Raw genomic sequence first — 112,528 nt, 5'->3', positions numbered from 1 at the left:
CCGATCATCCGCAAGGCCGCGGGGCTGGGCACAATGTCTAGGGACGCCGATCCGGATCGCTACGAGCACCGTTACGCCCATTGCGACGTGCTTGTGGTGGGGTCTGGGCCGGCCGGACTGGCCGCCGCTCTGGCCGCGACGCGCCAGGGCCGACGGGTCATGCTCTTGGAGCAGGACACCGCGCTGGGCGGGTCGCTGCTGAGCGCCTCGGCGCGCATCGACGGGCTAGACGGTGGCGAATGGTTGGAAGGGGTCAAGGGCGAGCTCGAGGCGGCGGCGGAAACCAAGATCCTGACGCGCACCACGGCGGTTGGCTATTTCGACCACAACAGCGTCAATCTCGTCGAACGCCTGGCCGATCATCCAGGCGCCGGCGCGCCGGAGGTGGTGCTGCGCCAGCGTCTCTGGACCGTTCGGGCCAGCCGGGTGGTGCTGGCAGCCGGCGCGCTCGAGCGTCCGTTGGTCTTCCCGGGCAATGACGCACCCGGCGTCATGCTGGCCTCGGCCGTCCGCCAGTACCTGACCCGATGGGCAGTGCTGCCGGGTGACGCCACGAGCCTGTTCACCAACAACGACAGCGCTTATGGCGTGGCTCATGCGCTGCTTGATGTCGACGCGCAGGTTCCTTGCCTGGTCGACAGCCGCCGGGCCCCGCCGCCTGAGCTGGTCGAGGCTTTGGTCGCGCGCGGCGTCCGGGTTTTCACCGGCGCGGCAATCATCAGGACCCATGGTGCGCATGGGCTGCGCGGCGTCACCGTGCGCACCGAGGACCGCCGCTTGGTGCGCATATCCTGCGAAGTCCTGGCCATGTCCGGCGGCTGGAATCCCACGGTGCATCTGTTCTCCCAGTCGGGCGGCAAGCTGGCCTGGGACGCCAGGATCGCCGCATTCCGGCCGGACGTCTCGGTGCAGGCCGAGGTGTCGGTAGGTGCGGCAGACGGTGAGTTTACCTTGGACGCGGCCTTGGCGGGGGGGTGGAAGGCGGCCGGGGGCGAAGCTGGCGAAGCACCGGTCGCGCTCGACGCGGACCCGGGCTGGAGCATCGAACCGCTCTGGCGGGTCGATGCCGAAGGCAAGGCCTTTGTAGACTTCCAGCATGATGTGACGGCCGGCGACATCGCCCTGGCGCAGCGCGAGGCGTTCGTCTCGGTCGAGCACCTCAAGCGCTACACCACGCTGGGCATGGCGCCCGACCAGGGCAAGACCTCGAACGTCAACGCCCTGGCGATCATGGCGGGACTGACGGGGCAGGGGGTGGCGGAAACCGGCACCACGCGGTTCCGCTTTCCCTATACGCCCCTCAGCCTGGCGGCCCTGGGCGGCCAAACGAGGGGGTCGGTGTTCCGGCCCTCCCGTCGTTTGCCGACCCACGAGCGTCAGGAGGCGGCCGGGGCGGTTTTCGAGGAATATGGCGGCTGGCTACGCCCGGCCTATTATCCCAGGCACGGCGAATCGCCGCACGCGGCCGAACAGCGCGAGGCCCGCGTGGTGCGCGAGGGCGTCGGCCTCTTTGAAGGCTCGCCATTGGGTAAGATCGAGGTTGTCGGCCCCGACGCTGCCGAGTTCCTCGACCGCATCTACGCCAACACCATGTCAACCCTGAAGGTCGGTCGCGCGCGCTATGGCCTGATGCTCAACGAGCTGGGCGTGCTGATCGACGATGGCGTCACGCTGCGCCTCGCCGAGGACCGCTTCCTGGTCGGGACGACCGGCGGCGGCGCCGATCGCATCGCCGCCTGGCTCGAAGAATGGCTTCAGTGCGAGTGGCGGGACCTGAAGGTCCTGGTCGCGCCGATCACGACCGCCTGGGCGGTGCTGACGCTGAGCGGCCCGCGGGCGCGCGAAGTACTCCGTGCGACCGGCGTGGATTTCCCGATCAGCGCAGAGGAATTTCCGCATATGACGTTCAAGGAGGGGCAGGTGGCGGATATCCCGGCCAAGGTTGTCCGCGCCAGCTTCACCGGTGAAGTGACCTATGAGATCAACGTTCCCGCAGACCGCGCCGACGAGTTGTGGGACCGCCTGATAAAGGCCGGCCGGCCTTGCGATATAACGCCGGTCGGCATTGACGCCTGGATGTTGCTGCGCACCGAAAAGGGGTTCATGCACATCGGGGCCGACACCGATGGCGAGACCTCGCCGGTTGATGTCGGCTGGGGACAGGTTCTCAAGCGCACGCACGACTTCGTCGGACGGCGCTCGCTGTCACGGCCGGCCAACACGCGCGAGGATCGTCTGCAGTTCGTTGGCCTCGAGCGGGTGGGGTCCACCGAGGCTTTGCCGATCGGCGCCCATCTGCGCGGACAGAGCCAAGGCGAGGGCAGCGAGGGCTATGTGACCTCGGCGGGCTTCAGCCCGGCGCTGGGGCGCGGCGTCGCCCTGGGCATGGTCAGGCGCGGCCGAGTCCGCCTGGGCGAGGAATTCGACGTCGTCACGGGCGCCGCCAAGGGCACGCGCGTGCGGATCATCCCGCTGGCCGCGTACGACATCGGTGGAGACCGCCTTAATGGCTGACGTGCGCGCGGTCTGGGCCCTCCAGCGGCCGGGCCTTTCCATCACCGAGTCGGCGGTCTCGCTTTCGGTCCTGCGCGTGATGCGCGACGATCTGGACGCGGCGACTGAGCTCGAAGCGGCATTCGGGTTCGCCTGGCCGACCCGGCCCAACACCCTAGTGGAGGCTGGCCTCCGGGTGGCGTGGCTGGCCCCTGGGGAGTGGGCGATCTTCGCGCCAGCGGACCAGGTTCGCGGTCAGGTCGTGGAGGCATGTTCGGGCCGGCTGCACCATCTAGCGGAACTGTCGGCCGGGCGGCGGGCTTGGTGCATCTCGGGGCCGGACGCGCGGGCGCTAATCTCCAAGGGCTGCAGCCTGGACACGCATCCGCAGGTGATGGCCAGGGCCCAATGCGCCCAGACGCTGCTGACGCAGGTCTCCGTTCTGATGCTCGCCGACCCTGCGACGTCCACTTTCGACATCGTGGCCGATGCGAGCTTCGCCGGCCATTTGCGCGACTGGTTCAGCCGGGTCTCGCAGGAGCCTATTGCATGACCGCCGTTCATTACGTGATGCTCGTCAAATGCCCCGACACCCTCGGCGTCGTGGCTGCCGTTTCCGGCTTCCTGGCGGAAAACCGTTGCTCAATCGGGGAATCCCACCAGTTTCTCGACGAGCAGACGGGCCGGTTCTTCATGCGCATCACGTTCGCACCCGAAGCGGCCGAGGAGTTTGACCTGGCGGGCCTGGGCGAGCGCCTGGCTGCCGTCGCGGAGAGGTTCCGGATCGATTTCAGGCTGTTCGATCCGGCGATCCGGCCGCGCGTGCTGATCGCCGTTTCCAGGTTCGGCCACTGCCTGTTCGACCTGCTGCACCGCTGGCGCGCCGGGATCCTGCCGGTCGACATCGTCGGGGTGGTCTCCAACCACGACGCAATGCGCTCGTTCGTCGAGTGGAGCGGGCTGCCCTATTACCATCTGCCCGTCGACAATGCCGACAAGCGGCCGCAAGAGCAGCAATTCCTGAAACTGGCGGCCGACCTGCAGGTCGATCTGGTGGTACTGGCGCGCTACATGCAGATTCTCTCCGAGGAGATGTGCGAGGCGCTGTCGGAGCGCTGTATCAACATCCACCACTCGTTCCTGCCAAGCTTCAAGGGCGCCAGGCCCTATCACCAGGCGCATGCGCGCGGGGTCAAGATCATTGGCGCCACGGCCCATTATGTGACGACCGATCTCGACGAGGGCCCGATCATCGAGCAGGGGGTCGAGCGTGTCAGCCATGCCAGGTCGGCCGATGACCTGGTGACGATCGGCCGGGACATCGAGTGCGCCGTGCTTGCGCGCGCGGTGACCTGGCATGTCGAGCACCGCGTTTGCCTGAATGGCCAACGCACCGTGGTCTTCAGTTGATCGGCTCCAGAGCCGCCCGCCCCAGCGTCGCGCCGTAACCGCGATGACGCTCGGTGGCGTGGCGCAGGCCCAGGCCGTACTTGCCGAAGTCCGCGCGAGGGCCGAATGCCTGCCGCGGCGACTGGGTCTCGCGGTAATCCTGGTTGGGGACGACCCTGCCAGCCATGTCTATGTGCGCAGCAAACTCGAACGCGCGACCGAGGTCGCGTTCGAAAACCAGACCGCGCGGTTTCCGGCCGAGGTCAGTGAAGCCGAGATCCTGGCGCAGGTCGCCACGTTCAACGCCGCGCCGGAGGTGGACGCATTCTGATCCAGCTGCCGCTGCCGGATCACATCAACACCCTGCGGGTGATGGCCGCGATTGACCCGGGCAAGGACGTGGACGGGCTGCGCGCCCTCAACGCCGGCAAGGTCGCCCAGGGCAGCGGCGGCGGCTGACGCCTTGTACGCCGCTGGGGAGGCTCATGCTGCTCAGGTCCGTCACCCGGATCTCCCGGGATGAACGCGGTGGTCCTGGACAGCTCCAACATCGTTGGAAGGCCGATGGCAGCGTTGCTGCTGGCCAAGCGGGCGACCGTCACGGTGTTCAACATCCACACGCGCGACACGCCGTCCCTATGTCGTGGGGCCGATGTGCTAGTCACGGCCGTCGGCAAACCGCATCTGGTCAGGCAGACTGGATCAAGTCGCGCGCCATCGTCATCGACGTCGGCATCAACCGCGTGCTCACGCTCGAGGGCGGGACGCGCCTGGTCGGCGACGTCGACTTCGACGAGGCGCGCAACGGGGCCGGCGCCGTCACGCCCGTGCCCGGCGGAGTCGGGCCGATGACCCTCGCCTGCCTGATGCTGAACACGTTGAGGGCGGCGCAAGCGCGTCAAGGCCGGTGAGACCTCGATCCCGAAGACTAAGGTCGCCGGGTTTAAGAATGCGGCAAGGGGCGCCGATAGCCTCAAGCACTGGTCGTCCCCTTGCCTGGCCGTCAGCACTCAGGTCGCCGAGCCGGCCAGCGTCAGGTCCTAAACCAGCGGCCTGGAAAGATGATGCTCGCCGACCAGACGGCAAGCGCTCAGACTTCCGCCCGCGGGGCCGCTAGGGCCACGCAATGATCACAGCCGATCGAAGGGGTCGATCAGCCCTTACGTCCGTAACAGGCGCGCAGAAAGCTGAACCACGCTGGAATCGTCGCGGTGATGTGACTTTCCAGCGGGAGCAACTCCGCCGAAACCTGCAAGCCCGGCAATGGATTTTGGGAGGTCCTGGCGAGCAATTCGCTTGCACCGCGGGCCGTAAGCCACTGATACAGGCTCGGGTCCGTCCATTCGCGCCCGCCGAGCGTGACGTGGAGCCGCCGGCCCGTATAGTCTTTCTTCGAGGCGACAGCTTCCCGGTACATCTTGAACACCTGGCTTTCTTCCAGAAGTCCCGGACTGCCGGCTCCGATGGATTTGAACAGTTCCGACCGCTTGACGGCGACATAGGCGGCAAACAGGCCGCCATAGGAGTCGCCCCAAAGGCCGACGTCACTCTCGTCGATCCGATAGACCTTGGCCAGAAGGGGGTGGAGCTCGTCCTCCAGGAAGCCTAGGAACTTGTCGCCCGCCGGCTTGTCGAACATCTTCAGATACCGGTCGGCTTCGTCCCGTGGCATCTTTCCGTATTGCACGGAGAGTTCCACCGCTTGGCGCATGACCTCCGGAACCGGTTCATCGGGCGGAAGCAAATCGCGGACGCGCAGCCAGGTCCACGCTTGGCTCTCTTCCTTCGAATATCCGACGGAGACGAGAATGAACGGGCGCTGGGGCGAAATGGGGTCGCTTGTTCCGGCGTGGTGAAACGGCGCCGTCGAGGGGAAGAAGAGGTTCCCATCGACCTGGTAGACGACCGGAAACGTCTGGGATTCGTCGGCGTCATACTGCGCCGGTGGCGTAACCCATGCCGCGAAGCGGACCCCGGCGATCTTTGAATCCAGTTCAAAATAGCGAGTAGAGGGAAAGAGCGCGCCAAAGGAAGGTTCGAGCTCGGTGAGTTCGACCGAACTCGACGCTTTGGCTTCGGCGGCTTTTTTGTTCGACAAAGCGGACTCGTGATTGGCGATGTTTTCCATGGAAGTCCTTCTGCATTTTACGTTGGTGCGCAGATATTCGAAAGCTGGGGATGCTTGATCTCGGGCGACCGAGATCGTCCCTAGAACATCGTGCTGACCGCGAAGACGAAGGTGCGCGGGCGCGTCAGATAGGCGTATGACGGAGACCCGGTCACATAGCTCGAGACCGTCACACGGTTGGTGACGTTCTCCACACGGAATTGGACATGATAGTCGTGCAGCTTGAGCCCGGCGCGCAGATCGATGGTCGTGTTGCTCGGTAGCCGGACGTTGGGGTCGGTCAGGCTACCCGGGAAGGACGTGACCCGATCCGACTGATATCGGATTGTCGCGCCCAACTGTCCTTGCGTGTCCCCACCAAGTGGAACCTGCTGATCGAGATTGGCGGACGCCGTCCAGCGCGGTGTCTGGGGAATCCTGTCACCGGCGGCTGCGCCCGCGATGGCGGTCACACCGGGGTCGACCTGGGTCAGTCGCGAATTGGTGTAAGCCAGATTGGCCGTGGCGGCGAGGAGAAGCGTGGGCCGTGCGGTGATCTGAGCTTCGAACCCGTCCACCTGGGCCTTGCCGGCGTTGGCGAGCAGCTGCGAGTTGTTGAAAAGGGTGTAGAGCTGGATGTCATTCCAGTCGATATGATAGGCGGAAGCCTCGAAGCTGAGCCTTCTATCAAACGCATCGCCCTTGATACCGATCTCATAGTTCCAGACGGTGTCGGGATTGATCTGGGTCTGACCGCCGGGCGGCACGATCGCCGCGACCTGCGGGCCGCCGGGCCGGTAGCCGCTCGCCGCGCGGACGAAAACACTGAGGTTCGAGGCTGGCCGCCAGCGCAACGTCGCCAACTGTGTGAGATGGCCGTCCCTCGCATGAACCGTTGGAAGTTGCACCGGCCCGCCCAGAAAGGCGGTGTAATAAACGCCACTATAACTGAGATCGAAATCTTCTTTGTTGTGAGAATAGCGCAGCCCGCCCGTGATATCGAGATTGTCCGTAAGGTAGACAGTGGCGTTGCCGAAGCCCGAAAATTCTTCGTATGTGTCCCTGACGGGCGTTGAGATGATCGTACCCAAAGGCGCCGCCAGGTTGCTATTGGTCGCCATGTTTCTGGCCACGACCTCGGTCGGCGACATCATGTGTTCATGGGTGTAGAAGCCCCCGACGACGAACTCGATTGTTCCCAGTTTCTTGGACACGAAGCGAAGTTCGGCAGTCTTCTTCTCCATGTGGACCCTGGATTCGATGGCGACCCCCGTGCCCGTCGGATACGCGAAGCCCGCTGACGCGAATATCGGAAGGTAGGATGCGTAGGTCGTGTTCGCGTCGGTCTGCAGTTTGAGCTCGCTTTTGAGGTACGCGCCGGTGGTGATGATCTGGCCGACATCGGTTTCATACTGCCCGGTGATTGACGCCAAACGGTACCGCACCAGGGTCGGCGCATCGAAGAAATTGTTGAATTTCCGTGTGCCGATATCCGGCGTGAGGGTTCCGGCCACGGTCGTCTGAAGCGCGGGGCCGCGCGTATCGATGTCTTGCATCTGGCCGACCACGTCGACGGAAAGCCGCGTATTCGGCGTCCAGCGCAGAGCGAGCCGCCCGCCTTTGTAGTCGCTGCTATTGACGTTGTCGGAGCCGGTGCCGACATTGTCCACGAACCCGGGCGCTCGCCGATAGAAGCCGGTGGCGCGCAGGGCCAGCCGGTCGGTCACCAGGGGCGCGTTGATCGTGGCGCTGGCCGAATATCCGAAGCCGCCGCTGTCGATCGCGGCCATCTCGGCCCGAGCGCTGCCCGAAAATCCGGTCACGTCGGGCTTTTTCGAAACGAGGCGGATCACCCCGCCGAGGCTCGAAGCGCCGTAGAGCGTGCCTTGTGGTCCCTTCAGAACCTCGATGCGTTCGATGTCGGTCAGTTCTGGATCCGGCGCGATGAAGGCGCCTCCGCCATTCGCCGAACTCGCCGTGAACGGCACTTCGTCGATATAGTAGACGGTTGTGGCGGACTGTTGCAGCGTCCCAGTCGTGAGGCCGCGGATGAAAATCTTGCCATAGCCTGGGGCTGAACCTTCCTGCACCGTCAGGCCCGGCGTCAATGTCGCGTAGTCGCGGACCGATCTTATGCCGAGATTGCCGAGGGTCTCGCCGGTCATAACCGTGATCGCGGAGGGAACATCGCGCAGCTTTTGATCGCGCTTGCTCGCGGTCACGACGATGTCATCGACACCCACGCTCTCCGTCGACTTTGCAACTTCGGGTGAGGCGGCCGTCTGTGCTGCTGCATTAGTCGCGCCGAGGCCGAAGGCCAGCATACTCGCCGACATGCAGTAGACCGATTTGTTCAGAGTGCGCATCGCATCCCCCTTTTTCCGTTGGCATCGTTCCGTGCTGGCAGTATGTCTTCTTGTCGGGACCGACTTGCGAGCTGGCCAACAGAAGCACTAGCCCAGTGGGTGACGAGGTGGCTTTCTCTCGCCGCCAAAAAAACTTCGAGCGCCGCTAAAACGACAGCCGATGGCGGCGGCAGGTTCAGTTTGCGATCAACAGGTGACCATCGATTGCAACGTCTATGCGAACGCATGGCGTCGATAGGGATCGTCAGTAATTCGTGCAGCGCTGTCAGCGCCTGCGGGCGGGCGCTCCCGGTCGTTGCAATTTGCGCCCCTGCAGCCTTATCTGCCGGCCGAGTCGCCATCCAGGGAGCGAAGATGTCAGCCGAGTTCGAGGCGCAACGAACAGATGCGTCGCAGGCTGCTGACGAAGAAGTCGGCGGTCACGCCCTGGCGATCATCAGCATCCTCTATAATCGCGTCGTCACCGGCGCGGCCCCGTCGGTGCGCAGGCACCTGGGACTGAGCCTGACCGAAGCCAGGATCGTCTTCTTCCTCGGCGCCAGCGGGGCGATCACGGCGAACCAGCTTGCCCGGGACTTCGGCCTCGACAAGGCGGCGATCAGCCGCTGCATCAACCGTCTGATCGAAATGGGGTTAGTCGTGTCGGTGCGGGACCGGCGGCATGCTGGGCGCAACCGATTGTCGTTGACCGACGCCGGACAGACGTCCTGCGACGCGGTGGCCCACTTCACCTTCGCGCGGGAGAGGCATTTGCTCAGTGTCCTCAGCGCCAAGGAGCAGCGAATTTTCCTCGAAAGTCTGCGAAAGATCCTGACAATGGTCGATTCGACCAACAATTTGGTCGAGGAGGGCCATTTCTGGCCTCGATCCTGAAAGGATCGGGCTCGGCGACCTCGGCCGGGCGCCTGAGGGGCGGGAACATCTGTCGGCCGGCACACCTTGCGCTCGCTCCGCGAGCGGGGGGCTCCGGCCAACTCAGGTGGCTGGCCCCTGCGTCAGATTCTTTCAACTGATCCAGGAGGTGATCGCCTGCAGGTGTTACGCAGGCGGCTGACTGGCTTTGCGGCGAACTTTACTGGGCGTTGCGCCGAAATGCCGTTGGAACGCTACCGAGAAGCTGGAGGGACGATGATAGCCTACGGCATAGGCGATCTGGATAATTTGATCGTTGCCTTCCCGAAGGAGAGTCAGCGCCTGCTCCATACGGAGATCTCGAATATACTCGTAAACCGATTGGCCGACTATCTGACGAAACCCGTTGCACAGGGCGCTGCGGCTCAATCCGACTTCAGCCGCGAGTTTCTCAAGGGAGGGTGGGTTAGCGAAGTGCTCCGCGAGGAAGAACTGGGCCTTCAAGACGCTTCGCGCCATATGCCGGCTCGATTCACCCGACCGAAGGAACTCGCTCTGGTCAAAGGCATCAAGGGCCTGGCAGATGATCTCCAACGCCTTCGATTGCAGGAACAGCCGGCGTAGACGTCCTTCCAACGAGCAGGCGTGGACATCTTCCAGGCATCGCAACATGACTCCGCTCAAGGGCAAGGCGCGACCTGAGGTCTGCGAAAGCTCACCTGCTAAAAATGCTTGCAACGTCGCGGGCAGTTCGTGGGCACTGCCTCCATAGAGCGTCTTGAGTACTTCTCGGTGCAAGATGATATATATGTATCGCGTGCAACCGTCGAAGGTGATTTCGGCGGGAGCCGTGCCGGCCGGCTCGATAATAAGCACCGTGCTAGGCGCCTCGAAGCTAATGGGCTGGCTGTCGGCCGGAACATATTCGCCGTCGCCGCTGCACGCGAGGTAAATATGTAAACTGTCTGGAGAGTCGAAATATACTGACCGCGGTGTATAATATTCCGAGTCGACGGACATGATGAAAAAGCCATCAAGAATGCCACAGAACTCGTAGCTGCCCGCCGCGTATGGTTCGTTCACGTGCGCGCGGTAATGGCTGTTGCCGTGTAGCACAAAGTCATCGGCCAGTTGCCGACCATACGCGCTTATATCGAGAGCGTAGTCCTCGACGGCGTATCGCACGGAGACCAGTGCGGCATCCTTCGCCAGCGGCGGAAAGCGGCGCGGCGGTGCGGTGCGAGCCGGCGCAGTAAATGTATCACTCCGACCGTTGCTGTTGGAGGCAATCGTCATACGTAAGGTGTGAGCACGGCCAAGCCCTCCGTCAAGGCAGCAGATGGGCTTTCACGCGGGACGCGTCAGCTCGTGCGCTCAGTGCACTCTGGCCGGGGAGGGAGAGGTGCTATGTTGTTCGGCCGCGGCACCACTCATTGCCGGTGTCCCGACAGCACACTGACCGGTTTTCAGCGGGTCGACTTCTCCAGAAGATCGGCGCAACCGGCTTTGGTCGCCCAGTACACCCACGCTCGCTGGAGCTCGGGCGCATTGGGTGACACGTCGGCGATGTTCCGAATCTCCCCTTCGGAAAGGGTGACGACGGGTCCGAGCTTCAGCGCCTCCGTCAGCACCAGGGCATTCAGACGTAGGTAGATCGCCATGCGGAGCACCTCGATGAGGCTACGTCCCGCTGCCGTGAAACCGTGACCTCGCATCAGTACGACATGCTCCTTATCGAGCATCGTGGCGAGATCCGCCCCTATCGCGATGTCGCTTACAAGGAGGTTGGTATCTCCAAAATGCGCGCGGCTGTCCCAGACGGGCACGCGCGACCCGACGACGCCGGCATTCTGGATGACGGGCTGGAGGGGAGTCTTCGAGATCGTAAATGGCAGCACCTCCGCCGCGTGCGCATGGATGATGGCACTAACGTCTGGGCGGGCGGCGTAGATCGCCGCATGAATGAATCTCTCGATGTAAAAGGGCGACCTCTCCGGCATCACAGCTGTGCCGTCCAAGTTGAACTCGACAATGTCGCCCGCCTCGACGAGTTCCGGGCTCCTCGATCTCGATAACAGGAATCGGTCCGCGTTAGTCGGATGCCGCATACTGACGTGGCCGTAGGCGTCGACGACCTCCTGGTTTGCCAGTATCCGGTTCGCGATCACGACATCGAGGATGGCCCGCTCTAATGTGGGAGTGGGAACTGGAGCGACTGTGGCCGCCACCAGCACTCTCGGGATGAATCCTACCGCCACCACGGACAGAGCTGAAGCGATCGCGCCCCTCCTGCTGACTATCCCCATCTGCGCCCGCTCCATAAAGTTAAGAGACACTACTTCACCGCCTTCAGTTGTACGATCGCGTCTCGGCGGCCCTGCTCGTTCGCCATCCCCGCATAAGGTAGCTTGTTGCGCGGCAAGGAGTGCTGCGCCGCGCGGAGAAAGCGATCAAGCGCAGCATCGTTCCAGACGATTCCGGCGCCCTTCATCGCGGGCGAGGATCCATACCCCTTAGCGGCGTCCGGCTTACGGCCAAACATGCCCAGCAGGGTTGGACCTACGCCAGCAGACCCCTCTATCGAATGGCAGACGCACTGAGCGGTGAACTGACCGCCCGTCTGTACGCTGGCCGGCGGTTGGACAGCAAGCGCGGGGGTAGCGATCGCTGGGCAGAGGCTCCCAGCTAGCGATAAATATCTCATCATCTCTCCTCCTCCGGCAATGTGCCACGCATGCCTAATATCGTCAATATATTGACGTTATGGAGCGCGGACAGACGCTCGAGGAGTTCCAGGCGAGTCGTAACGCCCCTGGCCCTCTATTCAGTCGTCAGCACCTTGGGCGAGACCTGAACCGACAGGCCTGGCGCACAGAAGCAGTCGATGAAATACGGTCCAGAATAATATCAATGTATTGACGATATTTGGCTTCTGTGCGACCTTTCATCACCGACGGAACCGATATCGCCGGGGATGGAGAGACATGAAAAACGCCAAGCATCTCGGTCGTCGCAGCTTCCTCAAGGCTTCAGTGCTGGCAAGTGTTGCGGCGCCCGCGATGCCCGCTCTCGCACAAGGTCAAGGCGAGCCCGCTCCGAGGAAGGCGGTACCGCCGGGTACGGCGGCCGCAATCGCCGAGAACGGCGCTGTTCCGCAAGCCGACGACGAACCGCACCTGATCCACCGCCCAGGGTCGGACTTCATGGTCGATCTGCTCAAGGCGACCGACACGCGCTATGTTGCTGCGATGGCGGGCTCGACCTTCCGCGGTCTCCACGAGTCCATCGTCAACTATGGGGGTAATCGGGCGCCTGAATTGATCGTCTGCGTGCATGAGGAGATTTCAGCCGGAATCGCGCATGGTTATGCCAAGGTCGCCAACCAGCCGATGGCGTGCCTGGTGCATAGCACGGTCGGGCTCCTTCATGCTTCGATGGCGATCTATAACGCTTGGTGCGACCGCGCACCGATGATGGTGATAGCGGGCAATAGCCTCGACGCCACGAAGCGGCGTCCCGGTGTAGAATGGGTGCACTCGGCCCAGGATCTGGGCGCACTGGTCCGCGAATACGTCAAATATGATGACACCCCCGTCAGTCTCCAGCACTATGCGGAATCCTACATGCGCGCGCACGAACTCTCGATGACGCCGCCCTATGAGCCGGTCATGATCGTGGCTGACTCCGAGCTCCAGGAAGAGGACATCGGGGAAGCCACGCCGCTAAAGATTCCTGCACGTGCCCCGGTGTCGCCGCCGGCTGCAGCGCCTGAAGCGATTGAACGCGCCGCGAGCATCCTTCTCGCCGCATCGGCACCCTTGATCGTCGCCGACCGGGCAGCGCGCTCGCAGCGGGGCATGGACCTGATCGTTGAACTGGCGACGCTTCTGAACGCTCCAGTGATAGATCGCGCGGGCCGGCTGAACATGCCGACCACGCACTATCTGTGTCAGACAAGCCTCCAGAACACGCTCGTGCGCCAAGCCGACGCGATCCTCGGTCTCGAGCTGACTGACCTCTGGGGCACTATCAACACCGTGCCAGATGTCATCGGCCGCCCCTCCCGACGGATCGCGAAGGTTGACGCGAAGGTGATCGGGATTAGCGCCAACTACGGTCATATGAGATCCGTAGTGCAGGACGCTCAGCGGTATTTCGCGGCGGATCTGGCGATTGACGCGGATGCGGAGGCGAGCCTGCCGTCCCTGGTGGCCGCCGTTCGCCGGCAGGCGTCGCCGGAGCAGCTGGCCACGATCGGAGGTCGGACGGACAAGCTCCACGCGGCCTACGCGGCGATGCGCGCGGACGATGCAGCGGCCGCAGCGATTGGCTGGGACGCCTCTCCGATCAGCACCGCGCGGCTGTCGATGGAGATCTGGGAGCAGATCAGCGGGCTCGACTGGGGACTTGTCTCCAACCACGCGTTCGTCAGTTCATGGCCCCAGCGGCTATGGCACTTCACGAAGTACCACCAGTATATCGGTGGCGAAGGGGGCTACGGCGTCGGATACGGCGCACCAGCCGCAGTCGGTGCAGCGCTCGCCCACCGCGACGCCGGCCGCATCGCGGTCGCCATCCAGTGCGACGGCGACCTCATGGTGCTCCCCGGCGCGCTCTGGACCGCGGCTCACCACCGGATCCCTCTGCTGATGGTAATGCACAATAACCGGTCCTGGCATCAGGAGACGATGCACCTCAAGCGCATGGCGGGACGGCGCGATCGGGATCCCTACTCTTGGGCGGTAGGGACGATGATGACCGATCCCGAGATCGATTTTGCCCAGATCGCCAGGGGCATGGGTGTCCATGCCGAAGGGCCCATTTCGAAGCCGGACCAACTCCGGGGCGCCCTCCAACGAGCACTCGACGTGGTGAAGAGCGGTCGTCCGGCGCTTCTCGACACCCTCACGCAGATGAGGTGATCCGTGCGCATTCCACTCCTTGTCGCCCCAACCATCGTGCTTTCCGTGGCAATCGTCCTCAGTCCGAGCGGCGCGCGCACCAGCGACCAGTCCAACGCACAGCTGACCGCTCCCTATGAGACGGCCGATCCGGGGCAGCGGCTCTACGTCCGTCAGGGCTGCTACCAGTGCCACGGGTTAGTGGGCCAGGGATCGATCCTGTCCGGGCCACCGCTCGCTCCGCTGCGGCTGGATCAATCCTCCTTCCGCCGATACGTCCGGAATCCGAAGGGGGCGATGCCACCCTACACGGCTTGGGCGCTCCCCGAAGCCGACCTCGGTCGGATCGAGCGCTTCGTCCGATCGCTCCAGGTCGGCCGTCCCTACACCGGCGTGCCCGCGCTGGCGAAGGCCGCTGCCTCGGGAGCGCGGCCGATGACGGCGAAAACCGCGGCGGACGGTGAGGCTCTCTACCAGCGGAACTGCGCCGTGTGTCATGGAGCCGCACGGGAGGGGGGCGTAGCGCCGAGCCTGATCGACGAGGGCAAGAAGCGCGATGTGGCGGCGATAGCCGCGCTGATCCTCGATCCTCCCAAAGGCATGCCCAGGCTGAGCCCCGATCCTTTATCCAAGGGAGAGGTGGATGCGGTCGCCGGCTTTCTGGCGACGCCGCAATGAATCTCCGAAAATAACGACAATATATTGATCATCAACATATTGACGATACTAAAGTCGGCAGATAACAGGGCGGCGGCCGCTCGAAGACGGTGGCAGCATTAGGGGAGAGGCAATGAGGAAGATCCTTCGTCCGATAGGCGTATCGGCAATCGCGATAAGCTGCGCGATCAGCGCATCCGCCAATGCCCAACTGGTCGATCCGCCAGTACCCGCGGGCACGCCGGAGGCGCAGCAGTCCGCCGACACAGGCCTGGCTGACATCGTCGTCATGGCGCGCAAGACGTCCGAGAACGCACAGCGCGCACCCGCCTCGATCGTGGCGGTCGGTGGAGAGGAGCTTCAGACGCGCGGTATTACGGACGCGATTTCGCTGGGCAAGATTCTCCCGAGCGCCAATCTGCGTACGCAGGGGCCGGTCACGCAGGTGTTTATCCGCGGAATCGGCACGCGCAGCGACCTTCCCAACTTTCAGGCGGCCTCGGCGCTGCTCTTCAATGGCGTGATCATCCAGCGCTACGGCACTTTCGGCCTCACCTACGACCTGGACCGCGTGGAATCCATCGCCGGCCCTCAAGGCACACTGTACGGCGGATCGGCGGCTGGCGGCGCGATCAACCTGTATTCGCAGGTCCCCAAGGGCGATTTTTCGGGGAACGTGCAGGCATCATACGGAAACTACAATTCCGTAGAGGTGACCGGCGGTCAGAACCTCGCTGTCTCGGATGCGCTGAGTTTCCGCGTCGCCGGTATCTACAAGCGCCGTGACTCCTTCTACGGCAACGGATTGGCCGCGCAGGATAACTGGAGTGGTCGTATCTCGGCGCTGATCAAGCCAACCGAGGGGTTGCGGGCCTATGTATTCTACCAGCACGGCCATGACACGGGCGAGCCGATCACCAACTTGGTCACAAACCCGCCGGCAGATCCGGACCATCCGTTTCGGCTGCCAGCTGTCGGAGCCGCAGGCAATCCGCTGAACGGCCGCGAAAACTACCAGGACAACCGCAATGACATCATGGGAGCGAACGTAACACTTGATGTCGGCGGCAGCACTTTCACCTACGTTCCAGCCTATGTCGACTTCAAGGCGGAGTACCTTTATTTCAGTGGCTCGACAGGCAACAAGCTCTACGTCTTCGACCGCGAGCGCCAGTTGTCGCAGGAGCTTCGCTGGGACGGCAGTGTTGGGCCGGTCAAGCTCACTGCCGGTCTGTTCTATCTGCGCAACAAGACTGATTTTACGGACAGCCAATACCGCTACACGTCCCCCACGGCGTTCACGCGCGTGCTGCTCAACCTGACGGATCAGACGAATACCAGCTACGCGGCCTTCGCGCAGGCGGTCGTGTCAGTCACCGACGCGCTGCGGCTGACAGCCGGCGCGCGTTACTCGCGCGACAAGATCGAGGCGACGGGCACCGGTGCCGCAGGCGTTCGGATCGCGTTCGACCGCGCCCAGTCGCGGCCAGACTACAAGCTCGGCATCGACTATGACCTGGCCGACCGCGTGCTGGTCTACGCCAATCTCCAGTCCGGCTATATCGGGTTCGGCTACAATCCCGACGTCGGGCCGACGGCAGGCAACCCGATGAACCCGGTCGTTCCGGAATCGAAGCTCACCGCGATCTCCGCTGGCGTAAAGTCGCGATTCCTCGACAATCGGCTGGAACTCAACGTCGAGGCTTTCCATTACCTCTACAAGAACTTCCAGGCGATCCAGTTTGTCAGCGCGACCGGGCTGTCGACGGTGCTCAACGCCGACAAATCGACGATCTACGGCGTCGATATCAATCTGCGCGCCCGCATCACGCCCACCTTGTCGATCAATGGCGCAATCGTGCTCCAGCACGCCCGGTACGATGATTTCGCTGGCGTCGGTTACAACTTCAGCGGCAACCAGATGATCAACGCGCCCGATGTAAATCTGCAGGCGGGGATAGAGAAACGGTTCGAACTTCCGGGTGGCGCGACGATCACCGGGCGCGTCGACACGCAATATGAGGATGGCCACTACGGCGCGTTCAACAACCTCCCGACCCAACGGCAGGATGCGTTCCATCGCACCGACGCGTCGCTGGCTTTCGCGCCCAGTGGTGACCGTTGGAACATCCAGTTCTATGTCCGCAACATAGAGGACTCGACCGTGTTCACTACCATCAACGGGGGGTCGGCCACAGCTGCCGCGAGCGGGGGCCTTGAGCCGCCGCGGACCTTCGGTGGACGACTCTCCGTCAAGTGGTGAAAACCCCGCCCGATAGAATCTGAATTGCGACTCGGCAGGGGCCCCTCAGGTCTCCTGCCGTTCCGCTTTCCGGATGCCACCGCCGACGTCGCCGGCGATTGCGCGTTGACACGCCGCACCGTGCAATATAATCAATACATTGATTAGTTTGGGCCGCCCGCGAGGCGGCGGGAGAGGCTATGATGACCACGAACGACCCTCACAAACCGTCTGCCTACGATGGCTATTACCGCAAGCAGGTCGCAGCGCCCGATATGATGCTGTGCGGCGTCGGACGCGGCACCCCTGGTGGCGAATACCTGCGGCGCTTCTGGCACCCGGTCGCGTATGTCAGCGAACTAGGCGAGCTCCCCCTACGGGTGCGTGCGCTCGGCGAGGACCTGGTCGCCTTCAAGGACGGCGGCGGTGAGGTCGGTGTGCTCCATCTCCATTGCTGCCATCGCAATACCTCGCTCGAATTCGGCATCGTCGAGAAGCGTGGCATCCGCTGCTGCTATCATGGACGGCTGTTCGCTCCGAACGGGACGCTGCTCGACATACCGGGCGACCCGAATGCTGAGCGCCTGAAGTGCGAGGTGACGCAGGGCGGATATCCCGTCCGCGTCTTCGCGGGCATCGCCTTCGTCTACATGGGTCCGCCCGAACGCATTCCAGCCTTTCCAATGCTGGATCGCTTTGACATCCCCGGCGTCGAACTGGTTCCCGGCGAGCGCCTCGAGCTCGAGTGCAACTGGGTGCAGATCAAGGAGAATGTCGTCGATCCCCACCACACCAACATTCTCCACGTCATACCGCAAAAGCGTGGTGTGGAGCACTTCGCCGACGAGTTCGAACACTTCCCCGAACTGACCTTCATGGAAACACCCGCAGGCGCCATGTACCTCGCCGCCCGCCGCTCCAGCGACAACATCTGGGTCCGCTCGGCCGAATTCTACGGCCCGAACATCCACTGCATCAGTTCAATCTTCGAGGCGGGTTCTTCACCGAAGGACGCAACACCGCCGTTCATGACATTCTGGACGCTGCCGGTCGATGACGACAAGAGCATCAACTTCTACGTCAGTCACGTCGCCGCCGAGGAGACGATGCCGTTCGAGAAGCGGCGCGAGCTCGAGGTGTTCGGGCAACGCGACGACCGGCCCTACGCTGATCGCCAGTGGTTGCCCGGCGACCATGAGGCTCAGGTCGGACAGGGCCCGATCAACATCATCGCGCTGGAGCATCTGGGCACGCACGATCGCGGGATCGTCATGTTTCGTCGTTACGTGCGTCAGGGCATCAAGGCCGTCGCAGAGGGCAGGGACCCGAAGGGGTTCTATCTGACCGAGAGCGAGCTGCCACCGACATTCTCCAACGACCGCATATTGCCGGCGGACTCAATCCTTGGATCGCCCGACGATCCGGCCATACTGGTAAACATCGCTGAACAGGTTGGCCGTGACTACCTGCGGAGCCCGCCGATGCCGACGCTCAAGGCGATGCGAAGCGCCAAGATCGAGGCGCTGGCATGAGCGTTATGGGGACTGACGGCGATTGGGTGCCGACGCTACGAATGGAGGATGTTGATTCCGAATTTCCGTCGATGGTCACCGTTGGCGACGTGGAGATGGTCTTGTGCCGGTCAGACGACGGTTTCTTCGCACTCGGCAACATCTGTTCACACGCCTATGCGCGGCTCTCGGACGGTCACACCGAGGGCAACCAGGTCTTCTGTCCGCTCCACATGGGCAGTTTCGACATCCGCACGGGGGAGGCGGTCGCCTCCCCGTGCTACGAGCCCATCGCCACATATCCGACCAAGGTTGATGGTGGGATTGTATTCGTCTGTCCGGCAGCCAACCCGCCGAAGGGTTAATATGCCGGGCCAATCTGGCCATCACTCGCAGGCTAGGCGCGGACCTTGGTTGACACCATCTTCTCCCGACCCGTAACGCTCGGGGACAATCGCACCCGATTGGGCTGGAGTCCGCAATAGCAATGAGTCTGAAGCTTTCGGAAATTACCGGATACAGCTCGTCCTACGATGTGCTCGGCTACCTGCTGAGGCTCATGTCCTCGATCTGGCACCGCCAACTCAACGCTGAACTCTCCAAGATTGACCTCACCGAAATGCAATTCGTCCTGATGATCGGTCTCGGCTGGTTGCTGGAGTCGAACGTGAAGGGCGTGACCCAGCGCGAGCTCGCTGACGCCTGCGGCATCAGCACGGCGCTAGCCTCGCAAGTGATGAAACCGCTCACCAAGAAGGGCCTCGTCGATGTCGCAAGCCACGCCAGCGACGCGCGCGCTCGCGTCGTCAGTCTGAGCTCCCAGGGCGAGGAGAAGTTGAAGGAGGCGGCAGCCATCCTGCGCCGCGCCGACGAGCAGTTTCGCGCGGACAATCCGAAGGTATTCGACAAGCTGTTCACGGCCTTGCGCGAAGCCGTCGACGTCAAGACGAGCATAGCCGGTGGCCACCCGGAGGATCTTGGAGCCATGCCCCGCTAGAGCTGGGTCATCCGCTGAGCATATCCTCGCAGCCCGCCCGCTTGGCCCAGTATCGCCAGGCCCGCTGCACCTCCGGCGCTCCTGGGTCGATGCCGCCGATCTGCTCGATCTCACCCTCGCTAAGGTAGGTCACCTCGCCAAGCGCGAGCGCCTTCCCAAGCACCGCTGCGTTGACACGCAAATAGACGCAGATGCGGATCGCCTCGACCAGCGACCGGGCCACGGCGCTGAAGCCATGACCGCGCATCAGCACGACCTTGTTGACGCCGAGCCGCTCCGCCAGATCTCGAGCTTGCGCCATGTCAGCCACAAGCATGTTCGTGTCGTCAAAGCGGTCGCGAATGTCCCAGCATGGAATCTCGTGTCCGATCACGCCCGCGCTGTGAATGACGGCACGGAGTGGTGTCGATGTGACCGTATAGGGGAGGACGTCGGTGGCGTGGCTATGGACCACCGCTAGGACTTCGGGCCGAGCCGCGTAGATCGCGGCATGGATGAAACGCTCGACATACGGTGGACGTGGATCCGTTCCGGCCACCAGACCGTCGAGATCGAATTCGAGAATGTCATCGACATCTACCAGCGCCGGACTGCAGGAACGTGACAGCAGGAACCGGTCAGGGCGGAGGGGGCTGCGGATGCTGACATGGCCATAAGCATCCGTCACACCCTCCCTCGCGAGGATGCGGTTCGCGACCACCAGTTGGTTCTTAGCGTTGTCGATATCTTTCATGCTGTCTCTCTCCGATGCGGTGCGCCCTACGGGCGGCCCGGCGGCCAGCCATGCACGGCTAGCGACTATACGAAGCCCTCGTCAGTCAGGCTCTGCCGCACGGCATCGAGCTGCTGCATCGTGGTATAGCCCCGGTGGATGCCGGGCGGGAGCGGCACCTCCGACATGACTGCACCGAGCGCGAGCCAGTAAATGACGAAGTCCGCGATCGACAACTCGTCGGCAAAGTGAACGTCGCCGGCCATGCGACCATCGAGCACCCGCAGCCCTTCACCGACTATGCGGCGTCCTTCCGCTTTGATCGCTTCCTCATCTTCCGCCTTGCCGAAGGCCGAGGGGACGAAGATGCGGGTCGTCCCAAGCGCGTGGATGGTCGAAATGCAGTATTCGACGGTCTCCTGGATGCGAGTCCTCGCCTCGTTGTCGGTCGGCAGCAGTCCGTGCTCCGGGTGGCGCGCGGCGATCCAGGCGAGGATCGTGCCAAGCTCGGTGAGGACGGAGCCGTCCTTCCTGACCAGCGTCGGCACTTTGCCCTTCGGATTTATTGTTCGGAAGCCGGGAGACCGTTGCTCGCCCGCCGAGAGGTCGATCGGGACGGGCTCGAACGGCTCGCCGACGTGGTTCAACACCATGCGGACGATCATCGAGCAAGCACCCGGCGAGAAGTACAGCCTCATGCGCTCCGTCCCGGATCAATTGAGAGGACAATCACAATCACGAGCGTACGATCCGCGACGTCAGATCCTCCCAGTTGCGGTGGGCGATCCGCTCCTTGTCGTCCTGTGATATCGGCGCCGTCTCCAGAAACGCGCGCGCACCCCCGCCGCCGGCCATCTGGTAGGGATAGTCCTGTGAGAAGATGATCCGTCCGACACCGACTGTCGCGATCGTCCAGTTCAGATAGTCCTGCGTGAAAATGCCGCTGGGCGTGTAGTAGGCGTTCTGTTGGAAATATTCCTTGAGCGGCCGCTCGAGTTTGAGGTTGGCCTTGTCGAGGAGGGCGATACGGTCAACGTAGAACAGAACGACCTCGCCCCAATGTCCGAGCATGACCTGGAGTCTGGGAAAGCGATCAAAAACGCCCCCCATGACCATACGCAGGAACTCGAGCCCGGCCTCGTAATGCCAGCCTACCGCCGCCGACGCGAGCATGAACCCGGCGACCGGCTCGAACCCCTTGTAATAGGCGTCCATGACGCTCGGGGGCGGCAGCTGGGGATGAATGTACAACGGGGTGCCGAGCCGCTCCGCCGCCGCGTAGACCGGATCGAACACCCGATCGTCCATGTGCAGATCGCCAGTCCGGCCACATAGCAGCGCGCCTTGCAGGCCGAGCTTGCACACCGCGCGGTCGAGCTCCGCAGCGGCCGCCTCCGGGTCCGGCATCGGCAGCGCGGCGAACGCTTCGAACCTGTCTGGGCGACTGGCCACCGTCGCCGCCATCACGTCGTTGAAGTCGCGCGACAGCGCGATGGCCTCATCAGGCTCGAAATTCTGAAACGCGGGCGGCGGCAGCGACAGGACCTGAACGTCGATGCCGGCGTCGTCCATTTCCGACAACCGCAGGTCGCCCAGATCTTCGAGCCTTCTCGCGAGGTGCTGCGGGGTGAAGGCCACGCTGGCGTCCTGGCGATCGGCGGTGCGGACCCATTCCTCGCTTATGTGACGAGGGACGACATGCTCCTCCAGCGCGATGATCTTCATGATGATCTTCCTGAAGGCGATGCGTTCCAAATCATGCGAGCGCGGATTCGAAAAAGTCTCTTGATCGCTGGTCGGCAAGCTCAGCGCCGGCCTCGGATCGCCGCTTGCCGAACATGTCTGCGAAGCCGTGATGCTCACCTGGATAGTCATACAGCGTGACTTGGGGGTGCGCGTCGAACGCAGCGTGGATTTTCTCCTGCACTTCCTTCGGCACGTGGTCGTCGTGCTCGGGGATGTGCAGCATCAGCGGATTACGGATCGCGTCCCTCTCGCCCAGCATGTACTCGATCATGACCCCGTAATAGCCGACCGAAGCATCGACATCGGTGCGTGCCGCTGCGTAAGCGGCCATCCTTCCCCCCAGGCAGTAGCCGACGATCCCAACCTTACGATTTCCAGACAAGGCACGCGCGCGGTCGATCGTCGTCTGGAGGTCCCTGACCCCGACATCAGTGTCGAACTTGACGACGAGATCGACGCCCTTGGCCATCGACGCCGCGTTGTCGGCATCGAGTTGAAGTCCCGGCTCAAGGCGCCAGAACAGGTCGGGCGCCAGAGCCAAATAGCCCTCCTGCGCGAGCAGGTCGCACTTGCGGCGGATACCGGCGTTCACGCCGAAGATCTCCTGAACAACGACGATTGCGGCGCGCGGTGTCCCAGCAGGCTCGGCGACGTAGACCGCGAACTCGCCGCTCTGGTCAGACGCGGCGATGGTGGTGGAGTAAGTCATGCTTCATCTTTCCAATCATTCCGGCGAGTGCCGAGTTCAAGTTCGCACCGCCCCCGGTCATCCTGCCTCCGGGCGGCTTGGCCCGCCGGCGGCTCAATACGACCTCGGCGCCGCACCACGCCGCGAATAATCCCGCCCGAGCCATTCCATTTGGTCATGCCTCGACGCGGCGGCAATCGCAGCTCAAAAAGGCGAGCTAGGGCAACCACACCTGTTCTACGCCTTCCAAGCCAGTCGGACTCGTCATACGATCGCGAGTAAGAGACTGCGCCCTAATGGCTGTGGCAGCGAACGGAGTTCCACGATGCAACGTTTTCTGGATAGCAGATTGTCCCTGCGCCAGCTCAGGGCGATCGCCGCGATCGATCAGTGCGGCAGCCTGTCGCGCGCGGCCGTGTCGCTCGGCATGACGCAATCGGCGCTGTCGAAGTCACTTCACGAGGCCGAGACCATCCTGCAGACAAGGGTGTTCGACCGTTCGGCGCGCGGGGTCGTCAAAAGCATGCACGGCGACGGGCCGGTGCGCGCCGCGAAGACCATACTTGCGACGCTCCGGCGTCTCGAGGACGAACTCGACCGCAGCATGGCGGGTTCGACCGACACCGTCACTATCGGCGCGCTGCCGTCAGCGGCGCTCGGCCTGCTGCCGAGGTTCCTGACGACAATCGTTGAGAGCGTCCCCGGCCTTCAGGTGCGCGTGATCGAGGGCCTGACGAACGACCTGCTGGTGCAGCTGTCCTCGGGCGAGATCGACCTCATGTTGGGACGGATCTACCGCGGTCCGGAGGAGGACAGGTTCGTCATGGAACGCCTCTACAACGAGCCACTGGCCCTCATCGCGCGACCCGGCCATCCGCTGTTCACCGACCCGTCAACGAGTGTGCTCGACTTCGAAGCGGTTCTGCCGACCTATTCGCAGCGGTTTGGGCCGGAGATCGAGGCGTTCGCCGAGGAGCTCGGACTTCGTCCCTCTGGCCTCGTCCGCGCGGGTTCGGTCGGGTTCCTGTGCGAGATTCTCAAATCGTCAGACATGATCACGGTCCTCCCGGCCCTCATGGTGGCGGGCGAGCTTCAGAGGGGAAGTCTCAGGGCGATGCCCGTCCAGGCCGAACAGGCCAGCAGGCCCGCCGGCCTCGTGTGGTTTGCGGACCGATCGCGGACCCGGGGGGCGGAGCGGCTAGCCGCGTTCCTGCGCGACAGCATCGAGGAGCTCGTTCTCGAAGGCACTGTGATCGGCCCTCTCCCGTAGCTTCAAGGAGTGGTTCGCCGCACGCTCGGGCTAGTCGTTTCCGTCATGGATCGGGCGTCATAAGTCGTTTTATGGCGGCAGCTCCGCCATTTAGTGCGAGCACCGAACCGACCCGCCGAGGGAGGTGCGCTGCGGACACTATGGTGCGCGGCCCTTCGATCACCTGCGAGGCGGCCCGCCGAGAGGAAAAACAATGCCGACCTATTCGCTGGATCACGATGCCGACTATTGGCAATCGCCCGAGCGCTTCCGCTCCATGTTCGAGCAGGCTTCGACAATCGGTAACAAGGCGTCGCTCTTTGCCATTGGCGATCCTGAAGACGACGACACCCCGATGGCCTTCATCCTGCAGATGGAGCCCGGATTCGTGATTACCCGTCACGCGCACCCGTGCGACCGCTTCGAGACTATCGTCCGGGGCTCTCTCGAAGTCGATGGGCGAACCCTCCACCCTGGCGACGTTCTCATGCATGCGGCCCACGAACTATATGGTCCGAAGACCGCCGGCCCAAATGGCTGCACCACGGTCGAGGTGTTCGCGAAGGCGGTCGGCGCCTACGAGCGCATCACCGAGGAGCCCGACGGCAGCCGCAAGACGACGAACCTGATCAGGAACTTCCAGGAGGGGTTCGCCGACCAGGTCGAACGCTTCCAGAGGATCAGCGCGGCCCCCAAGAGCGAGAAAGTCTGAGGCACTGAAGGCATATCATCAATATATTGACTATCTAAGCTCCAACTTCTATTCACCTCTGGCGTCGACTGAACGTACGGCGCCAGACGGGAGAGAAGAATGTCGCTTGGCGCGAAGTCCGACGCGGTCGGTGGGGCACGAGCGTGGTTCATTCTCGCCGTGCTTACCTTGGTCTACATAATCAGCTTCATCGACCGGCAGATCCTATCCATCCTTGCCGAGAGCATTAAGCTCGACCTCAAACTGAATGATGCCCAGCTCGGTTTCCTATACGGCACGGCGTTTGCCATCTTCTACGCGCTCTTCGGCATTCCGCTGGGACGTCTGGCCGACAGCTGGAACCGCGTCTGGATGGTGGCCGCGGGCTTGATCGGCTGGTCGCTCATGACAAGCCTTTCGGGATTTGCGGCTACCTTCGCGATGCTGGCGCTGGCCCGCGTGGGCGTCGGCATTGGCGAAGCAAGCACGTCACCCGCCGCGTATTCGCTGATCACCGATCTCTTTCCGGAAAAGCGCCGGGCGACGGCACTGTCGATCTACACGAGCGGCCTCTACATTGGCCTGGGCCTCAGTCTGCCCGCCGGCGGCCTGCTGATGTCCTGGTGGCGCACCCATTTCCCACATCCCGGCACTGCCCCTCTTGGTCTGGCCGCATGGCAGGCGACGTTCGTGATGCTCGGCTTCCCCGGATTGTTGATGGCCGCGCTCGTCCTCGGCATCCGCGATCCCGACTGGAGCGCGCGAAGGATGCACGGTGTCTCGCCGTGGCGCCGACTGGGCGCGGAGCTGGCCACCATCGTTCCGCCTCTGACCATCATCACGGCGGCACGGCGGCCCGGTGAACTCGGCATCAATCTCACGATGCTTGCGGTTATCGGCGCGATGGCGGGGGCAGTCGCCGCCGTCAGCGGCGACGTCGCGCAGTGGGTGATCTACGGGACCGGTGTCTATGCGGTCGCGTCATGGGTGCAGACGCTGCGCCATCGGGACATGGCGACCTTTCGGCTGCTCTGGGGAACGCCCGTCGTAGTGTCGCTCGTGATCGCCTTCGGCGCGATCGCGTTCATAACCTACTCTACCGGCTTCTGGGCCTCGCCCTACGCGCTGCGCACTTTCTATGACGGCCCCGACGTGCCAGCTCTTTTCCTGTCGGGGATCACGTCCTTGCAGGAGGTGTCGATGCTGGTCGGCTGGGGCTCCGCGCTCGGCTCTGCGCTCGGCGTGGTCTCCGGTGGGTTGATCGCCGATCGCTGGCGGCGCCGCGACCGTCGCGGCCGTGTGTTCACGGTGGCGGGGTCGCTTGTCCTGTCGGCACCGCTGACCGCCGCGATGTTCTCGACCAGCGATCCGCTGCTCTACTTCGTCTTGGTCCCCGCCACGACTTTCGTGAGTTCGGCTTGGTCCGGCGCCGCCATCGCGACGATCAATGATCTTGTCCTGCCCCGGATGCGCGCAACCGCAGGGGCGACCTTCCTGCTCGGAATGAGCCTGGTCGGTCTTGCTCTCGGCCCATACGTCGCGGGGAAGATCGGCATGGCGGCCGGCAGCCTGCGCATCGGCATCTTCTCGCTCTATGCAGTCGCGCCGTTCATCCTGGCGGCGCTCTGGTACGCCTCGCGGCAACTGGTCGGACTTGAGAGTACGAGAGAGGTACGCGCCGATCTCGATACTCTGCCGATCATGCCTGGCGCGGAGCGCGATCGATGATCGTCGAGATGCGCATCTACACCCTCTCCTTCGGATCGACGGGCCGCTACTTTGAACTCTACCGCAGCCTCGGACAGGCGATCCAGTGGCGCATATTGGGGTCGCCCCTCGGATATTACGCCACCGAGGTCGGCAACCTCAATCAGATCGTCCACCTATGGCGCTACGCCTCGTTCGCGGACCGTGCAGCGCGACGCTCTGCCCTATGGGAAGACGCCGGGTGGCTCGCGTTCGTAGAGGCGATCTCGCCGATCATCGTGGCGCAGGAAAATCGGCTCATGATCGACGCCCCTCTCGCATCTCCGGAGGCTCAAGCATGATGGCTGCAATGGAACATCCGGCGACCCGCTACGACGTGCTGATCGTCGGCGCGGGGCACGGCGGTGCTGAGACCGCGATCGCGCTGCGGAAGGCCGGATTCGACGGAACCGTCGCGATCGTGGGTGAAGAGCCGGAGCTTCCCTATGAGCGACCGCCGCTGTCGAAAGAATATCTTTCGGGGAAGGCGACCTTCGATCAAATTCTCATCCGGCCGTCGGGCTTTTGGAGTGACCAAGGCATAACGATGCTGCTGGGGCAGCGGGTAATCGCCGTTGACCACGCCGCGCGCCTCGTCTCGTTGGCGGTCGGGCCGCAGATCGCCTACCACCAATTGGTGTGGGCCGCCGGTGGCACGGCTCGTCGGCTTAGATGCGACGGCGCTGACCTAAAAGGCGTCCACACCATTCGTTCGCAAGCCGACGTCCGCGACTTGAGGGACGAGCTGGCCGTCATCCGCCAAGCGATTGTGATCGGAGGCGGGTATATCGGACTCGAGGCTGCAGCGACCCTGCGGGATCTAGGTAAGGAGGTCGTGCTCATCGAGGCTCTCGACAGGGTCCTGGCTCGCGTGGCTGGCGAGCCGATATCGCGCTTCTTCGAGGCCGAACACAGAGCCCGCGGCGTCGATATCAGGCTTGAGACGGCGGTCGACAGCCTACAGGGCCGGGATGGCAGAGTATGCGCTGTGCGCTTGACGGACGGGACGCTAATCGAGTGCGGCCTCGCGATCGTCGGCATCGGCATCGTTCCCGTAGTGGCTCCGTTGCTCGCCGCGGGGGCGGCCGGCGACGACCGCGGCGTGGTGGTGGACGCGCAGTGCCGAACCAGCCTGTTCGACGTGTTCGCCGTCGGCGACTGTGCGGTCCACGCGAACCGCTACGCGGATGGCATCCAGGTGCGCGTCGAATCCGTCCAGAACGCCACTGAACAGGCGTCCGTCGTGGCGCAGACGATCATCGGCCAATCGGCATCCTACGAGACGCCGCCATGGTTCTGGTCCAACCAATACGACCTCAAGCTGCAGAGCGTCGGGCTCTCGGTTGGTCATGACGGCATCGTGGTGCGGGGCAATCAAGCGACACGCAGCTTCAGTGTCGTCTATCTCAAGCAGGGGCAAATCATAGCAGTGGATTGCGTCAACGCGACGAAGGACTACGTGCAAGGGCGCAAACTCGTCGCGCGGAGAGCACATCCCGATCCAGCGATGCTCGCCCGCTCGGACATATCGCTGAAGGACGTGCTGCTGACGGAGACCGAGGACGCATAATCTCAAAGTGCGTTGCCGTGACATAAGCGAAAATCGCGGGCTTCCGAACGGCCTCGCCTGACACCGCTTTCGGACTCAGAGTCAGCCGAATGAATTGTCGCGAATCGGCAGAAAATGCATCTTCGTCGCAGGTGCGATTCCTGGTCACGGACCGATTTTTGGCGCGGACCACGAGTACACTGCGCCAGATTTTTGAGGCATTGTATTACGGCAGGCTAATATGTGGGCCTTTCGTCAACTCTACATATTTTCATCGCCGTCAAAAACTTCCGGAATTCTGCAGGCGGGATTCGTTGCCATGTAGACGTGTTCTTATTGCCGATGTTCGACAATAACTTCTGATGTTCGACGCCTTCGACAGGCTCGGGTCCGTCGGCGAAGAGGCGCCTCCCTTGGCATTTTCCGATGACGAATGGCCGGTCGTCGTTTCATTGAAAGCCTGGCGCCGCATAAGTGCCGACTTTCCATATGGAATGCTGCAAGCGATCTTTGCCCCTGCGAGGTTTTTGCGATTGGTTCGCAAGAGAGGGGATGCTACTGAGAGTGCTTGCTTCATGGATAAATAGGGAGCCCCGCGTCGGGTGTCTAAAATGGATACCCTTCAGGTGTTTCTAGGAGCGCGCGAAGCCCTTCTTCGTTACGCGACGCGGATTACAGGTGATTCCGTCGAGGCCGAAGACGTGGTTCAAGACGCCTGGATCCGCTTCCGCGCGGTTACCAGCGCGCGTAGTCTCGAGGAACCGAACGGCTATCTATTCCGTATCGTCCATAACCTGGCGCTAGACCGGCAACGGCGACGAGGGCGGCAGAGTCGGGTCTTTGTGGGCGACGCCACCATGGTGGCCGAGCAGGTGGCGGACGATCAGCCTTCGGAGCAGGCCCGCGCTGAGGCCAAGGATGAATTGGCCGTGCTCCGCAAGGCCATGGCGAAGTTGCCGGTGCGGACTCGCCGTGCTTTTGAGATGTACCGCTTCGACGACATGAAGCTCATCGAGATCGCCGACAAACTAGGCATATCGAAAAGCCTCGCGTCGGAGCTCGTGATCGACGCGGTCGAATTCTGCAAGGAAGCGCTCCGGCGCCGTCACTGAGCCATTCTGCCAGAAAGTTCCGGAATTCCATGAGTCCCATTCGTTACATGCGTAAGCGATGGAAGGCGCGCGCCCTGCGCGCGGTTAACCGGATCCGAATTTGGCGATGAGCGGGGGCAAGGACGTGGACCGGATGCGAAGCGATCTCAGTCGCCAGGCCACCGCCTGGCTGGTCCAGCTCGACAATGAGCCGGACGATGAGGTGCTGCGCGCCCAAATCATCGATTGGCTTGCGACCAGTCCGGCGCACCTAGCCGCCTGGCAGGAAACCCAACGTGTGTCAGGGTTGATGTCGGCGGTCGGTCCATTGTCTCGGGCGAGACAATCTCTACCGGCGGTTTCGACCTGGGCGTGGTTTCGTGGAATTACATCCGCCAAGTCTCTCGCAGCGGTTGCGCTGGCGGGATGTCTCGCTTGGGTCCTTGCGCCCGACCTTTCGCTTAGGCTTCGGTCGGACGAGATCACACAGACCGCCGAGCTACGCATCGTCAGGCTCGAAGATGGCAGCACCGTCCACCTTGCGCCCACGACGGCGATCGCCTTTACCATCGACGCAAGAGGGAGGACCTTGAACCTCCTGCAAGGCGAAGCGTGGTTCGACGTGGCGCATGATGAAGCGCGCCCCTTCAGAGTCGTGACGCAGAATAGCACCGTGACCGTCCTCGGCACCGCCTTTTCGGTACGGAAGACGGATAGCGGGACGGACGTCGCCGTTCAGCGCGGCCGGGTCGCGGTGACGTCGCCCGAAGCTGGCCGGGCTGTCCGCGTGGAACTGATACCTGGCCAGTCGGTCTCACTTAGCGGAGGAGTGGCGACACGCGGAACCTTACGCCCCGACCGCATAGCGAGCTGGCGCGACGGCGTGGCGATCGTCAACGATCAGCCAATCGGCGATGTAATCGACCGCCTGCGTCCCTGGTATAAAGGCTATATTGTCGCCAGAGGAGCGGGACTGAAGGATCGACGCGTCAGCGGCATCTACGACCTTCGCGATCCCGATCTGGCGCTTGAAGCGCTCGCGCGCGCGCACAAAGTAACCTTCTCGCAGGTCTCTCCTTGGCTTCGGATCGTGACGGTCCGCTAAGTTTTTCCGAAAGACCTGCATTTTTTTCCGGAATTCGTCAGCGCCCGCACGTTGAGGGTATGCAACTGCTTCGCAATAGCGATTCAGGCCGAGCAGTGAACTTTGACGAGAGGAAGGCGCTAGGTGATTAAGGGGGGATTCTTCGAAGAGGGCGGGGCGCGGCGGTTTTGGATGGGCGCGTTGCTCACATCAGCGGCGAGTGTTGGGCTGAGCGCACCGATCGCGACACGGGCACAGACGACATCGCCAGAAGCCGCACGGCCGTTCGATATCGCGCCGCAATCGGTGGCAGACGCGCTGGCGGATTTCGGCCGCCAGTCCGGGCTCCAGGTGAGCATCGACGCGGACCAGGTCCGTACCCTTTCAACGCAGGGCGTGCGTGGCACGATGACGCCCCGCCAGGCGCTGGACCGCTTGCTTGCGTCCACCGGCTTTGCGGCGCGCATGGAAGGTCGGATCGTATCCTTGCGCCGGGTGTCGGTTGCGGCGGCGGATCAGCGCTCATCCGATACGGTCGTGCTGGATCCCCTTCGCGTCGAGGCCAGCAACGCTGCCCAGGCGAACGAGACGGGCGCTGAGCGCGACGTCCGGCAAAAGGACGCGATCTACGACCAGGACATTTCCTCAATCTATGCGGGCAAGGAAGAGATCGAACGCTACAAGGGCGTGAACACCGCTGACGTGCTCAAGGGCATGGTCAATGTCTTCAGCGGCGATGCGCGCAACGGTGGCGCGCTCGATCCCAGTATTCGCGGCATCCAGGGTCCGGGGCGCGTGCCCGTCATCATCGACGGCACCGAACAGGCCCTGACCGTCTGGCGAGGCTATAATGGCGCCAGCAATCGCAGCTATATCGATCCCAGCCTGATCTCCGGCCTTCAGGTCCTGAAAGGACCGGTTTCTACGCGTGGCGTCAATGGCTCCACCGGCGGCGCCATCGTCATCAACACGCTCGACGCGGACGACATTCTGCGACCGGGCAAAAACGTCGGGATCGAACTGAGGCTCGAGGGCGGCAACAACTCAACCAATCCGCGCCTGCCGACCCTTCTCACAGGCCAGGACTATCGGACGATCCCGGGGTTTGTCTGTCCGGGCATCGGTGCGTCGCCGACCTATGCCTATTGCGACCCTTCGCTGCGAGTGTCGCTGCGCACGCCCGACGACAATGAATCCTTTTCGGCCGGCGACCGCGCGATCCGCCTGGCCGTCGCGGGCCGTGTCGGCGACTTCGATCTCTTCGGCGCCTATGCCTTCCGCGAGCGGGGCAATTACTTCTCCGGAAAAACCGCTCCGGGCTATTACAGCCAAGAAGATCTGCCACTCAATTCCCATACCTTCGTCCGCAAGCTCGGCCTCAACTACGAGCCGGGCAACGAGGTCCCAAACACCTCAAGCGAGCTGGAATCTTTCCTGTTCAAGGCAACGTGGCGCATCGCGGACGATCAGGCGTTGCAGATTGGGTTCCGCGACAGCAAGTCGACGTTCGGAGACATTCTGCCGTCCCGCATCTTCACGGTGAACGGACCCACATTTGGCAACGTCCAGTGGCCGCTCAGCAAGGTGCATGCGCAGGCCTACAACGCCGAATATAAATGGCAGCCTGGCGGTCGCTGGATCGATTTCCGCGCGACGGCCTGGGCGACCGATACGGTGAGCGATACCTACAGCTCGGGTGGTTTTCCCAATGCGGCGGCCGATCCGCGCTTCGGCGGCGATCCAGCAATCATCAATACCGCCATCTCCAATTCGGACAATGATCGGTACGGCTTCACCGCCAGCAACCAGTTCAATCTATCGTCGAAGCTGAGCTTCCTTTTGGAAGGAAACTGGCATCATGAGCGCCTGCGCTCGGGCGACCAATATTCGACGGCGGCGGCCAATGGTTGGCGCCAGTTACCGCGTGCAGGCAGGCGCGAGGAATATCGGATCAACTTCAGCGGCGAATGGCGGCCCACCAGCTTCTTCAAGCTGAACGCCGGCCTGTCCTACGCGGGATATTGGGCGAAGGATGACTTCCTACCCCAATATCTTCGTCGCCAGCGCGACGCGGGGGCATTTTTGGGCCGCCCGGTCATCAATAGCTGGCAGACCACCTACCAGACCGCCGAATACGGCGTGGCCGCGTTGGAGGCTCAGCAGCGCGCCTTCTATTCCAGCTTCGGCTTTGACGATGAGACCATCACGGCGCTTATTGCCCCGGAACTCGAGGCTTATGCCGCCAATCCCTACCCCATCACCGCCGATCACCAAGGGCCGAGCTGGAACGCCGATGCGGATGGTCGCTTTAGGCGCGGCGACAATATTTGCCTTAATGGAACGGCCGTAAATACGTCAGGCTATCTGGCGGGAAGCTGCGTCGCGATTCCCGACATCACATTCGCTGAGCCCACAGCCGGTCGGAAGTCGGGGCATGGCTGGGCGCCGACGCTATCGGCCACCGCTTATGTGAGCCGTTCGAGCCGGGCCTATGTGCGCTATGCGGAAGCCAATCGCTTCCCCAGCATGTTCGAGAGCACGATCGGCTTCTCGGCCTCGATCAATCCGGTTCGCGATCTCAAGCCCGAACGCATCCGTTCGTGGGAGGCCGCGTGGATTCAGGATCTTCGGCCGCTGTTTCGGCTCGGCGATGGACAGCATGCCGATCTCAAGCTCACCTGGTTTCACAACACGACACGCGACGTGATCGAGCGGAGCACGGGTCTGATGTTCAGCAACATCGACAAGCAGGTGATCGCCGGCTTCGAGATGCAGGCCCGTTTCGACAACGGCGATTTCTTCACTGACCTCAGCGCGAGCCACATGACCAAGAACAAGGTCTGCGACGAAAGCGTCGCGACCCAGATGGACCCTGCCCGCGGCCGCGTCCCGGACTGCGTCAAATATGGTTTCCTTGGTGGCTTTCTGCTCACGCAGGCGACGCCGGAGGATACGGTCAACTGGACCATGGGCGGGCGCTTTTTCGAGCGCCGGCTCGAGGTTGGCGGCCGGCTGACCTGGTACAGCGGCTATGACAACCCCCAGCTTGCCGAATTCACAAACCCCGGCGACTGCGTAGGCGGCTGCTTCCTCAACATACCCTATACCTGGGGCGAGATCGTCACGCTCGACGCCTACGCCAAGTTCAGGATCAACGACCGCTTCAGCGCCGAGTTGTCGGGCCTGAATCTCAATAACCGATATTATCTGGATCCCCTGTCGCGCTCCATGCTGCCCGCGCCTGGCCGAACGGTGCGCCTCAGCCTGACGGGGAGGTTCTGAGCGAGATTCAGGGCCGCCGCCCGCGTCCGTCAATCCTGACAAGACCGGGATGCTGGCGACGACCCTGGATGAATGCGCCCGAACGGTCGGGCGCTCCAACAAGCAGGAGACGTAGAATGAAGTTCGCACATCTCAAAGCCCTTGGTTTGGCTCTGGCATTGTCGAGCGCGCTCGCCGGCACGGCCCAGGCTCAGGTCGTCGGCGGCAGCAGTGACGCCACCAAGGTGAAGATCGCCGCCAGCACCGTCGTCGGCGGTCCGCACAGCGCGGGCAAAGTCGGCATCAATGTTCCCGCGCTGCTCTCAACCCAATATATCGACTTCCAGGGCTTGCAGGCCGTCCTTGGGTCCGATGGAAATGGCGTGACGACATTTACCAGCACCACGGGGACAATCACCGATCATAGTCAATATGGCCGGTTCGACTTCGCCAAGGTCAGCGGCCAGGACATCTACTTCGGTGAATGGACGCAAACCGGCAGCGCCAGTGCCGGGGACCATACCGTCTATTATGGCGGGACAGGCGCCTCCACTTCCGTGCCAAGCTCGGGTTCCGCGACCTATTCCGTGAAGGGCATCAGCGATTATCAGAATCGCGGCATCCTGACCGGCACCTTCACGGCGAATTTCACCGGCAGCGGTGGCACGCTCAGCGGCAGCCTCGCCAATTCTGGCTCAACCTATGGCGTGAACATTGGCACCGCCAACATCACCACCAGCGGCACCTTCAGCGGCAGTGGCGCGAGCGCGACCGGTTCGGGAGGGGCGCCGCTGGCCTCCAGCGGCGTGGTAAGCGGCCGCTTCTTCGGCTCGAACGTGAATGCGCTCGCTGGGCTTGTGGCGTTCAGCGGCGCGAACCGACAGTACAGCACCGCCTTCGGCGGCACGAAGAACTGATCGATCATGTCGGGACCGGGGCCTCCACGGAGGCCCCGGTTTTTTCAACCCGAGTTATCCGGCCAAGCGTCTTCATGAACAGATCAGCCTTTCACAGATTCCTTCCGGCAGAGCCGTTGGTGCTTGCTCTGACAGCCTGGTTGTACGCGTCGCCGGCAACAGCGCAGACGACAAGCGGGCAGGACACACGTTTGCGCCTTGACCAGCAACTCGATCGCCAGCGCACGGACCGGGAGGCACGTGCGATCGAGGAGGCGGGAGCGCTTGACGGAGACACCGCTTCGCTCACCATCGACGGTCAAACTTATGCGGTTGGCGACTCTGTCGATGAAATCGGGCGAGCCCTCTACGTCTCGGTGACGCGCAAGCAATGGCCGGACGCCCGCCGTTTTCTCGCCGCCTACCAAAAGCTCGCCGGGCACGATCCCATGCTCGTCGAATATGCGCTTGGCGCATTGGCGCGCGAGCGTGGCGACCTCACTGGCGCGGAACGGCACTACCGCACGTTGTTGTCGATCAAGGCCGACTTCGTCCCGGGGCGGCTGGAACTCGCGCGCGTCCTGTTCGACAATCACAAGGATCGCGAAGCGGAGCGGACTTTCCGGGTTGCACGCGATCTGCTGGCCAAAGATGGGCCGCAGGCAGAGGGTGTCATCGGCACGGTCGACACCTATCTGGAAGCGCTCAAGCGCCGTCGGAGCTGGCAAGGAAGCCTTGCCTTGGGCCCGGGGTACAGCAGCAACCTCAATCAGTCGTCAGCGAGCTACACTTGCCTGCTCGCGACCGACGACGGAACGTGTCTCGTCGACCGGCAGGTGCCCGATGCGATCAAAGCGACGGGCGTCAACTTCGAGGCGACACTGTCAAGGGACGTGCCTTTGGCTGGCCACAGCGGCCTGAGAGCGCGGGCAATCCTGTTCGGCGACATCTATCCCGACCATAATGGCTATTCCCAGGCGACGGCTATCGCCCGTCTTGGCTATCAATATCAGACTGCCAGCGACGCCATCTCCCTCTCGCCGTCACTCGAGATCGGCTCGCTCGGGACGTCGGTGCTCTACACCGCCCCAGGTCTCAATGCGGAATGGACTCACACAGTCTCGCCGCGCACCCTTTTCAGGCTTGAAGGCAATTATCGGGATTTCCACTATCGCGACACTGCGTTCGCCCCGCAAAATGGACCGCTGACCGATATTGCTGTCACCGGATGGTATTCCCTGACGCCTACCTTGACCCTGTTCGGCGGACCCGATCTCGCCGCACGGGATACGCATAGCCTTGTCGAGGCCTATCGCCAGTGGGGCGGGCGTCTTGGGATCAACAAGGCATTTGGCAATGCCGCCAGTCTCTTCCTGATGGGATCATATCGTTACCGCCGGCATCGAGCGTATAGCGAACTATTCGAAGCGCAGCGTAAAGATCGACAGTTCAATATCATCGGTATCGCGCGCCTTCCGGTCTTGAGACTTGGTCCGTTCGTCCCCGAGGTCGTGGTCCAGTACAATCGGGTCAAAAGCAACATCGACTGGCTTTATTCCTACAAGCGGACGACCGTCAGCGTGAGGCTCAGCCATGCCTTCTGATCTAGCGGCCTCATATCTTCGACGCGCCGCTCGGGTCGCGGGTCTCGCGACACGCGGCATGCAACCCATCGCGCCGACGGGGACCTGCCAGCCCGGTTGTCCGTCGCCTAATCCAACTCGAAGTGGAGTAACCTATCGATGACCGTCACCACCTCCGATCGCCCTCTCGAGGAGCAGAGCCGCGCCAGACGCCTGAAGGCGCTGACTCATGGCGTCCATGAGGGTGTTGATCGCTCGATCATGTCGGCTGCGAGCTTCGCGACCATCGATCGCTATGCGCACTTCCTCGCCGTCCAATATCTGTTTCACCAGGACGTCGCCGCGCTCTACGCCGATGCGCAGATGCAGGCCGTGATACCGGACCTCGCCAGCCGCCAGCGTGTGCGGCTCGTCGCCGCCGATCTGGCTGATCTCAACCTGGAACCGCCAGCGGAAGGCACGCCCGTCTTCTCGCCCGCCGCGCCGATCGACCTGGGACCCGCGATCGGATGGCTCTATGTGGCGGAAGGCTCCAACATGGGTGCGGCGTTGCTGCGCAAGGAAGCCGCGAAACTCGGTCTGTCCGATAACCATGGGGCGCGGCACCTCGCACCGGCGCCCGAAGGCCCTGCGCCGCACTGGCGTGCGTTCGTCGCCGCCCTCGATGCGGTAGAACTGAGCGAGGAGCAGGAGAGGCGCGCCGGCGAGGGGGCGCTGGCAGCCTTTGCCCGGGTGCAGGCGCTTGTCGATGCGCGCCGGGCCTGATCCGTCCGTGCCGCCTCCCGCGGGCGGCACGGTCGTCCGTGCCGGATGGCTGCTGCTTGGCTTTCTGTGCGTCGGGCTCGGCTTCATTGGCGCGTTCGTGCCGCTCATGCCCACGACGGTCTTCATGATCCTCGGCGCCGCATGTTTTGCCCGGTCCTCGCCCCGGCTCGAAAGCTGGCTCCTGCGCCATCCGCGTTTCGGGCCGACGCTGCGGGCTTGGCGCGCCTATGGGGCGATCTCACGCACCGCCAAACGTGCGGCCTGCGTCGGCATGTCTGTTGGCTACGGCCTGTTCTGGCTTGGTGCGCGTCCACGACCACTGCCAGCGCTCGCGGTCGCGGCGATCATGGCCGCCTGTGCGGCATGGATCCTCACCCGCCCAACCCCCGGGAACGACCAATGAGGCCGACCGAAAATCTCCACCATGTTCCGAACGCTGCCTGTGCAGACGTGGAAGAATTTGGCGATCATCGCCTGCTCGGGTCCCGTGATCATCGCAATCTCGGCGTAGAATCAGCGGTCACCTACAGGCTCGCAGCCATGGCCGATCACCGCGCCCGAGGTTCGCGCTATTGCGATCAGCCGACGAGGTGGAGCACGCGCCTGTTTGGACTGGCAGGAACCGCCTCGATCATCGCGCTGGTCTTCACCGCCGCGCTGGTCACATGGAAGACCGTCTATCACCCCATCCGTGCCACGTCACAACCGCTGGTCGTAGAGCTGCAGCCCCTGGCAGCGCCGCCGGAGCCGATCCGCGACGTGGCGCCCGGGGCGGAGCAAGCAGAGCAGCAGGACGCCGAACCTGAGCCTGTTACCGAGCCTGTCCCGACGCCGCTCGTGCAACTCCCGGTTCCCGGTATTTCGACAAGCGAAGCCCGGGAGCCTGTCAAAATCACCGATCCCGGTCCCGCCGTGCCGGAAACAACCGCGCCTAAAAGTGTCGCGGCACCGACCGCGACCCGCTTATCCAACGACGCCCGGTCCAATTGGGAACGATTGATCCTCGCCCATCTGGAGCGCTTCCGCCGCTATCCGGCGCGCGCCCGCGCCGCCCGCCAGCAAGGCACCGTCTATGTCCGCTTCAGGATGAACAGGAGCGGCATGGTGCTATCGTCCGCCATTGTGAAGAGATCAGGCTCTTTCGACCTTGATCAAGCCGCGCTCGATACACTCAAGCATGCGCAACCCATGCCCGCCATTCCGGCAGATATGCCCGATGAAGTCGAGCTGTCGGTGCCCGTTGAATATCATCTGTCGCGATAACGACGCCCGCACTGCGATAGCACGCCTGGCGCACAGGCCTCTGCCTCGGTGGATTTCAAAATAAGGCGTCTGGCCTTGCGATCGCGGCGCCGACGACGGAGTTGTTGGAACTGGGCGCCAGTGCAACCTATCCGCCGAATCAACCTGCATTGCAGCCGACCGAGCAACTGATCGAAAAAATTGTCCATTGTAGCCCGCGAGCGACCGCCCGCGTCTATGGACGATGTATGGACCATGTTCTCTTTTTGATCTCAGCTCACCAAAGCTAAGTCATTGAAAACGCTGGTGACCCCTACGGGAATCGAACCCGTGTTTCAGCCGTGAAAGGGCCGCGTCCTAGACCGCTAGACGAAGGGGCCATGTCCGGACGAGCCGGGCGTGGGGGTGCCGGTTAGGCAAAGGATCGCCCCGGGTCAAGCCGCTGTGTCGTCCGGATGACGATGACACACTGCCTGGAGCTTGTTCCCGTCGGGATCGCGCACATAGGCGCCGTAATAATGGGCGTGATAATGGGGCCTTGGGCCGGGCGCGCCGGCATCGCTGCCGCCATGGGCCAGCGCGGCCGCGTGAAACGCATCCACTGCGGCGCGAGTCGGCGCCAGCAAGGCGGCGTGCGGGCCGTTGCCGGGATGGGCGGCGCCCCCGTCGAACGGGCGGACGACAAACAGCTTCAGGCCCACCAGTTCGCCGAAGACGAGCGTCTCCGGCAACGCGAAGGGCTGTTCGAGGCCCAGCGTCGCCATCACCGGTTCGTAGAAACGGCGCGCGCGCTCGATATCGTCGGTGCCGAGCGTGATATGGCTGAACATGGGCAATCTTCCCGTTCGAGTCCCGCGGCGACGTGCCGCATCGCGGGAGCCGAAGATTAATCAGCCCAGGCGGCGTCGTCGAGATGCAGCTCGGCGGCCGGTTTTGCGCCCCAGTCGTCGATTCGCGCGCGCCCGGCCAGCCACAGCCGGCGATGCGGCGGCGCGCCGAGCAGGGCCGCGCCCAGCGCGGTCTCGGCCTGGCGAAAGGCGACCGTCTTCAGCACCCGGCCGTCATCGCCGCTCACGATCGCTCGGACATGGCCGTTGCCGACGATATCGGCCTTAACGATGCGCACCGGCCCGGCGACGACGCGCGGCTGGGGCCAGCCCATGCCGTACGGCCCGCCGGCGTCCATCGCCGCGACCAGCGCTGGAGTCACGCCGCCTGCGGTGAGCAGTGCATCGAGCAGCAGCGCCCGGTCCCCGATCGAGCGGGTGACCGCGGCGTCGAGCCGCTCTTCCAGGAAGTCGGCGAACGCCTCGATCCGGTCCTCGGCGATGGTGAGCCCCGCCGCCATCGCATGGCCCCCGCCCGCAACGAGCAGACCGCTGTCCTTGGCCGTCAGCACCGCCGCGCCGAGATCGACGCCCGAAATCGATCGGCCCGATCCCTTGCCGATGCCCTGGTCGTCCAGCGCGATGACGATCGCCGGCCGGCCGTATCTTTCCTTCAGGCGCCCCGCGACGATGCCGATCACCCCGGGGTGCCAGCCGCGTCCGGCGACGACTATCACCGCGCGATTGCCTTTCCCGCCGGCCAGGGCCTCGGCGGCCTCCTGCACCACGCCCTCGATCGCCCGGCGTTCCTCGTTGAGCCGGTCGAGTTCGGCGGCGATGCTGGCGGCCTCCTCGGGATCGCGCGTCGTGAGCAGCCGGACGCCGAGATCGGATTTGCCGACGCGCCCGCCCGCATTGATCCGTGGGCCGAGCGCGAAGCCGAGGTCGGTCGCGGTCGGCGCGCGGGTCAGGCGCGAGGCGGAGATCAGCGCGTTCAGCCCGATATTGCGCCGCTGCGCCATCACCTTGAGGCCCTGCGCGACGAAGGCGCGGTTGAGGCCCTTCAGCGACGCGACGTCGGCGACGGTGCCGAGCGCGACGATATCGAGCAGGTCGAGCAGCCGCGGCTCGGCGCGATTCGCGAACCAGCCCCGCACACGCAGCAGCCGGATAAGCGCCGCGCCGAGCAGGAACGCCACGCCCACCGCGGCGAGATGGCCGAACACCGCGCCCTCGGTTTCGTCCAGCCGGTTCGGATTCACCAGCGCATGGGCGTGGGGCAGGGCGGCGGCGCATTTGTGGTGGTCGACCACGATGACGTCGACCGCGGCCACGCGCGCCATCTCCAGCGCCTCGAATGCCTGCGCGCCACAATCGACGGTGACGATCAGGCTGGCGCCTTCCTCCTTCAGCCGTACCAGCGCTTCGCCCGACGGCCCGTAACCCTCCATCAGCCGGTCGGGGATATAGGGCCGCGCCTCAAGCCCGAGGTCGCGCAGCAACAGGATCATCAGCGCCGCCGAGGTTGCCCCGTCCACATCGTAATCGCCGAAGATCGCGACCTGTTCGCCCGCCTGCACTGCATCGGCGAGCCGTTCCGCGGCGCGGTCCATGTCGCGGAAGATCGACGGGTCGGGCATGAAGCCGCGGATGCTGGGCGCCTTGTGCGCGTCGAGCGCCTCACGCGGGCAACCGCGCGACAGCAAGAGCTGCGTGACCAGATCGTCGGGCGAAAAGCCGGGGTCGCGCGTATCGGTCTCCAGCGCGCGCCAGCGCCAGGGTTGGCCGAGGATCGAATGCGAGATGTTGAGGACGGTGTTCACCGCTTCGCTCTCGCACATTTTGGCCGTGGTGGAACAGGGGTGGTGGAACGGGGGTGGCGGGACGGGGTGAAACGACGCCGTTGATCCCGGCCCCGAATAAGGGGCCGGCTGTGGCTCAGCGCCGGCGTTCGCCCGGCGGTCTGGGATCGATCATCGGCTGGCCCGGCGTGAAATTGACTGCCCCGTCAGACGATGTGCCGGAACTGCTGTCGCCGTGCGATGCGCCCATGCTTGATTCGACTGACTTGAAATCGCTGCTGCCGTCGCGGTGCTGGCATCCCAGGCGACGCTGCTCGGCGTCGAAAGCGTTCAGTCGCACGCCGGTGGCGGCGACTTGCCCGATCGCGCCCTTCAACGATTCCGGACGTCCGCCCGCGCCGGCCGCCATGTTCGCTTCCTGGAAACGCTCGAACAGCCTGGCGCAGGCCGCGGGGTCGCCCGGCGGCGGCAGGGTCAATTCGTTGAGTTCGCCCTCGAGCGCCATCGCGAACAGGCCGAGCGTGACGCCCTTCGAGCGAAAGGCGGGGGAGACGAAATCGTCCGGCGCGTCGCCCCGCTCGACATGCGCCGTGACATGCGTTGCCGTGCCGTCGGCACTCGGCTTGAAGTCGGCGATCATCGTCACCGCGATCTTGTCCCCGCTCATGACCTTCCATCGCATCGACGTGTCGGTGCGCTCCAGCTTGAACACGGGGGTGATGCCGCCCGATTGCGCTGGATCGGTGCCGGGCGATCCGGGCTGGTCGCGAATGTCGAGGTCCTCCAGCGCCGTCATCACCGCTGCCTGGGGGCGCGCCACGTCACGTGACCAGCCGCCGCCGCCCAGCGCGCCGCTGACGTACATTCCACCGAGCAGTACGGGCAGGGCGATCGCAAAGGTCTTGATAAACATCTTGCCCCCGGAAAATCCATTCGAGGCAGTGCTAGGCCGTCGTCGTGAAGCCCGTTTTAAGCCAGATGGTTAATCATGTTATCTTCAGGAGCGTGCCGGCCTGATCCCAATCTAGCCGCGGAGCCAGGCGCCTTCGCGAAACCATTTGGTCACGATATATTTGGTGCCCTTCACCACCGGCATGCCTTCATGCAAGGTGAATTCGTTGGGGCTGCCATCGGGGCGCATGTTGTTCCAGGCGAGCAGCAGGCCGCGCTTCGGCGCGACGCGGATGCCGGCCTGGGGGAACCAGGTTGCACCGCCTTCCTCGACATTGTTGAGATAGACCATCGCGGTCCAGGTGCGCTGCCCCCCGCTGGCCTTCATCGCTTCCCAATAATGCTGGCCCTCATGGAAGAAATCATGATGGGCGCGGAATTGCTGTCCGGGTGCGTAGCGCTGACCCTGCATCGTCTCGCCCTGCGCGGGATCGAGGCCGAGCAGCGCCGCGATCGATTCGTCGATCGGGCGGACCGCTGGCGACCAGCGATCCATGTCGCAGCTCTCGCTGGTGCGGAAATTGGTGTCGCCCGATTCGGATAGCAGGGTGGAGGGGCGGCGGTTCGAATCGATCACCCGGATCAGCGCAGTGCACTGAGTCGGGGTGAGGAAGTCGGGGTGATAATAGACCTGCGCCTTGTCGATCTGGGCGCGCTTCACCGCCGGATTCGCCTCCAGCCTGCGCGACACGGTCTCGCCGGCCAGCTTGCGGATCGGGGAGGGGCCGCCGGGCCGTTTCGGGGACGCGGGCTTCTTGGAGAACAGGGACATCGCGGCTCAGTCTGCCGTGGCGACCGCAAAAAACAAGGGGCCCGGCGACAGTGTCGCCGGGCCCCGAGGATCGATCGGCATCCTACCAGAAGATGTCGTAGACCGTGTCGACCACCTGGCCGGTATAGATATCGACGAGCAGCGCATCGTTATAATAGCGCACCCAGCGATACGGGCCATAGGCCGGCGGCAGCCCGTAATAGCTCGAGTCGTCGATCCAGTAATTCTGCTCGAACAGGATCGAGCTGAGCGTCAGGCCGACCGAGAAGCGGCGATAACCGTAATCCCAGCCATAGGGTGCGTAGTAGCGCGGCAGGTGGAAATTGTTGCGATAGCGCGCCCGGTGCGATTGCCAATTGTACCGACTGTCGCTCCGCCAGCTGCGGTTCCAGTTGCGATCATTGCCGCGGCCGCCATTGTTGCGCCAGTCACGGTCATTGCCGCGGCCGTTATTGCCGCGCCAGTTGCCGTCATTACCGCGGCCGTCATTGCCACGCCAGTTGCGGTCGTTGCCGCGGCCATCGTTGCCGCGCCAGTTGCCGTCGTTGCCACGCCCGTCATTGCCACGCACGCCGCCGTCGTTACGGCCGCCATTGTTGCGCCAGTCGCGGTTGCCGTCGCGCTGGCCCCGGGCGTCGTCACGGCCGCCGGGACGGCCGCCATTCGCCTGAGGCTGGAGCTGCGGGTTGCCCTGAACGACGGGAGCGCCGTTGCGCCCATCGCCCCAACCATTGCCTTGCCCGCCGCGGCGCATGCCCTGCGGGTTGAACTGCGGGCGGCCCTGGGGCTGTTGCTGAACCTGCGGCTGCGGCTGTGGCTGCGGCTGCGCCTGGGGCTGGGGCTGCGGGCGGCCCTGCCAGTTGCCACGGCCGCCGCCATTGCCGCCGTCGCGGCGCTCGAAATTGCGCGCCGGCGCCGGCTGGGCCTGCGGTTGCGGCTGGGCCTGGCGTTCGGCGCGGGCCTCCGCGCGGTCCTGGCGCCGCTCGCCGCGATCCTGGCCGCCAGTGCCGCCGGCATAGGCCGTCGCCGGCACGATGGCTGCGGTCGCCGCCAGAAGCGCGATGATGAAAGAACTACGCATCTCAATCCCTCCGGTACGCGGGCGCAAGATGGGCCCGGTCAATGGACAGGTTGTGCGCCTTACGCGATGACCCGTTTCTGAATTGGGGTGACAGCGTTGCGAAAGAATTCACGGCCGCTATGGCCCAGGCGGCGTCAGGGCCGGCACCAGCCGCGCGGCGCTGGCCGGGTCGATGCGGGGTGATGCGCCGGCCTCGATCGTCTCGTCGCCGCGCTGGACGCGCGCCGCGCGCATCACTGCTTCCACCACGCGCGGATAGACGCCGCAGCGGCACAAATTCGTGATCGCGCTTTTGATGTCGTCCTCGGAAGGGTTGCGGTTCTTCTTGAGCAGCACAGCTGCCGCCATGATCATGCCGGGGATGCAGAAGCCGCATTGCGGCACATTGCCGGCGATCCAGGCGAGCTGCACCGGGTGCGTGCGCTCGCGTGAGAGTCCCTCGATCGTGGTGACGAAGCTGCCCTCGATCGCGCCGATCGTCGCCTGGCAGGATCGGACTGCCTCGCCGTCGATGTCGACGGTGCAGGCGCCGCATTCGCCATTGCCGCAGCCATATTTGGTGCCGGTCAGGTTGGACGCGTCCCGCAACGCCCATAGCAGCGGCGTCTTCGGGTCCATGCGGTATTCGACGGGCTGGTTGTTGACGGTGAACCGGGTCATGGCGGTAGCTTAGGCCAAAGCATCGCCATGGGAAACGGCGCGTTTCCGCCTGCGCGATTGCGCCCGGGCGGGGCAGGGCCGATATCCGCGGCATGACACTTCCAGCCATCTTCGTGCCGCATGGCGGCGGTCCCTGCTTCTTCATGGACCCCGCGGGCGGGCCGCCCGATCCGATGTGGCGGCCGATGCAGGCCTATCTCGCCGGCCTGATCGAATCGCTGCCGGAGCGGCCCAAGGCGATCCTGCTCGTCTCGGGCCATTGGGAGGAGGATGCGGTCACCGTCCATGTCGGCGACGGCCAGCCGTTGCTGTTCGATTATTACGGCTTTCCTGAACATACCTATCGCCTGGCATGGCCCGCCCCGGGCGCGCCCGATGTCGCCCGCCGTGCGGCCGCGCTGGTCGCGGACGCGGGGTTCCCGGTGGGCGAGGAAACCGCGCGCGGCTGGGATCACGGCGTGTTCATCCCGATGATGGTGGCGGTGCCGGGCGCCGATATTCCGCTCGCCCAGATGTCGTTGCGCAAGGATCTCGATCCCGCTGCGCATATCGCGATCGGGCGCGCGCTGGCGCCGCTCCGCGACGAAGGCGTGCTGATCGTGGGATCGGGCATGAGCTTCCACAATCTGCGCGCTCGCGGCCCGCAGGTGACGCCGGTCGCCGACGAATGGGATGCGGCGCTCACCGCGGCAGTGACCGATCCCGATCCCGCGGCCCGTGCAGAACGCGTGGCACAATGGGAGTCGTTGCCCCACGCCCGCTTCGCCCATCCCGAGGAGGAGCATCTGATGCCGCTGATGGTGGCGCTCGGGGCCGGCGGCGATGGCCCGGCGGTGCGGGATTATGCCGATCACGTGCTTGGTTGGGCCGTATCGGGCTACCGGTTCGGCTGACTGTTATTCCTCCCCAGAACGGGGAGGAATGGAGAGATCAGTTCCGCCAGCTCGTGTCGATCTTGTCCACGCGCCGCACCATCGCGTCGAAATCCGCCTTGCCGACGCCGCCGGGGATCTGGACCATGTGCAGGTCGCGCTGGTGCACCGCCACCACTTCGGGCGGCACTTCGATCGGCGTGCCCATCGCGGCGGTCGCGACCTGGACTTCGCAGGCGCGCTGCAGAAGCCAGAGCTTCAGGAACGCCTCGGGCAGGGTCTTGCCCATCGCCAGCAGGCCGTGATTGCGCAGCAGCATGACGCGCTTGTCGCCGAGATGCTCGATCAGCCGCGCGCCTTCCTCGTCGCGGACGGTGATGCCCTCGAAATCATGATAGGCGATCTGGCCGGTGAAATTGCAGGCGTAGAAATTGGTCGGCCGCAGCCCGCCCTCGACTGAGCTGACCGCCATGCCGGCTGTGGTGTGGGTGTGCATGATGCAATGCGCGTCGGGCAGATGCCGGTGGAACAGCGCGTGCTGGACGAAGCCGGCCCGGTTCACCGGATAGGGATTGTCGTCGAGCTTGTTGCCGTCGATGTCGATCTTGACCAAAGTCGAGGCAGTCACTTCGCTGAAATGCAGCCCGAACGGGTTGATCAGGAACGCGCCTTCCTCGCCCGGCACCTTCAGCGTGATATGGTTGTAGATCATCTCGGACCAGCCGAGCATGTCGAAGATGCGGTAGCAGGCGGCGAGCTGCTGGCGCGCCTCCCATTCGGCTTCACTCATCTGCGAATTGCGAAGGACGGCGGTGGCCATGGCGCTCTCCTATGGGTTCTTCTTTGCAACGAATATCGCATGACTGCGCCGGACAGGCAAATTTTTCGGTCGATGCAGCGCTGATCCGGGAGATCGTATCGATAGCGCAACGATCCCCCCCGGTGTCGCGGGCCCAGGTCGCAGGATGTGTCATCAAGCCATTGATACACAATGAATTCGCATAATTGCGCGATGGAAAAGATATGGGACAGTGAGTGTCCCATATCTCCCGCGCAGCGCCGCCTCGCGGGCGCTCGATTCAACCCGGACGCCTGGATCGCTACCCCGCGCCCATCGCCCCCGCCGCACGCAGCGCGGCGATCTCGTCCTCGGAGAAACCATGGCCGGCCAGGATCGCCTCTGTTTCCATCGCACCGGCCATCACCGGCGCAACCGTGCTGCTCACCGAATAGCGCGGGGCAGGGGCCGGCTGGACGACGCCGCCCGCCTCGACAAAGGCGCCGCGGTCGCGGTTGTGCGGATGGGCGACCGCTTCGTCGAAGTCGAGCACCGGCGCGAAACACGCCTCATGCCCGGCAAAGGCCGCGACCCAGTCGTCGCGCGTGCGCTCGCGAAAGCGCCGGACGAGCTCGGCCTTGAGTCCCGGCCAGGCCGAATCGGCGAATTGCGCATCCCATTCGCTGCCCTCCAGGCCCATCGCCGTACGCAGCGCCGCATAGAATTGCGGCTCGATCGCGCCGACCGACACCCATTTGCCGTCGGCGGTTTCATAGGTGTCGTAGAAATGCGCGCCGCCGTCGATCAGGTTGGTGCCGCGCGCGTCGTTCCAGCGGCCCATCGCGCGGAAACCCCAGATCATGCTCATCAGCACCGACGATCCCTCGGTCATCGCGCAATCGACCACCTGGCCGCGGCCGGTCGCCTGCGCCTGCAGGATCGCGGCCAGCATGCCGAATGCCAGCATCATGCCGCCCCCGCCGAAATCGCCGACCAGGTTGATCGGCGCGACCGGCTTCCCGCCCGCCGTACCCAGGGCATGGAGCGCGCCGGACAGCGCGATGTAGTTGATGTCGTGGCCGGGGTGCTGCGCCATCGGTCCGGTCTGTCCCCAGCCGGTCATCCGGCCATAGACGAGCTTCGGATTGTCGGCGAGCAACGTATCGGGGCCGAGCCCGAGCCGCTCCATCACGCCCGGCCGGAAGCCTTCGATCAGCCCGTCGCAGCTTTGCGCAAGCCGCCGCATGGCAAGCACTGTCTCCGGTCTCTTCATGTCGAGTTGCATAACCCGGCGCGATCGCAGCAACGGATCCTTTGCCGCTGCCGAGAAGCCGCCGCGTTCGCCAGGTCGTTCGATCCTGATTACCTCGGCGCCGTGATCGGCCAGCATCATGCCGCAAAACGGGCCGGGGCCGATCCCCGCCATTTCGATGATACGCAGGCCGGCCAGGGGTGGGGTCATGCGGGATCGTCCTGTCCAAGCATCGGCGCTGCGCGGTCGAGCGCGAGCGTCGCTTCCGAGAAGCGGATCGGCGTGCGCAGGCCGGGCAGCGCCATGCCGTCCCGGTCGAGCTTCAGCGCCATGCCGCGATGGATCACCTGCGGATCGGCAAAGGCCTGGGCGACATTGTTGATCGGCCCGGCCGGCACGCCGACTGCCTCCAGCATCGCCAGCAGAGTGTCCCGTTCGTGTCGCGAGGTCGCGTCGCGAATGGCAGCGAACAGGGGCTCGCGATGATCGAGCCGCCCCGCATTGCTGGCAAAGCGCGGATCCGCCTTGAGCCTATCGAGCCCGAGCGCGTCGCAGAAGCGCAGGAACTGCCCGTCATTGCCGACGGCGAGGATGAACCAGCCGTCGCTGGTCGGGAAAACGGCATAGGGCGACACGTTGAGATGCGCATTGCCCAGCCGCGGCGGCGTCTGCCCGCTGACGAAGAAGTTCATCGCCTGGTTGGCGAGCACGCCGACCATCGTGTCGAGCAGCGCCATGTCGATCTGCTGGCCGTGCCCGGTCTTTTCGCGCTGCGCGAGCGCTGCCTGGATCGCGATCACCGCGTAAAGGCCGGTCATGATGTCGGCGAAGGCGACGCCGATCTTCTGCGGCGCGCCGTTCGGCTCGCCGGTCAGGTCCATGATCCCGCTCATGCCCTGGATGATGAAGTCATAGCCTGCGCGGCTCGCATAGGGCCCGTCCTGGCCGAAGCCGGTGATCGAGCAATAGACCAGCCGTGGGTTGAGCGCGGACAGGCTCGCATAATCGAGCCCGTATTTGGCGAGCCCGCCGACCTTGAAATTCTCGATCAGCACATCTGCACCGGCGACCAGGCGGCGGACTTCGGCCTGGCCCTCCGGCGTGCGGAAATCGAGTATGACCGATTTCTTGCCGCGGTTGGTCGCATGGAAATAGCCGGCATCGCGGCTGCCGTCGGGATTCTCGATGAAGGGCGGTCCCCAGGTCCGCGTATCGTCCCCCTCGGGGCTCTCGACCTTGATCACCTCGGCGCCGAGATCGGCCAGAGTCTGCCCGGCCCACGGCCCGGCGAGGATACGCGCAAGCTCAATGACCTTGAGACCGGTCAGGGGCGGTTCGCTCACCAGCCTCTAATCCATTTTTGTTCCCCGGCGAAGGCCGGGGCCCAGGTGGGAAGGTGGGTGTAATGATGCGCAGCACCAGCCAAAAAAAGACATTCCAACTGGACCCCGGCCTTCGCCGGGGAACAGGAAGTTGGCGGCGCAAGCCTCAAAACGCCGCGATCCCCGTGATCGCCCGCCCAAGGATCAGCGCATGAACGTCATGCGCGCCCTCATAGGTGTTGACCGTCTCCAGGTTCATCAGGTGCCGCATCACCTGATATTCGCCCGTGATGCCGTTGCCGCCATGCATGTCGCGGCTCTGGCGCGCGATATCGAGCGCCTTGCCGACATTATTGCGCTTCACGATCGAGATCATCTCCGGCGCGAACCGGCCCGCATCCATCAGCCGCCCGACACGCAGGCTTGCCTGCAGGCCAAGCGCGATCTCGGTCTGCATGTCGGCGAGCTTCTTCTGGTACAGCTGATTGGCCGCGAGCGGCTTGCCGAACTGCGCCCGGTCGAGCCCATATTGCCGGGCGGCGTGGAAACAGAATTCGGCCGCGCCCAGCGATCCCCAGCTGATCCCGTAACGCGCGCGGTTGAGGCAGCCGAACGGCCCCTTCAGCCCCTGCACGTCAGGCAGCAAAGCGTCCTCTCCGACTTCGATATCGTCCATCATCACCATGCCGGTGATCGAAGCACGCAAGGAGAGTTTACCCTCGATCTTCGGCGTCGAAAGCCCCTTCATGCCCTTTTCCAGCACGAAGCCGCGAATGCCGCCGCCATGCTCGTCGGATTTCGCCCAGATCACGAACACGTCGGCGATCGGCGCGTTGGAAATCCACGTCTTGGAACCCGAGATGCGGTAGCCGTCCGCCGTCTTCACCGCGCGGGTCTTCATGCCCCCTGGATCGGATCCGGCATCGGGCTCGGTCAGGCCGAAACAGCCGATCCACTCGCCGCTCGCCAGCTTCGGCAGATATTTCCGCTTCTGCGCCTCCGAGCCATAGGCATAGATCGGGTACATCACGAGGCTGGATTGCACGCTCATCATCGATCGGTAGCCCGAATCGACTCGTTCGACCTCGCGCGCGACCAGGCCGTACGCGACATAGGATGCGCCGACCCCGCCATATTCCTCCGGGATGGTCGGACCGAGCAGACCGAGCCCGCCCATTTCGCGGAAGATCTCCGGATCGGTCGTCTCGTTGGCGAACGCGTCGATGATGCGCGGCGCCAGCTTGTCCTGCGCATAGGCCCGCGCGCTGTCGCGGATCATCCGCTCGTCGTCTTCCAGCTGATCGTCGAGAAAGAACGGGTCTGCCCAGTCGAATGCGCCCATGCCGGCCATGTAAGATCTCCTTGGCGCTCCGCTGCCAGCGGAGCGAGGCCGTTGTCCAGCCTCAGCGGTGTTTCAAAGGTCGAGCACCCGGTCGTCGAACAGCCCGAACGCCAGGGTCGAAGCGTAGAAGGCGACTGCCCTGTCCCGCGGCATGGTGCTCGCCCATTTGCGCATGTCGAACGCCGCATTCTGCAGCGCCATCAGCGCCTGGCTGGCGACCAGCGCGTCGACCGGACGGATCGATCGTTCGGCGATGCCGTCCATCATCGTGCCCGCATAGCGGCGCGCGATCCGGTTGGAGCGCTCGACCATCGCCCGGCGCACGGTGCGCGGCAGGCCGGAGAGCGCGGTGGTGCGCAGCAACGGACCGCGCTCGGAGAATTGCACGTCGAGCAGCGTCGCGATCGTGCTGGTCAGGCGGTGCCAGTGGCTCCCGCCGCGCGCGTCGGCAAGCTGCTGCGCGTCGGCGATCGTGTCGAAGCTGCGCTTGTAGCAGGCGATGACCAGATCGTCCTTGGCATCGAGATGATGGTAGAAGCTGCCCTTGGTGACGTTCAGCTCGGATGCGATCTTCTGCACCGATGCGCCGCGATAGCCCAGCTCGTTGATCAGCCGGGTCGCCGCGAGCAGGAAGGCCTCGCGGCCCGGCTCGGGCTCGTCATGCTCCAGGTCGATCAGCTCGGGCGCCCAGTTCTGGTCCGGCCCGGCGATGCCGTGCTCGAACACGTCCATCAGCCGTTCCTCGATCCGGTCGAACTGGTCGAGCTCGTAACGCACCAGCCACAGCGGCAGCCAGAAAGTATTCTCGAGCAGCACATGAGCGCGGGCGCCGTGCAGGTCGGTCTGGGCGCGATTGGCCGACGGGCCCCACAGGCTGCGCGTCTTGCGGAACACTTCACGCCAGATCGCGAGCAACCGGCCGCGCACCGGCTCCTCCATCGCGCGGAGATCGGACAGCACCGCGAAGGCCTGTTCCTCGCCGCGCTGGATTCGCGCGAACCGCTCCATGTTGAGCGCGAGATAATGTGCGACTCGCGCCTGGGGTGTCGCTTTGGCCAGCGCTTCGTCGAGCATCGCATGCAGCCGATCGAGCGTATGCTCGAAACAGGCGGCGGCGAGATCGTCCTTGCGCTTGAAATAATAGGTGACGCTGGTGGTGTTGAGGCCCACGCGTCGCGCCACGTCCGCGAAGGTCATGCCCTTCGCGCTCTGTTCGTTGATTGCTTCGGCGGCGGCGGCGAGAATCGCGTCCCGCTTGGCGCGGAAGCGTTTCGTGCCTGCCTCCTCCTCCCCCTGGACGTCTTCGGCAGCTTGCATGACCGAAACTGTAACATCTTCTTTTCGAAGAGACAGTGTTTTTTCTGCGCGCCGGTTCAACGGCGATTTCGGCGGCAAAGCCGCTTTACCGAAAACGCGGTACGGTCTAACGCCCGTTTCCGAAGAGCGATGGAGGATGCGCCATGGATTTCACCCTGAGTGAACGCGAAACCTATTTTAGGGATCGGGTGAAAACCTTCATCGACCAGCAGATCCGGCCGCGCCAGTCGCTCTACGACCAGCAGGAGCATGAGGGCGAGCGCTGGAAGGTCATTCCGGTGATCGAGGAGATGAAGGTCAAGGCGCGCGAGGCCGGCCTGTGGAATTTCTTCATGCCGCCGCATTCGGGCCAGAGCCATGTCGACGACAGCTTCGAATTCGAAGGCACGCAGCTCACCAACCTCGAATATGCCCTCTGCGCCGAGGAAATGGGCAAGGTCGGCTGGGCGTCCGAATGCTTCAACTGCTCCGCACCCGATACCGGCAATATGGAGGTGTTCCACCGCTACGGCACGCGCGCGCAGAAGGATCAATGGCTCAGGCCGCTGATGAACGGCGAGATCCGTTCCGCCTTCCTGATGACCGAGCCGGCGGTGGCGTCGTCCGACGCGACCAACATCCAGACCGCGATGGTCCGCGACGGCGATCATTATGTGATCAACGGCACGAAATGGTGGTCCTCCGGTGTGGGCGATCCGCGCTGCAAGGTCGCGATCGTGATGGGCAAGACCAATCCGGAGAATGCCCGCCACAGCCAGCAGAGCCAGATCCTGGTGCCGCTCGATGCGCCGGGCGTCACGATCAAGCGCATGCTTTCGGTTTACGGGTATGATCACGCGCCCCACGGGCATGGCGAGGTCCAGCTCAAGGATGTGCGCGTCCCGGTGGAGAATCTGCTGCTTGGCGAGGGCCGCGGATTCGAGATCGCGCAGGGCCGGCTCGGGCCTGGCCGTATCCATCATTGTATGCGCACGATCGGCGTCGCCGAGGTGGGCATCGAGGCGATGGCGAAGCGCCTGCTCAGCCGCGTCGCCTTCGGCAAGCGCATCGCCGATCACTCGGTGTGGGAGGAGCGCATCGCCCGCGCCCGCATCGATATCGAGATGACCCGGCTGCTCTGCCTCAAGGCGGCCGACATGATGGACCGCGCCGGCAATAAGTCCGCCCAGCAGGAAATCGCGATGATCAAGGTGCAGGCGCCGCTGATGGCGTTGAAGATCCTCGACGACGCGATCCAGGCGCATGGCGGCGGCGGCGTGAGCCAGGATTTCGAGCTCGCCCATGCCTGGGCCGCGCTGCGTACCCTGCGCTTCGCCGACGGGCCCGACGAGGTCCACAACCGCGCCATCGCCCGCCATGAGTTCGGCAAATATGCCGACCTGCCCGAGGCGATCGCGGCGAAAGAGGCGGTGCGGCGGTAATCGTCGGGAAAACAAACCCCGTTCGTGCTGAGCTTGTCGAAGCACCGTCTTTCTTTCGAAGCGGGGAAGAGAAGATCAGCCGTTGGGCTACGCCCGCCTACGGCTCGACAAGCTCAGGGCGAACGGATGTAAGGAACTAGGTTGAAAGCTGCCGTCCTTTTCGAGCCGAAGACCGATCTGCAGATCGAGGACATTGCGATCTCCGATCCCGGCCCGCGCGAAGTGCTGATCCGCACGGTCGCGGTAGGCGTCTGCCGGTCGGATCTGCATTTCGTCGATGGCGCTTTTCCACACCCGATGCCGACGGTGCCGGGGCATGAAGCCGCCGGCATCATCGAGGCGGTCGGCAGCGACGTCGCGCATCTGAAGGTCGGCGATCACGTCATCACCTTTTTCACGGTGTTCTGCGGCAGTTGCGAGATGTGCGTCACCGGGCGCCCGTCGCTCTGCGTCGATCCCTCGACACGCCGCGCGAAGGGAGCGCCGCCCCGCCTGAGCCTGAAGGACGGCACACCGCTTGCGCCGTTCCTGAATCTCTCCGCCTTTGCCGAGATGATGCTGGTGCATGAGAATGCCTGTGTCGCGATCTCGAAGGAGATGCCGCTCGATCGCGCCGCCCTGCTCGGCTGCGCGGTGATCACCGGGGCGGGATCGATCTTCAACGACAGCCGTCTTCGCCCGGGCGAGACCGTGGCGATCATCGGCTGCGGCGGCATCGGCCTCGCCGCGGTCAATGCTGCAAAGATCGCCGGCGCGGGCCAGATCATCGCGATCGATCCCGTGCCCGACAAACGCGCGCTCGCAGAGAAGCTCGGCGCGACTCACAGCCTCGATGCGACTGACCCCGATCTCGCCAAGAAGGTGATCGGCATGACCGGCGGCGGCGTGCATTACGCGATCGAAGCTGTCGGACGTTCCAGCACCGCCGAGTTGGCCTGGACGATCCTGCGGCGCGGCGGCACCGCCACGATCCTCGGCATGATCGCGCCGGGCAACAATGTCAGCATCGCGGGGCCGACCTTCCTCACCGGCAAGAAGCTGCAGGGCTCGCTGCTCGGATCCACCCGCTTCCCGATCGACATGCCACGGCTCGTCCAGCTCTATCTCGACGGCAAGCTCGATCTCGACACCATGGTCGCCGAGCGGATCAGGCTCGAGGATATCAACCACGCCTTTGCCAATCTGCGCACCGGGGACACGGTCCGCTCAGTGATCGAGTTCAGCTGATGGCGGAGGACGCCAACATCACCATGGTCGGGACGATTCCTGTGCCGGCGGACGACACGATCGATCCGCGCGCGGTCGAACGCTGGATGGCCGGGCACACGCCGGGCTTCGCCGGGCCGGTGAGGTTGTCGAAGTTCAAGGGCGGTCAGTCCAATCCGACCTACCGTGTGGATACGCCGGGCAGCAGCTATGTGCTGCGGCGCCAGCCCTTCGGCAAGCTGTTGCCCTCGGCCCACGCGGTGGATCGCGAATACCGGCTGATCGCAGGGCTTCATCCGACCGGCTTCCCGGTGCCTGCTCCTTTCGGCTTGTGTCAGGATCCAGAGATCATCGGCTCGATGTTCTACATCATGGAACTGGTCGAAGGCCGCAACCTGTGGGACGGCGCGCTCCCCGGCATGGAGCCCGACGCAAGGCGCGACATCTACAACGCGATGGTCGATACGCTCGCCGCGCTCCACAATACCGATCATGTCGCGGCCGGCCTCGGCGAATACGGCAAGCCCGGCAATTATTTCGAACGCCAGGTCGCCCGCTGGACCAAGCAATATCGCGCCTCCGAAACCGAGCACATGCCTGATGTAGAGGCGCTGATCGACTGGCTCCCGCGAACTTTGCCCGAGCAGACCCGCACCTCGATAGTCCACGGCGACTACCGCATCGACAACATGATCTTCGCGCAGCAGGAGCCGCGCGTGATCGCGGTGCTCGACTGGGAACTGTCGACGCTCGGCGATCCGCTCGCCGACTTCTCCTATTTCCTGATGAACTGGGTGACCGAGCCCGAGGGGCGGTCGGGGGTGATGGGGCTGGCGGGTCCGGATACTGGCATCCCGACGATCGAAGACATGGTCGCACGCTACTGCGCGGCGACCGGGCGCGACGGCGTGCCGCAGCTCGACTGGTATTTCGCCTACAACCTCTTCCGCCTCACCGGGATCGTCCAGGGTATCAAGAAGCGCATCGTCGATGGCACCGCGTCCAGCGCGCAGGCGGCGAAGACGGCCGAGCGCGTACCCGGCCTCGCCTCGGCGGCATGGGGATTCGCGAAGCGGGCAGGGGCCTAGACGGAGGCAGGAATGAGCCAGTTCGATCTGACCGGAAAGGTCGCCATCATCACTGGCTCCTCCAAGGGCATCGGCAAGGCAAGCGCGTTCGAGTTGGCCGAACATGGCGCAAAGGTCGTCATCTCGAGCCGCAAGCAGGATGTCTGCGACGCGGTCGCGGCCGAACTCAACGCCAGATATGGCGACGGCACCGCGATCGCGGTTGCCGCCAACATCTCCGACAAGGCCGGCCTGCAGAACCTGGTCGACGAAACCCGCCGCGCCTTCGGCCAGGTCGACGTGCTGGTCTGCAACGCTGCGTCCAACCCCTATTACGGCCCGCAGGAAGGGATCGCCGACGATCAGTTCCGCAAGATCCTCGACAACAACATCGTCTCGAACCACTGGCTGATCTCGATGGTCGCGCCGCAGATGCGCGCGCGCAGATCGGGATCGATCGTCATCATCTCGTCGATCGGCGGTCTGCGCGGATCGCCCGTGATCGGTGCCTATTGCATCTCCAAGGCTGCCGACATGCAGCTCGCCCGCAATCTCGCGGTCGAATATGGCCCCGACAATGTCCGCGTGAACTGCATCGCGCCGGGCCTGATCAAAACCGACTTTGCCCGGGCGCTGTGGGAAGATCCGGAGCGCGAGAAACGAACCAACAGCACGACCCCGCTGCGCCGCATTGGTCAGCCCGAGGAAATCGCGGGCGGCGTCGTTTTCCTCGCCTCGACCGCGAGTGCGTTCATGACGGGGCAGACGATCGTGATCGACGGCGGCGTGACGATCTAGGAGAGACAGGATGGCAAGATTCACCGGCAAATCGATCATCGTCACCGGTGCCGGCTCGGGCATCGGCCGCGCCGCCGCGCTGCTCTTCGCCAGCGAAGGCGGGCGAGTGCTGGCCGCCGATATCACCGACGCGGTCGAGGAGACTGCCGACATGATCGACAAGGCCGGCGGCACCGGCCACGCCATCCGTACCGATGCGGGCAATGAGGAAGACGTGATCCGTGCGGTTGCGGTCGCCTGCGAATATTATGACGGGCTCGACGTGATGTTCGCCAATGCCGGTATCTCGGGCGGCATGGCCAATATCTTCGATACCGATGTAGCGCTGATTACCGAGGTGCTGCGCGTCAACCTGATCGGTCCCTTCCTCGCGATCAAGCATGCCGCCCCGAAGATCGCCGAGCGCGGTGGCGGCGCGATCGTGCTGACCGCGAGCGTCGCCGGCATCCGCTCGGGCGCGGGCAGCCCGGCTTATTCGGCATCCAAGGCGGGCGTCATCAACCTCGCGATGGTCGCGGCCCAGCAATTGTCGGGATCGAATGTCCGGGTCAACGCGATCTGCCCGGGCCTGACCGAGACGGGCATGACCAGGCCGACCTTCGATTACGCCCGCGAAGCCGGCAAGCTCGATCGTGTCGGCCGCCTCAACCCCCTGCGCCGCGGCGCGCAGCCGGAGGAACTGGCCAAAGTGGCCGCCTTCCTCGCCTCGGACGACGCCAGCTACGTCAACGGCCAGGCGATCGCGGTGGATGGCGGCCTGTCGTCGAGCCATCCCGTGATCCGCCAGGAATATGGGAAGACGGCGGTTTGATCGATTCAACATGGGAAGGAATCGTCGCATGAGGGTTGCGACCGGGGCCTCCATGCCTGGTCGCGCTGTTTCTCATGGTGCTTATCCGTCCCGTTCGCCTTTGAACGCCTGGCGCGGGGCGTGCAGCGTGTCGGAGGACCGTTCGATACGGACGCTATCCACGGCGAGCGGGTTTCCAGTCATGATCGCCAGCATCGTTGAAATTGCTTCGCGTTCCCGGGCGCCGAGCTTCCCGAACATGTCGATCAGCAACCGCTCTTCATTGGCTTGGCTGCCATCGTCACGACGGCCCGTCAGCAGATAGCCGATATCGATATCGTGGCTGGCGAGGCGGTAGAGATATTCGATTGTCGGCGCGGTCTTGCCGGTTTCGTAGGACACCTGGCTGTTCTTCTTCACGCCGCCCAGCGCCGCGAATTCCTGCTGGTTGAACCCCGCCACCAGCCGGGTCTGACGCAAACGCTCACCGAAGCGGCGAAGTTGTTCGTCCCCCGTCATATAATCTTGTTCGGCACATAATTTCGGTATAAGTCCGAAACATCGTTCCACGATTCACGGCATATCGTGATGTTGCTTGATGGCATGCACAAGGAAGATGTGAAGGCCGTGCTTCGCAAGCGGTTCGGCTCGGTCGCCGCATTCGAGCGCGCCGAGTCGCTTGCCGCCCAGTCGGTGTCCGAGGTGCTGCGGGGCAGGCCGAGCAAGCGCACGCGCGACGCGATCGAACGGATATTGCGCGAACAGGCGGCAGCGGCAGAATCCATAGTTTCGGTTGATACTCACGCTTCGCCAGCATTTCATCGTCAAAATGCGCGGAGGCGATAGATATGGCGGAACGAGCGCCCGGCCACGAGCCGACCGGTCCGCTCAGCAGCGCCGAAGAGGCGGCGCTGCGCGCGCTGCATCGCGGCTGGCGCCTCGGCATCGATTCGGCCAGCGAGCAAGGTCTCATCGGCCGTCAGTTGATAAGGCTGGGCGACTGGAGGCTGGGGGCGCTCACCATCCACGATATGCCCTTTCTGACCGACACGGGCGAGAGGATCGCGGCCCATCTGGTAGCGGAGCAGGAACTGGCGAGGCGAAGCTGGTCCGATGGCGGCTTCAGTATCCATCACGGCGGCCTCGCCTGAGGCTCATTCCCGCAGCCGCATCAGCCCTTCCTGAGCGACGCTGGCCACCAGCCGCCCGTCTCGGCTGTAGATCTTGCCGCGGTTGAAGCCGCGAGCGTGCCCGGCCCAGGGGCTGTCGCACGAATAGAGCAGCCAATCGTCCGCGCGAAATTCCTCGTGCAGCCACAGCGCATGGTCGAGGCTGGCGGTCTGGAGATTATGCGTCAGCCAGTTGACGCCGTGCGCGAGCAAAGACGTGCCGAGCAGCGACATGTCCGACGCATAGGCCAGGATCGCACGGTGCATAGCGGCATCGTCGCCGATCGGGCCGACCAGGCGGAACCAGCTGTCCTGCCGGGGCTCCTGCTTTACCGGGTCGGACCAGCTGCGCTGATGGACCGGCCTGATCTCGATCGGCCGGGCACGCAGCAGGTGGCGGCGGAATTTCTCGGGCATGTCGCCGGCGCTCTCGCGGCGCAACTCGGCCTCGGATTTCAGGGCTTCCGGCCCCGGCACATCCGGCATCGGGTCCTGGTGGTGCATCCCCTTCTCGGGCAGCTGGAAACTCGCCGCCATATTGAGGATCGGCTTGCCCTGCTGCATCGCGATCACGCGCCGGGTGGCGAAGCTCCGCCCCTCGAAATCGCGGACCACGCGGTAGATGATCGGGAAATCCTCATTTCCCGGCCGCATGAAATAGGCGTGGAGCGAGTGAGCGACCTTGCTCCCGTCGACCGAGCGCTGGGCCGCCTGGAGCGCCTGCGCTATGACCTGGCCCCCAAAGACCCGGCCGAACCCCCCGGGCTGGCGCGTGCCGCGATAGAGATCGGTATCGAGCTCCTCGACGTCGAGCAGGGTGAGCAGCGTCTGCACCAGGGTTTCCGGCGGCGTGTCGGGGGGTGTGTTGATATCCATGGTTCGTCCTAAACCGTTCCCGCGAACTCCCGAAGGGCTGCTTTTCGCGGGCAAGAGGAACGGCGTCGCGCACGGCGCCGATCGAGCCGTCAGTAACCGGCTGCCCGGGCCAGCCGGTCGGCATGGAAGTTCGCATCGCCGAACATCTCGGCCAGCACGCGCGCGCGCTTCATGTAGAAGCCGATATCATATTCGTCGGTCATGCCGATGCCCCCGTGCATCTGCACGCCTTCCTGCACGGAAAGCGTGGTCGCCAGCGCGGTCATCGCCTTCGCGACCGACACCGCTTCGTCGGCCTTGCCGTCGCCGGCATCGAGCAGCTGCTGCGCCTTGAGTACGGCTGCCCGGGCGACTTCCATTTCCGAATAGAGATGCGCGGCGCGGTGCTGCAGCGCCTGGAAGCTGCCGATCGTGACCCCGAACTGCTTGCGTTCCTTGAGATAGGACATGGTCATGTCCATTGCGCCGCCACCCACGCCGAGCAGTTCGGCCGAGGCGCCGGTGCGGCCCGCGGCAAGCAGGCGGGCGAGCGGATCGCGGCCGGCATCCACATCGCCGATCACCGCGTCAGCGGTAACCTCGACGCCGTCGAACTCGAGGCGCGCGGCGATGCTCGAATCGGCAAGGCGCTCCGCCTCGGCGCTCAGGCCCGCCGCGCCCTTCTCGACCGCGAACAGGGTGATGCCGTTCGCGTCATCGGCCGATCCGGCGGTGCGGGCGGCCACGATGATCAGGTCGGCGACATGGCCGTGCGTCACGAACTGCTTCCTGCCCGACAGACGGAAACCGTTGCCCGAGCGCTCAGCCGTGAGCGCGACGCTCTCGCGGTGCTTGGCGCTTTCGTCGATCGCCAGCGCGGCCACCGTCTCGCCGGCAAGGATGCCGGGGAACCAGCGCTGCGCCTGGGCCGAACCCTTCAGCGCCGCGACGGCGGCGACAGCGGTTGTCAGGAACGGCGAGGGGGAAAGGTTGCGGCCGATCTCCTCGAGCACGACACCGGCATCGACATGGCCGAGCCCGAGGCCGCCATCCTCCTCGCCGATCAGGATACCAGTGAAGCCCATCTCGGCGAAGCTCTTCCACAGCTCACGCGAGAAGCCGGCCGCATCCTTGTCGTCGCGCAATTTCCGCATGTGCGAGACCGGCGCATGCTCGGCGACGAAATCGCGCGTCGTATCGCGGAGCATCGTCTGTTCGTCGTTGAGATAGAGAGGCATTTGGTTCTTCCCGTCGCCCCGGCGAAGGCCGGGGCCGCTAAGTTGCTGAGGGCGTGCTTCATTACGCAGCCCGGCCTTCGCCGGAGGACGCGCTAGCTGCTCGGCAGATCCAGGATCCGCTTCGCGATGATGTTGAGCTGCACTTCGCTGGTCCCGCCCTCGATCGAATTGGCTTTGGTCCGCAACCATGCCCGGGCGCCTGCGCCGCCGGAGGAGCGCTCGCTCTCCCATTCCAGCGCGTCGGACCCGCCGGCCGCCATCATCAGCTCGTGGCGGCTCTTGTTCAGCTCGGTGCCGTAATATTTCATCATGCTCGGCTGGGCCGGATGGGCCCGGCCCGCCTTGAGCTCGTCGATGAAGCGTTCGGACATCATCCCAAAAGCGCGCGAACGCACTTCGAACAGTGCGATGCTCGCCCGCAGCAACGGATCGGCCAGCCGGCCATCATGATCGAGCCCAACCGTGGCGATCGCTCCGTCGACCAGCGGATTGCCGCCGCTCGAGCCAAGCCCCATGCCAGAGATCATCTCGCGCTCATGCCCGAGCAGATATTTGGCGACGTCCCAGCCCTTGTTCTCGTCATGGACGCGCTGGCTTTTGGGCACCTTCACATTGTCGAAAAACGTCTCGCAAAAGGGCGAATAGCCAGAGATCAGCAGGATCGGCTTGGTCGAAACGCCCTCGCTCGCCATGTCGAACAGCAGGAAGCTGATGCCGCCCTGCTTGGTCGTCTTGTCGGTGCGGACGAGACAGAAAATCCAGTCGGCCTTGTCCGCGTAAGACGTCCACACCTTCTGGCCGTTGACCAGATAATGGTCGCCCTTGTCCTCGGCCGAGGTGGCGAGCGCCGCGAGGTCGGAACCGGCATTGGGCTCCGAATAACCCTGGCACCAGCGGATCTCGCCGCGCACGATCTTGGGGAGATAGTCGAGCTTCTGTTCCTCGGTGCCGTATTTGAGCAGCGCCGGGCCAAGCATCGAGATGCCGAAGCTGTAGAGCGGGTTGCGCGCCTTGATCCGTGCCATCTCCTCGCGGAGGATCTTGGTCTCGGCGGGGTCGAGCCCACCGCCGCCATAAGCGCTGGGCCAGTCGGGCACTGTCCAGCCGCGCGCGCCCATGCGGTCCATCCAGAGCTTCTGCGCCGGCGTCATCATGCTCTGGTCGCGGCCGCCCCAGGCTGTGTCCTGTTCGGACCGTATCGGCTGGCGCATCTCTGGCGGGCAATTCTCCTCCAGCCAGGCGCGCGTTTCAGCGCGGAAGCTTGCCAGGTCGCTCATTTGAACCGCCCCCCGCTCTCCGCGAGCTGCTTCAGCAGGGCCGAGACAGCGAAGCCGTGCTTCTCCAGCCCGGCGACGATCTTGGGCAGCCCTTCGGTACCGGCCCAGAACATCGGCCCGCCGCGATAGACCGGCCAGCCATAGCCATAGATCCACACCACATCGATATCGGACGCGCGCTGCGCCATCTTCTCCTCGAGGATCAGGGCGCCTTCATTGACCATGGTGTAGAGCGTGCGCTCGATGATTTCCTGATCGCTCACCTCATGCTGGACGGCACCGGATTTCTTGCGGAAATCCTCGATGATCTCGGTCACGCGGGGGGAGGGGGACGGGTTCCGGTTCTCGTCATAATCGTAGAACCCCTTGCCGGTCTTCTGCCCCCAGCGCCCTTCGGCGGCGAGCGCGTCCCGGATATTCTCGATCCGCGTCGGATCGCGGTGCCAGCCGATATCGACGCCGGCGAGATCGCTCATCTGGAACGGCCCCATCGGCATGCCGAACGCGACATGGACCCGGTCGATCTGCTCGGGCGTCGCGCCTTCCATCAGCAGCTTCATTGCCTCGAACTGGCGTGGCTTGAGCATGCGGTTGCCGATGAAGCCGTCGCACACGCCGGCCACCACGGCGACCTTCCGGATCGTCTTGGCCAGCGCCATCACCGTCGCGAGCACATCGGGCGCTGTCTTCGCCCCGCGCACCACTTCGAGCAGCTTCATGACGTTCGCCGGCGAGAAGAAGTGCATGCCGAGCACGTCTTCGGGCCGCGTGGTGCTGGCCGCGATCTCGTCGATGTCGAGATAGCTGGTATTGGAGGCGAGGATCGCGCCCGGCTTGGCAATGCGGTCGAGCCGGCCGAAAATCTCCTTCTTGACGTCCATATTCTCATAGACTGCCTCGATGATCAGATCGCAGTCCTTCAGCACTTCGAAATCGAGCGTGGGGTTGAGCGCACCCATCGCTGCCTCGACCTGCTCGGGCTTCATCCTCCCCTTTGCGGCGCTCGCCTCGTAATTCTTGCGGATCGTGCCGGTACCGCGGTCGAGCGCTTCCTGGTTCATCTCGACGATCGTGACCGGGATGCCGGCGCTCAGGAAATTCATCGAGATGCCGCCGCCCATCGTGCCGGCGCCGATCACGCCGACCCGGCCGATCGGGCGAAGCGCGATATCCGCCGGGACGTCGTCGATCTTGGCGGCCTGGCGTTCGGCGAAGAAGATGTGGCGCTGGGCGGCTGACTGTACGCCCATCATCAGCTTCATGAATTCCTGCCGCTCGAAGGCAATGCCTTCCTCGAAGGTCGATCCGTCCGCAGCCTTCTCGACGCAGGCGATGTTGGCAGCGGGCGCCTCGAAGCCGCGGAAACGCTTGGCGTTCTCCTTCTTGAAGGCTTCGACGGCGGCCGGATCGGCCGTCGCGGTCTTCTGGCTGGCACGGGGCAGGGGGCGTTTGTCCGCGACTTCCCGGGCGAAGGCGATGGCATCGGCTTCAAGGCTGTCCTCGCCCGCGAGCTTGTCGATCAGGCCGGCCTCGAGCGCCCTCTTGGCCGAGATCGGATCGCCCTTCGCAGTCAGCTCTAGCGCGAGCGGCACGCCGGCGATGCGGGGCAGGCGTTGCGTGCCGCCGGCGCCCGGCAGCAGGCCGAGCTTTACCTCGGGCGTGCCGATCTTCGCGGAGGGCACGGCGATGCGGTAATGGCAGCCGAGCGTCACTTCGCAACCGCCGCCGAGCGCGGTGCCGTGGATCGCGGCGACCACCGGCTTGTCCGATGCCTCGATCATGTCGACGACCGTCGGCAGGCCGGGCTCGACGAACGGCTTGCCGAATTCAGTGATGTCGGCGCCGGCGAAGAAGGTGCGGCCGTCGCAGCGGATCACCATCGCCGTGATGCTGGCGTCGGCAAGGCCCTCCTTGATGCCGGCCTCGAGTCCCTGGCGGACGGCGGCGCCGAGCGCGTTCACCGGCGGGTTGTCCGAAATGATGACCAGCACGTCGTCATGGCGTTCGGTACGGATGGGGGACGTCATTACACTCTCCTGGATATTCGGTCGGTTCGGCTGCGGCCCTTAGGTCAGCGCTGCATAGATCATCGTCTTGAGCTCGCGGCGGATCGGATAGAGGTTGGATGGGCTCATCTGGGTCATGAACACCATCGTCAGGCGTTCGACCGGGTCGATGAAGAAGGCGGTCGAATACATCCCGCCCCAATAATATTCGCCGGCCGAGCCCGGGATCATCGATCGCGCCACGTCGATATTGACGGCGAAGCCCAGCCCGAAGCCGGTGCCGGCGTTCGCCGCTTCGCTGAACAGCGATTTCGACATGCGCGACAGGTCGGATCCGCCGGGCAGGTGATTGCGCGTCATCAGGTCGATCGTCTTGCGCCCGACGATCTGCGCACCGTCCAGCTCGCCGCCGTTCAGGCACATGCGGCAGAAGCGGTGATAGTCGAGCGCGGTCGATACCAGGCCGCCGCCACCGGAGACGAGCTTCGGCATCTGGCTCCACAGGCTTTCCGCGCCGCGATCGAAAAGCTCGCGCCCTTTCCCTGGCACGAAGGTGTAGCAATCGGTCAGCCGGTCGGTCTTGTCGGCTGGCACCGCGAAGAAGGTGTCGTCCATCTTCAGCGGGGCGAAGATCCGGCTGCGGAAGAAATCGGCGAGCGGCATGCCCGAGACGCGCTGAACGACCGCGCCGAGGACGTCGGTCGAGACGGAATAATTCCACGCCTCGCCCGGCGTGAATTCGAGCGGGAGCTCGCCCAGCGCCGCGACGAATCCGTCGAGATCGAGATTGCCGTGCCAGTTCTCGATCTTGCCGGCGCGGTAAGCCGCATCGACGTTCGAGCGGTTCTGGAAGCTGTAGGTGAGCCCCGAGGTGTGACGGAGCAGGTCGACCATGCGCATCGGTTCGCTGGTCGCGGCGGTCTGGAACGGCACGCCGGCACCGCCGCCGCGATACACGCCCAGGCCCTTGAACTCCGGCAGCACGTGATGGACCGGGGTGTCGACCGCGACCTTGCCTTCCTCGACCAGCATCATGAAGGCGATCGACGTGACCGGCTTGGTCATCGAGGCGATGCGGAACAGGGAGGCTTCGTCGACCGGCGAACCGCCTTCGCGCGCTGCACCGAGGCTGGTGAAATGGACGATCTCGTCTTCGTGGCCGATCAACAGCTGGGCATTGGGAAGCTTGCCCGAATCGATATAGCGTTCCTGCAGGAACGCATCGATCCGCCTCAGCCGGGCGGCATCGAATCCGTGCGATTCGGGCTTTGCGATCCTCATTGAAGCTTCCATACCCCCGGTTCGAACGATCGGCACCCTATTGCCTTGAGCGGCGCGTGAATCAACACTAACCTTGGGTCGAACGACAGATTTGCCAAACCCGACATTCAAGTTTGGGGAAGGCCAGCCTTGGAGAGCATGCGTCTTGGATACCGAACCCCTCATTGCGCTCGATCCGGCCTGGCCGAAAATGACGCTTGCCGAGGTCGAGGCTGCGCTCACCGCGCCGGGCGCGCGGTTCGAGATGGAAACGATCGCGATCAACGGCGTGCCGACCCGCGTGTGGAAGCACGCGCCGCCAACGCTCGCCTGGCTCGCCCAGGCATCGCGGGCGCACGGCGCGCGGCTGTTCACGATCTATGAGGACGAACGCGTTACCTATGATGCGAATTTCCGCGCGGTGGCGACTCTGGCGGGCAAACTGCAGGAAATGGGCGTCGGAAAAGGCGACCGCGTCGCGCTGGCGATGCGCAACCTGCCGGAATGGCCGGTGATCTTCTTCGCCGCCGCGAGCATCGGTGCGATCGTCGTGCCGCTCAATGCGTGGTGGACGGCGGGTGAACTCGAATATGGCATCGACGATTCGGGCGCGGCTTTGCTGTTCGTCGATGACGAGCGATACCAGCGGCTGCAGGCACATGATGCGCCGCTGCCGGCGCTCGAGCGGATGATCGTGGCCCGTGCTGCCTCGGTCCTGGACGGCCCGGCAGTTCGGCTGGAGGACCTGATCGGCACGCCGCACGATTATGCGACCTTGCCCGAGGTCGCCCTGCCGGTCGTGGAGCTTGCGCCCGACGACGACGCGACGATCTTCTACACCAGCGGCACCACCGGCCATCCCAAGGGAGCGCTGGGTACGCACCGGAACCTGATGAGCAACATCATGTCGAGCGGCTACACTGCCGCACGCTCGCTGCTGCGGCGCGGCGAGGAGCTGCCGGCCGCTCCGCTTCCGCGCACGACGCTCACCGTGATCCCGCTCTTCCACGTAACCGCCTGCAGCGCGGCGATGATGGGATCGATCGCGGCGGGCAGCTCGCTGATCTTCATGCGCAAATGGGATACGGTCCGCGCGATGGAGATCATCGAGCAGGAGAAGGTCAACATCACCGGCGGCGTGCCGACGGTGGCGTGGCAGCTGCTCGAGCATCCCGATCGCAGCAACTATGATCTCTCGTCGCTTGAGGCGATCGCCTATGGCGGTGCGCCCTCCGCGCCTGAACTGGTGCGGCGCATCCACAGCGAGTTCGGCGCGCTACCCGGCAATGGCTGGGGCATGACGGAGACGATGGCGACCGTCACCGGCCATTCAAGCGAGGATTATCTTAACCGTCCGACCAGCGCAGGGCCGCCGGTGCCGGTCGCCGACCTGAAGATCATGGCCGAGGACGGCCTGACCGAACTGGCGGTCGGCGAAGTCGGTGAGCTCTGGGCGCGGGGCCCGATGATCGTGAAGGGCTATTGGAACAGGCCGGATGCCACGCGCGAGACGTTCGTGGAGGGCTGGGTCCGTACCGGCGATCTTGCCCGGCTCGACGAGGAAGGATTCCTCTTCGTCGTCGATCGCGCCAAGGACATGATCATCCGGGGCGGCGAGAATATCTATTCGAGCGAGGTAGAGAACGTCCTCTACGCGCACCCTGCGGTCACGGATTGTGCGCTGATCGGCATCCCGCACCGTACCCTGGGCGAGGAGCCCGCCGCAGTGGTGCACCTCGCCCCCGGCATGACGGCGACCGAGGCGGAGCTGCAGGCCTGGGTGCGCGAGCGGCTGGCGATCTTCAAGACGCCGGTGGCGGTGCGCTTCGTCCACGAGACGCTGCCGCGCAACGCCAATGGCAAGATCCTGAAAAAGGATCTGAAGGCGCTGTTCGAGGATCGCGTCGGCGTCGCCGCCTGAGGCGCCAGCCTGTAACATCCCAGCAACACACAAGCGTTTGACTCGGCTGCCCGGCGTCGCGCTATAGTTCCGCGCCGGCACGATGATGTCGGTTCGCGAGACAATGATCTTGCTAGGGAGAGATTGCTCATGCGTACGTCGATCATCGCCGTTTCGGCCACCTGCCTGTTGCTGGCCGGCACCGCCGCCATTTCCAGGCCGCTCCCACAGGCCGAGCCGGTGCTTTCAGCCGCCGTGGAGGCATCCACGCGCTCGCCCGCCAATGTCGCGCGCGACCAATATCGCCATCCGGCGGAGACGCTGGCGTTCTTCGGCGTGAAGCCGACCGATTCCGTGGTCGAGATCTGGCCTGGCGGTGGCTGGTACACCGAGATCCTTGCACCCTATCTCGCGGCCGGCGGCAAGCTGACCATCGTCGCGCCCCCGGGCCGCCCGTCCGACGGCATCGCCGCCAAGCTCGACAAGGATGCCGCGACCTATGGGAAGGTCGCGCGGGCGAATTTCCCGAGCGCACTCGGCGGCACCGGTGTTGCGCCCGGCACTGCCGATGCGGTGCTTACCTTCCGCAACGTGCACAACTGGCGGATGGGCTATCTCCACGCTGACAAGACGGACTACAGCGCCGCTGCCTTCCGGGAGATCTATGCGATGCTGAAGCCCGGCGGGGTGCTCGGCATAGAGGATCACCGTCTGCCCGAAAGCGCCGACGGCGCGCGCGAAAAGACCAGCGGCTACATCAAGGTCTCGACCGTCCGCGCGCTGGCCGAAGCTGCCGGATTCAAGTTCGCGGGGTCGAGCGAGGTGAATGCCAATCCCAAGGACACGAAGGACTGGCCCGAAGGCGTCTGGACGCTGCCGCCAAGCTACGCCCTCGGCGACAAGGACCGCGAAAAATATGCGGCGATCGGGGAGAGCGACCGGATGACGCTGAAGTTCGTCAAGCCGGCGAAGTAGCCCAAGGCGGGATTGTTCACGGCGGAGATTTTTTCTTCCGCTGTTATGTTGGATTTCAGGCCGTAATTTCCGCTTCGCTTTCAGGCGCTTGTATCCGTTTTCCGCTGTTATCCGTAACAGCGGAAAACAGCGGAAGAACAACGCCAAAAAACGCCCGCTTCACGCTGTTTCGAGCGCGAAACGGCGGGCGTGGGCCTGCAATGATATTCACCTGAGAAAGAGCGGAGCGGCGCCCGATTGGAGCTCCGCCCGATGGCAGGGTATCATTACCGGCACGGTGTTGAATCGAACTACGGTCAGGACGGGCTGTCCGTTGGTTCGTTCGCGGCGACCCCGATGCTATTTCCGTGCCAGCGCGAAGTCGACGCTGACGCTCACCTGGCTGGTGTTGGTGCCCGCCATTACCGGCGGAGCGGCGAGAGCTTGCGGCGCAGCCCTGTCCATCATCCCCATCGACTCATACGCCATCGGCACGGGTGATGCGCCGCCGTCGCGGATCGTCAGCACGCGGGAGACCTTGAGGCCGGCGGCCTCGGCATAGGTATCGGCACGGGCGCGTGCCGCCTTGTAGGCGCTGGCGTAGGCCGACCGGCTCGCCGCTTCCGGATCGCCGACGCGCAGGTCGGGGCCGGACAGCACGTTCGCGCCTGCCTGAGTCACTGCCGCGATAGCAGGTCCGGCCTTGTCGATCGCGCGCATGCGGACCGATACGACGTTGTTCGCCTCGAACTTGTTCTTGTTGGCGCCCCACTCGATCCGGGACACGGTCAGCCGCTGGGTCTGGATGTCCGCCTTGGCGACTCCGAAACCTTCCAGCGCGGACACGACCTTGTTCATGATGGTGTTGTTGGCCGCGGTTGCCGCGTCAGCGGTCGCGCCGATCGAGGAAACGCCGGCGGAAAAGCGCGCTTCGTTCGGCGCGGTCTCGGCCTGGCCGCTGGCGGTCACCTGCACCAGCACCTCGTCATGCCCGACGCCGCGCGGATCGCGCGGTTCCCTGGAACAGGCACCCAGCAGGAGCACACCACCCACCATGAGTCCGATCGTCGTTTCACGCATGTCCATCTCCTTACCCGCTCCGCACGCTCATCCGTGGCCAATCACGCTGCGCACCGCCAGTTTCCAGCCGGCCAGCCGCTGGTCCCGTTCGCCAGCAGCCAGTTTCGGCTCGAATATCTCGACCGCGCCGCGCATCACCGCCGCGTCCTCCAGGTCCCTGAACAGCCCGCATCCGATGCCGGCCAGCATGGCCGCGCCGAGCGCAGTGGTCTCCGCGAATTTCGGGCGTTCGACCGTCACGCCGAGGATATCCGCCATATCCTGCGCCATCCAGTCATTGGCGACCATGCCGCCGTCGATGCGGAGCGTCTTCCAGTCCACGCCGTCGGCCGCGAACGCGGTCTTCAGGTCGTGCGCCTGGTGCGCCATCGATTCGAGCGCGGCACGGACGATATGCGCCCGCTCGCTCGAGAAGCTGAGGCCGGAGATCGTCCCGCGCGCATCGGGCTCCCACCACGGCGCGCCCAGGCCCGACAGCGCCGGCACGAAATAGACGCCGCCATTCGAATCGACGCTGCGCGCCAGTTTCTCGGTCTCGGCCGCGTCGCCGATCAGGTGGAGCGTATCGCGCAGCCATTTGATCAGGCTCCCGGCGACGAACACCGATCCTTCCAGCGCATAGGCGCGCCGCCCGTTCAACTGCCATACGATCGTGGAGAGCAGCCGGTTGCGCGACGTCGGTGGGATTGCACCGGCCTGAGTCAGCACGAACGCGCCGGTGCCGAAGGTCGCCTTGGTCTCGCCGGGCTTCAGGCAGGACTGGCCGATCGTCGCTGCCTGCTGGTCGCCGGCGATGCCGCAGATCGGGATCGCCGCGCCGAACAAACTGGTCTCGCCGAACCGGCCGGCGCAATCGACGATCTTCGGCAGGGCCGCGCGGGGGGCACCGAACAGGTCGATCAGCCCGTCGTCCCACTGGCCGCTGCCGATCGCCATCAGCGCGGTGCGGCTGGCATTGGTCGCGTCGGTGATGTGCAGTCCGCCGGTCAGCTTCCAGATCAGCCAGCTCTCGATCGTGCCCACGGCCAGTCGATCCCCGGCCTCCTTGAGCTGCGGCCAGTTGGCCATCGCCCAGCCGATCTTGGATCCGGAAAAATAGGGATCGAGCAACAGCCCGGTCTTGGCCTGCACTGCGGGCTCATTGCCCGCCTCGCGCAAATCCTTGCAGATCGCTGCCGTGCGCCGGTCCTGCCAGACGATCGCGGGGGCCAGCGGTTCGCCGGTTTCGCGATCCCAGAACACCACCGTCTCGCGCTGGTTGGTGATGCCGATCGCGGCAATCCGTTCGGCCCCGCCGCCGCGTTCGGCCACGCGGCGCGATACGGCGAGGGTCTTGTCCCAGATTTCGGCTGCGTCATGCTCGACCCGGCCGCTTTCCGGATAATGCTGCGTCAGTTCGGCCGCTTCGCTGTGAAGACAGGTGCCGTCGGGCGCAAACAGCATCGCCCGGGTAGAGGTTGTGCCTTCGTCGATGACCAGGATCAGATCGCGCATTGTCGGAAACTAGCCGGGATTACAATGCAGGGGAATGCCGCTACGCTGTCCCGGTAAGCGTAACGTAAAGGGGTGTAGTGTGGCGGACGGTTCCGGGCATGGCGCAGGGCAGGCCCCCGGCGAAGGCGCGTTCGGCCTGCCGCTGGATGAGGAGACGAGCGACGACGGGCGCATCGCGCAACGCCGCGATCGGCTGCTCGCCGCGCTCACGCTCATCGCCGGCATCGGCCTCGCGCTCGCCACGCCCTTCGCGCTGAAGGCCGGCGCCGAATTCTTCCTGCCGACCACCGCTGCGCTGGTCATCGCCATCGCGCTGGTGCCGGTGCTTGAATGGCTCGAGCGGCACCGGGTGCCCTCGGCCCTGGCATCGCTCACCTGCGTGCTGCTGTTCCTGGTGGCTGCGAACATCGCGCTTGCGGCGATCATCGTTCCGGCGACCGAGTTCTTCCGCCGCCTGCCGGACCGGATCGACCGGATCCAGATGAACATCGCGCCGGTACTCGATCTCTATTCGAACCTCGAAAAATATGTGAACCGGACGGTGCGGCATCTTGCCGCGAGCGGCCCGGTCAACGCGCCGCAGACCACCGCCGTCACGCCGCCCAGCTCGATCCTGGAGCTTGCCGCGACCTCGGCGCCGACCGCGATCGTCCAGGTCTTTTTCGGCATCCTGGTCGTTTATTTCTTCCTGTCGGGCTGGACCAGGCTGCGGCGGCGGACGATCACCAGCCGTTCGAGCTTCGGCGGGGCCATGGCCACCGCGCGGGTAATCCAGGACGTCGTGGATGATACGTCGGCCTATCTCGGGACGATCACGATCATCAACCTCTCGCTCGGGCTGGTGATCGCCTTCGCCTTGTGGCTGCTCGGCATGCCCTATCCGCTGATGTGGGGCGGTATCGTCGCCCTGTTCAACTACATCCCCTATTTCGGGCCGATCGTCGCGGCCATGCTGCTGGCGCTGGGCGGGCTGATGACCTTCCCCGATATCTGGGTCGCGCTGCTGCCCGCCGCGATCATGATCGGCGCGCATCTGCTGGAGGCGAATGCGATCACGCCGTTCATCGTCGGCCACCGGCTGACGATCAACCCGATCATGATTCTCATCTCGCTCAGCTTCTGGGGGTGGGTGTGGGGCACGCCGGGGGCGCTGCTTGCGGTGCCGCTGCTGATCATCATCCAGACCGTGATCGGTGCCGCCGGCAAGCCGGATATCGCCGGCTTCCTGTTCGAACACGGCACGTTGACGCAGCAGCGCCGCGACCGCGCGGGCCGGGCAGCACCACCGATTGAAGACGACGGTTGAAAGGGCTGTTGACAGGGTAGGGCACCTCGCTTAGGTGCCGCGCCTCACGCTTTCCAAGCGGGTGTAGCTCAGTTGGTTAGAGCGCCGGCCTGTCACGCCGGAGGTCGCGGGTTCGAGCCCCGTCACTCGCGCCATTCTTCACATTTCCGAAGATGACGCAGGTCGCCCCGGCACAAGCCGGGGCCGCGGTTAGAGCGAAATGACATCGCGTGGAATCGGCTTCCCTCGATTTAGCTAAAGTCATCTCGCTCTAAAGTCGCTTGTCGCTTCGCTGACTCGGCGCCGTCTTACCGAAAACGCCTCTACCGCCAGGTTCCGGTTTCCATCCAGCGCAGCATGCGCCGCATCGGCAGCAGCCAGAGCCAGACGATTCCCGTGACGAGATAGAAGAGAAGCTGGAGCAGCGCGTGCCACTGGCCGACGATGCCGGACAGGCTCGCCACGAGCACCACCCACAGGGCGATCAGGACGAGGATGGCGAGCATGCCGACGGGCTTGCGCCAGCTGGGACCGGTATTCACGGGCGGGTGATCCATTCTTGTTCGGTGAGGATGGCGTGGAGGGGTACGTCCCACGGGTCGGCGGGCAGGCTTTCGACGTGCTGCACGCTCCAGGCGACGCCGATCCGCGCCGCATCGGGAAAGCGCTCGAATGCCTGGTCGTAATAGCCGGCACCCTGGCCGAGTCGGTTGAGCTGCGAATCGAACGCCAGCAACGGCGTCAGCACGATGTCCGGAGCGAGCGCCGTCGATTCGTGATGTGGCTGGTGCAGGCCGTGCGGCCCGCGAATCAGGTCTTCCTCGCTGTCCCATGCCAGGAAGCGCATCGGTTCCGACCGGACCGTGACATGCGGCAGGACGATCGCGCAGCCCCGTTCGACCGCGGCGCGCGCAATCAGCGACGGATCGGCTTCGCTGCCGAGCGGCACATAGGAAGCGACGGTCAGGCCATGCCTGAAAAGGGCCAGGAGAGGGGGCAGAGGCTGGATCGCCGGCGGATGCGCGGCGAAGAACCGGTCGCGCTCGGCACGGATGCGGGCGCGCATGGCTGGCTTGTCGAAGGTCATTGCATTGCCAGCCTACAGAGCGGTGGCGGGACCGCCATGGCCGTTTGCCTGAATATCCTCTGACGCCAAAAGCATCAGGTGGGGATCATGTACGACAGGCCAGGGCCTGCGCAGGGACAACCCCCTAGGAAGAAGAATCGCCTCAGGGATAATCGGTAAGGCTCGTACCGGGCAGTGCCCGCCACTGACGGATATAAGCCCTGGGAGGTTAATTCTCAAGTACCGCCGCAAGCTGTTCGAGCCGGTCGGCCACCTGCTCCAGCATGGCGGCGCCGGCGCCCTCCGGCGGGCGGCGCTGTGCCTCGTCCAGTTCGTCGGCGAGCATCAGGGCGACGAACAACATGGTCCGCTCGCCATTGAGCCCGCCGGAGGCGCGCGACGCGGTCGTCCAGTGGCGGTCGAGCAGTTCGCCAAGCTTGCGCAGCTGCGCCTCCTCGCCGTCGCGACACGCGACGGTGTGGCGGCGATCGCCGATGGTGAGGGTGACGTCGGCCATTAGGCGCCGCCGCCTTCGCCGCGAGCGATGACGTCGTCCAGCGTCGCCACTGCCTGTTCGATCCTGGCGCGCAACTGCGCATGGCGCTGGGCGGCCGTTTCGGCTGCCCGATCGCGCTCGGCAACCGCCGCTTCTATTCTTGCAATGGCCCGGTCGATACGGTCGAGCGCGGGCGGAGGCGTCTCGTCTGCCATCGCTCCCGGATAGCATGGCTTCGCCAGTGGGCAAGATCGATTTCCCCTGTGGCGGTTGACGGGGGGCTCCGCCGACCGCAAAGACCGCGCGGCTTATCAGACTCGCCGGTTATCCTTCTGCGCATGTCCGCGCCGGGACCGGCATCCGCGACGGAGGTAATTGCGATGACGGTGAAGGTTGCGATCAATGGTTTCGGGCGTATCGGTCGTCTGGTTGCACGCGCGGTACTGGAGCGGGGCGATACGGGACTTGAGCTCGTCGCGATCAACGACCTTGCCGATGCCAAGTCCAATGCATGGCTGTTCTCGCGCGATTCGGTGCACGGCAAATATCCGGGCAAGGTTTCGGCCGAGGGCAACGACCTGGTCGTCGACGGCAAGCGCATCCGCGTGACCGCCGAGCGCGATCCGGCCAAGCTGCCGCACGCCGAGCTGGGCGTGGACATCGTGCTCGAATGCACCGGCTTCTTCACCGACCGCGAAAGCGCGCAGAAGCATATCGATGCCGGCGCGAAGAAAGTGCTGATCTCCGCCCCGGCCAAGGGCGTCGACCTGACCGTGGTGTTCGGCGTCAACAACGACAAGCTCGAAGCAGGGCACGACATCGTCTCCAACGCATCGTGCACCACCAACTGCCTGGCGCCCGTCGCCAAGGTGTTGAACGATGCGATCGGCATCGAGCGCGGCCTGATGACCACCGTCCATGCCTATACCAACGATCAGAAGATCCTCGACCAGATCCACCCGGATCTGCGCCGCGCCCGCGCAGCCGGCATGTCGATGATCCCGACCACGACCGGTGCTGCCCGCGCGGTCGGCGAAGTGCTGCCCGAGCTCAAGGGCAAGCTCGACGGCTCGGCGATTCGCGTGCCGGTGCCGGACGTCTCGCTGATCGACCTGACCTTCACGCCGAAGCGCGACACGACCAGGGAAGAGGTCAACGCGATCCTCAAGGCAGCATCGGAAAGCGGCCCGCTGGTCGGCATCCTCGATTACACAGACGAGCCGCTCGTCTCGATCGACCTGATGCACACGTCGGCCAGCTCGACCATCGACAGCCTGGAGACCGCAGTGCTCGACGGCAAGCTCGTCCGCGTCGTCAGCTGGTACGACAATGAGTGGGGCTTCTCGAACCGCATGGTCGATACCGCCGGCGCGATGGGCGCGTTCCTCTAAGGCGATGGGCGTGCTCACCGGCATCGCCCGTCACGGCCGCCCGCGCGGACCGATCGAAGTCCTCGAGTCAGTCCATGTCTCCATCGAGGCGGGGCTGGCCGGGGATTTTCGCGGCGCGGTGAAGCCGGGCCGGTCGGCGAAGCGCCAGGTCTCGCTGATCGAGCGGGCCGACTGGGACGCGGCGATGGCCGAGCTTGGCGTCGACCATCACTGGTCGGTGCGGCGGGCGAACCTGCTGGTGGAGGGACTCGATCTGCCGCAGCGCCCCGGGGCGATGGTGCGGATCGGCGAGTCGGTCGTGCTGGAGATCATGGTCGAATGCGATCCGTGCAGCCGCATGGAGGAGGTCGAGCCGGGACTGAAGGCAGCGCTCACGCCGGATTGGCGCGGCGGTGCGCTGGCCCGGGTGATAGAGGGCGGCGATATCCGTCTCGGCGATAGCATCAGGGTGGAACAATGACGGTTCAAAGCTTCAAGACGCTCGACGATATCGGCGATGTCGCCGGCAAGCGCGTGCTCGTCCGCGAGGATCTGAATGTGCCGATGGCGGATGGCGCGGTGACGGACGACACGCGCTTCCGCGCGACGTTGCCGACCGTCACCGAGCTGGCCGACCGGGGCGCGATCGTCCTGATCCTTGCCCATTACGGCCGCCCCAAGGGCAAGCGCGATCCTGAAATGTCGCTGGCGCTGGTGACCAAGCCCTATTCGCAGGTGCTCGGCCGCCCGGTGCGCTTCATCGAGGATTGTGTCGGCGAAGGTGCGGCCGAGGCGATCGCTACCCTGAAGGACGGGGACATCGCGGTCCTCGAGAACACCCGTTTCCATGCCGGTGAGGAAACGAACGACCCCGCTCTCGCCGCCGAAATGGCGAAGCTCGGCGATTTCTACGTCAACGACGCTTTCTCCGCGGCGCACCGCGCGCACGCCTCGACCGAGGGGCTCGCGCATCTGTTGCCCGCCTTCGCAGGCCGGGCGATGGAAGCCGAACTGACCGCGCTCGACAAGGCATTGGGCAATCCCGAGCATCCCGTCGCGGCAGTGGTCGGCGGCGCCAAGGTCTCGACCAAGCTCGACGTGCTGAAGCATCTCGTCGCGAAGGTCGATCATCTCATCATCGGCGGCGGCATGGCCAACACCTTCCTCGCCGCGCGCGGGGTCGATGTCGGCAAGTCGCTGTGCGAGCATGACCTGACCGGCACCGCGGAGGAGATCTTCGCGGCCGCAGAGCGCGCCAATTGCACCATCCATCTGCCCTATGACGTGGTGGTGGCGAAGGAATTCCGCGCCAACCCGCCGATCCGCACGGTGAACGTGCATGAGGTGGCGGTCGACGAGATGATCCTCGACATCGGCCCCGCCGCGGTCGAGGCGCTGGCCGACGTGCTCAAGAATTGCCGCACCCTGGTGTGGAACGGCCCGCTCGGCGCCTTCGAGACGCCGCCCTTCGATACGGCGACGGTGGCACTGTCCCGTACCGCGGCAGCGCTGACCCGCGACGGATCGCTGGTTTCGGTCGCCGGCGGCGGCGATACGGTGGCCGCGCTCAATCAGGCGGGGGTGGGGGACGACTTCACTTTCGTGTCGACCGCCGGCGGCGCGTTCCTGGAATGGATGGAAGGCAAGGAACTGCCCGGCGTTGCGGCGCTGACGGCGTAGGCGACTTCCGGGATCAGTTCGTCGCCGCGATGACCGGTGCCGGCTCGCGCAGCAGCGGCAGGATCAGCCGGTCAAGGTCGTCGCGATCGAGCGCCGCCGCCTTGGCGTAGCGGATGCGGCCGGATCGATCGATGATGTAGTTGGTCGGCACGCCTTTCAGGATCGTGTAGGGGCCCCTGATCTTCTTTGCCGACGGGATGTGCATCACCGCGAAAAGCTTCTTCAAGCGATACAGCGGGAGCGAACCCTCGGTAGAGATCGCAAACACCTTGAGGCCCGCTTTCTGCTGGGCTTCATAATAGGCGTCCAGCATCGGCAGCTCCGCCCGGCAGGGCACGCACCAGGTCGCCCAGAAGTTGAGCACCACCACCTGGCCGCGAAGCTGGCCGAGCGACACCTTCGAGCCATCGATCAGCGTCAGCTCGAAATCGGGTGCCGGCTCGCCGACCTTGGGAGACTTGGCGGCAGTCAGGAAGAAAGCGGCCGCGCCCAGGCCGAGCATCCTCAAACCGCGTGTGAATGCCTTCATGATATTCCCCCAGGCCAGGAACCTGATGCAGGGGCCGGGTTCCGTCAATATGTGGCGGCCGATCTCCCGCGCCCGACGATTCACCCCATAGTGGGTATGGCAACAGGGCCGCCAATGCTCTTCACGCCATTTACAGAGGACTGCGGGGCCGATAGGCCAAATCCGGTCCCAACGGCCGGTGCGAGGAATCCATGAAAGACAATTTGCAACCTGACGTTGCGGTCCACCACGACGAGCGGCGGGTATGGACCACGCCAGTCGTGATTACAGCGTCGGCTCCCAACGACACGGACCACGCAGCGAACACGGTCTCCGACGGAACGGGGAATCTCTTCTCTTGAGCAGCGCCGGCTTTCGCGTTCCGGGTTAGCGATTGACCTGCTTCGCGGGCGTGGTGTCGCTTGGCGGGACGACGCTGGCCTCCGGCACCGAGGGGCGCCTGATCGCGGCACTGGACCAGGCGCTGGTGCAGCCTGCGCGGGTAGCACGGGTGAGCGGCGGGGTTTTCGTCTGCCGGCAGCGCTTTCTGTCCCCTGAGGATCGCAGGGAAGCGCAGCCCGGGCTGGGCTGTGACGGCAACGCCGTTTCGATGTTCGACGGGCGGCTCGACAATCGAAGCGAGCTGATCGAGCGCCTCGGCCTGCGCGCCGCCGATGTCGCGGCGCCGGACGGCGTTCTCGTCGTCAAGGCATATGAGCGGTTCGGCGCTGACGCCCCACGGTACTTGCTCGGTGATTTTGCTTGGGCATTGTGGGACCAGCGCGAAGGTCGTTTGATGCTGGCGCGCGACCATAGCCAGCAGCGCGCCCTTTTCTACGCGCGCGGCGACGGGTTCGTTGCCTTTGCGACCTCCTATCGGCCACTGCTCGCCTTGCCCCAGGTGCCGCGCGATGTGGACGAGCAGACGGTGGCCGAGATGTTGCTGACCTGCGCAGATCCCGGCGATCGCACTTTCTATCGCGCGATCCGCCATGTGGGGCCGGCCGCGCGCGTGCTGATCGACGAGCGCGCGGTGCAGAGCGAGGCTCTGTGGCGCCCCGAGATGCAGGCCGTTGCCGCGCCCCGAACGGACCTGGAACATGTTGAGGCGATGCGGAGCACGTTCGATGCTGCCGTCCGGTCCCGCCTGCGGATCGACGGCCCGATCGTCTGTTCCGTCAGCGGCGGTCTCGATTCGAGCGCCATCGCCGCCACGGCCGCGCGACTCAGTCCCGCGACGACGATCAGGGGGCTTTGCAAGCTGCCGGTGCCCGGCGGTGCGGAACCGGTTGCCGCCGATCGCTATGCCGATGAGCGGCCATTCGTCGACGCCCTGGCGGCAGCGCACCCCAATCTCGAGATCGAATATCTGTCGTCGAATGCGGTCGAGTCTTTCGAGATCGATCCCGCCCGCTTCTTCCTGCAGGCCGGCATGCCGATCCGCGCGCCCTCCAACGCCGCCTGGTTCGCCGGGGTGAATCGCCGCGCGGCGGAGCTCGGTGCAACCACCTTGCTGGAGGGTAGCTGGGGCAATGTTACCGTCAGTGCTGATGGGATGGATCATCTCTCCACCTTGCGGGAGGAAGGCCGTTGGTGGGCACTAACCCGGGAGCTTCGCGCGCTAAGGCGCACCCTTCCCGCAAATGTCTGGCGTGGCCTGGTCCGCTATACGCTGTCGAGGACGTTGCCTGCCGGGCTCAGAAACCGGCTTGGCGCCGCGCGCGGGCAGGGCCCGGCGTGGCTGCGCAACACGGCAGTCAATCCGGACTTTTATCATGCCGAAAAGCTCGAGCAGCAGTGCCTGGAGCATTCCGTCCTCGCGCTCGATCCCCTGGCGAGCGGCGGGCGCCATACCGTCGCGCGGTATATGGTCGAGCGGTCGCGCATGCAGGTCGAGAGCCATGGCGCGTTGCGGGCGATCACCGGGATAACGCGGTCCGATCCCTTTTCGGATCGCCGGGTCATCGATCTCGCCCTGGCGACGCCCGACGCGCAATTCCTGCTCGGCGGCGTCCACCGCAGCTTTGCGCGCCGCGTCTTCGCTGACCGGTTGCCGGCGGCGCTGCTCGGCAACATGCGCCGCGGCGCGCAGAATGGTGACTGGCACGCCCGGCTGACGCCGCATCGGGACGCCTTGGCGGCTGAGCTCGATCGACTGGAGCGATCCCAGCTGGCCTCGCGCCTGCTCGACCTGCCGAAGCTGAAAAAGGTTATGGAGGCATGGCCGAAGGACCGGGAGGCCGGCGGCCCGGCATCCCCGCGCTATCGCGCCATGCTGCTCCGCAGCCTCCATGCCGGCCAGTTCCTGCGCTGGGTAGAGGGTGGGAACGGCTGACCTCCGCGTGGGAGGCCCGATCTCGCCGCATCCTGCGCTTTTACCGGTCCGCGCGCTCGCCCTGGCCGCGGCTCCCGTGCCGCATTGCAGCACGACCGTTGCCCCTTTCGCGATCGCTCGCTAACAGCTCGTTCATCACATCCAGTAGCGCCAAGGGGATCATGATGACGCCGACCGTAAAGGCCATTCTCGACAAATATGAGTCCGACAATCCCGGCGTGAAGGCGAACCTCGCCCGCATCCTGGAGCACGGCAAGCTCGGCGGCACCGGCAAGCTCGTCATCCTGCCGGTCGATCAGGGCTTCGAGCATGGCCCGGCGCGCAGCTTCGCGATCAACCCGGCGGCTTACGATCCCCATTATCATTACCAGATCGCGATCGATGCCGGCCTTTCCGCTTATGCCGCACCGCTCGGCATGCTCGAGGCGGGGGCAGCGACCTTTGCCGGCCAGATCCCGACCATCCTGAAGGTCAACAGCTCGAACAGCTGGGCGCAGGGCGCCAACCAGGCAGTCACCGCCAGCGTCGAAGACGCCGTGCGGCTTGGCTGTGCCGCGATCGGCTTCACCATCTATCCCGGCTCGGACGATCTGTTCGACATGATCGGCCAGATTCGCGAGATGTCGGCCGAGGCCAAGGCGCTCGGCATCGCGACCGTCATCTGGTCCTATCCCCGCGGCGGCGCGCTGCCCAAGTCGGGCGAGCTCGCGCTCGATGTCGGCGCCTATGCGGCGCACATGGCCGCGCTGCTCGGCGCGCATATCATCAAGGTGAAGCTGCCCAGCGATCATATCGAGCAGAAGGAAGCCAAGCCGCTCTACGAAGGCACCGACTGGTCGAAGCAGGCCGACCGCGTCCGCCATGTCGTCCAGGCGAGCTTTGCCGGCCGGCGCATCGTGGTGTTCTCGGGCGGTGCGGCCAAGGGCGCCGATGCGGTCTATCAGGACGCGCGCGACATTCGCGACGGCGGCGGCAACGGCTCGATCATCGGCCGCAACACCTTCCAGCGGCCGCGCGACGAAGCGCTGGCGATGCTCGACAAGCTGATCCGCATCTACAAGAACGAGGAATGAGCGAGCTGCCGGTCATCCGTCGTCGCGACGTCATCGGCGGTGCCGTGGCGATCGCGGCGGTCGGGTGGCCGGTGTCCGCCGTTGCGGCGGGCGAAACCTACGGCCTGATCGGCCGGATCAAGGCGAAACCCGGGCAGCGCGACGCGCTCGCCGCAGCGCTGACGGGCGGATCGGACTCGATGCCCGGCTGCCTTGCTTATGTCGTGGCCGAGGACCTGGCGGACGGCGATTCGCTTCTGGTCACCGAAATCTGGGAAAACAGGGCGGCGCATGCCGCGTCGCTGGCGCTGCCCGCGGTGCGGGATGCCATTGCGAAAGGCCGGCCGCTGATCGCCGGCTTCGATACCGTCGCCGAGACCCGGCCGATCAGCGGCGTGCCGGGCGCGACAAGATGAACGACCCCGCCTGGACGGATGTCGACGACTATATCGCCGCTCACCTGATCGGCGCCGACGCGGCGCTCGATTCTGCGCTGGCAGCCAACGAGGCGGGCGGATTGCCGCCGATCGAAGTATCGGCGGCGCAGGGCAAGATGCTCCATCTGCTCGCCCGCATGGCAGGCGCGCGCCATATCCTCGAACTCGGCACGCTCGGCGGCTATTCGACGATCTGGCTCGCGCGGGCCTTGCCGGCGGATGGGAGGCTGGTGACGATCGAGCTCGATCTGCATCATGCCGAAGTCGCGCGCGGCAATATCGCCAGCGCCGGCTTCGCGGCGCAGGTCGATCTCCGCGTCGGGCCGGCGCTCGACCTGCTCGACGCGATGATCGCAGCGGGGGAGGGGCCATTCGACTTCGTGTTCATCGACGCCGACAAGCCGAACAACGTTGCCTATCTGAAGGCGGCCATCGCCTTGGCGCGGCCGGGCACGACGATTATCGTAGATAATGTCGTGCGCGAGGGCGGGGTGCTTGACGCGGCGAGCGACGATCCCCGCATCCAGGGCACGCGCGCTCTGTTCGAGGCCGTGGCCGCCGAGCCGCGGCTGAGCGCGACCGCGGTGCAGACGGTCGGCGCGAAGAAATGGGACGGCTTTCTGCTTGCCGTGCTAGGCGCCGCGGCATGACTGAAGAAGATCCCCTCGGCCCGCTCGATCCCGGCTTTGCCGCACGCTTCACGCGCGACGTGCGGCGGCCGCCCTGCCAGCTCTATCTCGTCTCGCCGCTCGATGTCGGCGGCGCCTTTCCCGATCGGCTCGCGCGCGCGCTCGACGCCGGGCCGGTGGCCGCATTCCAGTTCCGCGTGAAGGACATCGATCAGCACGAGGCGACTCGCCTGGGCGAGCCGCTCCGCGCGATCTGTGCCGAGCGCGACGTGGCGTTCCTGGTCAATGACAGCATCGCGCTGGCCAAGCGTTTGGGCGCCGACGGCGTCCATCTCGGCCAGGACGACGGCGATCCGCGCGAGGCCCGGTCGGTCCTGGGGCCGACAGCGCAGATCGGCGTGACGTGCCACGACAGCCGGCACCTTGCGATGGAAGCGGGCGAGGCCGGGGCCGACTATGTCGCTTTCGGCAGTTTCTATCCGACAACCACCAAGGCCGTCAGCCACCATCCCGATCCGGTGATCCTGAGCTGGTGGTCGACTGTGTTCGAGATCCCCTGCGTCGCGATCGGCGGCATCACCCCGGCAAACGCGCCGCCGCTGATTGCCGCCGGTGCCGATTTCATCGCGGTATCCGGCTCCATATGGGGCGGGGACGAAGCCGCGGCGGTGAAGGCCTTTGGAGCGATCCTTTGCTAGGCGTGCAGGGGCCGCCGAAATCGCAGCTTCGCTGTCTTTCGGTCGCCCGCCCGGTTCCCGCCTTGCCGAGGGCGATCATGTGAACGATCGGCGGCGCAGATATGATACCCTGAACGGTATCCGGGGCGTCGCCGCACTCTGCGTCGCCATCTTTCACGCGCATGGCAGCTTTTGGCCGGAGCAGGCACTCAGTGGCTATCTGGCGGTGGACATCTTCTTCGTGCTTAGCGGTTTCGTCCTCGCCGAGGCTTATGGCGCGCGTCTCGTATCGGGCAGTCTCACGGTCTCCGGGCTGGCAAGCAAGCGGCTCATCCGCTTTTATCCGCTCTACCTGGCAGGCTTGCTGCTCGGCCTCGTTCAGATGCTCGCGCAACAGGCGACCGGAAGCGAAAATGCGCTCTCCAGCGCCATCCTGCCTGTTGCCCTTGTCTGCGGTTTGCTGTTCATTCCGCTGGTCGGCGGTCCGACCAGCATTGCTCCGCTGAACGGACCGTCCTGGTCTCTGATCTACGAACTATGGGGGAATATCCTGTGGGCCGGCATCTGCCGGCGGATCGGCGCGGCGTCCGAATTTGTGATCCTGATCCTGTCGGGCCTGGTTTTCGCCTATTTTACCGTACGCCATGGCGACGCCAATATCGGCACCCATTGGACGGAAATCGGCAGCGGGCTGGCCAGGACCATATTCTCATTCACCGCGGGTCTGTTGCTCTACCGATACCGGCGGAAGATCCCGGCAAAGGAGACAAACTGGTCGCTGCTTGCTCTGCTCGCGGTCATGGCGCTCCTGTTCTTCGATCCTCTGGCTGGCTTGCGGCTCCCCTATGATCTTGCGGTAACCCTCGCCACTTCGCCATTGCTGGTTTTTCTCGCGGCCCGGATCGAGCCGACCGAGTCAATGCGGCCGCTCTTCATATTTCTGGGGATCATTTCATTTCCGCTCTACGTCATCCACATGTGCTTCATAGCGGCGTGGATTTATGTCGAGCGCGTCATAGATTTCCCTGCGCCGGCAAGCCTGTTCCTGTTCCTCTCTATCCTGCTGTTCCTGGCGTGGCTGGCGAGCAAGACGGACGAGCGGATTCGGCAATGGCTCACCAGGCATCCGGTCAGGGTCTTTGGGTCGAGGATATGACGATGGCGCTAGCCCGCCTTTGGCCGAGCGAAATACCAGGACATGCGCGGCGGGCGCATCTCGCTGACCGCGCCGTCGATATAGCGCGCCGGCAACAGGCGGGTGAGCATGGTGCGCCACGGGAAATCGGTGCGGCTGCGGCCCTCGGCCCAGATCAGCTCCAGGTCGTGGGTCGGGGCGAAGCGCTTCGCAATGGTATCGGCGATTCCGGCGACCGCGAACTCGTGCAGTTCGACCAGAAAAGTGGTCGAGGCGAGGGCGGGGACTTTCGCCGGGTCTAGCAGCACGTCCTCATAGCCTTCGACATCCATGATCACCACGGCGCCCTTTTGGTCGTCCAGCGCAGCGCCCAGTCCTTCCGGTTCGCAGGTTGCCAAAATGGTGACGCGGTCCGCCACGTCGTTGGCGGCGGCCAGCTCGGCCACGGCGGCCCGGCCGCCCGCTTCCATTTCGAATGCGATCATCTGCGTGTCGGGAAGGCGGCAGGCAAGCCCGACCGCATAATAGCCCTCGGCCGCGCCGACATCGACGATCAGCGATGGCCGGGAAGCGACGATCTGCTCGACCACCGACGCCAGTTCGCGCTCATAGATACCGAGCAGCTTGGGCACATAGGCGCTGCCGACCGATCGATCGATATAGCGCATGCCCTTGAACGGGCCGGCGATCACCCGCTGCCCGGTTCGGCTCCGCGCGAGGGCGGCAAAATAGCGATGCGGTCTTACGGCGTCCGGCGTGAGCTTCCGGGCGAGGGTCGTGGCGAATCGAAGCATGAAAAGGCGGCCCCCAGGGTCGTGAGCGCCGTGCTATAGGGCGGGCTCGTCGCCCTGTCTGCTACCAGTGGCGCACGCGGCCGGTATCGACGTGGACGAACCCGTCGCGCGGATAATAGCCGACCCCGCCGCCGCCCAGCGCAAGAGCCGCGCCGCGCAGCCGGTCGAGCGGCACGCCGGGAATCATGATGTCCGCTGCCTTGCCGAGCATGTGCTGGCTCTGGCTGGCGACTCCGGTGTGCTCGCCGCCCCGGGCCCTCAGTGACGCATTGGTCTGCGGCGAACGATAGCCGGAGATGAGATCGATCTTGCGGCCGCCGCGGATCTCGAGCTTCTCGCGCAACTGGACGAGCAACGCGAGAAGCCGGCGGTCCATCGCGAATACCTTGCCGGTGCGCCAGTCACGCAGGCCGTGATTCAGCTCGGCAAGACCATCCGACACAAACTGTCCGCCACGGGCGAAAACCGCATCGACGCTCTCGTTATTGTGGACGTTGCGGATGGCGAGCCGCCACTCGGCGCCTGCCGCCATCGCGGGCAGTGGCAGCGCAAGTGCGGCGCCCCCGGCGATCGCTCCCCCGATCAGCGCGCGTCGCGACAGGATCGGCCCGTCCGCTCGTTTCGGATCGGACACAACCGGGCCGTCCGTCGTTGAGTGCATGACTAAGTGCATACGATGAAGATAGGATATTGAAACGATGAGAAAAATGGCCATCGGCGCGCTTTGTCTCGCATTTGTAACCGTTGGCCCCGTCGGTGCCGCGTCGACGGGAACAAATGCGCCGGAAGCGCAGACGATCGATCGCACGATCCTGCACGTCCAGGTGATTCTCGACCATCTCGGATTCTCCCCGGGCATTCTCGACGGGCGTCCCGGCAAGTCGCTCACCGCGGCGCTCAAGGGCTTCCAGGAAAATCGCGGGCTCAAGATCAGCGGCGAGATCGATCAGCCCACCTTGCAGGCACTTCACGCCTATCGCGCGTGGCGACCGACGCGGACGCTGGCGCTTTCGGCGGAGACGCTAGCCGGGCCTTACACCAATCCGTTTCCGAAGGATCCGCAGGAACAGGCCAAGCTCCCCGGGCTCGGCTATCGCTCGCCGATGGAGAAGCTGGCGGAGATGTTCCACACCACGCCGCAGGTGCTGCTTGCGCTCAATGATCCGCGGACCCGGCTGGCGCCCGGTTCGCGCGTCGTCTTCCCCAATGCGCTGCCGGTATCGCGGGCCTATGACGCGAAGCTGCCGGCCGACTGGCGCAAGACGCTCAACGATCTGAACGTCGACGCCAATCAGCCGCAGGGGGTGAAGGTCGTGGTCGACAAGTCGGACGAAGTACTGCGCGTGCTGGACGCCGACGGGAAGCTCGTCGCGCAATTCCAGGCGACGATGGGCAGCGAGCATGATCCGCTGCCGATCGGCACGTGGAAGATCCTGGGCGCTTCCTACAATCCACCTTTCCACTATAATCCGGACCTGTTCTGGGATGCCAAGGACAGCGCCAAGGCGGCGAAGCTTCCGCCCGGCCCCAACGGCCCAGTCGGCGTGATCTGGCTCGATCTGTCCAAGCCGCATTACGGCATCCACGGCACGCCGGAGCCATCGACCGTCGGGCGCGCCGAAAGCCATGGTTGCATCCGCCTGAGCAACTGGGACGCGGCACGCCTGTCGCTGATGGTGAAGCCGGGCACGCCGGCGGTCTTCCAGGAGTGACGCGATGAAGAAGCTCGGTTGCGGTTTCCTGCTCGTGCTGTGTGTCGTAGTAGGGGCGTTCGTTGCGTTGCTGCTGCTCGGACAGGCCCTGCCGGATGCGAAGCAGCCGACAAGTCCAGCCCGACCTGCGCCGACTCAAGCGCCGACGCCAATGCCGATGACCGGGCAGGCCACGGCGCCAGCGCCCGTCCCCGCGTACGGCGCGCTTCTCGCCGTCCCGGTGGCGGGCGTAGCGCGGAGCGCGATCGACGACAGCTGGGAAGATCCGCGCGAGAACGGCCAGCGCGAGCATCACGGCACCGACATCATGGCGCCGGGCGGCACGCTGGTGACGGCCGCTGCGCCCGGCACGATCGAGAAGCTGTTCCAGAGCGCGGCCGGCGGCACCACGCTGTACGTCCGTTCGCCCGACCGGCTCTGGGTCTATTATTACGCGCACCTCGCCCGCTACGCGCCCGGCGTGCAGGAGGGGCAGGCGGTCAAGGTGGGTGATCCGCTCGGCTTTGTCGGCGATACCGGGAACGCCGGCGCGGGGAATTTCCATCTCCATTTCGGGCTCGCCTACGCTACGCCGGAACAGCATTGGTATCAGGGGCAGGAGGTCGATCCCTACCCCTATCTTGCCGGAAAGCCCTCCTCCCGTTAAAGGCCCGCCTTCGCTCTTTCCAGCACAGGCATCTCCATGAAGATCAACGCGGTCGAGATTCGTCCCGGCAACATCCTCGAATATGAAGGCGGCATCTGGCGTGCGGTGAAAATTCAGCACACGCAGCCCGGCAAGGGCGGCGCCTATATGCAGGTCGAGATGAAGAACCTGATCGACGGCCGGAAGAACAATGTCCGCTTCCGTTCGGCCGAGTCGCTCGAGAAGGTGCGGCTGGAGACGACCGACTTCCAGTTCCTGTTCCGCGAAGGCGATCAGCTGACCTTCATGGACAAGATCAATTACGAGCAGATCACGCTGCCGGCCGACCTGCTCGGCGATGCCGCCGCCTTCCTGCAGGACGGCATGGACGTGGTGATGGAGCTCTGGGAGGAGCGTCCGATCTCGGTGCAGCTCCCCGACACGATCGAAGCGCTGATCGTCGAGGCGGATGCGGTGGTGAAGGGCCAGACGGCCTCGTCCAGCTACAAGCCGGCGATCCTCGAAAACGGCGTCCGCGTGATGGTCCCGCCGCATATCGGCGCCGGCACCCGCATCGTGGTCGATGTATACGAGCAGACCTACGTCCGCCGCGCGGACTGACTTTTCCTCCCCTCCTGCTTGCGGGAGGGGGCCGAGGGGTGGGCACCCGCAGCCCCTCGAACGAGCCGCTCGCGGACAGCGCGAGCCCACCCCCAGCCCCTCCTGCAAGCAGGAGGGGGGAGAATTGCATTGGTTAGTCATTCAGGCCTCATCACCGTCATGGACCGCGCAGCCCGCAAGGCAGCGCCGCGCCTGCGCCGCGACTTCAACGAGGTTCAGCAGCTCCAGGTGAGTCGCAAGGGCCCCGCCGACTTCGTGTCGATGGCTGACCAGCGCGCCGAGCAGACGATCTTCGAGGAGCTGTCGCGCGCGCGCCCCGACTGGGGTTTCCTGATGGAGGAACGCGGCGAGATCGCCGGCGATCCGAGCAAGCCGCGCTGGATCGTCGATCCGCTCGACGGCACCACCAACTTCCTGCACGGCATTCCCCATTTCGCTATCTCCATCGCGGTCGAGGAGCCGCTCGCGAACGGCAAGCGCGAGATCACGACCGGCCTCGTCTATCAGCCGATCACCGACGACAGCTTCTGGGCCGAAAAGGGCCGCGGCGCCTGGATGCAGGAACAGCGCCTGCGCGTCTCCGCCCGGCGCGAGTTGCCGGATGCGTTGATCGCGACCGGAATCCCGTTCCTGGGCCATGGCAATTTCGCCGAATGGAGCCGCATCTTCGGCGCGATCGCGCCCGAAGTCGCCGGTATCCGCCGGCTCGGCTCCGCGGCGCTCGATCTCGCCTGGGTGGCGGCCGGCCGCTATGACGGCTTCTGGGAATCGAAGCTGCAGCCCTGGGACGTCGCCGCCGGCATGCTGCTGGTGCGAGAGGCCGGCGGTTTCGTCACCGATTTCCGTGGGGGCGACAAGATGCTCGAACGCAGCGAATTCCTGGCGGCCAACGATGTCCTCCAGTCCAAGCTGCACAAGCTGCTGGCCAACGCACTGCGGTAAAACTCCCTCTCCCCTTGTGGGAGAGGGAACGGGCCCAAGCGAAGCTTGGGAAGGGTGAGGGGGACACGCGATTGTCTCAAACCTCACTCCCCCTCATCCGGCGCTTCGCGCCACCTTCTCCCACAGGGGGAGAAGGATTGTTTTTGCGAGTGATTCTCACTCCTCGTGGCCTTGCCCCAATGGGGTCATCGTCCTAAAGCCGCGCCATCCATTCGCACCTGCGAGAAGCTCATTGGTCGACCTGTCGCAATATCTGCCGATCCTGCTGTTCCTGGGCGTCGCCCTGGTGCTGTCGAGCGCGTTCGTGTTCCTGCCGATGATCGCCGCGCGCTTCACCGGCGCGCACAAGCCGACGGCGGAGAAGCTGACTGAATATGAATGCGGTTTCCCCGCCTTCGAGGATTCGCGCAGCCAGTTCGACGTGCGCTTCTATCTCGTCGCCATCCTGTTCATCATCTTCGATCTCGAAGCCGCGTTCCTCTATCCCTGGGCGGTCAGCGTCTTCTCGCTGGGCTGGACGGCATGGTTCGCGATGATGATCTTCATTGCCGAACTCGCGCTCGGCCTCGTCTATGCATGGAAGAAGGGAGCGCTCGAGTGGGAGTAGAACTCACCGCCGCGCCGGGTAGCGCGATCATCCCGCCCGATCAGTCGTTCTTCAACGACCTGAACGGCGAGCTGACCGAGCAGGGTTTCCTCGTCACCTCGACCGAGGATCTGTTTCAATGGGCGCGGACCGGCTCGCTGTGGTGGATGACGTTCGGGCTCGCCTGCTGCGCGGTGGAAATGATCCACGTCAACATGCCGCGCTACGATCTCGAACGCTTCGGCGCCGCGCCGCGCGCGTCCCCGCGCCAGTCGGACGTGATGATCGTCGCCGGCACGCTGTGCAACAAGATGGCCCCGGCGCTGCGCCGCGTCTACGATCAGATGTCCGAGCCCAAATACGTCATCTCGATGGGCTCCTGCGCCAATGGCGGCGGCTATTATCACTATAGCTACAGCGTCGTGCGCGGCTGCGACCGGATCGTGCCGGTCGATATCTATGTTCCGGGCTGCCCGCCCACCGCGGAGGCTTTGCTGTATGGCATCATGCAGTTGCAGCGGAAGATCCGCCGCATCGGAACGATCGAACGGTGAGGGCGCCGGCGCCGGCCTATACGGCCAATGACGGGGTGATCGATCGCGCGGGCGAAGTGCTCGGCGTCAGCCTGCTAACGTCGCTCGATGCGGTCGGCGAAGTCGCGCTGACGGTCGACCGCGAGACCCTGGTCGGGACCATGATCGCCCTGCGCGATACGCCCGGCCTCGAATATCAGCAGCTGATGGAGATCGCGGGCGTCGACTATCCCGAACGGCCCGAGCGGTTCGAAGTGGTCTATTGCCTGCTCTCGCTGACCCGCAACCACCGCATCCGCGTGCATGTGCAGACCGACGAGGAGAAGCCGGTGCCGTCGGTGACGGGCATCTGGCCGGTGGCCGGCTGGCTCGAGCGCGAAGTCTACGACATGTACGGCGTGCTCTTTTCGGGCAATGCCGATCTGCGCCGCATCCTGACCGACTACGGCTTCCGCGGCCATCCGCAGCGCAAGGATTTCCCGCTCACCGGCTATGTCGAGCTGCGCTACTCCGAGGAAGCGAAGCGGGTGGTTTATGAGCCAGTCCAGCTCGCCCAGGATTTCCGAACCTTCGATTTCATGAGTCCGTGGGAAGGCGCCGAGTATATCCTGCCCGGCGACGAAAAGGCGAAGCTGCCCGAAGCAAAGGGTGCGCCGACGCCGCTCAAGGCCGACGAGATCCAGAAGGCGGATGCGGCCAAGAGTGCCGCAGCTGCGCCGGCGGCAACGCCAAAGACTACTGAGAGCACGACGCAGACCGGTGCCGGCAAGCCTTCGCCCGACGCGGATCCCAAGCCGGCCGATCCCGATGTGGTGAAGAAGCCGCGTGCGCCGCGCGCCAAGCCTGCCGCCTCGGGCGATGCGCCGACCGCGCCGAAACCGCGCACCCGCAAGAAGCCGGATAGCAACTAATGGCTGATCATCTCGAAGCGATCGAAGGCAAGTTCGACGCGGCCGATCCCGAAGTCGGCGACATCGCGATTCAGAATTACACGATCAATTTCGGCCCGCAGCATCCCGCCGCGCACGGCGTGCTGCGGCTGGTGACGGAGCTCGATGGCGAGATCGTCGAACGCGTCGATCCGCATGTCGGCCTGCTCCACCGCGGCACCGAGAAGCTGATCGAACACAAGACCTATATCCAGGCGCTGCCCTATTTCGACCGGCTGGATTACTGCTCGCCGCTGTGCATGGAGCACAGCTTCGTGCTCGCGATCGAGAAACTGCTCGATCTCGAAGTGCCGATCCGCGCGCAGTATCTGCGCGTCTTCTTCGCCGAACTGACGCGCATTTCCAACCACATGCTCAACCTCGGCAGCCACGTCATGGACGTCGGTGCGATGACGCCCAACCTGTGGCTGTTCGAGATCCGCGAGGATTGCCTGAACTTCTTTGAGCGCGTGTCCGGCGCGCGCATGCATTCGGCCTATTTCCGGCCCGGCGGCGTGCATCAGGATACGCCGCTCAAGCTGCTGACCGATATTGCCGACTGGCTCGACGGCCGCCTGCCGCGCCTGTTCGAGGATGCGATCAGCCTCGTCGCCGACAACCGCATCTTCAAGCAGCGCAACGTCGACATTGCGACGGTGAGCCGCGACGACGCGATCAGATGGGGTTTCTCCGGCCCGATGATCCGCGGTTCGGGCATCCCCTGGGATCTGCGCAAATCGCAGCCCTATGATGTCTATGCAAAGATGGACTTCGACGTGCCGGTCGGCACGCGCGGCGATTGCTATGACCGGTTCATGGTGCGCGTCGAGGAAGTCCGCCAGTCGGTGCGGATCATGAAGCAGTGCCTGAACGAGATGCCCGAAGGGCCGATCGCCAGCCTCGACCGCAAAGTGGTGCCGCCCAAGCGCGCCGAGATGAAGCGCTCGATGGAAGCGCTGATTCATCACTTCAAGCTCTACACCGAGGGCTTCCATGTACCCGCCGGCGACGTCTATGTCGCGACCGAGAGCCCCAAGGGCGAATTCGGCGTCTATCTCGTCGCCGATGGCAGCAACAAGCCATACCGCTGCAAGATCCGCCCTACCGCGTTCAGCCATCTCCAGGCGATGGACTTCATGGCCAAGGGCCACATGCTCGCCGACATCACCGCTATTCTTGGCGCGATGGATATCGTTTTCGGGGAGTGCGACCGGTGAGCGGCGGTGATCCACGCCTCGACACAGCGCATCGCATGATCGCGCTCTATAACGAACAGGATGCGGACGGTTACGTCGCGCTGATGACCGATGGTGCCTGCGAGGCGACCTATCGCGGCGCCGTGCTGCGCGAGGGGCGCGAGGGCGTGCGTTCGGGCCTGAAGGCGATGTTCGCGCAATTCCCGCAGAATCGGGCTGATATCCTGTCGTCCTATCTGCTCGGCGAGACGGTCGTCCTGCACGAGAAAGTAGCCCGCGCGCCGGACGGCGACCGGTTCGAGGTCATGTCCATCTATTCCTTCAGCGGCGACAAGGTCGATCGCGTGGAGTTTATCCGCTAATGGCTGAAGCACCCAAGATTCCCGACGAAGCCGAGACCCGCGCACGCTGGGGCGCGTTCGCGTGGAACGAGGACAACCAGAAGAAAGCGAACGAGATTCTCGGCCGCTATCCCAAGGGTCGCGAGCAATCGGCATCGCTGCCGCTGCTCGATCTCGCCCAGCGCCAGGTTGGTGCCGAGACGAATACGCAGGGCTGGCTGCCGGTCCCGGTGATCGAGTTCGTCGCTCGGGCGATCGGCGTGCCGTACATGCGCGTCTATGAAGTCGCGACGTTCTACACCATGTTCAACATGGCGCCGGTCGGCCGTTATCACGTGCAGGTCTGCGGCACGACGCCGTGCATGCTCGGCGGCTCCGACGACGTTCTGGCGGCCTGCAAGAATCGCGGGCTGGCCAAGGGCCACACCACGCCCGACGGCCTGTTTACGCTGACCGAGGTCGAGTGCCTGGGAGCCTGCGCCAATGCGCCGATGGTCCAGATCAACGACGACAATTACGAGGACCTGGATTACGATCGCACCATCGCGATCCTCGATGCGCTCGCGCAGGGCCAGACCCCGGCGCCGGGCTCGCAGACCGGGCGGCGGGACAGTTGCCCGGCTGGCGGGCCGACCAGTCTGAAGGAAATGGCCGACGATAATCATGATTATCGGGGGGAATGGGCATGACCAAGAACACACTCGTCACTATTCTCGCGATCATCGGTGGCATCGTCGTACTCGGCTGGGCGCTTAAGCTTACTTTCAAGCTGCTCGGCCTGCTGATCGTTATCGGCATAGGTCTCGCAATCTATTTTGGCGCGCAGAAGATGCTGGGAGGGCCGAAATGAACATCGGCCTGAGCACACCGCTGGTGACCGCATTGGCCATTTCGCTGACGATGGTCGCGATCGCCCTGTGGTTTCTTGTTTCTGCCCGCCGCAATCAGAAGGGCGATAAATAGTGCTCGCCGACAAGGATCGCATCTTCACCAACGTCTACGGCTTCCAGCCGTGGAACCTCGACGCCGCGCGTCTGCGCGGTGACTGGGATGACACCAAGGGCCTGATGGCGCGCGGTCAGGACGCCCTGATCGATGCGGTCAAGGCATCGGGCCTGCGCGGCCGCGGCGGCGCCGGTTTCCCGACCGGCACCAAATGGTCGTTCATGCCGAAGGAGCCAAAGCCAGAGCGGCCGAACTTCCTCGTCATCAACGCCGACGAATCCGAGCCCGGGTCCTGCAAGGACCGCGAGATCATGCGCCACGATCCGCACAAGCTGATCGAAGGCGCGCTGATCGCGGGGTTCGCGATGCGCGCGCGCGCCGCCTATATCTACATCCGCGGCGAATATATCCGCGAGGCGGAGGTGCTCTTCGCTGCCGTCGCCGAGGCGTACGACAAGGGCCTGATCGGCAAGAATGCCAGCGGTTCGGGCTATGATTTCGACGTGTTCGTCCACCGCGGCGCCGGCGCGTATATCTGCGGCGAAGAAACCGCGATGCTCGAAAGCCTGGAAGGCAAGAAGGGCCAGCCGCGCCTGAAGCCGCCGTTTCCGGCAGGCGCCGGCCTTTATGGCTGCCCGACGACGGTCAACAACGTCGAATCGATCGCGGTCGTCCCGACGATCCTGCGGCGCGGCCCGGAATGGTTCGCCGGCATCGGCGCCGAGAATAATCGCGGCACCAAGCTGTTCCAGATCTCGGGCCATGTGAACAAGCCCTGCGTGGTCGAGGAAGCGATGAGCATCCCCTTCCGTCAGCTGATCGAGGAACATTGCGGCGGCATCCGCGGCGGATGGGACAATCTGCTCGCGGTGATCCCGGGCGGCTCCTCGGTGCCACTCGTTCCCGCGGCGCAGATCATGGACTGCCCGATGGATTTCGACGGGCTCAAGGCGCTCGGTTCGGGCCTCGGCACGGCGGCCATCATCGTCATGGACAAGTCGACCGATATCGTCCGCGCGATCAGCCGTATTTCCTATTTCTACAAGCATGAGAGCTGCGGCCAGTGCACGCCGTGCCGCGAAGGCACCGGCTGGATGTGGCGCGTGATGGAGCGGTTGCGCACCGGCGATGCCGATATCAGCGAGATCGACACGCTGCAGCAGGTGACGAAGCAGATCGAAGGCCACACCATCTGCGCGCTCGGCGACGCCGCGGCATGGCCGATCCAGGGGTTGATCAAGCACTTCCGGCCCGAGCTGGAGCGCCGGATCAAGGAACGCGGCGGCGATCTCGCCCCGATGATGGAGGCGGCTGAATGAGAGGTCTCGCTTTCATGGCGGCGTGCTCCGTGCCTCTGGCGACGAGCGCGGCAATGGCTGCGGATGTCGGCACGGGCACGTTGCGCGAGCTGCACGCGGTTGCGGCATGTGTGGTGGAGCAGAAGCCTGCCCTGGTGGCGGACCTCCTGAGCACGCTGCCTGGGTCGGATCGGGAAGCGCGGGCGGCGGACCGTCTCGCGGCGGTCTATACGGCGTGCAGCGACAACAAGTTCAAGCTTGCGATCAGCAAATATTCGCAGGGTCTTTATAACGGCAGGTCAAGTCTGGCAGCGGCAGCCGCCCTGGCCGCAATGGACAGGCGAACCGTCGATCCGTCCCGGATCCGGGACGTACAGGTCTGGTACGCAAATACGGTCGTCGGAAGGGCACCGGGCAACGACTATAATGCGGCAGCGCTCGCTGCGCAGGAATTCGGCACCTGTGTCGTCAAGGCGGCTCCGGATAGCGCCGTGCAGCTGCTCCGGCTCAAGGCAGGCAGCGCGGAAGAGCGGCAGCCGATCGCCGCCATCATGTCGGTGCTTCCCGGCTGCATTTTCTCCGGCAAGCCAGTCAGTATGAAGCGCGATCAGATTCGCCTGATGATCGCCGAGCCGCTCTATCACGCCATTGTCGCCGGCCCCTTGGCCGGTCGGCGCAGCTAGCAAGTATAAACGCATGCCCAAGGTCAAAGTCGACGGAATCGAGATCGAGGTGCCAGCCGGCGCCACTGTGCTGCAGGCGTGCGAGCTTGCCGGCAAGGAGATCCCGCGTTTCTGCTATCACGAGCGTCTGAGCATCGCCGGCAATTGCCGGATGTGCCTGGTCGAGGTGAAGCCGGGGCCGCCCAAGCCCCAGGCTTCCTGCGCGCTGCCCGCCGCCGAGAACCAGGAGATCTTCACCAACACCCCGATGGTGAAGAATGCGCGCGAAGGCGTGATGGAATTCCTGCTGATCAACCATCCGCTCGACTGCCCGATCTGCGATCAGGGCGGCGAATGCGACCTTCAGGACCAGAGCCTCGCCTATGGCCGCGGCCATTCTCGCTATGACGAGAACAAGCGCGCCGTAACCGAAAAATACATGGGTCCGATCGTGAAGACGGTGATGACGCGGTGCATCCAGTGCACCCGCTGCATCCGCTTCGCCGAGGAAGTGGCCGGCGTCGAGGAAATCGGCGCGATCGGCCGCGGCGAGGACATGCAGATCACGTCGTACCTCGAAGGCGCGGTGACGAGCGAGCTTTCCGGCAATGTCGTCGATCTCTGCCCGGTCGGCGCGCTGACGTCGAAGCCCTATGCGTTCGAAGCGCGGCCCTGGGAGCTCAAAAAGACCCTGACCATTGACGTGATGGATGCGGTCGGGACCAATATCCGGCTCGACAGCCGTGGCCGCCAGGTGCTGCGTGCGCTCCCCGTGATCAACGAGGACGTCAACGAGGAATGGGCGAGCGACAAGACTCGCCACGCCGTTGACGGACTGGTACGCCGCCGGCTCGATCGGCCGTTCGTCCGCAAGGGCGGCAAGCTGACCGAGGCAAGCTGGGACGAGGCGTTCGCGGCCATCGCCGCAGTCGATGCCGGCGCCAGCGTCGCCGCGATCCACGGCGATCTGGTCGATTGCGAGACGCTTTACGCGGCCAAGGCGCTACTCGGCGCGCTGGGCTCGACGCTGCTCGAAGGGCGGCAGACCGGCATGGCTTACGATGCCTCGTCGCTCGCCGCGGTCAATTTCAACACGACGATCGCCGGGGCCGAAACGGCCGACGCGATCCTGCTGGTCGGCACCAATCTCCGTTGGGAAGCGCCGCTGGTGAACACCCGCATCCGCAAGGCGATCAAGAAGGGCGCGAAGGTCTTCGCGATCGGGCCCGAGACCGAGCTGACCTACAAGGTCGAATGGCTGGGCAATGATCTGTCGCTGCTCGGCAACCTGCCCGCAGCCGTGGCTGACGCGTTTGCCGGCGCCCAGCGCCCGATGGTCATCGTCGGCGGCGCCGCGCTCAAGGGCGGCCACGGCGCCGCGCTTGGCCTGGCAACGTCGCTGAACCTCGTGCGGGACGGCTGGAACGGCTTCAACGTGCTGCACATGGCGGCGTCGCGGATGGGCGGGCTGATGCTCGGCTATGCGCAGAAGGGCGGCATCGCGGACATTGCGGCAGCCAATCCGAAGCTGGCTTTCTTCCTGGCCGCGGACGAAGTGGATTTCACGAAGTTCGCCGGCAGCTTCAAGGTCTATATCGGCCATCACGGCGACAAGGGCGCGGCTGCGGCCGATGTCGTGCTGCCGGGCGCAAGCTATGCCGAGAAGTCCGGCACCTGGGTCAATCTCGAGGGGCGCGTCCAGCGCGGCGAGCGCGCCGTGTTCCCGCCGGGCGATGCCCGCGAGGACTGGACGATCCTGCGCGCGCTCTCCGCGGTGCTGGGCAAGACCTTGCCGTTCGACACGCTCGAGGAACTGCGCGCGGCGATGGGCGTCGAGACGCCCGATCTCGCCACGCTTGGCCTGAAGAGCTTCGCCTGGTCCGCACCGACGCCTGGCGCGACGGGCTCGGGCACGGTCGCCTATCCGATCCAGGATTTCTACCTGACCAACGCCATCTGCCGCGCGTCCCCGACGATGCAGCGCTGTTCGGCCGAACTGGTCCATGGGGTTGAATTCGCGGAGGCCGCAGAATGACCGCGCTCTTCGTCTCCTGGGGCATGGCCTATGAGTTGGCCTGGTTCCTCGCCACCATCATCGGCATCCTCGTCATCGCCCTGCCGCTGATGCTCGCGGTGGCCATGATCATCTATGCCGATCGCAAGATCTGGGCGGCGATGGCGCTGCGCCGCGGCCCAAACGTGGTCGGCCCGTTCGGCCTGCTGCAGAGCTTCGCCGACGGCCTGAAGGTCTTCCTGCAGGAAACCATCATCCCGACCAGCGCGAACAAGACGCTGTTCCTGCTCGCGCCGATCATCACCTTCACGGTCGCGCTGATCGTCTGGGCGGTCATCCCGTTCCAGGCGGGCGTAGTGCTGGCGGACATCAATGTCGGCCTGCTCTATGTGCTCGCGGCCTCGTCGCTCGGCGTCTACGGCATCATCCTGGCGGGTTGGTCGTCCAACTCCAAATATCCCTTCTATTCGGCGATCCGCGCCGCGGCGCAGATGGTGTCCTATGAGGTCGCGATCGGGTTCGTGCTGATCGCGGTCGTGCTGTGGGCGGGGAGCTTCAACCTCTCGGCCATCGTGATGGCGCAGCAGGGGCTGTACGGCTTCATCAACGGCTTCGCGTTCAACCCGCTGCTGTTCCCGATGGCGGTCGTGTTCTTCATCTCGTCGCTGGCCGAGACTCAACGCGCGCCGTTCGATCTGACCGAGGCGGAGAGCGAACTCGTCGCCGGCTACCAGACCGAATATTCGTCGATGAGCTTCGCGCTGTTCTGGCTCGGCGAATATGCCAACGTCATCCTGATGTGCGCGCTCAACGCGACGCTGTTCTGGGGTGGCTGGTTGCCCCCGATCGACTGGGCACCACTATATTATGTGCCCGGCATCATCTGGCTGTTCCTGAAGATCGGTTTCTTCTTCTTCCTGTTCAGCTGGGTAAAGGCGACCGTCCCGCGCTACCGCTATGATCAGCTGATGCGGCTGGGCTGGAAGATTTTCCTCCCGCTCTCGCTGTTCTGGGTGTTCCTGGTGTCGGGCGTGCTGATGCTGATGCGAGTTGGAGTTCCGTCATGAACGTCGCCCAGATCATCAAATCCTACACGCTGTGGGAATTCGTGAAGGCGCATGCGCTGACGCTTCGCTATTTCTTCAAGGCGAAGGCGACGATCAACTATCCGTTCGAGAAGAACCCGATTTCCCCGCGTTTCCGCGGCGAGCATGCGCTGCGCCGTTATCCCAATGGGGAGGAACGCTGCATCGCGTGCAAGCTGTGCGAGGCGGTGTGCCCTGCCCAGGCGATCACGATCGAAGCCGAGCCGCGTGAGGACGGCAGCCGCCGCACCACACGCTACGACATCGACATGACCAAGTGCATCTATTGCGGCCTGTGCCAGGAAGCCTGCCCGGTCGATGCCGTGGTCGAAGGGCCGAATTTCGAATTCGCCACCGAAACCCGCGAGGAGCTGATCTACGACAAGGCGAAGCTGCTCGATAACGGCGATCGCTGGGAACGCGCGATCGCCGCGAACCTTGCCGCCGATGCACCGTACCGTTAAGCGCCAGCCGAATCCGAGGGGCCTCCTGATTCCGTGATACAGACACTCGCCTTTTACCTGTTCGCCGTGATGGTGCTGCTGTCGGCAGCGCTGACCATCACCGCGCGGAACCCGGTCCATGCCGTGCTGTGGCTGATCCTCGCCTTCTTCAACGCGGCGGGGCTGATGGTGCTGGTCGGCGCCGAGTTCATCGCGATGCTGCTGGTGATCGTTTATGTCGGCGCGGTCGCGGTGCTGTTCCTGTTCGTCGTGATGATGCTCAACATCGATTTCGCCGAGCTGCGCAGTGGTTTCGCCCGCTACCTCCCGGTTGGGCTGGTGCTCGCGATCGGGCTGGCGGCCGAGATCATCGTCGGCATCGGCGCCTATGGCGCCGGCGCGATCGAGCTGAGCCGTCGCACTGCCCCGATCGATCCGGCGATGCCCAACATCCAGGCGATCGGCGAGCTGCTCTACACCCGCTATCTGTTCATCTTCGAAGGCGCCGGGCTCGTCCTGCTCGTCGCCATGATCGGCGCGATCGTGCTGACGCACCGCGAGCGTGGCGGCACCCGCCCGCAGAACATCAATCGCCAGGTCTCGCGCCGTCCGCAGGATGCCACGCGCAATACCCAGCCCGGTATCGGCCAGGGGATCGAACTGTGATCGGCCTCACCCATTATCTCGTCGTCGCGGCGATCCTGTTCGCGCTCGGCGTGCTCGGCATCGTCGTGAACCGAAAGAACCTCATCGTCATGCTGATGGCGGTCGAGCTGATCCTGCTCGCGGTGAACCTGAACCTCGTCGCTTTCTCGGCCTATCTGCACGATCTGGTCGGGCAGGTGTTCGCCATGTTCGTGCTGACCGTCGCCGCCGGCGAGGCCGCGATCGGCCTTGCCATCCTCGTTATCTATTTCCGCGGACGCGGCACGATCTCGGTCGACGACGTCAACCGGATGAAGGGGTAATTCGTTGATCCTCCTCATCGTCTTCCTGCCGCTGCTCGCGGCGATCGTCGCAGGCCTGGGCAACCGGGCACTCGGCAACACCGTCGCCAAGGTGCTGACCACGGGCGCGCTGTTCGTATCGTGCGCGCTGAGCTGGCCGATCTTCATCAGCTATCTCGTCGGCGGCGAAGGCGTCACCGTCGCGCCCGTGCTGGATTTTATCCACTCCGGCACTCTCGATGTCGCCTGGGAGCTCCGCGTCGATGCGCTGACCGCGGTCATGCTGGTGGTCATCACCAGCGTCTCGGCGCTCGTCCACCTGTATAGCTGGGGCTATATGGCGGAGGACCCGGATCAGCCGCGCTTCTTCGCCTATCTGTCGCTCTTCACCTTCGCCATGCTGATGCTGGTGACCGCGAACAACCTGGTCCAGATGTTCTTCGGCTGGGAAGGCGTCGGTCTCGCATCGTATCTGCTGATCGGTTTCTGGTTCAAGAAGCCGAGCGCCAATGCCGCCGCGATCAAGGCGTTCGTCGTCAACCGCGTCGGCGATCTCGGTTTCATGCTTGGCATCTTCGGCACCTTCCTGGTGTTCGGCGCGGTCTCGATCCCGGAGATCCTCGCTGCCGCACCCAACATGGCCGGATCGACCATCGGCTTCCTCGGCCAGCGCTGGGATACGATGACGATCCTGTGCCTGCTGCTGTTCGTCGGCGCGATGGGCAAGTCGGCACAGCTCGGTCTGCACACCTGGTTGCCGGACGCGATGGAAGGCCCCACCCCGGTATCGGCGCTGATTCACGCCGCGACGATGGTCACCGCCGGCGTGTTCATGGTGTGCCGCCTGTCGCCGATGTTCGAGACGAGCCCGTTCGCGCTCCACGTCGTGATGACGGTCGGCGCCGCGACCTGCTTCTTCGCCGCGACCGTCGGGCTTGTGCAGACCGACATCAAGCGCGTCATCGCTTATTCGACCTGCTCGCAGCTCGGCTACATGTTCTTCGCTGCCGGTGTCGGTGCCTACAATGTGGCGATGTTCCACCTGTTCACGCACGCCTTCTTCAAGGCGCTGCTGTTCTTGGGGGCCGGCTCGGTGATCCACGCGATGCACCATGAGCAGGACATGCGCTATTACGGGGGCTTAAGGAAACATATCCCGATCACCTTCTGGGGCATGATGGCGGGCACGCTCGCGATCACCGGCGTCGGCATCCCCGCCGTGTTCGGCAACCCGCTCGCGATCGGTTTTGCCGGCTTCCATTCGAAGGACGCGATCATCGAGGCAGCCTGGGCCGCTGGCCAGGGCGGCGCATCGATCGTCGGCATGATCGTCGCGCTGCTGACCAGCTTCTATTCGTGGCGCCTGATGTTCCTGACCTTCTGGGGCAAGCCACGCTGGATCCAGTCCGAGCATATCCAGCACGCGGTGCACGACGCGCACGGCCATGGTCATCACGACGATGCGCCTGCCGACGAGACGTCCGCGCACGGCGCGCATCACGACGATCATGCGCATCATGACGATCATGGCCACGCGCACGATCATGGTGACGGCACCGGCGGCTATCATCCGCATGAAAGCCCGCTGCCGATCCTGGTCCCGCTGATCCTGTTGTCGATCGGCGCCGTCGCCGCCGGCTTCGTCTTCCACGGCTATTTCATCGAGCCGACCGCGGGCGAGGAATATTGGAAGGGCAGCGTCGCCTTCAGCGAGCATCTGATGCACGCGATGCACGAGGTGCCTCTGGGCGTGAAGCTGTCGGCGACGATCGCCATGCTGCTCGGCCTGTGGGGCGCCTGGATGGCCTATATCCGCAACCCGGGCTTCCCGGCGAAGCTCGCCGACCAGTTCCGCGTGCTCTACGATTTCCTGCTCAACAAATGGTATTTCGACGAGCTGTACGACATCCTGTTCGTGCGCCCCGCTTTCGCCCTCGGCCGCCTGTTCTGGCATCGTGGCGATGAGAAGACGATCGACCGCTTCGGGCCAAACGGCTCGGCCTGGGTCGTCGCGCTCGGCTCGCGTGTCGCCGGCAAGGTCCAGACTGGATATGTGTACACTTATGCCTTTGTCATGCTGATCGGCCTGACTGCCGCCGTTACTTGGGCGATCACACGATGAGCGGTTTCCCCATCCTGTCCGTGATGCTTGCGATCCCGGCGATCGCCGCCGTTGCGTGCCTGTTCGTCACCGCGAACAACGCGCGCTGGATCGCACTGATCGCGACGCTGGTCGATCTGGTGCTCGGCATCGGCCTGTGGGCGCAGTTCGATATCGGCGGCCCGCAATGGCAGTTCGTCGAGAACATGCCCCTGTTCGGCAAGTTCGGCTGGGCGCTCGGCATCGATGGTTTCGCGCTGATGCTGATCATGCTCAGCGTTTTCCTGATGCCGATCTGCATCGGGGCGAGCTGGATCGCGATCGAGAAGCGCGTCCAGGAATATATGGCGGCGTTCCTGGTCACCGAGCTGCTGATGATCGGCACCTTCGCGGCGCAGGATCTGTTCCTGTTCTACATCTTCTTCGAAGCCGGCCTGATCCCGATGTACCTCATCATCGGCATCTGGGGCGGGGCGAACCGGATATACGCGTCGTATAAATTCTTCCTCTACACGCTGCTCGGCTCGGTGCTGATGTTCGTCGCGATGCTGTGGATGGCGCAATATGCCGGCACCACCGACATCCCGACCCTGCTCAACACCGATTTCCCGGTCCATGCGCAGACCTGGCTGTGGCTCGCCTTCTTCGCGTCCTTCGCGGTGAAGATGCCGATGTGGCCGGTCCATACCTGGCTGCCCGACGCGCACGTCCAGGCGCCGACCGCGGGTTCGGTCATCCTGGCCGGCGTGCTGCTGAAGCTCGGCGGCTATGGCTTCCTGCGCTTCTCGCTGCCGATGTTCCCGGAGGCTTCCGCCCAGTTCGTCTGGCTGATCTTCGGCCTGTCGGCGGTGGCGGTGATCTACACCTCGCTGGTCGCGCTGGTGCAGTCCGACATGAAGAAGCTGATCGCCTATTCCTCGGTCGCGCATATGGCGATCGTGACGATCGGCCTGTTCGCCTTCAACCGGCAGGGCATCGAAGGCGCGATGATCGTGATGCTCAGCCACGGCCTCGCCTCGGCGGCATTGTTCCTGTGCGTCGGCGTGATCTATGATCGGCTGCATACCCGCGAGATCGACCGCTACGGCGGCCTTGCGATCAACATGCCGAAATACGCGATCTTCTTCATGCTGTTCACCATGGCGTCGGTCGGCCTGCCGGGCACCAGCGGCTTCGTCGGCGAGTTCCTCTCGCTGGCCGGCACCTACAAGGTCTCGACGACCATCACCCTGCTGTGCACCACCGGGATCATCCTCGGCGCTGCCTACATGCTCTATCTCTACCGCCGCGTCGTGTTCGGCGATCTGACCAAGGATGACGTCCGCGCAATGCCCGATCTGTCCTTACGCGAAGTCGCGCTGCTCGCGCCGATCGCGGCGGTGGTGCTGTGGATGGGCGTCTATCCGGAAAGCTTCCTCGCGCCGATGCGCGGTGACGTCGCCACGCTCGAGGCGCGGATCGCCCGCGCCGCACCGGCCGGTGACTCGCTGCCCACCGCAGGCAAGCCCGCCGCGCCCGCAGCGCATCATGAGGCCGCCACGCCCGCGGCAGCGCATGGGGAGGCGCATCAATGAACGCCTCGCTGTTGATGACCCTGCCGGAACTGGTGCTGACGATCGGTTCGCTGGTGCTGATGCTGGTTGCCGCCTGGGGCGGTCAGGCCTCCACCAAGGCTGTATCCTGGGCCTCCGTCGCCGTCCTGCTCGGGGCAGGCATTGCCCTTTGCGGCCCCGCTTCGTCCGGCGGGGAGGCATTTGACGGCCTGTATCGCGCGGATGCGTTTGCGGCCTTCGCCAAGGTCCTGATCTATATCGCGGCCGCCGTCGCGATCATCATCGCGCCGCGCTTCTTCCAGCAGACCTCGGGGGACGATCTTCGTCCCGAATATCCCGTCCTGATCCTGCTGTCGTCGGTCGGCATGGGCATGATGGTGTCGGCGGGCGATCTGCTGACGCTTTATGTCGGCCTCGAACTGCAGAGCCTTGCCGCTTATGTGCTGGCGAGCTTCATGCGCCGCGATGCGCGTTCGGCCGAGGCGGGCCTCAAATATTTCGTGCTCGGCGCGCTCGCCAGCGGCATCCTGCTCTACGGCATCAGCCTGGTTTATGGTTTCAGCGGCACGACGCTGTTCTCGGCGATCGCCACGGCTTATGGCGCCGGTCATTCGCTCGGCCTGACCTTCGGCCTGGTGTTCGTCTTCGCCGGCCTCGCCTTCAAGATCAGCGCCGTGCCGTTCCACATGTGGACGCCGGACGTGTATGAAGGCGCGCCGACCCCGGTGACGACGTTCTTCGCGTCCGCGCCCAAGGTGGCGGCGATCGCCATGGCAGTGCGCGTCGCGGTCGAGGCGATGGGCCCGGCGACCGACGAGTGGCGCCAGATCGTCATCTTCGCGTCGCTTGCCTCGATCATCTTCGGTGCCGTCGCGGCGATCGGCCAGACCAACGTCAAGCGCCTGCTCGCATACAGCTCGATCAACAATGTCGGCTTCGCGCTGGTCGGCCTTGCGGCCGGCACCGCGCAGGGCGTCGCGGCGGTGCTGTTCTACATGACGGTCTATGTCGTCATGACGCTCGGCAGCTTCATCGTCGTGCTGCAGATGCGTGACGCGGCGGGCGAGCCTGTCGAGACGATCGCGAGCCTGTCGGGCCTGTCGCGCAGCCGTCCAGGCCTCGCGCTCGCCATGATGATCTTCATGCTGTCGCTGGCCGGCATCCCGCCGCTGCTCGGCTTCAACGCCAAGCTGGCGGTGTTCGACGCGGCAGTGAATGCCGGGCTGTTCCCGCTGGCGGTTGTGGGCTTCGTCGCCTCGGTGATCGGCACCTATTATTATCTGCGCGTGATCAAGGTCATGTATTTCGATGACCCTGCACCTGAGTTCCAGCGCGGCGGCAGCGTCGTCGAGGGCGGCCTGATCACGGTCGCGGCCGTGTTCGTCTCGCCGGTCGGCTGGCTGTTGCTGGCGCCGCTCGGCATCTGGACGATGACGGCGGCCAAGGCGCTGTTCTGACGCATGTGATCCGCACCGTCGCCGAGACGGGGTCGACCAACGCGGACATGCTGATGCTTGCCGGGGCCGGGGCAAGCGAGGGGCTTTGGCTCCGCGCCGAGCGCCAGACTGGCGGCCGCGGGCGGCAGGGCAGGGCCTGGTCCTCGCCCGAAGGCAATCTCTACGCCTCGACTCTGGTGCGGCTGCGGCCCGGCGATCCCCAAGCGGCCACGCTAGCCCTAGTGACTGCCGTGGCGCTCGAGGAAGTCGTCCGGGCATACCTTCCCTCGTTCCCCCGCGAACGCGGGCCCCCAGAGTCGCGAAGCGCATCGTCCGTGGCTCTGGACCCCCGCCTCCGCGGGGGAACTGCAGGTGTTCTGCAGATCAAATGGCCCAACGATCTGCTGCTGGACGGCGCAAAGCTCTCCGGCATCCTGCTGGAACGCGCTGGAGACGCCGTGGTGATCGGCATCGGCGTCAACCTCGCCCATCATCCCACCGACCTCGACCGCGCCGTCACCAGCCTCGCGGCGCACGGCGGCGCCCCGGATCCGGCCGACTTCCTCGAAACCCTTGCTGACGCCTTTACCCGTTGGCTCGGCATCTGGCGCGGCGAAAGCCTCGCGCCGGTCCGCGCCCGCTGGCTCGATCGCGCGCATCCCGTCGGCACCGCGCTCACCGCGCGCCTGCCCGACGGCAGCGCGATCGATGGCCTATTCCAGGGCCTCGACGATGCGGGCGCGCTCATCCTGCGCTTGGCGGATGGGACGACCCGTGTCATTCACGCCGCCGACGTCTTCCTGATCTGAGGCCGAACCAGATGCTGCTCGCAATCGATGCCGGCAATACCAACGTGGTCTTCGCGCTCGTCGAGCCCGGCTCGGGGTCGGAGGCGCGCACGATCAAGGCGCGCTGGCGGATCGCGACCGATCCCCGGCGCACCGCCGACGAATATGCCGTGTGGCTCAGCCAGCTGCTCAGCCTCGAAGGCTATGATCGCAGTGCCGTCACCGGCGTGATCATCGCCACCGTCGTGCCCCGCGCGCTGCACAATCTGCAGACGCTGGCGCGCAAATATTTCGGCGGAGAACCGCTCATCGCGGGCGAGGGCCCGGCCGGATGGGGCATGCAGCTCGATGTCGAGGAGCCGCATGCGGTCGGCGCCGATCGTGCCGTCACCATGATCGCGGCGCACGCGCTTCACCCCGGCGATCTGATCACGATCGATTTCGGCACGGCGACCACCTTCGATTTCTCGGACTTCAACGGCGCGTACAAGGGCGGCATCATCGCGCCCGGCATCAACCTGTCGCTCGACGCGCTGGTCACTGCCGCGGCCAAGCTGCCGCGCATCGCGATCGAGGCGCCGGCCAACACCAGCGTGATCGGGCGCGACACGGTCAGCCAGATGCATATCGGCATCTATTGGGGCTATATCGCGATGATCGAGGGGCTGGTCGCGCGGATGAAGGCCGAGGTCGGCCGTCCGGTAAAGGTGATCGCCACGGGCGGGCTCGCCACTCTTTTCGAGAAACAGACCGACGTTTTCGACGTGATCGAGCCCGACCTGACCATTCAGGGGCTGGCGATGTTGTGGGATCGCGCCCATATAGGGGCCTGATGTGCGATCCCGGCAAGGGATCCCGTGGCGGTACCGCCATCCCCATCGCGACATTATTCAGCGCTGACCGCGCACCCAGTACGTCCCCGCAGTCGCGCGGACTCCACGACAAGAAAGAACAAAAACTAAGTGACTCCCAATAAAGAACTCCTCTTCCTGGCCCTTGGTGGGTCGGGGGAGATCGGCATGAACGTCAATCTCTACGGCAGCCATGGCAAATGGCTGATGGTCGATTGCGGCATTACCTTTGCCGATCCGCAATATCCGGGCATCGACGTGATCCTGCCCGATCTCGCCTTCATCGAGGAACAGCTCGACAATCTCGTCGGCATCGTCCTGACGCACGGGCATGAGGATCATATCGGCGCGCTGCCGTACCTCGCCGAGGATCTCGGCGTGCCGCTCTACGCCACGCCCTTCACCGCCGGCCTGATCCGCGGCAAGCTGGAGGAGGAAGGTAATGCCGACCGGGTCCGGCTGAACGTCGTCCGCCCGGGCGATCAGGTGAAGGTCGGCCCGTTCGGCGTAACCTTCGTCCCGCTGTCGCACTCGATCCCCGAAGCCAATGCGCTGCTGATCGACACGCCTTATGGCCGCGTGTTCCACACCGGCGACTGGAAGCTCGATGCGGCGCCCGTGCTCGGCGCGCCGACCAGCCCCGAGGCGCTCGAAGCGATCGGTGACGAGGGCGTGCTCGCGCTCGTCTGCGATTCGACCAATGTGTTCAATGCCGAGCCTTCCGGCTCGGAAGCTGACGTGCGCGTCGGCCTGGCCGAGGTGATCGCCAAGGCCAAGGGCCGCGTGCTCGTCACCACCTTCGCCTCCAACGCGGCGCGGCTCCACACGCTCGGCCAGGTCGCCAAGGAAACGGGGCGCAAGCTCTGCGTCGCCGGCCGCTCGCTCGATCGCATCCTGAAGGTCGCGCGCGCCACCGGCTATCTCAAGGATTTCCCGGAAACGGTCGATCCCGATGCAGCGATGCGCCTGCCGCGCAACAAGCTCCTGATCGTCGCGACCGGCGGCCAGGGCGAGGAACGCGCGGCGCTCGGGCGCGTCGCCGCCCGCTCGCATCCGATCAGCCTCGATGCCGGCGACACCGTCGTCTTCTCGTCCAAGCAGATTCCGGGCAACGAGGTCGCGATCGGCCGCATCCAGAACCAGCTCGCCGCGATGGGCGTCGAGATGATCACGGAGCGCCAGGCGCATGTCCATGTCTCCGGCCATCCGGGCCGGCCCGAACTGGCGGCGATGTATCGCTGGATCCGCCCCGAGATTCTCATGCCGGTGCACGGTGAGATGCGGCATCTGATGGAGCAGGCCCGCTTCGGCCTGTCGGAGGGCATTCCGCGGGCGCTGGTGCAGACCAATGGCGATATCGTTCGCCTCGCCCCGGGCGCGCCGGAAAAGCTGGGCCATGCCCAGGTCGGCCGGCTGGTTCTCGACGGCGACGTGATCCTGCCCGGAGACGGCGCGACGATCAACGAACGCCGCAAGCTCGCTCTGTTCGGTCAGATCTCGGTGGCCGTGGCGATCGATCGCGGCGGCAAGCTGATCGGCCAGCCTCAGGTCCGCCTGCAGGGCATCCCGGTCGAGGAGGATCGCGATCCTTTCGTCGAAGAAGCGGTCGGCGCTGTCTTTCAAGCCGTGAAGAAAGGCGGCCGCGATCGCGATCGGCTGCGCGAGGATATCCGCCTCGCCGCCCGCCGCGTCGCGACGCGCTGGACCGGCAAGAAACCCATCGTCGATGTGCTGCTGATCGAGGCCTGACACGATGCGCTGGCCCTCGCTCCTCGCGATCTATTTCCTGTTCTGGGCCTTTTCCGTCTTCCTGGTCCTGCCCTTCGGGGTACGGACTTCGGAAGAGGCCGGGGTCGAGCGGGTCCCGGGCCAGGCCGAAAGCGCGCCGCACGAATTCCGCCCGTGGCGCACTGCGCTACGGGTGACGGTCGTCGCGACGATCTGTTTCGGGATCTTCCTGCTGAACTATCATTACGGCTGGGTCACGCCGAAGACGCTCGACTTCTACCATCTGTCGAACCAAGCGGCAGGCTGACCAAAAAAAAAGCCCTCTCCTTCGGGAGAGGAAAATCGCATCCGGCGCGGCGTGTGGGATACGAAAACCCTGAAAAGGATTCGCGCAGAGGCGCGAAGGTGTTGAGCTGCGGAACGAACCGCGCATCGCGGAGACGATATCCATATCTCTGCGCCTCTGCGCGAACCCGCTCTTCCTTGCAGATCAGAAACAGGGCGTCATAGACATGTGTGACGCCCTGCCTTCACGGGAGGGGCTTAAAAAAGCTTAAACCTCCTCGTCGGCTGCCTTGCTCTGCAGCTGGACGTAATTCTCCATGCCCATGCGCTCGATCATCTCGAACTGGCGCTCCAGCGTGTCGACATGCTCTTCCTCGCTGTCGAGGATGCGGCGGAACAGGTCGCGGCTGATATAGTCGCGCACCTTCTCCGAATGTTCGATCGCGTCGCGCAGCAGCGGCAACGCTTCCATCTCCAGCGCCAGATCGGCCTTGAGCACTTCCTCGACCGTCTCGCCGATGCGCAGCCGCCCGAGCAGCTGGAAATTGGGCAGGCCGTCGAGAAACAGGATGCGTTCCGCCAGCCAGTCGGCATGCTTCATCTCGTCGATCGATTCGTGCCGCTCGAACGCCGCGAGCCTGCGCACGCCCCAATGGTCGTAGAGCCGGTAGTGCAGCCAATATTGATTGATCGCGGTCAACTCGTTCTTGAGCGCCTCGTTCAGGTAATCGATGACCTTGGGGTCGCCCTTCATGTCGCGTCTCCGTTGTGCGCCGCCAATCTAGCGCAGAACGGCCCGGCATAACAGGCGAAAAATGGCGGAAATCCGTGGGTTTAAGGCAGTGCGAACGCTACGCAGCCGCACGTTCCTCGTCGATAATGGCTCGCGCGAACGGAACGCACTGGCCGCACTTCGGCTGGCGCCCGAGCGACCGATAGGCTTGGCAGGCGCTTTTCGCGCCGCCCCGTGCCGCCTCGCGTACATCCTGTTCCCGAATCGCATTACAGATACAGACGACCATGGGTGCTCCCTCGCGTTAGCTCTGATCTAGGGCTATTGCGAAACAGTCGCAAGCGCTTTTGCGGATCACTCGCAAGGTAACAGCGGATCGCAAACCGACGCACGGTTATGGCGTTCTGAGGCTCTTCCGAATCACCAGCTTGAGTCCGGACCAGGTCTCGTCGACCGCGCAGACCTTGATATCGACCAGCCCCGTGGGCAGCGCTACGTCGCGCACGACATTCTCGGTAATGTCGGTCTCGGTCTTCGCGGCCTTTTTCGGCCAGGACACCCAGACGAAACCGGCGGGCGCCAACAGATCGCGCAATGCGGTCACTTCGCGGGCAAGGTCGGCGCGGCGGGTGACGAAGATATGCGCGGCCTCGATCCCGGCCGAGGGCGCCGTCTGCAGCGACAGCCCGAGGCGATCCGCGTCGATCTCGGCGCGAACGGTGTCCGGCATGTCCAGGAACCAGGCGCGCATACCGGGCTTCAGGCCAAGCTTCTGCGCGAGCGGCGTTCCGGAATATCCTGCCGTCATGGGCGATCCCTCGTCGCCGCCCCCGTCGGGCGGTGATTGGCGCGATCTATACGCTCGAGTCTCTGTCCTGCGAAAGCCCGGACAAAGGAGGCTAGACGATCGTGTCGCCCATCAGCGTCGGGAAAAAGCCTTCATGCGCGGCGCGCAGCTCGGCCAGCGTCACCACATGATCGTCGTCGTGCAGTTCGAAGATCAGCCGCCCGGCAATGGTGCGGCCGATGCGCTCCATCTCGATCCCGGCGGCACCGGCGCCGGCCAGCGTATCGAGCAGCAGGTGATCGGCGACGGTCGCGACATACAGGCCCTGGTCCTCGCCGAACAGCGAGCAGGCCACGCCACAGGGCAGGGGGGCATGCAGCATCGCGCCGATGCCGCCCGCCAGCGCCATCTCCGCGATGGTGACGGCAACCCCACCGTCCGACACGTCATGCACCGCGGTCAGCGCGCCGGAGGCGATGTGCGCGCGCACGAATTCGCCGTTGCGGCGCTCGGCGGCCAGATCGACCGGCGGCGGCGGGCCTTCCTCGCGGCCATGTACTTCGCGTAGCCACAGCGACTGGCCGAGATGGCCGCGGCGCGTCCCGATCAGCACGATGACGTCGCCGGTGCCCTTGAAGGCGATCGTCGCCGATTTCGACCAGTCGTCGAGCAGCCCGACGCCGCCGATCGCCGGCGTCGGCAGGATCGCCGATCCGGTACCGTCGTCGTTCTTGGTCTCGTTGTAGAGCGACACGTTGCCGCTCACGATCGGGAAGTCGAGCGCGCTGCACGCTTCGGCCATGCCCTCGATGCAGCCGACGAACTGGCCCATGATCTCGGGCCGCTGCGGGTTGCCGAAATTCATGCAGTCGGTCGTGGCCAGCGGCTTCGCGCCGACCGCGCTGAGGTTGCGATAGGCCTCGGCGATCGCCTGCTTGCCGCCTTCATAAGGGTCCGCGAAGCAATAACGCGGCGTGCAATCGGTGGTGATCGCCAGGCCCTTGTTGGTGCCATGGACCCGCACGACCGCTGCGTCGCCGCCGGGGCGCTGAACCGTATCGGCGCCCACCATGTGGTCATATTGTTCCCAGATCCAGCGCCGGCTGGCGATGTCGGGCGATGCCATCAGCTTCAGCAGGTCGGCGGCGATATCCTTCGTCTCGGGCAGGTCGGTCAGCGCGGCCGGGGGCGGGGTCTTCACCCAGGGCCGGTCATAGGCCGGCGCATCGTCGGCGAGCGCGCCGAGCGGGATGTCGGCGACTGTCTCGCCCTGCCAGGTCAGCACCATCCGGCCCCCATCCGGACCGGCTTCGGTGACATGCCCGATCACCGCGAAATCCAGCTCCCATTTGTGGAAGATCGCTTCGGCGAAATCCTCGCGCCCGGGCTTGAGCACCATCAGCATCCGCTCCTGGCTCTCGCTCAGCATCATCTCGTACGGCGTCATGCCGGTCTCGCGGCACGGCACTGCATCCATGTCGAGTTCGATGCCCACGCCGCCCTTGGACGCCATTTCGACCGAGGAGGAGGTGAGGCCGGCCGCGCCCATGTCCTGGATCGCGACGATCGCATCGGATGCCATCAGCTCGAGGCACGCCTCGATCAGCAATTTCTCGGTGAACGGATCGCCGACCTGCACCGTCGGGCGCTTCTCCTCCGAATCCTCGGAGAAATCGGCCGAGGCCATGGTTGCGCCGTGAATGCCGTCGCGACCTGTCTTGGAGCCGACATAGACGATCGAATTGCCGACGCCGGAGGCCGCCGAATAGAAGATCTTGTTCGTCTCGGCGACGCCCACCGTCATCGCGTTGACCAGGATGTTGCCGTCATAGGCGCGGTGGAAATTCACTTCGCCGCCGACGGTCGGCACGCCCACGCAATTGCCGTATCCGCCGATGCCATGGACGACGCCCGCGATCAGGTGGCGCATCTTGGGATGATCGGGCCGGCCGAAGCGCAGCGCGTTGAGATTCGCCACCGGCCGCGCGCCCATGGTGAACACGTCGCGCAATATGCCGCCGACGCCCGTCGCTGCGCCCTGATAGGGCTCGATATAGGACGGGTGGTTGTGGCTCTCCATCTTGAAGATCGCGGCCTGGCCGTCGCCGATATCGATGACGCCTGCATTCTCGCCCGGGCCGCAGATCACTTGCGGACCGGTGGTCGGCAGCTTCTTCAGATGGATGCGGCTGGATTTGTACGAGCAATGCTCGGACCACATCACCGAAAAGATGCCGAGCTCGGTCAGGTTTGGCTCGCGCCCCATGGCGTGCAGCACACGCTCATATTCTTCGGGGGAAAGCCCGTGCTGGGCGACGATCTCGGGGGTGATCTGGCTCATGCCCGCGGGCTTTAGCGAGGCATGGCGGCAGCGGCTAGGGGTGCCGTCGCCGGATCGTCATGCAGAGCCCGTTTCACCTGCCCTGCGCGGCCTTTCGGTGCCGATGCCGCCCGGCTGCGCGTCGAGCAGAGACGCCGCGTCGCTCGCCGCCGGCGGCATCGCCGATCCCCACACTACCACCCGGTCGCGCCCCTCGAGCTTGGCGGCATAGAGCGCCTGGTCGGCGAGCCGATAGAGATGCTGGAAATCCGTCGGCGCGTGAGTCTCCGCCACGCCGATGCTTGCCGTGACGGCCTGAGCGCCGGTCGTTGCGCCATGATCGCATTTCGCGATGCCGCGCCGCACGCTGTCTGCAAAGCGTTCCAGCGCGAACCCCTCGATGCCGGCGATCAGCAGCGCGAACTCCTCGCCGCCCATCCGCGCGACCGCGCACATCGGGCCTTCCCACCGTTCGAGCCGCTGGGCGATGGTGCGCAACACTATGTCGCCCGCCTCATGGCCATGGGCATCGTTGACGGACTTGAAGCGGTCGATATCGATCAGCAGCAAAGCGGCCGGCACCCCTTCGGCGCGGGCTTGGTCAAGCATCGGCCCGCTGGTCTCGATGAAACCGCGCCGGTTGCGCAATCCGGTGAGGGGATCGCGCCGCGCCAGCTCGCTCGCCCGCGCTTCAGCCGCCCGTGCCATGTCGCGCTCGATGCGCAGCCGGGCGAGCCGCCTGGTCGCGACGATCGAGAGCCACAGCGTCTGCCAGGCGGCTGCGAACAGCACCAGCAGCTTGGAGCCGCCGCCCCAGAAGCCGTCTTCGATATTGACCAGCTGGATGATCGCCAGCGTCGCCATGGGCAGCGCCCACGCCCCGGAAAAATCGCGGGCCTCTGCATTGCCGCGCCGCCAGGCCCGGGTCAGGCAGGCGGCGACCGCGAACAGGTCGGCGAGAATCAGCGCGCTCGCGACAGCGTCGAGCGGCTCGATCGCCGCGCTGCGCAGCACGGCGAGCGGCACGCCGATCAGGCCGACGGCGCAGCCGAGCGCCAGCGTTGTCCATCGCGCCCAGCGGGGCACTGCGTCGTTGCCGAGCGCAGTCACCGCGCTGGCTGTCGCGATGGTCACCGCGAGGCACGCCAGGAACGTGCAGAACTGCGCCGAGCTCGTGCCGGCCGCGCCCGGGAAGACGAGCAAATGGAGCTGCGACCAGACGAGTCCCCACAGCAACATGCATCCCGCCCAGGCACCCTGCCAGGCCAGGAACTGGCGGCGCACGGCAAGCGCAAGCGACAAATTGTAGATCACGCCGATCAGCAGCAGCGTCAGTGCCGCACCGATCGCGGCGGCCAGCGCGGCCGATTGCACGCTGCTCTCGTCGCGCGCGATCAGGCGGGCGCGCAGCAGATTGTGGCTGGCGAGCTTGTCGAACCGCAGCGTCATGGCGACCAGGGGAGCCCCGCGCACGGGCGCCTCGAACGCGATCTGCCCGCCCGCGCGCCAATGCGATCCGTAAGCCCCGCTACGGACCTGTTGCCGCTCGATCGTGCCGTCCGCATAGGAAAAGGTCACCGCGAGCCGGTCGAAACGGGAATGGTGGATCATCAGGACCATGTCCCTGCGATCGACCGGCAGGCGCGTCAGATCGGTGCGCAGCCACAGGCTGGCCTGCTGATACCCGGCCGGCGCCCCGCTGCAGCTGAAAGGCAGCGCGGGCAGTGTGTCGTCGGGCTGCTGCAATCCCGTCACGGCGTGGCAGAGCGTGCTGTTCAGGTGCAGCGTTTCCGCCCCGGCCGCGACCGGGCAGCACGCTGCGATCACGCCGATAAGGGCGATCAACATGCGCATCAGGAAAGTCGGGTATGAACGCCCGTTTACCATCATGCCGCCCATTATGACCAAATAGGGTGTGGAAAGTCTTACCGTTCGAATATCGCCGCGTCTTAAATGTCCGTCATTGCGTCCAAATGCACCTCGTGGCGCCAGCTTCGATAGCAGCTTTACGGTTTCATTCGAACGTCGTTAGACATTGCGCGAAGACGAACCGGAATGAGGAGTCGGAATGAGCGACAGCGAGCCCCGGCCGATCAATCCGCCCTTCATGCTTGGGCTGATAGCCGTGCCGATCGTGTTCGTGTGGTTCTTGCTGTTGCCCGGCTATGCCAGAAGCACGCGAATGGCGGCATTTGCGTATGCCTTCACTTTTCCTGCGCTCGCGTTGTTGGTGGGGCTGTGCACCGCGCTTTCGCAGATATAGAATTAGGCGGCGCTTTCGATCAGCCTGCCGA

At 64.8% G+C, this 112,528-nt stretch carries 110 protein-coding genes, 2 tRNA genes, 1 other RNA gene and 1 pseudogene (1 of these 114 only partly in view); 72 read left to right on the top strand and 42 right to left on the bottom strand.

Going from position 1 to position 112,528, the window contains the following annotated elements; all coding sequences use genetic code 11:
* The 4 genes and pseudogenes from U1769_RS14065 to U1769_RS14050 all read left to right on the top strand — a co-directional run.
* Positions 1-2,514 carry the 3' portion of a sarcosine oxidase subunit alpha family protein gene (locus U1769_RS14065; RefSeq protein ID WP_332717045.1) on the top strand. It extends 414 nt beyond the left edge of the window, so the window shows 2,514 of its 2,928 coding nt (coding positions 415-2,928); the start codon falls outside the window, past its left edge; its stop codon occupies positions 2,512-2,514.
* Entirely contained in the window at positions 2,507-3,046 is a 540-nt protein-coding gene (locus U1769_RS14060) for a sarcosine oxidase subunit gamma (RefSeq protein WP_332717042.1), read from the top strand. Before U1769_RS14065 ends, U1769_RS14060 begins: the two co-directional genes overlap by 8 nt.
* Complete coding sequence (gene purU / locus U1769_RS14055; protein WP_332717039.1) at positions 3,043-3,903, top strand: formyltetrahydrofolate deformylase; 861 nt, start codon at positions 3,043-3,045, stop codon at positions 3,901-3,903. Before U1769_RS14060 ends, purU begins: the two co-directional genes overlap by 4 nt.
* A gap of 43 nt (positions 3,904-3,946) precedes the next feature.
* A pseudogene (locus U1769_RS14050) lies at positions 3,947-4,793 on the top strand (bifunctional 5,10-methylenetetrahydrofolate dehydrogenase/5,10-methenyltetrahydrofolate cyclohydrolase).
* A gap of 242 nt (positions 4,794-5,035) precedes the next feature.
* Here U1769_RS14050 and U1769_RS14045 read toward each other — a convergent pair.
* A complete protein-coding gene (locus tag U1769_RS14045) occupies positions 5,036-6,010 on the bottom strand; it encodes an alpha/beta hydrolase (RefSeq protein WP_332717036.1) in 975 nt (324 codons plus the stop codon).
* 80 nt (positions 6,011-6,090) lie between these two features.
* Entirely contained in the window at positions 6,091-8,355 is a 2,265-nt protein-coding gene (locus U1769_RS14040) for a TonB-dependent receptor (protein ID WP_332717033.1), read from the bottom strand.
* Between the two features lie 354 nt (positions 8,356-8,709).
* Here U1769_RS14040 and U1769_RS14035 point away from each other — a divergent pair, with 354 nt between their 5' ends.
* The gene (locus U1769_RS14035; protein ID WP_332717030.1) at positions 8,710-9,228 is read left to right on the top strand and encodes a MarR family winged helix-turn-helix transcriptional regulator; all 519 of its coding nucleotides are present in this window, start codon (positions 8,710-8,712) and stop codon (positions 9,226-9,228) included.
* 165 nt (positions 9,229-9,393) lie between these two features.
* On the opposite strand, the gene U1769_RS14030 is transcribed toward U1769_RS14035, so the two are convergent.
* The 3 genes from U1769_RS14030 to U1769_RS14020 all read right to left on the bottom strand — a co-directional run bounded on the left by U1769_RS14030 (position 9,394) and on the right by U1769_RS14020 (position 11,698).
* Positions 9,394-10,503: a helix-turn-helix transcriptional regulator gene (locus tag U1769_RS14030; RefSeq protein ID WP_332717027.1), complete on the bottom strand. Its 1,110-nt coding sequence runs from the start codon at positions 10,501-10,503 to the stop codon at positions 9,394-9,396.
* A 170-nt stretch (positions 10,504-10,673) separates the two neighbouring features.
* The gene (locus U1769_RS14025) at positions 10,674-11,513 is read right to left on the bottom strand and encodes a class II aldolase/adducin family protein (protein ID WP_332717025.1); all 840 of its coding nucleotides are present in this window, start codon (positions 11,511-11,513) and stop codon (positions 10,674-10,676) included.
* Positions 11,514-11,542: 29 nt separating this feature from the next.
* Positions 11,543-11,698 (bottom strand): c-type cytochrome, encoded by a 156-nt coding sequence (locus tag U1769_RS14020; RefSeq protein ID WP_332717022.1) that lies wholly within the window; start codon positions 11,696-11,698, stop codon positions 11,543-11,545.
* 493 nt (positions 11,699-12,191) lie between these two features.
* Here U1769_RS14020 and U1769_RS14015 point away from each other — a divergent pair, with 493 nt between their 5' ends.
* The 6 genes from U1769_RS14015 (at position 12,192) to U1769_RS13990 (ending at position 19,515) form a co-directional block, all read left to right on the top strand.
* Positions 12,192-14,129 (top strand): thiamine pyrophosphate-dependent enzyme, encoded by a 1,938-nt coding sequence (locus U1769_RS14015; protein ID WP_332717019.1) that lies wholly within the window; start codon positions 12,192-12,194, stop codon positions 14,127-14,129.
* 45 nt (positions 14,130-14,174) lie between these two features.
* The gene (locus U1769_RS14010; protein ID WP_332717016.1) at positions 14,175-14,786 is read left to right on the top strand and encodes a c-type cytochrome; all 612 of its coding nucleotides are present in this window, start codon (positions 14,175-14,177) and stop codon (positions 14,784-14,786) included.
* Between the two features lie 112 nt (positions 14,787-14,898).
* Positions 14,899-17,028 carry a TonB-dependent receptor gene (locus U1769_RS14005; protein ID WP_332717013.1) on the top strand — a complete coding sequence of 710 codons (2,130 nt, stop codon included), beginning with the start codon at positions 14,899-14,901 and terminating at the stop codon, positions 17,026-17,028.
* Positions 17,029-17,210: 182 nt separating this feature from the next.
* Positions 17,211-18,539 carry a Rieske 2Fe-2S domain-containing protein gene (locus U1769_RS14000; RefSeq protein ID WP_332717010.1) on the top strand — a complete coding sequence of 443 codons (1,329 nt, stop codon included), beginning with the start codon at positions 17,211-17,213 and terminating at the stop codon, positions 18,537-18,539.
* Positions 18,536-18,883, top strand: a complete 348-nt coding sequence (locus U1769_RS13995) for a non-heme iron oxygenase ferredoxin subunit (protein ID WP_332717008.1) — start codon at positions 18,536-18,538, stop codon at positions 18,881-18,883. Before U1769_RS14000 ends, U1769_RS13995 begins: the two co-directional genes overlap by 4 nt.
* A gap of 122 nt (positions 18,884-19,005) precedes the next feature.
* Positions 19,006-19,515: a MarR family winged helix-turn-helix transcriptional regulator gene (locus tag U1769_RS13990; RefSeq protein WP_332717005.1), complete on the top strand. Its 510-nt coding sequence runs from the start codon at positions 19,006-19,008 to the stop codon at positions 19,513-19,515.
* Between the two features lie 7 nt (positions 19,516-19,522).
* Here U1769_RS13990 and U1769_RS13985 read toward each other — a convergent pair whose 3' ends face one another.
* From U1769_RS13985 to U1769_RS13970, 4 genes are all read right to left on the bottom strand, one after another.
* Entirely contained in the window at positions 19,523-20,248 is a 726-nt protein-coding gene (locus U1769_RS13985; RefSeq protein WP_332717003.1) for a class II aldolase/adducin family protein, read from the bottom strand.
* 65 nt (positions 20,249-20,313) lie between these two features.
* Positions 20,314-20,925, bottom strand: a complete 612-nt coding sequence (locus U1769_RS13980) for a glutathione S-transferase family protein (RefSeq protein WP_332717001.1) — start codon at positions 20,923-20,925, stop codon at positions 20,314-20,316.
* Between the two features lie 37 nt (positions 20,926-20,962).
* On the bottom strand, positions 20,963-21,952 hold the full coding sequence (locus U1769_RS13975) for an amidohydrolase family protein (RefSeq protein WP_332716999.1): 990 nt from the start codon (positions 21,950-21,952) through the stop codon (positions 20,963-20,965).
* Positions 21,953-21,983: 31 nt separating this feature from the next.
* On the bottom strand, positions 21,984-22,682 hold the full coding sequence (locus U1769_RS13970) for a dienelactone hydrolase family protein (RefSeq protein WP_332716997.1): 699 nt from the start codon (positions 22,680-22,682) through the stop codon (positions 21,984-21,986).
* A 304-nt stretch (positions 22,683-22,986) separates the two neighbouring features.
* Here U1769_RS13970 and U1769_RS13965 point away from each other — a divergent pair, with 304 nt between their 5' ends.
* From U1769_RS13965 to U1769_RS13900, 14 genes are all read left to right on the top strand, one after another.
* The gene (locus U1769_RS13965; protein ID WP_332716995.1) at positions 22,987-23,931 is read left to right on the top strand and encodes a LysR family transcriptional regulator; all 945 of its coding nucleotides are present in this window, start codon (positions 22,987-22,989) and stop codon (positions 23,929-23,931) included.
* Positions 23,932-24,124: 193 nt separating this feature from the next.
* Positions 24,125-24,622 (top strand): cupin domain-containing protein, encoded by a 498-nt coding sequence (locus U1769_RS13960; protein WP_332716992.1) that lies wholly within the window; start codon positions 24,125-24,127, stop codon positions 24,620-24,622.
* A 99-nt stretch (positions 24,623-24,721) separates the two neighbouring features.
* Positions 24,722-26,329, top strand: coding sequence for an MFS transporter (locus U1769_RS13955; RefSeq protein ID WP_332716990.1), 1,608 nt, complete (start codon positions 24,722-24,724; stop codon positions 26,327-26,329).
* Positions 26,326-26,649, top strand: coding sequence for an NIPSNAP family protein (locus U1769_RS13950; RefSeq protein WP_332716988.1), 324 nt, complete (start codon positions 26,326-26,328; stop codon positions 26,647-26,649). The genes U1769_RS13955 and U1769_RS13950 overlap by 4 nt, the downstream gene beginning before the upstream one ends.
* Entirely contained in the window at positions 26,646-27,917 is a 1,272-nt protein-coding gene (locus U1769_RS13945) for an NAD(P)/FAD-dependent oxidoreductase (protein WP_332716986.1), read from the top strand. The genes U1769_RS13950 and U1769_RS13945 overlap by 4 nt, the downstream gene beginning before the upstream one ends.
* A 341-nt stretch (positions 27,918-28,258) precedes the next feature.
* The gene (locus U1769_RS13940) at positions 28,259-28,483 is read left to right on the top strand and encodes a hypothetical protein (protein WP_332716984.1); all 225 of its coding nucleotides are present in this window, start codon (positions 28,259-28,261) and stop codon (positions 28,481-28,483) included.
* Positions 28,484-28,507: 24 nt separating this feature from the next.
* On the top strand, positions 28,508-29,008 hold the full coding sequence (locus U1769_RS13935; protein WP_332716981.1) for a sigma-70 family RNA polymerase sigma factor: 501 nt from the start codon (positions 28,508-28,510) through the stop codon (positions 29,006-29,008).
* Between the two features lie 106 nt (positions 29,009-29,114).
* Positions 29,115-30,092, top strand: coding sequence for a FecR family protein (locus tag U1769_RS13930; RefSeq protein WP_332716979.1), 978 nt, complete (start codon positions 29,115-29,117; stop codon positions 30,090-30,092).
* Positions 30,093-30,263: 171 nt separating this feature from the next.
* Positions 30,264-33,353, top strand: a complete 3,090-nt coding sequence (locus U1769_RS13925; protein WP_332716976.1) for a TonB-dependent receptor — start codon at positions 30,264-30,266, stop codon at positions 33,351-33,353.
* Positions 33,354-33,469: 116 nt separating this feature from the next.
* Positions 33,470-34,249, top strand: a complete 780-nt coding sequence (locus tag U1769_RS13920; protein ID WP_332716974.1) for a Slam-dependent surface lipoprotein — start codon at positions 33,470-33,472, stop codon at positions 34,247-34,249.
* 191 nt (positions 34,250-34,440) lie between these two features.
* Positions 34,441-35,832, top strand: coding sequence for a surface lipoprotein assembly modifier (locus U1769_RS13915; protein WP_332716972.1), 1,392 nt, complete (start codon positions 34,441-34,443; stop codon positions 35,830-35,832).
* A 138-nt stretch (positions 35,833-35,970) separates the two neighbouring features.
* The gene (locus U1769_RS13910; RefSeq protein ID WP_332716969.1) at positions 35,971-36,576 is read left to right on the top strand and encodes a biliverdin-producing heme oxygenase; all 606 of its coding nucleotides are present in this window, start codon (positions 35,971-35,973) and stop codon (positions 36,574-36,576) included.
* Positions 36,560-36,979, top strand: a complete 420-nt coding sequence (locus U1769_RS13905) for a YbaN family protein (RefSeq protein ID WP_332717598.1) — start codon at positions 36,560-36,562, stop codon at positions 36,977-36,979. Before U1769_RS13910 ends, U1769_RS13905 begins: the two co-directional genes overlap by 17 nt.
* The gene (locus U1769_RS13900; protein ID WP_332716967.1) at positions 36,976-37,839 is read left to right on the top strand and encodes a TonB family protein; all 864 of its coding nucleotides are present in this window, start codon (positions 36,976-36,978) and stop codon (positions 37,837-37,839) included. The genes U1769_RS13905 and U1769_RS13900 overlap by 4 nt, the downstream gene beginning before the upstream one ends.
* Before the next feature lie 283 nt (positions 37,840-38,122).
* On the opposite strand, the gene U1769_RS13895 is transcribed toward U1769_RS13900, so the two are convergent.
* From U1769_RS13895 to U1769_RS13865, 7 genes are all read right to left on the bottom strand, one after another.
* Positions 38,123-38,198: transfer RNA gene (locus U1769_RS13895), tRNA-Glu, on the bottom strand.
* A 54-nt stretch (positions 38,199-38,252) separates the two neighbouring features.
* Positions 38,253-38,648 carry a VOC family protein gene (locus U1769_RS13890; RefSeq protein WP_332716965.1) on the bottom strand — a complete coding sequence of 132 codons (396 nt, stop codon included), beginning with the start codon at positions 38,646-38,648 and terminating at the stop codon, positions 38,253-38,255.
* Between the two features lie 56 nt (positions 38,649-38,704).
* Complete coding sequence (recJ, locus tag U1769_RS13885) at positions 38,705-40,468, bottom strand: single-stranded-DNA-specific exonuclease RecJ (RefSeq protein ID WP_332716963.1); 1,764 nt, start codon at positions 40,466-40,468, stop codon at positions 38,705-38,707.
* Between the two features lie 115 nt (positions 40,469-40,583).
* The gene (locus U1769_RS13880) at positions 40,584-41,360 is read right to left on the bottom strand and encodes a hypothetical protein (RefSeq protein ID WP_332716961.1); all 777 of its coding nucleotides are present in this window, start codon (positions 41,358-41,360) and stop codon (positions 40,584-40,586) included.
* Between the two features lie 111 nt (positions 41,361-41,471).
* Positions 41,472-42,170: a prolyl hydroxylase family protein gene (locus U1769_RS13875; RefSeq protein ID WP_332716960.1), complete on the bottom strand. Its 699-nt coding sequence runs from the start codon at positions 42,168-42,170 to the stop codon at positions 41,472-41,474.
* 82 nt (positions 42,171-42,252) lie between these two features.
* The gene (locus U1769_RS13870; protein ID WP_332716957.1) at positions 42,253-43,251 is read right to left on the bottom strand and encodes an RcnB family protein; all 999 of its coding nucleotides are present in this window, start codon (positions 43,249-43,251) and stop codon (positions 42,253-42,255) included.
* A 117-nt stretch (positions 43,252-43,368) separates the two neighbouring features.
* Entirely contained in the window at positions 43,369-43,911 is a 543-nt protein-coding gene (locus U1769_RS13865; protein ID WP_332716953.1) for a (2Fe-2S)-binding protein, read from the bottom strand.
* Between the two features lie 92 nt (positions 43,912-44,003).
* Here U1769_RS13865 and U1769_RS13860 point away from each other — a divergent pair, with 92 nt between their 5' ends.
* On the top strand, positions 44,004-44,804 hold the full coding sequence (locus U1769_RS13860; RefSeq protein WP_332716950.1) for a DODA-type extradiol aromatic ring-opening family dioxygenase: 801 nt from the start codon (positions 44,004-44,006) through the stop codon (positions 44,802-44,804).
* Between the two features lie 37 nt (positions 44,805-44,841).
* Here the strand turns inward: U1769_RS13860 and U1769_RS13855 are convergent, their stop codons facing one another.
* The 5 genes from U1769_RS13855 to U1769_RS13835 all read right to left on the bottom strand — a co-directional run bounded on the left by U1769_RS13855 (position 44,842) and on the right by U1769_RS13835 (position 50,794).
* On the bottom strand, positions 44,842-45,603 hold the full coding sequence (locus tag U1769_RS13855) for a class II aldolase/adducin family protein (RefSeq protein ID WP_332716947.1): 762 nt from the start codon (positions 45,601-45,603) through the stop codon (positions 44,842-44,844).
* Positions 45,604-45,883: 280 nt separating this feature from the next.
* Positions 45,884-47,023 carry a CaiB/BaiF CoA transferase family protein gene (locus tag U1769_RS13850; protein WP_332716944.1) on the bottom strand — a complete coding sequence of 380 codons (1,140 nt, stop codon included), beginning with the start codon at positions 47,021-47,023 and terminating at the stop codon, positions 45,884-45,886.
* Positions 47,020-48,156, bottom strand: a complete 1,137-nt coding sequence (locus U1769_RS13845) for a CaiB/BaiF CoA transferase family protein (RefSeq protein WP_332716941.1) — start codon at positions 48,154-48,156, stop codon at positions 47,020-47,022. Before U1769_RS13845 ends, U1769_RS13850 begins: the two co-directional genes overlap by 4 nt.
* 145 nt (positions 48,157-48,301) lie before the next feature.
* Positions 48,302-49,486, bottom strand: a complete 1,185-nt coding sequence (locus tag U1769_RS13840) for an acyl-CoA dehydrogenase (protein ID WP_332716938.1) — start codon at positions 49,484-49,486, stop codon at positions 48,302-48,304.
* A 63-nt stretch (positions 49,487-49,549) separates the two neighbouring features.
* Complete coding sequence (locus U1769_RS13835) at positions 49,550-50,794, bottom strand: TetR/AcrR family transcriptional regulator (RefSeq protein ID WP_332716934.1); 1,245 nt, start codon at positions 50,792-50,794, stop codon at positions 49,550-49,552.
* Between the two features lie 143 nt (positions 50,795-50,937).
* Between U1769_RS13835 and U1769_RS13830 the strand changes: the two genes are divergently transcribed.
* The 5 genes from U1769_RS13830 to U1769_RS13810 all read left to right on the top strand — a co-directional run bounded on the left by U1769_RS13830 (position 50,938) and on the right by U1769_RS13810 (position 56,097).
* Positions 50,938-52,215 carry an acyl-CoA dehydrogenase family protein gene (locus U1769_RS13830; protein ID WP_332716931.1) on the top strand — a complete coding sequence of 426 codons (1,278 nt, stop codon included), beginning with the start codon at positions 50,938-50,940 and terminating at the stop codon, positions 52,213-52,215.
* A 141-nt stretch (positions 52,216-52,356) separates the two neighbouring features.
* Entirely contained in the window at positions 52,357-53,442 is a 1,086-nt protein-coding gene (locus tag U1769_RS13825; protein WP_332716928.1) for a Zn-dependent alcohol dehydrogenase, read from the top strand.
* Positions 53,442-54,509 carry a phosphotransferase family protein gene (locus tag U1769_RS13820; protein WP_443030351.1) on the top strand — a complete coding sequence of 356 codons (1,068 nt, stop codon included), beginning with the start codon at positions 53,442-53,444 and terminating at the stop codon, positions 54,507-54,509. The genes U1769_RS13825 and U1769_RS13820 overlap by 1 nt, the downstream gene beginning before the upstream one ends.
* A gap of 12 nt (positions 54,510-54,521) precedes the next feature.
* Entirely contained in the window at positions 54,522-55,286 is a 765-nt protein-coding gene (locus U1769_RS13815) for an SDR family oxidoreductase (RefSeq protein ID WP_332716925.1), read from the top strand.
* Positions 55,287-55,296: 10 nt separating this feature from the next.
* The gene (locus U1769_RS13810) at positions 55,297-56,097 is read left to right on the top strand and encodes an SDR family NAD(P)-dependent oxidoreductase (RefSeq protein WP_332716922.1); all 801 of its coding nucleotides are present in this window, start codon (positions 55,297-55,299) and stop codon (positions 56,095-56,097) included.
* Positions 56,098-56,178: 81 nt separating this feature from the next.
* Here the strand turns inward: U1769_RS13810 and U1769_RS13805 are convergent, their stop codons facing one another.
* Positions 56,179-56,595: a helix-turn-helix domain-containing protein gene (locus tag U1769_RS13805; protein WP_332716919.1), complete on the bottom strand. Its 417-nt coding sequence runs from the start codon at positions 56,593-56,595 to the stop codon at positions 56,179-56,181.
* 69 nt (positions 56,596-56,664) lie between these two features.
* On the opposite strand from U1769_RS13805, the gene U1769_RS13800 reads away from it, so the two are divergent.
* Positions 56,665-56,922, top strand: coding sequence for a helix-turn-helix domain-containing protein (locus U1769_RS13800; protein ID WP_443030363.1), 258 nt, complete (start codon positions 56,665-56,667; stop codon positions 56,920-56,922).
* Positions 56,923-56,924: 2 nt separating this feature from the next.
* Entirely contained in the window at positions 56,925-57,227 is a 303-nt protein-coding gene (locus U1769_RS13795; protein ID WP_332716913.1) for a hypothetical protein, read from the top strand.
* Between the two features lie 3 nt (positions 57,228-57,230).
* Here the strand turns inward: U1769_RS13795 and U1769_RS13790 are convergent, their stop codons facing one another.
* From U1769_RS13790 to U1769_RS13770, 5 genes are all read right to left on the bottom strand, one after another.
* Entirely contained in the window at positions 57,231-58,121 is an 891-nt protein-coding gene (locus tag U1769_RS13790; RefSeq protein WP_332716910.1) for an acyl-CoA thioesterase, read from the bottom strand.
* An 89-nt stretch (positions 58,122-58,210) separates the two neighbouring features.
* A complete protein-coding gene (locus tag U1769_RS13785; RefSeq protein ID WP_332716908.1) occupies positions 58,211-59,338 on the bottom strand; it encodes an acyl-CoA dehydrogenase family protein in 1,128 nt (375 codons plus the stop codon).
* A 92-nt stretch (positions 59,339-59,430) separates the two neighbouring features.
* Positions 59,431-60,615, bottom strand: coding sequence for an acyl-CoA dehydrogenase family protein (locus tag U1769_RS13780; RefSeq protein WP_332716906.1), 1,185 nt, complete (start codon positions 60,613-60,615; stop codon positions 59,431-59,433).
* Positions 60,612-62,642, bottom strand: coding sequence for a 3-hydroxyacyl-CoA dehydrogenase NAD-binding domain-containing protein (locus U1769_RS13775; RefSeq protein WP_332716904.1), 2,031 nt, complete (start codon positions 62,640-62,642; stop codon positions 60,612-60,614). Before U1769_RS13775 ends, U1769_RS13780 begins: the two co-directional genes overlap by 4 nt.
* A 39-nt stretch (positions 62,643-62,681) precedes the next feature.
* The gene (locus U1769_RS13770; RefSeq protein ID WP_332716902.1) at positions 62,682-63,902 is read right to left on the bottom strand and encodes a serine hydrolase domain-containing protein; all 1,221 of its coding nucleotides are present in this window, start codon (positions 63,900-63,902) and stop codon (positions 62,682-62,684) included.
* A 190-nt stretch (positions 63,903-64,092) separates the two neighbouring features.
* Here U1769_RS13770 and U1769_RS13765 point away from each other — a divergent pair, with 190 nt between their 5' ends.
* On the top strand, positions 64,093-65,802 hold the full coding sequence (locus tag U1769_RS13765) for a class I adenylate-forming enzyme family protein (RefSeq protein ID WP_332717594.1): 1,710 nt from the start codon (positions 64,093-64,095) through the stop codon (positions 65,800-65,802).
* Positions 65,803-65,931: 129 nt separating this feature from the next.
* The gene (locus U1769_RS13760; protein ID WP_332716900.1) at positions 65,932-66,756 is read left to right on the top strand and encodes a class I SAM-dependent methyltransferase; all 825 of its coding nucleotides are present in this window, start codon (positions 65,932-65,934) and stop codon (positions 66,754-66,756) included.
* A gap of 339 nt (positions 66,757-67,095) precedes the next feature.
* Here U1769_RS13760 and U1769_RS13755 read toward each other — a convergent pair whose 3' ends face one another.
* Both U1769_RS13755 and U1769_RS13750 read right to left on the bottom strand, forming a co-directional pair.
* Positions 67,096-67,815 (bottom strand): SIMPL domain-containing protein, encoded by a 720-nt coding sequence (locus tag U1769_RS13755; RefSeq protein ID WP_332716898.1) that lies wholly within the window; start codon positions 67,813-67,815, stop codon positions 67,096-67,098.
* A 27-nt stretch (positions 67,816-67,842) separates the two neighbouring features.
* Complete coding sequence (locus U1769_RS13750) at positions 67,843-69,309, bottom strand: FGGY family carbohydrate kinase (RefSeq protein WP_332716897.1); 1,467 nt, start codon at positions 69,307-69,309, stop codon at positions 67,843-67,845.
* A gap of 79 nt (positions 69,310-69,388) precedes the next feature.
* On the opposite strand from U1769_RS13750, the gene U1769_RS13745 reads away from it, so the two are divergent.
* Both U1769_RS13745 and U1769_RS13740 read left to right on the top strand, forming a co-directional pair.
* Complete coding sequence (locus tag U1769_RS13745) at positions 69,389-70,615, top strand: AI-2E family transporter (RefSeq protein ID WP_443030350.1); 1,227 nt, start codon at positions 69,389-69,391, stop codon at positions 70,613-70,615.
* A 57-nt stretch (positions 70,616-70,672) separates the two neighbouring features.
* Positions 70,673-70,749: transfer RNA gene (locus U1769_RS13740), tRNA-Asp, on the top strand.
* A 168-nt stretch (positions 70,750-70,917) separates the two neighbouring features.
* Here the strand turns inward: U1769_RS13740 and U1769_RS13735 are convergent.
* The 5 genes from U1769_RS13735 to U1769_RS13720 all read right to left on the bottom strand — a co-directional run bounded on the left by U1769_RS13735 (position 70,918) and on the right by U1769_RS13720 (position 72,371).
* Positions 70,918-71,151, bottom strand: a complete 234-nt coding sequence (locus tag U1769_RS13735) for a DUF2842 domain-containing protein (protein WP_332716895.1) — start codon at positions 71,149-71,151, stop codon at positions 70,918-70,920.
* Positions 71,133-71,681, bottom strand: a complete 549-nt coding sequence (locus tag U1769_RS13730) for a 5-formyltetrahydrofolate cyclo-ligase (RefSeq protein ID WP_332716893.1) — start codon at positions 71,679-71,681, stop codon at positions 71,133-71,135. The genes U1769_RS13735 and U1769_RS13730 overlap by 19 nt, the downstream gene beginning before the upstream one ends.
* Positions 71,682-71,705: 24 nt before the next feature.
* A non-coding RNA gene (gene ssrS / locus U1769_RS25645) (6S RNA) lies at positions 71,706-71,862 on the bottom strand.
* Between the two features lie 27 nt (positions 71,863-71,889).
* Entirely contained in the window at positions 71,890-72,177 is a 288-nt protein-coding gene (locus tag U1769_RS13725) for a cell division protein ZapA (protein WP_332716891.1), read from the bottom strand.
* Complete coding sequence (locus U1769_RS13720) at positions 72,177-72,371, bottom strand: hypothetical protein (protein ID WP_332716888.1); 195 nt, start codon at positions 72,369-72,371, stop codon at positions 72,177-72,179. Before U1769_RS13720 ends, U1769_RS13725 begins: the two co-directional genes overlap by 1 nt.
* 165 nt (positions 72,372-72,536) lie before the next feature.
* On the opposite strand from U1769_RS13720, the gene gap reads away from it, so the two are divergent.
* Genes gap through U1769_RS13705 form a run of 3 tightly spaced genes read left to right on the top strand, consistent with a single transcriptional unit; the run spans position 72,537 to position 75,206 of the window.
* A complete protein-coding gene (gene gap / locus U1769_RS13715) occupies positions 72,537-73,547 on the top strand; it encodes a type I glyceraldehyde-3-phosphate dehydrogenase (protein WP_332716885.1) in 1,011 nt (336 codons plus the stop codon).
* Positions 73,548-73,551: 4 nt separating this feature from the next.
* The gene (locus U1769_RS13710) at positions 73,552-74,007 is read left to right on the top strand and encodes an MOSC domain-containing protein (protein ID WP_332716883.1); all 456 of its coding nucleotides are present in this window, start codon (positions 73,552-73,554) and stop codon (positions 74,005-74,007) included.
* Positions 74,004-75,206: a phosphoglycerate kinase gene (locus U1769_RS13705; RefSeq protein WP_332716880.1), complete on the top strand. Its 1,203-nt coding sequence runs from the start codon at positions 74,004-74,006 to the stop codon at positions 75,204-75,206. The genes U1769_RS13710 and U1769_RS13705 overlap by 4 nt, the downstream gene beginning before the upstream one ends.
* Positions 75,207-75,219: 13 nt before the next feature.
* Here U1769_RS13705 and U1769_RS13700 read toward each other — a convergent pair whose 3' ends face one another.
* A complete protein-coding gene (locus tag U1769_RS13700; protein ID WP_443030349.1) occupies positions 75,220-75,735 on the bottom strand; it encodes a TlpA family protein disulfide reductase in 516 nt (171 codons plus the stop codon).
* Between the two features lie 373 nt (positions 75,736-76,108).
* On the opposite strand from U1769_RS13700, the gene U1769_RS13695 reads away from it, so the two are divergent.
* From U1769_RS13695 to U1769_RS13670, 6 genes are all read left to right on the top strand, one after another.
* Complete coding sequence (locus U1769_RS13695) at positions 76,109-78,049, top strand: asparagine synthase-related protein (protein ID WP_332716877.1); 1,941 nt, start codon at positions 76,109-76,111, stop codon at positions 78,047-78,049.
* Between the two features lie 164 nt (positions 78,050-78,213).
* A complete protein-coding gene (locus tag U1769_RS13690; RefSeq protein WP_332716875.1) occupies positions 78,214-79,122 on the top strand; it encodes a class I fructose-bisphosphate aldolase in 909 nt (302 codons plus the stop codon).
* Positions 79,119-79,517 (top strand): putative quinol monooxygenase, encoded by a 399-nt coding sequence (locus U1769_RS13685; protein WP_332716872.1) that lies wholly within the window; start codon positions 79,119-79,121, stop codon positions 79,515-79,517. The genes U1769_RS13690 and U1769_RS13685 overlap by 4 nt, the downstream gene beginning before the upstream one ends.
* Positions 79,514-80,188 (top strand): O-methyltransferase, encoded by a 675-nt coding sequence (locus tag U1769_RS13680; RefSeq protein ID WP_332716869.1) that lies wholly within the window; start codon positions 79,514-79,516, stop codon positions 80,186-80,188. The genes U1769_RS13685 and U1769_RS13680 overlap by 4 nt, the downstream gene beginning before the upstream one ends.
* Entirely contained in the window at positions 80,185-80,865 is a 681-nt protein-coding gene (thiE, locus tag U1769_RS13675) for a thiamine phosphate synthase (protein WP_332716867.1), read from the top strand. Before U1769_RS13680 ends, thiE begins: the two co-directional genes overlap by 4 nt.
* A gap of 79 nt (positions 80,866-80,944) precedes the next feature.
* On the top strand, positions 80,945-82,000 hold the full coding sequence (locus U1769_RS13670) for an acyltransferase family protein (RefSeq protein WP_332716866.1): 1,056 nt from the start codon (positions 80,945-80,947) through the stop codon (positions 81,998-82,000).
* Positions 82,001-82,008: 8 nt separating this feature from the next.
* Here the strand turns inward: U1769_RS13670 and U1769_RS13665 are convergent, their stop codons facing one another.
* Both U1769_RS13665 and U1769_RS13660 read right to left on the bottom strand, forming a co-directional pair.
* On the bottom strand, positions 82,009-82,773 hold the full coding sequence (locus U1769_RS13665) for a hypothetical protein (protein ID WP_332716865.1): 765 nt from the start codon (positions 82,771-82,773) through the stop codon (positions 82,009-82,011).
* A 61-nt stretch (positions 82,774-82,834) separates the two neighbouring features.
* A complete protein-coding gene (locus U1769_RS13660) occupies positions 82,835-83,359 on the bottom strand; it encodes a peptidoglycan L,D-endopeptidase MepK (protein ID WP_332717588.1) in 525 nt (174 codons plus the stop codon).
* A 112-nt stretch (positions 83,360-83,471) separates the two neighbouring features.
* Between U1769_RS13660 and U1769_RS13655 the strand changes: the two genes are divergently transcribed.
* The 25 genes from U1769_RS13655 to U1769_RS13535 all read left to right on the top strand — a co-directional run bounded on the left by U1769_RS13655 (position 83,472) and on the right by U1769_RS13535 (position 106,416).
* Positions 83,472-84,485, top strand: a complete 1,014-nt coding sequence (locus U1769_RS13655; RefSeq protein ID WP_332716861.1) for a L,D-transpeptidase family protein — start codon at positions 83,472-83,474, stop codon at positions 84,483-84,485.
* Between the two features lie 4 nt (positions 84,486-84,489).
* Positions 84,490-85,131, top strand: a complete 642-nt coding sequence (locus U1769_RS13650; RefSeq protein WP_332716858.1) for a M23 family metallopeptidase — start codon at positions 84,490-84,492, stop codon at positions 85,129-85,131.
* A 36-nt stretch (positions 85,132-85,167) separates the two neighbouring features.
* On the top strand, positions 85,168-85,731 hold the full coding sequence (efp, locus tag U1769_RS13645) for an elongation factor P (protein ID WP_332716856.1): 564 nt from the start codon (positions 85,168-85,170) through the stop codon (positions 85,729-85,731).
* A 129-nt stretch (positions 85,732-85,860) separates the two neighbouring features.
* Positions 85,861-86,673 carry an inositol monophosphatase family protein gene (locus tag U1769_RS13640; RefSeq protein ID WP_332716854.1) on the top strand — a complete coding sequence of 271 codons (813 nt, stop codon included), beginning with the start codon at positions 85,861-85,863 and terminating at the stop codon, positions 86,671-86,673.
* Positions 86,674-86,905: 232 nt separating this feature from the next.
* The gene (gene ndhC, locus U1769_RS13635; protein ID WP_332716852.1) at positions 86,906-87,280 is read left to right on the top strand and encodes an NADH-quinone oxidoreductase subunit A; all 375 of its coding nucleotides are present in this window, start codon (positions 86,906-86,908) and stop codon (positions 87,278-87,280) included.
* On the top strand, positions 87,271-87,813 hold the full coding sequence (locus tag U1769_RS13630) for a NuoB/complex I 20 kDa subunit family protein (protein WP_332716849.1): 543 nt from the start codon (positions 87,271-87,273) through the stop codon (positions 87,811-87,813). Before ndhC ends, U1769_RS13630 begins: the two co-directional genes overlap by 10 nt.
* Positions 87,810-88,703 carry an NADH-quinone oxidoreductase subunit C gene (locus U1769_RS13625; RefSeq protein WP_332716847.1) on the top strand — a complete coding sequence of 298 codons (894 nt, stop codon included), beginning with the start codon at positions 87,810-87,812 and terminating at the stop codon, positions 88,701-88,703. The genes U1769_RS13630 and U1769_RS13625 overlap by 4 nt, the downstream gene beginning before the upstream one ends.
* Positions 88,703-89,938: an NADH-quinone oxidoreductase subunit D gene (locus U1769_RS13620; protein WP_332716844.1), complete on the top strand. Its 1,236-nt coding sequence runs from the start codon at positions 88,703-88,705 to the stop codon at positions 89,936-89,938. The genes U1769_RS13625 and U1769_RS13620 overlap by 1 nt, the downstream gene beginning before the upstream one ends.
* Positions 89,939-89,973: 35 nt before the next feature.
* Positions 89,974-90,279, top strand: a complete 306-nt coding sequence (locus U1769_RS13615; protein WP_332717586.1) for a nuclear transport factor 2 family protein — start codon at positions 89,974-89,976, stop codon at positions 90,277-90,279.
* Positions 90,279-90,947: a complex I 24 kDa subunit family protein gene (locus U1769_RS13610; RefSeq protein ID WP_332716841.1), complete on the top strand. Its 669-nt coding sequence runs from the start codon at positions 90,279-90,281 to the stop codon at positions 90,945-90,947. Before U1769_RS13615 ends, U1769_RS13610 begins: the two co-directional genes overlap by 1 nt.
* Complete coding sequence (locus tag U1769_RS13605; RefSeq protein ID WP_332716838.1) at positions 90,944-91,108, top strand: hypothetical protein; 165 nt, start codon at positions 90,944-90,946, stop codon at positions 91,106-91,108. Before U1769_RS13610 ends, U1769_RS13605 begins: the two co-directional genes overlap by 4 nt.
* Positions 91,109-91,220: 112 nt before the next feature.
* Positions 91,221-92,522 carry an NADH-quinone oxidoreductase subunit NuoF gene (gene nuoF, locus U1769_RS13600; protein ID WP_332716835.1) on the top strand — a complete coding sequence of 434 codons (1,302 nt, stop codon included), beginning with the start codon at positions 91,221-91,223 and terminating at the stop codon, positions 92,520-92,522.
* Positions 92,523-92,575: 53 nt separating this feature from the next.
* Positions 92,576-93,184, top strand: coding sequence for a hypothetical protein (locus U1769_RS13595; protein ID WP_332716832.1), 609 nt, complete (start codon positions 92,576-92,578; stop codon positions 93,182-93,184).
* 13 nt (positions 93,185-93,197) lie between these two features.
* The gene (gene nuoG, locus U1769_RS13590) at positions 93,198-95,198 is read left to right on the top strand and encodes an NADH-quinone oxidoreductase subunit NuoG (protein WP_332716828.1); all 2,001 of its coding nucleotides are present in this window, start codon (positions 93,198-93,200) and stop codon (positions 95,196-95,198) included.
* Positions 95,195-96,244: an NADH-quinone oxidoreductase subunit NuoH gene (gene nuoH / locus U1769_RS13585; protein WP_332716825.1), complete on the top strand. Its 1,050-nt coding sequence runs from the start codon at positions 95,195-95,197 to the stop codon at positions 96,242-96,244. The genes nuoG and nuoH overlap by 4 nt, the downstream gene beginning before the upstream one ends.
* Complete coding sequence (nuoI, locus tag U1769_RS13580; protein WP_332716822.1) at positions 96,241-96,726, top strand: NADH-quinone oxidoreductase subunit NuoI; 486 nt, start codon at positions 96,241-96,243, stop codon at positions 96,724-96,726. The genes nuoH and nuoI overlap by 4 nt, the downstream gene beginning before the upstream one ends.
* A gap of 33 nt (positions 96,727-96,759) precedes the next feature.
* On the top strand, positions 96,760-97,371 hold the full coding sequence (locus tag U1769_RS13575; protein WP_332716819.1) for an NADH-quinone oxidoreductase subunit J: 612 nt from the start codon (positions 96,760-96,762) through the stop codon (positions 97,369-97,371).
* Positions 97,368-97,673, top strand: a complete 306-nt coding sequence (nuoK, locus tag U1769_RS13570; RefSeq protein ID WP_332716817.1) for an NADH-quinone oxidoreductase subunit NuoK — start codon at positions 97,368-97,370, stop codon at positions 97,671-97,673. Before U1769_RS13575 ends, nuoK begins: the two co-directional genes overlap by 4 nt.
* 4 nt (positions 97,674-97,677) lie before the next feature.
* Positions 97,678-99,774, top strand: a complete 2,097-nt coding sequence (gene nuoL, locus U1769_RS13565; protein WP_332716814.1) for an NADH-quinone oxidoreductase subunit L — start codon at positions 97,678-97,680, stop codon at positions 99,772-99,774.
* Positions 99,771-101,327 (top strand): NADH-quinone oxidoreductase subunit M, encoded by a 1,557-nt coding sequence (locus U1769_RS13560; RefSeq protein WP_332716811.1) that lies wholly within the window; start codon positions 99,771-99,773, stop codon positions 101,325-101,327. The genes nuoL and U1769_RS13560 overlap by 4 nt, the downstream gene beginning before the upstream one ends.
* Positions 101,324-102,763 (top strand): NADH-quinone oxidoreductase subunit NuoN, encoded by a 1,440-nt coding sequence (gene nuoN / locus U1769_RS13555; protein WP_332716809.1) that lies wholly within the window; start codon positions 101,324-101,326, stop codon positions 102,761-102,763. The genes U1769_RS13560 and nuoN overlap by 4 nt, the downstream gene beginning before the upstream one ends.
* Positions 102,764-102,810: 47 nt before the next feature.
* On the top strand, positions 102,811-103,551 hold the full coding sequence (locus U1769_RS13550) for a biotin--[acetyl-CoA-carboxylase] ligase (RefSeq protein ID WP_332717584.1): 741 nt from the start codon (positions 102,811-102,813) through the stop codon (positions 103,549-103,551).
* 11 nt (positions 103,552-103,562) lie between these two features.
* On the top strand, positions 103,563-104,363 hold the full coding sequence (locus U1769_RS13545) for a type III pantothenate kinase (RefSeq protein ID WP_332716806.1): 801 nt from the start codon (positions 103,563-103,565) through the stop codon (positions 104,361-104,363).
* A 129-nt stretch (positions 104,364-104,492) separates the two neighbouring features.
* Positions 104,493-106,130: a ribonuclease J gene (locus U1769_RS13540; protein ID WP_332716804.1), complete on the top strand. Its 1,638-nt coding sequence runs from the start codon at positions 104,493-104,495 to the stop codon at positions 106,128-106,130.
* 4 nt (positions 106,131-106,134) lie between these two features.
* Complete coding sequence (locus U1769_RS13535) at positions 106,135-106,416, top strand: DUF1467 family protein (protein WP_332716801.1); 282 nt, start codon at positions 106,135-106,137, stop codon at positions 106,414-106,416.
* Positions 106,417-106,662: 246 nt separating this feature from the next.
* On the opposite strand, the gene bfr is transcribed toward U1769_RS13535, so the two are convergent.
* The 5 genes from bfr to U1769_RS13510 form a co-directional block, all read right to left on the bottom strand.
* Entirely contained in the window at positions 106,663-107,148 is a 486-nt protein-coding gene (gene bfr, locus U1769_RS13530; protein WP_332716798.1) for a bacterioferritin, read from the bottom strand.
* Positions 107,149-107,245: 97 nt separating this feature from the next.
* The gene (locus tag U1769_RS13525; RefSeq protein WP_299913704.1) at positions 107,246-107,416 is read right to left on the bottom strand and encodes a (2Fe-2S)-binding protein; all 171 of its coding nucleotides are present in this window, start codon (positions 107,414-107,416) and stop codon (positions 107,246-107,248) included.
* Between the two features lie 105 nt (positions 107,417-107,521).
* Positions 107,522-107,935, bottom strand: coding sequence for a DUF3052 family protein (locus U1769_RS13520; protein ID WP_332716793.1), 414 nt, complete (start codon positions 107,933-107,935; stop codon positions 107,522-107,524).
* Positions 107,936-108,026: 91 nt separating this feature from the next.
* Positions 108,027-110,255 carry a phosphoribosylformylglycinamidine synthase subunit PurL gene (gene purL, locus U1769_RS13515; protein ID WP_332716791.1) on the bottom strand — a complete coding sequence of 743 codons (2,229 nt, stop codon included), beginning with the start codon at positions 110,253-110,255 and terminating at the stop codon, positions 108,027-108,029.
* 57 nt (positions 110,256-110,312) lie between these two features.
* On the bottom strand, positions 110,313-112,082 hold the full coding sequence (locus tag U1769_RS13510; RefSeq protein ID WP_332716789.1) for a GGDEF domain-containing protein: 1,770 nt from the start codon (positions 112,080-112,082) through the stop codon (positions 110,313-110,315).
* Between the two features lie 220 nt (positions 112,083-112,302).
* Between U1769_RS13510 and U1769_RS13505 the strand changes: the two genes are divergently transcribed.
* The gene (locus U1769_RS13505; protein WP_332716787.1) at positions 112,303-112,497 is read left to right on the top strand and encodes a hypothetical protein; all 195 of its coding nucleotides are present in this window, start codon (positions 112,303-112,305) and stop codon (positions 112,495-112,497) included.
* The last annotated feature ends 31 nt before the right edge of the window (positions 112,498-112,528 follow it).

This window comes from Parasphingomonas zepuensis (genome assembly GCF_036663735.1).
Classification (GTDB): domain Bacteria; phylum Pseudomonadota; class Alphaproteobacteria; order Sphingomonadales; family Sphingomonadaceae; genus Sphingomonas.
Note: the sequence above shows the minus strand (reverse complement) of the source record. Positions and strands in the feature narration are given on the sequence as shown.

Excerpts from the sequence above, each read along its gene's own strand:
- U1769_RS14060 (WP_332717042.1), top strand. The coding sequence starts at position 2,507 with ATGGCTGACGTGCGCGCGGTCTGGGCCCTCCAGCGGCCGGGCCTTTCC.
- purU (WP_332717039.1), top strand. The coding sequence starts at position 3,043 with ATGACCGCCGTTCATTACGTGATGCTCGTCAAATGCCCCGACACCCTC.
- U1769_RS14045 (WP_332717036.1), bottom strand. The coding sequence starts at position 6,010 with ATGGAAAACATCGCCAATCACGAGTCCGCTTTGTCGAACAAAAAAGCC.
- U1769_RS14040 (WP_332717033.1), bottom strand. The coding sequence starts at position 8,355 with ATGCGCACTCTGAACAAATCGGTCTACTGCATGTCGGCGAGTATGCTG.
- U1769_RS14035 (WP_332717030.1), top strand. The coding sequence starts at position 8,710 with ATGTCAGCCGAGTTCGAGGCGCAACGAACAGATGCGTCGCAGGCTGCT.
- U1769_RS14030 (WP_332717027.1), bottom strand. The coding sequence starts at position 10,503 with ATGACGATTGCCTCCAACAGCAACGGTCGGAGTGATACATTTACTGCG.
- U1769_RS14025 (WP_332717025.1), bottom strand. The coding sequence starts at position 11,513 with ATGGGGATAGTCAGCAGGAGGGGCGCGATCGCTTCAGCTCTGTCCGTG.
- U1769_RS14020 (WP_332717022.1), bottom strand. The coding sequence starts at position 11,698 with ATGAAGGGCGCCGGAATCGTCTGGAACGATGCTGCGCTTGATCGCTTT.
- U1769_RS14015 (WP_332717019.1), top strand. The coding sequence starts at position 12,192 with ATGAAAAACGCCAAGCATCTCGGTCGTCGCAGCTTCCTCAAGGCTTCA.
- U1769_RS14005 (WP_332717013.1), top strand. The coding sequence starts at position 14,899 with ATGAGGAAGATCCTTCGTCCGATAGGCGTATCGGCAATCGCGATAAGC.
- U1769_RS14000 (WP_332717010.1), top strand. The coding sequence starts at position 17,211 with ATGACCACGAACGACCCTCACAAACCGTCTGCCTACGATGGCTATTAC.
- U1769_RS13995 (WP_332717008.1), top strand. The coding sequence starts at position 18,536 with ATGAGCGTTATGGGGACTGACGGCGATTGGGTGCCGACGCTACGAATG.
- U1769_RS13990 (WP_332717005.1), top strand. The coding sequence starts at position 19,006 with ATGAGTCTGAAGCTTTCGGAAATTACCGGATACAGCTCGTCCTACGAT.
- U1769_RS13985 (WP_332717003.1), bottom strand. The coding sequence starts at position 20,248 with ATGAAAGATATCGACAACGCTAAGAACCAACTGGTGGTCGCGAACCGC.
- U1769_RS13980 (WP_332717001.1), bottom strand. The coding sequence starts at position 20,925 with ATGAGGCTGTACTTCTCGCCGGGTGCTTGCTCGATGATCGTCCGCATG.
- U1769_RS13975 (WP_332716999.1), bottom strand. The coding sequence starts at position 21,952 with ATGAAGATCATCGCGCTGGAGGAGCATGTCGTCCCTCGTCACATAAGC.
- U1769_RS13970 (WP_332716997.1), bottom strand. The coding sequence starts at position 22,682 with ATGACTTACTCCACCACCATCGCCGCGTCTGACCAGAGCGGCGAGTTC.
- U1769_RS13965 (WP_332716995.1), top strand. The coding sequence starts at position 22,987 with ATGCAACGTTTTCTGGATAGCAGATTGTCCCTGCGCCAGCTCAGGGCG.
- U1769_RS13960 (WP_332716992.1), top strand. The coding sequence starts at position 24,125 with ATGCCGACCTATTCGCTGGATCACGATGCCGACTATTGGCAATCGCCC.
- U1769_RS13955 (WP_332716990.1), top strand. The coding sequence starts at position 24,722 with ATGTCGCTTGGCGCGAAGTCCGACGCGGTCGGTGGGGCACGAGCGTGG.
- U1769_RS13950 (WP_332716988.1), top strand. The coding sequence starts at position 26,326 with ATGATCGTCGAGATGCGCATCTACACCCTCTCCTTCGGATCGACGGGC.
- U1769_RS13945 (WP_332716986.1), top strand. The coding sequence starts at position 26,646 with ATGATGGCTGCAATGGAACATCCGGCGACCCGCTACGACGTGCTGATC.
- U1769_RS13940 (WP_332716984.1), top strand. The coding sequence starts at position 28,259 with ATGTTCGACGCCTTCGACAGGCTCGGGTCCGTCGGCGAAGAGGCGCCT.
- U1769_RS13935 (WP_332716981.1), top strand. The coding sequence starts at position 28,508 with ATGGATACCCTTCAGGTGTTTCTAGGAGCGCGCGAAGCCCTTCTTCGT.
- U1769_RS13930 (WP_332716979.1), top strand. The coding sequence starts at position 29,115 with ATGAGCGGGGGCAAGGACGTGGACCGGATGCGAAGCGATCTCAGTCGC.
- U1769_RS13925 (WP_332716976.1), top strand. The coding sequence starts at position 30,264 with ATGGGCGCGTTGCTCACATCAGCGGCGAGTGTTGGGCTGAGCGCACCG.
- U1769_RS13920 (WP_332716974.1), top strand. The coding sequence starts at position 33,470 with ATGAAGTTCGCACATCTCAAAGCCCTTGGTTTGGCTCTGGCATTGTCG.
- U1769_RS13910 (WP_332716969.1), top strand. The coding sequence starts at position 35,971 with ATGACCGTCACCACCTCCGATCGCCCTCTCGAGGAGCAGAGCCGCGCC.
- U1769_RS13905 (WP_332717598.1), top strand. The coding sequence starts at position 36,560 with ATGCGCGCCGGGCCTGATCCGTCCGTGCCGCCTCCCGCGGGCGGCACG.
- U1769_RS13900 (WP_332716967.1), top strand. The coding sequence starts at position 36,976 with ATGAGGCCGACCGAAAATCTCCACCATGTTCCGAACGCTGCCTGTGCA.
- U1769_RS13890 (WP_332716965.1), bottom strand. The coding sequence starts at position 38,648 with ATGTTCAGCCATATCACGCTCGGCACCGACGATATCGAGCGCGCGCGC.
- U1769_RS13880 (WP_332716961.1), bottom strand. The coding sequence starts at position 41,360 with ATGTTTATCAAGACCTTTGCGATCGCCCTGCCCGTACTGCTCGGTGGA.
- U1769_RS13875 (WP_332716960.1), bottom strand. The coding sequence starts at position 42,170 with ATGTCCCTGTTCTCCAAGAAGCCCGCGTCCCCGAAACGGCCCGGCGGC.
- U1769_RS13870 (WP_332716957.1), bottom strand. The coding sequence starts at position 43,251 with ATGCGTAGTTCTTTCATCATCGCGCTTCTGGCGGCGACCGCAGCCATC.
- U1769_RS13865 (WP_332716953.1), bottom strand. The coding sequence starts at position 43,911 with ATGACCCGGTTCACCGTCAACAACCAGCCCGTCGAATACCGCATGGAC.
- U1769_RS13860 (WP_332716950.1), top strand. The coding sequence starts at position 44,004 with ATGACACTTCCAGCCATCTTCGTGCCGCATGGCGGCGGTCCCTGCTTC.
- U1769_RS13855 (WP_332716947.1), bottom strand. The coding sequence starts at position 45,603 with ATGGCCACCGCCGTCCTTCGCAATTCGCAGATGAGTGAAGCCGAATGG.
- U1769_RS13850 (WP_332716944.1), bottom strand. The coding sequence starts at position 47,023 with ATGACCCCACCCCTGGCCGGCCTGCGTATCATCGAAATGGCGGGGATC.
- U1769_RS13840 (WP_332716938.1), bottom strand. The coding sequence starts at position 49,486 with ATGGCCGGCATGGGCGCATTCGACTGGGCAGACCCGTTCTTTCTCGAC.
- U1769_RS13835 (WP_332716934.1), bottom strand. The coding sequence starts at position 50,794 with ATGCAAGCTGCCGAAGACGTCCAGGGGGAGGAGGAGGCAGGCACGAAA.
- U1769_RS13830 (WP_332716931.1), top strand. The coding sequence starts at position 50,938 with ATGGATTTCACCCTGAGTGAACGCGAAACCTATTTTAGGGATCGGGTG.
- U1769_RS13820 (WP_443030351.1), top strand. The coding sequence starts at position 53,442 with ATGGCGGAGGACGCCAACATCACCATGGTCGGGACGATTCCTGTGCCG.
- U1769_RS13815 (WP_332716925.1), top strand. The coding sequence starts at position 54,522 with ATGAGCCAGTTCGATCTGACCGGAAAGGTCGCCATCATCACTGGCTCC.
- U1769_RS13810 (WP_332716922.1), top strand. The coding sequence starts at position 55,297 with ATGGCAAGATTCACCGGCAAATCGATCATCGTCACCGGTGCCGGCTCG.
- U1769_RS13805 (WP_332716919.1), bottom strand. The coding sequence starts at position 56,595 with ATGACGGGGGACGAACAACTTCGCCGCTTCGGTGAGCGTTTGCGTCAG.
- U1769_RS13800 (WP_443030363.1), top strand. The coding sequence starts at position 56,665 with ATGTTGCTTGATGGCATGCACAAGGAAGATGTGAAGGCCGTGCTTCGC.
- U1769_RS13795 (WP_332716913.1), top strand. The coding sequence starts at position 56,925 with ATGGCGGAACGAGCGCCCGGCCACGAGCCGACCGGTCCGCTCAGCAGC.
- U1769_RS13790 (WP_332716910.1), bottom strand. The coding sequence starts at position 58,121 with ATGGATATCAACACACCCCCCGACACGCCGCCGGAAACCCTGGTGCAG.
- U1769_RS13785 (WP_332716908.1), bottom strand. The coding sequence starts at position 59,338 with ATGCCTCTCTATCTCAACGACGAACAGACGATGCTCCGCGATACGACG.
- U1769_RS13780 (WP_332716906.1), bottom strand. The coding sequence starts at position 60,615 with ATGAGCGACCTGGCAAGCTTCCGCGCTGAAACGCGCGCCTGGCTGGAG.
- U1769_RS13775 (WP_332716904.1), bottom strand. The coding sequence starts at position 62,642 with ATGACGTCCCCCATCCGTACCGAACGCCATGACGACGTGCTGGTCATC.
- U1769_RS13770 (WP_332716902.1), bottom strand. The coding sequence starts at position 63,902 with ATGAGGATCGCAAAGCCCGAATCGCACGGATTCGATGCCGCCCGGCTG.
- U1769_RS13765 (WP_332717594.1), top strand. The coding sequence starts at position 64,093 with ATGACGCTTGCCGAGGTCGAGGCTGCGCTCACCGCGCCGGGCGCGCGG.
- U1769_RS13760 (WP_332716900.1), top strand. The coding sequence starts at position 65,932 with ATGCGTACGTCGATCATCGCCGTTTCGGCCACCTGCCTGTTGCTGGCC.
- U1769_RS13755 (WP_332716898.1), bottom strand. The coding sequence starts at position 67,815 with ATGCGTGAAACGACGATCGGACTCATGGTGGGTGGTGTGCTCCTGCTG.
- U1769_RS13750 (WP_332716897.1), bottom strand. The coding sequence starts at position 69,309 with ATGCGCGATCTGATCCTGGTCATCGACGAAGGCACAACCTCTACCCGG.
- U1769_RS13735 (WP_332716895.1), bottom strand. The coding sequence starts at position 71,151 with ATGGATCACCCGCCCGTGAATACCGGTCCCAGCTGGCGCAAGCCCGTC.
- U1769_RS13730 (WP_332716893.1), bottom strand. The coding sequence starts at position 71,681 with ATGACCTTCGACAAGCCAGCCATGCGCGCCCGCATCCGTGCCGAGCGC.
- U1769_RS13725 (WP_332716891.1), bottom strand. The coding sequence starts at position 72,177 with ATGGCCGACGTCACCCTCACCATCGGCGATCGCCGCCACACCGTCGCG.
- U1769_RS13720 (WP_332716888.1), bottom strand. The coding sequence starts at position 72,371 with ATGGCAGACGAGACGCCTCCGCCCGCGCTCGACCGTATCGACCGGGCC.
- gap (WP_332716885.1), top strand. The coding sequence starts at position 72,537 with ATGACGGTGAAGGTTGCGATCAATGGTTTCGGGCGTATCGGTCGTCTG.
- U1769_RS13710 (WP_332716883.1), top strand. The coding sequence starts at position 73,552 with ATGGGCGTGCTCACCGGCATCGCCCGTCACGGCCGCCCGCGCGGACCG.
- U1769_RS13705 (WP_332716880.1), top strand. The coding sequence starts at position 74,004 with ATGACGGTTCAAAGCTTCAAGACGCTCGACGATATCGGCGATGTCGCC.
- U1769_RS13700 (WP_443030349.1), bottom strand. The coding sequence starts at position 75,735 with ATGAAGGCATTCACACGCGGTTTGAGGATGCTCGGCCTGGGCGCGGCC.
- U1769_RS13690 (WP_332716875.1), top strand. The coding sequence starts at position 78,214 with ATGACGCCGACCGTAAAGGCCATTCTCGACAAATATGAGTCCGACAAT.
- U1769_RS13685 (WP_332716872.1), top strand. The coding sequence starts at position 79,119 with ATGAGCGAGCTGCCGGTCATCCGTCGTCGCGACGTCATCGGCGGTGCC.
- U1769_RS13680 (WP_332716869.1), top strand. The coding sequence starts at position 79,514 with ATGAACGACCCCGCCTGGACGGATGTCGACGACTATATCGCCGCTCAC.
- thiE (WP_332716867.1), top strand. The coding sequence starts at position 80,185 with ATGACTGAAGAAGATCCCCTCGGCCCGCTCGATCCCGGCTTTGCCGCA.
- U1769_RS13665 (WP_332716865.1), bottom strand. The coding sequence starts at position 82,773 with ATGCTTCGATTCGCCACGACCCTCGCCCGGAAGCTCACGCCGGACGCC.
- U1769_RS13655 (WP_332716861.1), top strand. The coding sequence starts at position 83,472 with ATGAGAAAAATGGCCATCGGCGCGCTTTGTCTCGCATTTGTAACCGTT.
- U1769_RS13650 (WP_332716858.1), top strand. The coding sequence starts at position 84,490 with ATGAAGAAGCTCGGTTGCGGTTTCCTGCTCGTGCTGTGTGTCGTAGTA.
- efp (WP_332716856.1), top strand. The coding sequence starts at position 85,168 with ATGAAGATCAACGCGGTCGAGATTCGTCCCGGCAACATCCTCGAATAT.
- U1769_RS13620 (WP_332716844.1), top strand. The coding sequence starts at position 88,703 with ATGGCTGATCATCTCGAAGCGATCGAAGGCAAGTTCGACGCGGCCGAT.
- U1769_RS13615 (WP_332717586.1), top strand. The coding sequence starts at position 89,974 with ATGATCGCGCTCTATAACGAACAGGATGCGGACGGTTACGTCGCGCTG.
- U1769_RS13610 (WP_332716841.1), top strand. The coding sequence starts at position 90,279 with ATGGCTGAAGCACCCAAGATTCCCGACGAAGCCGAGACCCGCGCACGC.
- U1769_RS13605 (WP_332716838.1), top strand. The coding sequence starts at position 90,944 with ATGACCAAGAACACACTCGTCACTATTCTCGCGATCATCGGTGGCATC.
- U1769_RS13595 (WP_332716832.1), top strand. The coding sequence starts at position 92,576 with ATGGCTGCGGATGTCGGCACGGGCACGTTGCGCGAGCTGCACGCGGTT.
- nuoG (WP_332716828.1), top strand. The coding sequence starts at position 93,198 with ATGCCCAAGGTCAAAGTCGACGGAATCGAGATCGAGGTGCCAGCCGGC.
- nuoH (WP_332716825.1), top strand. The coding sequence starts at position 95,195 with ATGACCGCGCTCTTCGTCTCCTGGGGCATGGCCTATGAGTTGGCCTGG.
- nuoI (WP_332716822.1), top strand. The coding sequence starts at position 96,241 with ATGAACGTCGCCCAGATCATCAAATCCTACACGCTGTGGGAATTCGTG.
- U1769_RS13560 (WP_332716811.1), top strand. The coding sequence starts at position 99,771 with ATGAGCGGTTTCCCCATCCTGTCCGTGATGCTTGCGATCCCGGCGATC.
- nuoN (WP_332716809.1), top strand. The coding sequence starts at position 101,324 with ATGAACGCCTCGCTGTTGATGACCCTGCCGGAACTGGTGCTGACGATC.
- U1769_RS13550 (WP_332717584.1), top strand. The coding sequence starts at position 102,811 with ATGCTGATGCTTGCCGGGGCCGGGGCAAGCGAGGGGCTTTGGCTCCGC.
- U1769_RS13545 (WP_332716806.1), top strand. The coding sequence starts at position 103,563 with ATGCTGCTCGCAATCGATGCCGGCAATACCAACGTGGTCTTCGCGCTC.
- U1769_RS13535 (WP_332716801.1), top strand. The coding sequence starts at position 106,135 with ATGCGCTGGCCCTCGCTCCTCGCGATCTATTTCCTGTTCTGGGCCTTT.
- bfr (WP_332716798.1), bottom strand. The coding sequence starts at position 107,148 with ATGAAGGGCGACCCCAAGGTCATCGATTACCTGAACGAGGCGCTCAAG.
- U1769_RS13525 (WP_299913704.1), bottom strand. The coding sequence starts at position 107,416 with ATGGTCGTCTGTATCTGTAATGCGATTCGGGAACAGGATGTACGCGAG.
- U1769_RS13520 (WP_332716793.1), bottom strand. The coding sequence starts at position 107,935 with ATGACGGCAGGATATTCCGGAACGCCGCTCGCGCAGAAGCTTGGCCTG.
- purL (WP_332716791.1), bottom strand. The coding sequence starts at position 110,255 with ATGAGCCAGATCACCCCCGAGATCGTCGCCCAGCACGGGCTTTCCCCC.
- U1769_RS13510 (WP_332716789.1), bottom strand. The coding sequence starts at position 112,082 with ATGTTGATCGCCCTTATCGGCGTGATCGCAGCGTGCTGCCCGGTCGCG.
- U1769_RS13505 (WP_332716787.1), top strand. The coding sequence starts at position 112,303 with ATGAGCGACAGCGAGCCCCGGCCGATCAATCCGCCCTTCATGCTTGGG.